The sequence below is a fragment of the Rouxiella badensis genome, from assembly GCF_026967515.2.
Lineage (GTDB): Bacteria > Pseudomonadota > Gammaproteobacteria > Enterobacterales > Enterobacteriaceae > Rouxiella > Rouxiella badensis.
Map to the genome: position 1 here is coordinate 976,630 of NZ_CP114062.1, position 114,190 is coordinate 1,090,819.

The following is a 114,190-nucleotide window of genomic DNA, read 5'->3' on the forward strand; positions in this document are numbered from 1 at the left end:
AGGGCGCGATAATCGGTGACCGTGGCGGGAGGGGGCGTGAGTTTTGCGCCGGGCAGCGTGGGAAAGCGGGAGTCATAAATGTGGTGGTGACAGTCGCAGGCACCGGAGGGGACGGTGAAACGTCTTTTCGCCTCATTTTCCGGGATAGGCTTGGCCCAAACCGCGCCGTTTATCGCCGACATCATCCCGAGAGCGGTCATGCCAAGCACCACTGACCGGCGGCTATAGCCGTTGTTGTTCATCTTTTTCTCCATAATGATGATTATTTTCCATTGAGCAGGCACCGGCTGCGTAGGGTTGGTGCCATTTCAAAGTATCGCTATGGAGAACGATAAATTCCAAATCCGCTATTTCATTAATGCATTCCCGTGGGTGAAGCTTATGGCCTCTTTATGCCGACGGCAACGCGGCCAAGGCCGACTCGACCATGGCAAACAATTCTGGCTGAGACGCACCGTCGCGGGCCTGAAATGAAATCGCCTGCGTTACGCCCAGAAAATGTGCCGCCAGCGCCTGGTCATCGGCGTTAGCCGGCAGGTCGCCTTGTGCTATTCCTCGCTGAATGCGCGCGCGGATCAATTCGCGTGTTTCGACCCGCTTATTGCGCAGAAAGGCCCAGGCTTCGCGATTCTCAGCGTGATTATTGACCACGCCCATGACCATCAGACACCCGCCTGACTCGGAGGACGTTGCATTGGCGATAGCGCCTTCCAGCATGGCGCGCAGCCCCTTGCGCGTGACATCCTCCTGATTCAACGCCTCCATGGTTTTGCTGCCAATGGTCGCGATGTAGAGGTCTACGGCCTCGTAGAACAGCGACAGTTTGCTGCCAAAAGCGGCGTAAAAACTCGGCGGATTAATGCCTAATGCTGAGGTGAGATCCACAAGCTGCGTGCCCTCGTAGCCTTTGCGCCAGAAAATCTCCATTGCCTTTTGCAACGCCAGGCTGCGGTCAAATCCCAGCGGACGTCCTCGTCGTTTGGCCATGTTTTACCCTGTTTGTCGATCGAAATTAATTATGTAGTCACAATAACACAATTGCTTGGCGCTGATAAAAACTATCGCTTATGTTAATGATGTAATTTCTAGTACATAAATAAAAAAACCGGTCTCAAGGAGAGACACCCCGATGAATTCATTGCACGTTAAGGAAGATTCTACGGTGCGTTTACCCGTGGCGATTTACGCATTGAGCTTTGGCATTTTTGCGATGGTCAGCAGTGAATTTCAGGGGAGCGCGATAATAAATGCGATAGCTATGGGCCTGCGGGTCTCGGTTGCCCTGGTGGGATATTGGGTGTCCTGGTATGCCTGCGCCATGATGCTCGGCGGGCCGAATTTACCTATTTTACCCCGATCCCTGGCTCAATATCCGGTTTCTCAAACGGCATGATAACGGCGCTGCTGGGGTTGATTTCGTTAGCGCCGGAGTGGAAAACGTCAGTTAAATCAACGCAGCAGGCCGAGGTGGTCCACAAGAATGGACGAACCGATGCCGATAAGCACGACGCCGCCTAGCACTTCGGCCCATTTGCCGATAGCGCCGCCGAGGAAGCGTCCGAGCAGCATGCCGCTGGTTGCCATTATTGTTGTGGCAGCACCGATGGTGAATGCCATAACAATAATATTAACCTGCAGGAAGGCGAGACCGACGCCAACGGCCATCGCATCGAGGCTGGTGGCTATCGCGGTGGTCACCAACAGCCAGAAGCCATGGCGGCGCGGGATCTCTGCCTCATCAATACTCTCTTTTTTGAAACCTTCATGGATCATTCGCAGGCCAAGAATCAGCAGCAGGCCGAAGGCCACCCAGTGGTCCCAGCTCATAATGAATTTGCTGGCTGCCAGCCCGATACACCAGCCGATAATCGGTGTAATGGCCTCGATCACGCCAAAAATTAAGCCGGTACGCAATGCTTCTTTAAACGGTGGACGATGCAGTGAGGCACCTTTGCCAATAGCCGCGGCGAAGGCGTCCATCGACATGCCAAAGGCGAGAATAAGAATTGCGTATGTGTTCATAAAACAGACCAGTTAAGCCTTTCAAGAGCAATAAAGGCTATTAATTAAAAGAGGCCGCTAGTCTGCCATAAAAAATTAAATAAAAAAACCATATTTTTCATGTACTTATAGCATGTGGTAAGATACATAGCCCAGGCTATACTTGGGCAAAACTTCCCCAATAACGTTAAGGTTTAATCGCCTAAGTAATGAAAACATTCAGTAATTATAAAAACTTAATCGAAATAGGGTTATTTGACTTTAGATGAGGAGTGCCCCGCAGAGGCAGCCGCGGGGCTGAGGGATGCCGAAATTAAATTAATCGATTAGCGCGCCCCCTTCGATATCCACCACTGAACCGGTGACAAACGGATTATCAATGATAAAGAGATATCCTTTGGCGATATCCTCTGCGCGTCCCCAGGTTTTGGCCGGCAAAGAAGCCGCCGCTTTCTCCAGCATTTGCTGGCGTGCTTCGGGGACCATAGCCGCATAGGCTTCGGTATCGGTAAGCCCCGGACTCACGGCATTAACGCGCAGCGGTGAGAGCTCTTTGGCCATAATCTTGACCGCTGCCTCCAGAGCGGCATTGATGGTCGTTTTCACCATCGTGCCCGCGACGCTGCGACGCGCCAAAAAGCCGCTGGTCAACGTCAGGGTGCCGCCTGTTTTGACCTGACTCGCAAGATGCTGTACCACGGCAAGGCTGCCCCAGAACTTGGTGTCAAAGGCCTGTTTTGCCGCTGAAAGGTCGAGCGCGCTGAGTGTGCCGCCCGGCGCCAGTGAACCCGCTGTTACGACGATATGGTCAACCTGGCCCAACGTTTTCGACAGCTCGCGCAACGCTCCCTCATTGGCGATATCCAAGGCTATCGTCTCAATCTGCGCATCAGAAGTTCGCAACGTTTCAGCCGCACGCTGTAGCTTTTCGCCGTTGCGACCGGCAAGGATCAAACTATCTCCCCGTGCGGCCAGCTGTTGCGCTACCGCGAAACCAATGCCCGATGCGCCGCCGATAATCAAAGTACGTTGTTTGCTCATGATTGATTCCTTATTGACACAATAAAATAGAGTGAGTGTTCAGGCACCCTTTTGCGCCTGCATAAGGGGGATGTATTGACTTTACCTCTGCAACCCGTATTTGATAATGACGACAAAAACTGATTATCTATTCAGGAAATCCGAATAATATGGGCAAGCTTGAAGATATGGCCTTACTGGTCGAAGTGGTGGAGGCGGGCGGTCTGGCTGCGGCAGGCAGACGGATGAATTTGTCTCCGGCGACCATGACGGCGCGTCTAAAGGCGCTGGAGGAGCGCTATCAGACCCGGCTATTTAATCGCTCGACGCGCTCAATTGCGCTGACACGAGCAGGAGAAGAGTTTTATCATTCGGCGCTACGCGTGCTGGAGGAGATGGTGCAGGCCGAAGCTAAACTGACGCAAAAAGAGGGCGCATTGAGTGGGACACTGCGTATTTCTGCCCCTTCCGATTTCGGTCGTCAGTATCTGTCACCGGCGCTGCTCGACTTCGCAAAGTTATGGCCCGAAGTGAGGGTTTCGGTGTTTTTGAGCGAAGATGTCGTAGATCTTATAGCCCATCGTCTGGATATGAGCATCCGCTTTGGCAATCTCCCGGACAGCAATCTGGTGACCCGTTTTATTAAAGCTAATCGCCGAGTGATAGTCGCCTCACCGGCCTATCTGGAGAAACACGGGGTACCGGATGCGCCGCAGGCGCTGCATCATCACCGCTGCCTTGCGCTGCAGAGTCGCGGTACGTTGCTCAATGAATGGCGTTTTGACAAAGAGGGCGCACCTGAAACCGTGCGCGTTACGCCCGTCATGGTCTGCGATGACGGGGCACTGCTGCGCCAATGGGTGCTGGCGGGCGCAGGGATAGCCAGTAAATCCTGGTGGGACGTCAAGCGAGACGTCGAACAGGGGCGGCTCAAGGTTTTGTTGGCCGACTGCTTTCTGGGCTTTAGCCGTCATGATAAAAAGCAGGTTGGGCTACAGTTTGTCTATCCGCAGCGCCGTTTTCAGCCGTTGCAGGTCTCGACCTTTAGTGAATTTTTCATTCAGTGGCTCGAAAAGGAATAACCTTAGTCTGGATTGCTGGCATCAAACGCCAGCCGCGCCTGTTCAACCTGCGGCAGATAGTTACGCGTCCAGTCATACAACGCCTTGAACGGCTCTTTCAGCGTGCGCCCGAGCGGCGTGATTTCATATTCAACGGCGATAGGCGAGGAGGTAATAACTCGCCGTTCGATAATGCCGTTACGCTGTAGGCGGCGCAGGCTCTGGGTCAGCGCCTTTTGGGTGATGCCTTCCAGCTCACGTTTGAGCATATTGAAACGCAGAGGTTTTTCACACAGCTGTGCGAGTATCAGCACCGACCATTTATCGGCAATCTGGTCGAGCAAGAGACGGTGAGGGCAGTTAATCCCGGTAACAGGTTGTATTTCGGACATCGTGGTTTCCATGGAGATACCTGGTAGCTGTAAAGTGCCTAATTGACACCTAGTATACACATTATACTATGAATGCCGATAACCTAAACGGAGAAATACCCTGTGAGCAGATCAAACGTAGACGCCCTGTTTCAACCCTTTCATCTGAAAGGCCTGTCACTGAAAAACCGAATCGTTATGGCTCCGATGACCCGTTCCTTCGCGCCAAACGGCGTGCCGGGTGAAAATATTGCCGCCTATTATCAGCGCCGCGCCGAGGGCGAAGTCGGACTTATCCTCTCCGAAGGGACGGTTATCAATCGCCCCGCGTCGCGAAACGATGCCAACATTCCGTTCTTCCACGGCGACGAGGCGCTTAAAGGCTGGAAAAAGGTCATCGATGAAGTGCACGCCGCGGGCGGCAAGATGGGGCCACAGCTGTGGCATACCGGCTCGGTGGTCAGCTTCCTGACCGACTGGGTGCCTGAATCCCCGGTCGAAAGCCCATCAGGCCTGATAGCTCCCGGCGAACCGCGCGGTGAGGCCATGAGCGATGAGACCATTGCCGACACTATCGCCGCCTTCGCTCAGGCCGCGGCCGACGCCAAACGTTTAGGTTTTGACGTCGCGGAAATTCACGGCGCGCACGGTTACCTGATTGACCAATTCTTCTGGGCCGGAACCAACCAGCGTACCGATGCCTACGGGGGCGCCACGCTCAAGCAGCGTTCGCGCTTTGCGGCCGAGGTGGTGAAGGCAATGCGTGAAGCCGTCGGGCCTGAGTTCCCGCTCATTTTGCGCGTCAGCCAGTGGAAACAGCAGGACTATTCCGCACGTCTTGCCCCGACGCCACAGGAGATGACCGACTGGTTGCTGCCATTGGTTGAGGCCGGTGTGGATATTCTGCACTGTTCGCAGCGCCGCTTCTGGGAGCCAGAATTCCCTGAAATTGACGGCGAGAGCGGGTTGAATTTTGCCGGCTGGGCCAAGAAGTTGACCGGTGCCGCCACCATCAGCGTCGGATCCGTTGGCCTGTCGGGCGACTTTATGTCCGCCTTTGCCGGTGAAAGCTCGCACCCTGCCAGCCTTGATAAGTTGATCGAACGTCTGGAGCGCAACGAGTTTGACCTGATTGCCGTCGGTCGCGCACTGTTGAGCGATCCACATTGGGTTACGAAAATCCGCACCGGTAATCAGGCCGCACTCAAAGACTTCACCGCCGAGGCGCTGCGAGAGTTGGTGTAAACCTCTGCGTTAAGCCCCGGAATTCGGGGGGCCGCTCGCTGCTTATTTTCGGCTCCAGAAATTAAGCAGCGGCGTGACCGTAATTCCATGCACCAATACGCTGGCGGTAATAATCGTCAGCGCGCAGTTGGTCATTATTGTCGCCTCGCTGCCCTGCATGCCGTGCGTGTAAGCATAGGCAATATAGTTGAGACTCCCGATGCCACGTATTCCCAGCCAGCCAAATAATATGCGCTGCTGACGGGAATAAGACGAACGCCAGGTCGATAAATACACCGCTAGCGGTCGGATAATAAAGAATAAAATAAATGCCAGAATAAGGCCCATGAATTCCCAATGCTGGGCCAGCGTGACGCCTAATACAATCACAATCGCGGCGGCGAAGAGTCGCTCAATCGTATCGCCGAAAGACAGCGCATCACCAATCAGCAGGCCCATGGATTTTAGCGGGCTTCGTTGCTCGATAGCGTGGCGCAGATGCGGGTTGATCATCATCTCGGCGGGGGGATTTTCCTCCTGCTCCTCTTCAGCCGGATTCTTTTTCTGCACTTTAAGCTCGGCACTACGCAGGCCCACACCGGCGGCAAAGGCGGCCAAAAAGCCCGAAGCATCGACCGAGATAGCTAGCGCAAAGCTTAGGCAGATCAACGATAAGGCAATAAAATCGCTGGGCGCAACCTCACCCTGTGCATGCCGCCAATGGGTAGAAATAAGCCCGATAAGCCGGCCAAGACCGTAGCCAATCCCCAGTCCGGCAACCAGCGACCACACGACGTCAATCGTAAACCAGTGGACAAGCGCCTGCGTCGAGAGTGCCCCTTCGGCGTTGTGCCACAGCAGCGCCAGCATCAGCAAAGGAAGCGCCGTACCGTCATTAAGCCCTGCCTCGCTCGACAGAGAAAGCCGCAGACTGTCGTCATCACGCGCATCGTTGATGGCGATAAGACTGGCTAACACTGGGTCGGTCGGGGCGATAATGGCCGCGAGCGCCAGTGAAATCGGCCAGGATAATCCGGTCAGATAGTGGGCAATCACCATGACGCCCAGCACAGTGAGGATCATTCCTGGAATGGCGAGCCGAACGCCTATACGCCAGATGCTGGCCCGCAGCGGTAAGCGTATCTTCAGGCCAGTAATAAACAGCGAGGTCGCGATGGCGATTTCTGTAATACGGCTGACGATCGTCGAGTGGGCCAGAACGTCAATATTAAGCACGTTGAAGCCCCACGGGCCGCAGGCGACGCCGACCAGCAAATAAATACCGAAAATAGGGACCGGTGTGCGATTTATCCAGCCGTAAGAGAGCGACATTAGCAGGAGTAAACCGCCCGTTGCTGCAGTCCATGCGAGATAATTCATACTTCCCCTTGTGTGTAATAAAATAATGAAAAGAATAAAGCTAAGTGTTTTCCTAACCCATTATAGTACAGACGAAAAAATACCCGCACGAGGCGGGCAAAGTCGCTTAGAACACAGGGAGTAATAACTGTTTAAAACCTAGCAGAGATTTTTTAATTCGCTAATCGTAAGGGATAAATAATATCCGTTAATAAGTCTGCTACCACTTCACCGCGCTTTGCTGCCAGGCCAGCACCCTGTCACGCACGGCAAACAGCAGCGTAATCAGCGACGAGAACAATAAGGCCATGACGATCAGCGCACCATACATATTGGCGTAGGCCGCCCAGCCCTGCGCCCACTGTAGATACCAGCCAAGGCCAGACTTGACCCCCATCATCTCCGCCGCGACCAGCACCGAGAAAGATGCCCCCAGCCCCATAAACAGCCCGACAAACACGTGCGGCAGTGACGCCGGAACCGCGACGCGCAGAATCAGGAACACATTGCTGGCCCCCAGCGTTCTGGCAACATCGTAATAGCGACTATCCACGCTTGAGACACCGGACCAGGTCAATACGGTGACCGGGAACCAGGTTGCCAGAGCGATAAGAAATATTGCCGCCGAGAAGCTTGAAGGGAAGAAGTACAGCGACAGCGGCAGTAGGGCGGTGGAAGGCACCGGACCCAAAAAACGCAGGATCGGATGCACCCAATACCCCAATCCGCGCGACCAGCCGATCGCCACGCCGGTGACAAATCCGCTGATGCTGCCAAAAATAAAGCCTAGCGCCAGAAGTCTCAGCGAGTTCAACACGCTGTCGCCAAGCCGATACCAGTCGGTTGCATAGGCTTCGACCAATGCACGAGGCGGCGCAAAGAACGGGGCAGGCAGCAGTGCAAGTTTGGCGGTCACCGTTTCCCAAATGGCAATCAACACCGCTAACGCCACTAACCAGCGTGCCGCCCGCTGTAACGGCGAAAACAGCCAGCGCCACTGCACCACAAGGCCCAGTAATACTGCGACGGTGAGCAGGGCCGAGAAGAGGGCGAACAGGCGATGAGTCTCGCCTACAAAGCGCGGCGTTGCAAAGCCGACCGGTTTGTCCGGCCAGAAAACCATGAGCGCCACCAGGCCCCACCAGGCGAGGAGGGCGATACCCAATGCGGGCGTCAGCGCCAGCTTCTGGCCTTTCAGAGCCGGGCTTTTTAGTCTGTCGAGCGTATCACTGGACATGGCAACTCCTTATTAGCCCATCTTCATGTTCATGGCATCGTGCGAGGCCGGAAGCAGGTTCGGCACGTAGTGATCGGCAAACTGCTGGGCGTTGGTCTCAGGGCGTATAACGTTGATAAGCTTCAGCTCGTTAACGTAGGTCGCCACTTCACTGCGCAGTTGCTCACCGGTTGAGTGATGATTGTGGGTATGTTCCTTGAGCATCGCGGTGATGTCGTCAATCGGTACATTGCCCGGCACATAAGGGGCGAAGATTTTGGCGGTTTCGGCCGGGTTATCCGCCGTCCACTGCTGCGCGTCGACAATCGCCTGAGTGATGGCACGCGCCACCGCCGGATTATCGCGCACCAGCGAGCCTCGCAGACCCAGCACGCAGCAGGTCATGGTGTGGTATTCGCCGCTCATGTTGTTGTCCACCTCTTGCAGGTCGTAGCGATGCTTGATGAGCCATCCCTGCGGATCGTCGCTGGCAATCGCCTGCACTTCCCCCTTCTTCAGGGCCTCACCAAACAGGTCGGCCGGATACTGCACCCAGTTCACCTGTTTGTCGGGATCGATCCCTTGTTTCGCCAGCTGGATAGCAAAGAAGTTACGCAGCGGGCTGGCCTGATCGCTCACCGCCACGTTTTTGCCCACCAGATCTTTCACGCTGTTGATACCGGAATTTTTGGCGGCCAGCAGGCGCATACAGCCGCCGTGGGTGCCCACGGTCAGGTCAACGTCGAAGCCCTGTTCAAGCGGTTTGAGCCAGCGCAGTGCCATGCCTATACCGCCGTCGGCCTGTCCGGTGGCAATCGCCTGTAACAGCGAATCAGTGGGGCCGCTGAAGTTAACCGGCTCCACGTTCAGGCCATATTTTTTGAAGAATCCCTGTTTTAAGGCGACGGAAATGGGGGCCTGACATACCGCCGTCTGGCCCCACGCCAGTTTGACCGTCGTCAGCTTGCCCGCGTCGACGGGCGCGGTGTCGGCCCAGGCGGGAAAGACCGAGGAGAGGCCAAGCCCTGCGCCAAGTAATCCCGCCCGTTGAATAAAAGCACGCCGTGAAGAGTCGGTATATCCTGCCATATTTAATTCCGCCATTGTTTATAAATAAAATACTTCAGGGGTAAAGGAACATTCATTGTAAGAAACTATTTTGAATTAACGTTTAATGTTGCAGGTTTAGATAGACGGATAAAATAACAATAGTGCATTAATATTTTCATCTCTCGCTTATTCACTTTTCAGGTTAGCTTTGCTGTTATTAAGCATTTACCTTTACCTCAAAAACCGGAATATTTTATTTCAGAACAACCATCAATGGGGTAGGCCATGTCTTCAGGCGACACAATTAAAAGCACCACAGGGTTGGCGCTGGATATTAATCAGGTGAGCCACGCATTTTATCTGGAAGGAAAAACGCTTCCGGTGCTTGAAGATGTTTCCCTGAAAGTTGAACCCGGTGAGTTTGTCGCGCTGCTCGGTCCATCAGGCTGTGGGAAATCCACGCTGTTGCGCCTCGTAGCCGGGCTGGATAACCCGATCGCGGGTGATATTTTTGAGGACGGACGCCCGCTGTTGCAGCCCGATCCCAGCCGCGTAGTGGTGTTTCAGGATCCGACGCTTTACCCATGGCGCAGCGTGTGGGGCAACGTCTCTCTGGGGCTGCAAACGCGCGGTAAACTGACCGACGACGGCCGCAGCCACGTTGACAAGACGCTGGAAAAGGTCGGGCTTAGCCAGTTCGCCAACGCCTGGCCACATCAGCTCTCTGGCGGCATGGCGCAGCGCACCGCACTTGCCCGCGCACTGGTTAATCATCCGCGTCTGCTCATCCTCGACGAACCGCTCGGTAAACTGGACTCGCTCACCCGCATTCGCATGCAGCAGGAGTTGGTGAACCTGTGGCGCGAACAGCGTTTTACCACGCTGATGGTGACGCACGACGTTGAAGAGGCGCTGCTGATGGCGAATCGGGTGGTGGTCTTTAGCCCACGTCCGGCCCGAATCATTGAAACTATCGATGTTCCCTTACCCTACCCGCGACGTCGTGATGACCCGCGCCTGGTTGAATTACGTACTCAGGCGCTGCAGTTGCTCGGCGCCGACGTTCCCGTTGCCTGATTATGTGTGGAGCACACCATGACAATTCATAATGGAATTACTGAACTGGTTGGACAGACGCCGTTATTAAGGCTCAAGCGGTTTAGCCAGGAAAATAAATTAAACGTTGACCTGCTTGCCAAGCTGGAATATTTCAATCCCAACCACAGTATTAAAGACCGCATTGCGCTGGCAATGATTGAGGCCGCCGAACGTTCCGGTAAATTAAAGCCGGGTGTCACGCTGGTGGATACCACCAGTGGAAATACCGGTATTGGTCTTGCGGCCATCGCGGCGTCTAAGGGATATAAATTCCGCGTTTATTTACACGACAAACTCAGTGAGGAGCGATTCGCTATTCTCAGCGCTTTCGGTGCCGAAATTATTCCGTTTAGCCAGGTGCCCGGTTTCGATAAAATCCTTGAGGAGAGCGACGGGGACTTCGTGGCCGCCGCCAAATGGCTGGCTGACAATGTTATCCTCAAGGAACCCAATATCTTCTTCACCTATCAACTGGAGAACCCGGCTAACCCGCAGGCACACTATGAGAGCACGGGGCCGGAAATCTGGCAGCAGACCTCGGGGCAGGCCGACATCGTTGTCGCCTCGGTGGGCACCGGCGGAACGCTGTCAGGGACAGGGCGTTATCTGCGCCAGCTCAAGCCGGACATTAAGCTTATCGCCGTTGAACCGGGGAGACATTCAATTCCCGACAAAGATAACCCTGAGGTCAGGGAAATTACCGGCGTTCATGCCTTCAGCACCGTGACACCCGAGCGCGTGCCGCTGACGCTGGACCGTGAGCTGTTTGATGAAGTCGTGGCGGTTGAAAGCTGGCAGGCCGTTCAGGCCGCGCGCGAAGTGGCAAAAACCGACGGTATTCTGATTGGCGAATCTTCGGGTGCCGTGCTGCATGCGGCACGCGAGATTGCGCGTCGCCCGGAGAATGCGGGTAAACGCATTGTGACCCTTCTTGCCGACAGCGGGTTGACCTACCTCTCTACCGGTCTGTTTAATCCGCAGCTGAGCGTCGAACAAATCAAGATTGAGGCATTGCTAAAAAGTCAGGCGCTGGCCTGAGAAAGGCACAAATTTAGAGAAGATTAAATAGAGTCTGCCCCGCAAGGGGCAGACTTTTTGCTATCAGTGTTTGTCCAATGACCAGGTCGCGCTACTGACATTAACGGGGGTCGGCAGCAGGCCAACCTGGGTGAATTTATCCGCTAACACCTGTTGACTCTTGAATACTGCTGGAGTCATACGCTGCGCGTCATAAGGCATTCTTGCTAACGCTTTTGCCCAGATGTTTTTCGCCAGACCGGTTGATTTCGACAGGATCTCCGCCGTCTCATCGTGATGCTGATTTGCCCAGTCACTGGTGGCCTTAAGCTCGGTAACCAGTTTTTCAGCGGTTTGCGGATAGGTGTCGGCAAATTTACGACTGGCGAGGAAGAAGGTGTAGTGCGGCACAAGACCTTCGGCGTTCTGCACTTCTCGTGCCTTGGCGTTGGTTTCTACCTCAGCCAGGAACGGGTCCCAGATAACCCAGGCGTCGATATCGCCACTCTGGAAGGCGGCGCGAGCGTCGCCCGGCACCAGATACACCGGCTTGATGTCCTTGTAGCTCAGCCCGGCCTTTTCCAGCGCCGCGACCAGTAAGTAGTTAACGTCTGAGCCTTTGTTAAGCGCAACGCGTTTGCCCTTCAGGTCGACGTGGGTGGCGGCAATGACCCGCACATTCACTTTTACGGCGCGATGTGACCCGACCCGCGTGACTTCGCGCTCCTGTAACACGCGCAGCAGTTTTACCTGTAGCGGCAGACTCAGCTCGCCAATCTCATCCAGCAGCAGCGTGCCGCCCTCGGCGGCCTCAAACCAGCCCTGATGGCGCTCGCGTGCGCCGGTAAAAGCGCCTTTCTCATGCCCGAACAGCTCCGACTCCGCCAGACTTTCGGTCAGTGCGCCGCAGTTCACCGCCAGAAACGGCTGCTGTCGACGCGGGCTGTGATGATGTAAATAGCGAGCAACTCCCTCTTTACCGGTACCGGTTTCACCGACTATCAATACCGTGGCGTCGGTTGGCGCGAGGCGGTCGAGCACGCTTTGAAAGGCAATCGAGGCGGGATCGATAAGCGTTGGGCCATGATTCTGCATCATTCACTCCTGAGGTGAGAGGGAAGCAAACAATACCGCCCTGAAAGCGGTTCGGCGAGGGGCCCAAAAGTCAAATTGCTGCATTTGCAGCAGCGCAGGCACAGCGATTGTTGCAAATGCAGCAAATTATTCGAGAGGGAATGTTTATAAATAATTGAAATGTAATAAAAATAAATTTTCTGCGAAGTGGCACACTTCCTGCAATTCTATTTATAACCAAACTGTGAATTTGTATCTAATAAATTCAGATATCGTTATATAGGAAATGGATAATGAGTGAATCAGCGCAGGAAAACATCAACGTATTCTGGTTTTTGCCGACCCACGGAGACGGCCGTTATCTTGGCACCACCGAAGGCGGCCGCCCGGTCGACTTGCCTTACCTGCAACAGGTGGCACTCGCCGCCGATAATCTCGGCTACTACGGCGTGCTGATCCCGACCGGAAAAAGCTGTGAAGATTCCTGGCTGGTCGCCTCCGCGCTGGCACCTATCACCAAAAAGCTGCGTTATCTGGTGGCGGTGCGCCCAGGCCTACAGCCGCCTACGCTGGCGGCACGCATGGCGGCCACGCTTGACCGGCTTTCCGAGGGAAGATTGCTGATTAACGTGGTGACCGGCGGCGATCCCGTTGAGAACAAAGGCGACGGCATTTTCCTCAGCCACGGCGAGCGCTACAAGGTAACGAAAGAGTTTCTTGAGGTGTATTCACGCCTGCTGAAGGGCGAAAAGGTCGATTTCCACGGCGAGCATATTCGGGTGGAAGGCGCCGAGGTGCTGTTCCCTCCGGTCCAGCAGGACGGTCCACCGCTCTATTTCGGCGGCTCTTCCGAAGAAGCTATCGACGTGGCGGCCAATCAGATTGATACCTATCTCACCTGGGGCGAGCCGGTGGAGCAGGTGGCCGAGAAACTGGCCGTGGTGCGCCAGCGTGCCGAAGAGCGTGGTCGTACACTCAGCTACGGGATCCGTCTGCACGTGATCGTGCGTGAAACCGAGGAGGAGGCCTGGGCCGCCGCCGACCGACTTATCGCGCATCTGGATGAAGACACGATTGCCGCCGCGCAGAAAATCTTCGCGCGGATGGACTCCACCGGACAGGCCCGCATGAGTGCACTGCACGGCGGTTCACGCGATTCACTGCGCATTGGGCCGAATCTCTGGGCGGGCGTGGGGCTGGTGCGCGGCGGTGCCGGTACCGCCTTGGTGGGCAATCCGCAGCAGGTTGCGGAACGCATTCGCGAATATCAGGCGCTGGGCATCGAAAACTTTATTTTCTCCGGCTATCCGCACCTCGAAGAGGCGCATCGCTTTGCCGAGCTGGTGATGCCGCTGCTGCCGTTAGCCTCGAACGCCGAAAAGCGTCAGCGCACCGTGAATACCGGACCTTTTGGCGAAACCATCGGCGGCGACCGTCGTCCCGTGAAGCAGACTAGCGCAAGCTAAGGAAAATCCCATGAGCCAATCTTCTCTTGAACAACCGATTCAGTTTGCCTATTGGGTGCCTAACGTCTCCGGCGGGCTGGTCATCAGCAATATTGATCAACGCACCGGCTGGGACTTCGAGTACAACCGCAAACTGGCACAGATTGCCGAGCGCGCCGGGTTCGACTACGCGCTGACGCAGATTCGTTTCACCGCCGGTTATGGCGCAGACAACCAGCATGAGTCGGTCAGTTTCTCCCACGGCCTGCTGGGCGCGACCGAGAAACTCAAGGTGATTGCCGCGCTGCTGCCGGGGCCGTGGAATCCGACGCTGGCGGCCAAGCAAATAGCCACTATTAGCCATCTGACCAACGCCCGCATCGCGGTGAATATCGTCAGCGGCTGGTTTCGCGGCGAGTTCAAGGCCATCGGTGAGCCTTGGCTGGACCACGAGGAGCGCTATCTGCGTTCTGAAGAGTTCATCCGCTGCCTGCGTGGTATCTGGCAGGAGGAGAGCTTTAACTTCGCCGGTGATTTCTACCGTTTTCGCGACTATGTGATGAAACCGAAGCCGCTTAATCCGCTGCCGGAGATTTTCCAGGGCGGCAGCTCTCGCGCGGCACGCGACATGGCGGCCCGCGTTTCCGACTGGTACTTCACTAACGGCAACAGCGTTGAAGGTATTCGCCAGCAGGTTGAGGATATTCAGCTCAAGGCGGCCGCCAACCAGCATCAGGTGAAGATTGGCGTCAACGGCTTTGTGATTGCCCGCGATACGGAACAACAGGCGCAGCAAGTGCTGCAAGACATCGTCGCGCAGGCCAATCCTCACGCGGTAAAAGGCTTCCAGCATGAGGCGAAAAACGCAGGTAGCGCGTCGCCGGAAGGTGAGGGCAACTGGGCGAAATCTACCCTCGAAGACCTGGTGCAGTACAATGACGGCTTCAAAACCAATCTGATCGGCACGCCGCGCCAGATTGCTGAACGTATTATTGCGCTGAAAAAAGCCGGTGTGAGCCTGATGCTGCTGGGCTTCCTGCATTTTCAGGAAGAGGTGGAGTTCTTTGGCCGTGAGGTTATTCCGCTGGTGCGCGAGCTTGAGCGTCAGCAACAGCCGGAGCTGAGTCATGGCTGAGCGGCATATCGTTATCGTCGGCGGCGGTTTTTCCGGCACCGCGCTGGCGATTCATCTTGCGCGCAGCGGCCACGCTGGCCTGAAGGTGACGGTTATCGAACCGCGCGAGCAGTTGGGACGCGGCGTTGCCTATGGCACCCGTGACCCTTCGCACCGCATCAACGTTCCGGCTGAACGCATGCATCTTTCGGCCGCCGAAGAGGGTGATTTCGACCGCTGGTTCCGTGCCTCGCCTGCCTGTCAAATTGACGCAGAGGTCCGCTGGCACGACGGCAAGCTGTATCCGCAGCGCGCCCAGTTTGGTGCCTACCTCAACGAGCTTTACCGCCTTGCCGCCGCGTCCTCAGCGGTGAAACTGCACCACGTGCGTGACCGCGCCGTTGCATTGGAAAACGGCGCGGTGATCACCGCCTCAGGCCAAGGCTATCGGGCGGATGACGTGGTGCTGGCCATCAGCCACCCGCCTCCGGCATTGCCTTCGTTGCTGAAACATTTAACGCATTCGCGCGCGCTGGTCGCTAACCCGTGGCGGGTTGACGCGCTGGCGGGCGTCGTGCCCACGGACCGCGTGGCGATTATCGGCAGCGGGCTCACCATGTCTGACGTGGTGGCCTCTCTGCATCGGCAGGGGCATCGCGGTGAAATCACAGCATTTTCGCGTCGTGGGCAGCTGCCGCGTCCGAACCTCAGCGGACAGTTTGCGCCGCGTGCGCTGGACTATTCGCGTCCGCAGGCTGCCACCGCGCGTGGTTGGCTACGGCGTGTCCGTGATGAAATTAAAGCCGCCGCCGCGCTGAATCTGCCGTGGCAGCTGGTGCTGGATGATATTCGCAGCAACGGCCAGCGCCTGTGGCAGCAGTTTTCGCTGAAAGAGCAACAGCGTTTCCTGCGCCATCTTCGTCCATGGTGGGACGTGCACCGCTACCGCATCGCGCCGCAGGTCAGTGCGGTGCTGGAACAGCTTCAGGACGACGGACGATTGACGGTGAAGGCCGCGCGGTTGGTCAAGGCCGAAGACAACCAAGGGCGAATCACGCTGACGCTACAGCCGCGCGGTGCCACGCCTGAGTCTCTGACGGTGGATAAAATTATTGTTACCACCGGTCCTGCGCATGGCGCGCTGCTGAGCAGCGATGCGTTGCTTAGCCAACTGGCGACGCAGGGAGCCATTCAGGCCGATCCGCTGGCGCTGGGCATCTGGGTGAACGCCCAGTCACAGACGCTGAATATTCACGGCAACGCCAACCCGCATTTATACGTGGTCGGCCCGGCCGCGCGTGGCCGCTTTGGTGAGCTGATGGGCCTGCCGCAGGTTGCAGAACACGCCGAAACGCTGGCGCGTAGTCTGTTAGACACGGCCTCATTTCCTCAGGCGGGACGATGTCCGGCTTCACTGAAAACCCTCTGAGCAGTTGCTTATTTTTCTGATTTTTTTCTGATTTTAATGACCACAATCACGGCTGATTCAGGCAGCGGACGCTGCCTCTCTCGCCCAGGGAGTACGCTATGTCTTCACAAAAAGATCTGTCTTCACAAAACAATTTATCTTCACAAAACACGGTGTCATCGCAGCGTGAAATTCGCCTAAACGCTTTTGATATGAACTGTGTTGGCCACCAGTCTCCCGGTCTCTGGGCCCATCCGCGCGATCGTTCATGGCAGTACAAGGATTTGGAATATTGGACCGATCTCGCTCGCCTGCTCGAACGCGGCAAGTTTGACGGCCTTTTTATCGCCGACGTGCTGGGCGTGTATGACGTGCTCAACGGCAACAACGACGCGGCCATTCGTAATGCGACGCAGGTACCGGTTAACGATCCGCTGGCGCTTATTACGCCGATGGCGCTGGTCACCGAACATCTTGGATTTGGTCTGACGGCGTCGCTGTCGTTTGAGCATCCTTATCCTTTTGCACGCCGTCTTTCGACGCTGGACCATCTGACCAAAGGCCGGGTGGGCTGGAATATCGTGACCTCTTATCTTGAGAGCGGCGCACGCAATATCGGCTATAAGGCACAGACCGATCACGATGCGCGCTACGACTACGCCGACGAATATTTGCAGGTGGTTTACAAGCTGCTCGAAGGCAGCTGGGAGGAGGGCGCGGTGCTGCGCGACCGCGAGCGCGGCATCTTCAGCGATCCGAGCAAAATTCATCCTATTAACCATCAGGGCACCTTCTTCCAGGTTCCCGGTATTCACCTGTGCGAACCCTCGCCACAGCGCACGCCGGTGCTCTATCAGGCGGGCGCGTCGAGCCGTGGCAAACAGTTTGCCGCCGAGCATGCCGAATGCGTGTTCGTGGCCGTACCGTCCAAGGTACTGCTGAAGAAGACCGTCGCCGATATCCGCCGCCGCGCCGCCGAAGCGGGGCGAGATCCGCGCAAAATTCTCATTTTCAATTTGCAAACGGTGATCGTCGGCGAGACCGACCTCCAGGCGCAGGCCAAATGGCAGGAATACAAAAGCTATGTCAGCTATGAGGGGGCATTGGCGCTGATTTCGGGCTGGACGGGCATCGACTTTGGTCAATATCAACCCGACCAGGTGCTGAAACACTTGCACACCAACGCCATTCAGTCGGCGGTAGAAACTTTCTCGACCGCTGATCCAAACCGTCAGTGGACGGTGCAGGGGCTGGCCGACTGGGTCGGCATCGGCGGTTTTGGTCCACTCATCGTCGGCAGCGCCGAGACGGTGGCCGACGAGCTGCAAAGCTGGGTCGAAGAGACAGACGTCGACGGCTTCAATCTGGCTTATGCCGTGACCCACGAAACTTTCACCGACGTTGTGGACCTGCTGGTTCCTGAGTTGCAAAAGCGCGGCGCCTACAAGAAGGACTATCAGCAAGGGACGCTGCGCGAAAAGCTGTTCAATCAGGGGCCGCGTTTGCAGGTTCCGCACCCCGGCACCGGTTATCGTCACCGCGCCGAGAAACAAGCCCAGCCTGAGGGAGCGGCGGAATCATGATTGAAATCGATAATCTGCATAAGCACTATCCGGCACCGGCGGCCAAGGGCAAAAACATCGAGGTGCTAAAAGGGATTTCTCTCACCGTGCCTTCGGCCTCGATAACCGCCGTGGTCGGACCGAGCGGTGCGGGGAAATCCACGCTGGCAAAGTGCATCAGCCTGTTGGAAAAACCGACGTCAGGCAGCATTCGCGTTAACGGTAAAGACCTGTCTCGGCTGTCTGGCGAGGCGCTGCGCCGTGAACGTCGCGCGATAGGCACGGTTTTTCAGTCCTCGGCGCTGCTGCAACGTAAAACCGCCTGGGACAATATCGCGCTGCCGCTTGAGTGGCTTGGCGTCGTGCCGCGCGACATCAAAAAACACGTCGGCCAGCTGCTCGAAAGCGTCGGCCTTGAGGACAAGGCGCACCATTTTCCCTCCCAGCTTTCCGGCGGTCAGCGTCAGCGGGTGGGCATCGCCCGTGCGCTGGCGCTCAAGCCGTCGGTGTTGCTGGCGGACGAGGCGACCTCGGGGCTCGATCCCGAGTCCACTGCGTCGATTCTGAGCCTGCTGAAACAGCTGCGCGACCAGTTTGGGCTGGCGATTGTGTTGATAACGCACGAGATGGACGTCGTGCGCAGCGCGGCCGACGCGGTGGCCGAAATTCGCGATGGCAGGCTGTTGCAGCAGGGGTCGCTCCAGCACCTGCTGGCGCAACCGGAGTCGCGTCTGGGCCAACAGCTTTTCCCGCTGCGCCCGACAGAGGCCGACGGGGAGCTGGTGCTGCAACTGAGCTACGGTGACCGGCCGTTGGCGACCGACTGGATAAGCCAGCTCAGCCAGCAGTATCCGTTGCAGGTTGACGTATTGGCCGCGCACGTCGAGAAGGTCGGTGAACGGCTGGCGGGAAGGATGCAGGTCGCGGTGCGCTTTACTCAGCGTCCGCTCGACACCCAGACGCTGATTCAACAGCTGTATCGACTTGGCATCAATTCAGAAATTATTCAGACTCGCGCCGCGCTACAGGAGGCGGTATGAAACCTGTAGACGTGCTGAGTCAGGACACGCCGTGGAGCCAGATTCATACTCTGATGGTGCCGGCCTACCTGCAAACCTGGCTGATGGTCGGCATCGTGATGCTGTTTGTGGTTACGCTCGGCGGTTTGCTCGGCGTGGTGTTGTTCAACACTTCGAAGCGCGGACTGTTTCCCCACGCCAGCCTGAATCATGCCCTCAGCTGGCTGGTCAATATGGGCCGTTCGCTGCCCTTTCTGGTACTGATGGCGGCGATTATCCCGTTCACCTTCTGGCTCACCGGTACCACCATCGGCACGCCTGCGGCGGTGATCCCGATGATTGTCGCGGGGACGCCGTTCTTTGCGCGTCTGGTGGAGAACGCACTGCGCGAACTCCCGGCCGACGTCACGGCGGTCGGGCTGGTGTCGGGAGGCTCTACGTGGCAGATAATCACCCGGGCACAAATCAGCGAGGCGCTGCCTGCGATTGTGGCGGGTATCGTGCTGAACCTGATTTCCATGATTGAATATTCGGCCATCGCGGGCACCATCGGCGCGGGCGGTATCGGCTATCTGGCCGTGGTTTACGGCTATCAGCGCTTCGATAACCACATCATGATAGCCACCATTATTGTGCTTATTGTCACCATTCAACTGATCCAATTTATTGGCGATCGACTGGTTGCCTCTCTTCAACACGCAAAGGGTACACATTCATCATGACGCAGCAGGATTTTGAAATTAAAAAGAAAAAAACGTGGCCGTGGATCGTGCTCGGGGTTGTGGTTATCGTTGTTGCCGCCGTGGGCTGGCATTTTGCTTCGCAACAGCGTCACGCGGTGACCTTCGGCACCACGCTTAAGGTGCACTTCGAGCCTGCGATGGCCGGTGAACAGAAGCTAATCGAGTACGTCGCGCAAAATATTGCGCCGGACTATGGCATCAAGATCATTGCCGAAGGGCTTCAGGATCCCGTGCAGGCCGACAGGGCGGTAGCAGACGGGCAGTATGCGGCAACGGTTTATCAGCATCAGTGGTGGCTGAAACAGGTGGTCGATGCCAACAAGTTTGCCCTTACCCCGACCGAGCCGCTGTTCCAATGGGCGTTTGGCATTTACTCAGATAAATATCATTCGATTGCGGATTTACCTCAGGGGGCGGTGATCGTCGTGCCTAACGACGGCGCGAATCAGGGGCAGGCCCTGTGGCTGTTGCAGCGAATTGGCCTGATTGGTCTGGACCCGAACGTTGAACCGCGCACCGCCAAGCTGTCGGACATTAAAGAAAATCCGCATCACTTTATATTCAAAGAGTTGGATTTGCTGACCATGCCGCGGGCACTGAATTCTGTGGATGCCGCCATCGGCTACGTTTCGCAGTTTGACGCCGGTAAAGTCCCACGCGAGAAGGGCATTCTGTTCCCTCCTGCACCGAAAACCTTCGCCTCGCAGCTGGTGATCGGCACACCTTATCTGGATGACGAAAATATCGTCAAGCTGAAGAAGGCTTTCGCCGACCCTCGCGTGCAGCAGTGGCTAAAAGAGACCCATGACCCTCTGGTGAGAGACGTTTTAGTGCCTGTTTCCGCACAATAAGTCCCAGCATTTCGGGTCATTGACCGGGTTCGCTTAACGCTAACCCGGTTTTTGCGCTGCCTGCAAAATAACTTATTAACTTATTGATAATATTGAATTTGTTATCCATATTTGTTGTTTGTTATTCCTCTCTTTGCACTTTATAACTCGTGTTATCACCTGCCACTGTTATCGACATTGGTCTGCACAATAAAAAACACGAGGGTTCTATGAGCACGATTAACATTGACGACGGCGTTGCTTCGCCGCCGTCCCATTCAACACCGATAGGATCGGTTGGCGACGTCGCTAAACTGATTAACAACAGTTCGAAAAAAAATACCTACGCGCGCTTTATCGTTTTCCTTGCGCTGGGCGGGGTGTTTCTTGATGCCTATGATCTGACCACGCTGTCATACGGCATCGATGATGTGGTCAAAGACTTCGGCCTTACGCCGACGCTGACCGGCCTGGTCACTTCTTCCATCATGATTGGCACTATCGTTGGTAACCTGCTGGGCGGTTGGTTAACCGATAAGTACGGCCGTTATTCGGTATTCATGGCCGATATGCTGTTCTTCGTGGTATCGGCGATCGCTGCCGGTCTGGCACCTAACGTCTGGGTGCTGATTGGCGCGCGCTTCCTGATGGGGGTCGGGGTAGGTATCGACCTGCCGGTAGCGATGGCCTATCTGGCCGAGTTCTCTAAATTTACCGGTAAAGCCAATAAAGCCTCAAGGCTGGCCGCCTGGTGCCCGATGTGGTACGCGGCCTCGTCGGTGTGCTTCCTGATCATTTTTGGCCTCTATTTTGTGCTGCCAAAGGAGCACATCGACTGGCTGTGGCGTGCGTCGCTGCTGTTCGGCGCGGTGCCTGCACTGCTGATTATTGCCGTGCGCAGTAAATTTATGAACGAATCCCCGCTGTGGGCGGCCAATCAGGGTGACCTCAGCGGTGCTGCACGTATCCTGCGCGACTCTTACGGTATCACCGCTCATGAAGATAAATCTGTCGCTCAGGAACAGAAGAAAGCGCCGCCGAAGGTCAGCTTCCGCGTGCTTTTCCAGAAGCCTTACCGTGAACGGACTTTGGTCTCCGGCGTGATGAACGTCTGTGTCTCGTTTGAATACACCGCGATTGCTTTCTTCCTGCCGTCAATTTTGGCGCAGTTCCTCGGCGCGGGCGTGTTTGAAACCATCTCTGCCTCGCTGGGCCTGAATGCGCTGTTCGCCTTTACCGGCGGGCTGCTCGGGATGCGTCTGGCGTGGAAATTCCCGTCGCGCCACGTGGCGATTGCCGGTTTTGCCCTGCAATTTATCGCCCTGATTTCACTGGCGCTGATTGGTCATCCGACGGCGCTGGTTGGCGTCATCTTCGCCATTCTGATGCTCGGCCTGTGGCTGTTTGCCGAAGGCTTTGGTCCGGGCGCGCAGATAATGATCTATCCGGCGCTGTCTTATCCTACGCACGTTCGCGCGACCGGCGTGGGTTTCAGCCGCTCGCTGTCGGGCATCGGCAGTGCTCTGGCGCTGTTTATTCTGCCGATCCTTCAGGCTTCATTCGGTACCAACATGTTCTGGATTGTCTCCCTGAGCGCCATCCTGCCCATCGTATTCTTGCTGGTAGTCCGCTTTGAGCCGACTCGTCGCGATATTGATGACCATTCTGAAAACGGAGAACACCATGCCTAAGCAACTGACGACTGACTATCAAACCCTGGCGGCCCGTTTCCGTCCGATATTTACCCGCATCGCCGAAGGGGCCGTCGAGCGTGAGCTGGACCGCCAGCTTGCCGTAGAGCCGATCCGCTGGCTAAAAGAGGCTGGCTTCGGCACGCTGCGTATTCCTGTCGAAGAGGGTGGTTTCGGCGCTACGTTGCCGCAGCTGTTTCAACTGCTGACCGAACTTGCCGAGGCGGATTCCAACCTGCCGCAGGCGCTGCGGGCGCATTTTGCCTTCGTGGAAGACAGACTTAATCAGCCCGACAGCGAAGAGCGAAAACGCTGGTTCCGCCGCTTTACCGACGGTGAGCTGGTGGGCAGCGGTTGGACCGAAATCGGCAATCTCAAGCTCGGTGAAGTGGTCACCAAGGTGTCACCGAGCGAAAACGGCTGGACGCTCAACGGCCACAAGTTTTACAGCACCGGCACGCTGTATGCCGACTGGATTGACGTCTACGCCCAGCGCGGTGACAACGGTCGTGACGTGATTGCGCTGGTGAACACCCATCAGACGGGCGTACAGCGTGAGGACGACTGGGACGGTTTCGGTCAGCGCCTGACCGGCAGCGGCACCACGCGTTTTGAGCAGGCGAAGGTGGAGGCCCCACACGTCTATGACTTCAGCGAACGTTTCCGTTATCAGACGGCGTTTTATCAGCACGTGTTGCTGTCAACGCTGGCGGGTATTGGCCGTGCGATCACCCGCGACGTGGCGCAGGGCGTCGCCAACCGCAAGCGCATCTACAGCCACAGCAACGCCAACCTGGTGAAGCAGGACGTGCAGGTGTTGCAGGTCGTCGGGCAGATTTCCAGCTGGGCCTATGCGGTTGATGCCACCGTTCAGCAGGCGACTCAGGCACTGCAACAGGCTTATGAGCTGCACGACAGCGGCGACGAAGCGGCAATTCAGCAGGCTAACGTAAAGGCCGAGGTCGACTCTGCCAAAGCGCAGGTGATTGCCACCGATCTGGTGACGCGTGCCGCCACCGAGCTGTTTAACGCACTCGGTGCATCCGATACGCGTACTTCTAAGGCACTAGACCGCCACTGGCGAAACGCACGTACGGTGTCTTCCCACAATCCGGTTATCTATAAATCGCGTAACGTCGGCGATTGGGAGGTTAACGGAAATGAACCGACGTTTATTTGGCAAATTGGCAACGGTGAGTGAGGAGAGCCTAATGACCCTCAAGGAAGAAAACCTTTGGCGCGCCCCCGAAGCGGCGGCGGTAATCACCGACGAACGGCAGGCGCTTAAGGCGGCCCGCGCGGTCGCCGAACTTGCTGCCGTTGACGCGGTAGTGCGCGACCGTGAACGCCTTTATCCGCTGGAGGCGCTGTCGTTGTTCAGCCGTCTGGGGCTGGGCAGTATCTCCGTGCCGCGCGAGTTTGGCGGCGGCGGATTGTCTTATCGTACCGTGGCAGAGGTTTTCCGGCTGATTTCCGCCGCAGATCCCTCTCTGGGACAGATTCCGCAGAACCATTTTGGCCTCATTCAATATCTGCGCGATGAGGCGTCGCATGAGCAAAAAGCCGCCTTGTTCAACAAGGTGGTGACTGGGCATCGTTTCGGCAACGGCGGCCCGGAAAAGAATACGCGGCATACCCGTGAGGTACTGGCTCGCCTGCGTCAGTCTCCCGACGGGCCACGCCTGACCGGCGAGAAGTTTTACTCCACTGGCGCACTGTTTGCTCACATCGTGGTGACTACCGCGATAGACGACCACGGCAAGGCGGTGCTGGCGTTTATTCCGCGTCCGGCCGAGGGTCTCGAGATTATCGACGACTGGTCCGGCGTAGGGCAACGAACCACCGCCAGCGGCACGGTGCGTCTGCACGAGGTGTTGGTCGACCCGAAATGGCTGGTCGAAGTGCCCGCCACCGATAAACCTTCACTACGCGGACCGGTTTCGCAGCTGATTCAGGCGGCCATCGACGCCGGTATCGCGCGCGGTGCGTTTGAAGACGCTCGTAAATTTATTCTTGAGCAGTCGAGGCCCTGGATAGACGCTGGCGTCGACCGTAACGCCGATGACACTCAGCTGCAGGCCGACGTGGGCCGCATTTACGTTGAACTGCTGGCGGCTGAGGCGCTGCTTAAACGTGCCGCCAGGGTTCTGGACGAGATTAACCCTGCCCACCTCGATGCCGCCACGGCGGCCCGCGCTTCTATCGCCGTTGCCGAAGCCAAAGTGTTGACCACGGCGATTGCGCTCAAGGCGAGCGAAAAGTTGCTGGAGTGGGGCGGCAGCAGGGCAACGCTTAGCCAGCACGGACTGGACCGCCACTGGCGCAACGCGCGGACACACACGCTGCACGACCCGGTGCGCTGGAAGAATCACGCCATCGGCAATTATTACCTTAACGGTATTTTCCCTGTGCGACACGCCTGGATATAAGGACACCACGATGACAATAAGCCAGGTTAGCCCTAAAAACCCCGCCAGCATTATCACTTCGGCGCAGCAGGCGCTGAGCGTTGCCCGAGAACTGGCGTTAGCGTTTCGCGTCGACGCCGCCGAGCGTGACCGAGAAAGAGTGCTGCCCTTCAAACCGCTCGAAGCTCTGTTTGCCTCCGGTCTGGGCGGGATAACCGTGCCGAAACACCTTGGCGGCGCAGAGGTCTCTGCGGCAGTCGTGGCCGAGGTTATTGCGATATTAAGCGAGGCCGACGGCGCTATTGGCCAGGTGCCACAAAACCATTTTTATGCTCTCGAAGTTTTACGCATCAACGGCAGTGAGGCACAGCAGCAGCGGCTTTATCGCGAGGTGTTGGCGGGCGTGCATCTCGGCAATGCGCTGGCTGAGTTCTCGTCCCCCTCGGCGCATCAGCGCAGCACGGCGGTGTTGCCCAACGGCGGCCAATATCTGCTGCATGGCAGAAAATTCTACGCCACCGGCGCGCTGTTTGCCGACCGGATACCTACCGCAGCGCGCGACGCCGAGGGCAAAGAGCAACTGGTGTTTGTTCCCCGGCATCAGGACGGCGTCAACGTCATCGACGACTGGTCTGGCTTTGGTCAGCGCACCACCGGCAGCGGCACGGTGGTGTTTGAAGAGGTCTCGGTGAATGCTGATGACATTGTGCCGTTTTACAGCGCCTTTGAGCGGCCGACTACCGTCGGGCCATTTGCGCAGATTATGCATGCCGCTATCGATCAGGGTATCGCTCGTGCTGCCTTCAACGACATGCTGAATTTTATTAATACCCGCTCCCGTCCGTGGCCGGACTCTGGTCTGGACCGCGCGAGCGACGATCCGCTAACACTCGACCGCGTGGGTCAGCTTGCGGCACGCTTGCAGGCGGGGGATGCGCTATTACAGGAGGCGGGAGAGGCGGTTGATATCGCACAGCGTGACCCGAATGCGTCCACCGTCGCCGAGGCATCGGTACAAGTTGCGGTGGTGCGGGCCTGGACCACCGAGGTCTCTCTTGAGGCGGGAAGCCTGCTGTTTGAGCTTTCAGGAACGCGTTCAGCGCTGCGTGAGCACAATCTTGACCGCCACTGGCGCAATGCGCGTACGCACACGCTGCATGACCCGGTGCGCTGGAAATATCCGGTCATAGGCAACTATGTCTTAAACGGCGTTTTGCCGCCGCGTAGAGGGACAATATGAGCCAGCCACGCAAGAAGGTGCTGCTGAATGCCTTCAATATGAACTGTGTGGGGCACATCCACCACGGCATGTGGACGCACCCTCAGGACCGTTCCACCGAATTTACCTCATTGAAATACTGGTTGGATTTAGCCAAAACGTTAGAGCGCGGGCTGTTTGACGGGCTGTTTATCGCCGATATTCTCGGGGTTTACGACGTTTATCAACAGGGGATTGCCCTGACCGCCAAAGAGTCTATTCAGCTACCGGTTAACGACCCTCTGATGCTGGTTTCGGCGATGGCGAGCGTGACCGAACATCTGGGTTTTGGCGTGACCGCCAATCTCAGCTATGAGGCGCCTTACCCGTTTGCCCGCCGGTTTTCGACGCTCGACCATCTTACCGACGGCCGCGTGGGCTGGAACATCGTGACCGGTTATCTCGACAGCGCCGCGCGAGCGATGGGGCAAACCGAGCTGCTGAGCCACGATCGCCGCTACGATCAGGCCGACGAGTTCCTTGATGTGAGCTATCAGCTGTGGGAGGGAAGCTGGGAAGACGATGCGGTCGTGGCCGACAAGCAGCGTCGCCTGTACGCCGACAGCGGTAAAATTCATCCGGTTCACCATCGGGGCGAGTTTTATCAGGTTGAGGGATACCACCTTTCGTCGCCTTCACCGCAGCGCACGCCGCTGCTGTTTCAGGCGGGCAGCTCGGCGCGCGGCCTGCAGTTTGCCGCCCGGCACGCCGAATGCACCTTCGTCAGCGGCAGTACGCCGCAGGCAACGCGGGCGCAGGTGGACAAGCTGCGCAAGGCCGCACAGGACGCGGGCCGAGATCCCGACTGCCTCAAGGTCTTTATGGGCGTTTCGGTAATAGTCGCACCCACCGAGCGTGAAGCGAAGGAGAAGCAGCAGGAGTATCTTCGTTACGCCAGCCCGGAGGCAGGCATTGCGCATTTCTCCAGTTCCACCGGCATCGACCTTTCGCAGTTCGGGCTCGATGAACCGATTCAGAGCGGGCCGACGCGCGCCATCGAGTCGGTTAGCAAGGCCTACAGCGGCTGGACGCGTCGTCAGCTGCTGGAACAGCACGCGATGGGCGGACGCTATTCACTGATTGTCGGCAACCCCTCGCAGGTGGCCGATGAGCTACTGAAGTGGGTCGATGAAAGCGGTATCGACGGCTTTAACCTGACGCGCATCGTAAATCCACAGAGCTATATCGATTTTATCGATCTGGTGGTACCCGAGCTTCAACGGCGTGGTCGTTACAAGACTGAGTATCAGCCGGGTTCGTTAAGGGCAAAACTGTTCAACAATGACCGATTGCCGTCAACGCACCCGGCGGCGCGCTTTAGACGTTAAAGGGGATCAAATCCCGCCCGAGAGGGCGGGAGACAGGCGTTAGCTCCAGGCGTGGCGCGGGGGATTGACGCCGTTGAGATAGTAGTTTCCAACGTGGAAATATTTCCAGCGCACCGGGTCGTGCAGGGTATGAGTACGTGCATTACGCCAGTGGCGGTCGAGATTGTATTCGGCCAGCGTAGAACGGGTTCCCGCCAGTTCAAACAGTTTATTGCCTGCCAGAATCGCAATCTCGGTGGTCAGGACTTTTGCTTCAGCGGTGGCGATAGTCGCTGCGGCCACCGTCTCCTCATTCGGCGTTTTTAGCGCGAGATCGATAAACTCACCGGCGCGCCACAGCAGCGCTTCGGCCGCGTGCAGGCGGATTTGCAGGTCGCCGATGGCGGCAAGGGTAAACACATCGTCCGAGGCCTTCTCTTGCCCGCTGTCTATCCACGGGCGGGATTTCTCCTTCACGAAAGCCAGCGTGTCGGCGATAGTGCCGCGTGCGATGCCCGCATCGACGGCGGCCTGAATAATCTGTGATATCGGACCGGCGGCGGTAGGCCGGTCGAACGCTTGCCAGACCGGAATAACGTTTTCCGGCGTGGTGCGCACGTTGTCAAGCAGGACAGTTCCCGAGGCGGTGGTGCGCTGCCCGAAACTCGACCAGTTGTTAATCACGGTCAGGCCTTCGGCGTCGCGCTCCAGGATAACCAGCTGCACGTGCCCCTCTTCATCGACCGCTACGGTGTGCACCAGATGCGCCAACAGTGCGCCAGTGGCGTAAAATTTCTCACCGTTGACCACCAGTTGTCCGTTCTCACGGCGCAGGGTGGTCTTAAAATCGCCGACTGTTTTAGACCCTTTTTCCGAAAACGCGTTGCCCCAGCGAAGCCCTTGCAATATGCCCGCCAGCAGCCGATTTTTCTGTTCCTCGCTGCCGTCGGCTATCAAATGCGCTACGCCGGCAAGATGATTCTGCGGGATCTGTCCCAGCGCAGAGTCGGCGGCGGAGATAATGGCAATCACCCGCGCTAGCGTAACGTAAGACACCTCGGCACCGCCGTAGGCCTTAGGCACGTTGATGCCCCATAGCCCGCTTTGCGAGAAGACATCAAGCTCGGCAATCGGCAGCAGTCCCTCTCTGTCTCGGCGTGCCGCACCCTCAGCAAACACCTTTGCCAGGCGCTCGGCGACGGCAATAGCCTCGGCATCGTTTTTAATCACCTGCGCTGGCGTGGCAGGGCGCGGAAGAGGGGCCAGCGGTTCCGGTGAATTAACCCGCACGTCGGCGGCCTGAGGGGAAACTTCAATAGTGGACATAGGCACTCCTCATGAATGATGTGGCGCATAGGCGCTGGATAACCATCCTGTCACAGCTAGACGGGGCCGGTTAGATCAATTCCGGCTATCTATTTTCGGCAGAAGGATAAAGCTAAGTACCAGAAAAAAAGAAAGAATATTGGAATGTGGCGGGGGCGAACGAGCCAACATGCTGTTTAAAAAAATTGCCGGTGCCAGGGGCTTTATTCAGACTCGGCAAGACAGAGGCTGGACGGGGGGCTATGCAACGGGTAGCCTGCGCTAAGGTGCGATTTTGATTAAGAGAGAGTGAATGAGAAACGGCGATTTTAGTGATATCGCGGCGTTTATTGCCGTCGCAGAAGAGGGCAGTTTCACGCGTGCGGCAGCAAAACTGGGACTTTCTCAGTCGGCGTTGAGCTACGCGGTGAGAATGCTCGAACAGCGGCTTGAAACGCGGCTTATCTCGCGAACGACCCGCAGCCTCTCGCTGACCGACGCCGGGGAGCGTTTTTTTCAAACGCTAAAACCGGCACTGGAAAGCATCAATAATCAGATAGATACCCTGAAGACATTGCACAATCGGCCAGCGGGTAATCTGCGCATCACCACCTTTAAACATGCCGCGCAGACCGTACTCTTTCCCGCGCTGTCGGCGTTTATGGCTGAATATCCTGACATCACGGTTGAAATCGACGTTAACGAAGGGCTGGCGGATATCGTCGCCGAACGCTTTGACGCGGGAATTCGCTTCGGTGAACAGGTCGAGAAAGACATGGTGGCGGTGAGAGTCGGCCCGGATATTCGCATGGCGGTGGTCGCTACCCCGGACTATTTTGCCCGCTATGCGCCACCGCAAACGCCGAGAGAACTGGGCGAGCATCGCTGTATACGCTATCGGCAGAAGACCGCCGGGGGCCTCTTCGCCTGGGAGTTCCGAAAGGGGGAGAGCGCACTGGACGTTAAGGTGGACGGCGCGCTGATAGTTAACGACAGCAATATGCTTGAAGACGCCGCGCTCAAGGGACTGGGGCTGGTCTACATCTATGAAAGCCAAATTGTTGAGCATGTGGCAGAAGGTCGGTTGGTGCGTGTGCTGGAGGACTGGTGTGAGCCTTTACCCGGCTATCATCTTTATTATCCCAGCAGAAAGCAGCACACTCCCGCATTTTCACTGCTTCTCGACAGGCTGCGCTACAGGCCGCATGGCTGAGTCAGGCCTACTGCCTCGATTCAGAAGTCGCATTTCTAAGTTTATGCGCATTCCCCCCTCTAATCATCAGAGTGTGGGTAGCGTATCTTCTTGTGTATCAGCCCGGAATGACGCCGGACTCATTAATAAACGCACAGGAAGAAAACATGAAAAATGTACTGATCGTCAATGCGCACCAGTTTTACGAAGGCATGTCTTCCGGCAGTTTGAACAAGCTGCTGGTGGATACCCTAGCCGCAGAGATGCACAGTCTGGGTTATGAGGTACAGCACACGCACATTGACCAGGGTTATGAAATTAATGAAGAGGTGCAGAAACATCTCTGGGCCGACATTATTATCACCCAGTCGCCGGTTTACTGGTTTGGTAACCCTTGGATCTACAAAAAATATGTTGATGAAGTGTTTACTGCAGGCCTGATGCAGCAGAGCTTTTTGGCCGATGACGGTCGAACAAGACAGGACCCTGACCGCCAGTACGGCAGCGGTGGCAAGATGCAGGGCAAAAAATACATGCTGTCACTGACCTGGAATGCGCCTGAAGCGGCGTTCAATAACCCGCATCAGGCGCTGTTTTCCGGTAAATCTGTCGATGACGTTTTCGCCCACAATACCGCTAACTACCGGTTTTGCGGCGTTGAGGTGGTGCCGTCATTTTCCTGCTATGACGTGCTGAAATCCCCCTCTGTCGACAGCGACGTGCTGCGCCTGAAACAGCATCTGAGAACCGTTTTCGCTTAATCGTACCGTCAGTGGCGCGGCAGCACTAACGTAAACAGGCTGCCTTTGCCAGGTAGGCTTCGACCCGCCTCTTCCCCCGTGCAGTTAGGCGAGGGTCTTGACTGTCTTGGTGGGAGAGTGCTTTAGCAAAGCGCCGCAAGAATGACCCCTGCGGCGCGTGAGATAATTAATAAAATACCTAGGGTTTTAGAGGCCGGTCTGGTCGCGAATAAACTTCCGTGCTTTAAGGGCATATTCCAGCGGGTTGGCCTTCGACGGATCCTGTTCGGCCTCGACCACCATCCAGCCGCGATACCCGCTTTTATCGAGCAGTTCAAACACCGGCGCAAAGTCAATCACGCCGTCACCCGGCACGGTAAACATGCCCTGACGAACGCCGGTCATAAAGGACTGCTGTTTGTCTTTAACCTGCCTTAATACCTCGTCCCGGCAGTCTTTCAGATGCACGTGACGGATGCGTGCGAGATGTTTTTCCAGCACGTTCACTACCGCCTGCTGAGTTAGCTCAGACGCATAAACATGCCCCGTATCATAGAGCAGGAAAACGTTGTGGCTCACAACCTCCATGAAGCGGTCAATTTCTGCCGGCGTCTGAATACCGGTTCCCATATGATGATGCAGACAAACCGACATCCCTTTTTCAGCCGCCAGCTCGGCAATAAGGTTGTAGCCTTCGGCTACGCGCTGCCACTGTAAGTCGTTAAAGATAATTTTCTCGCCATACACCGGCTGAGGCAGGCCCTGAATACTGCCGCTTTGCTCCGAGCAGCCAATCACCTTCGCGCCCATGCTGTGCAGGAACTCCAGCGTTTGCTTGAATTCTTCGACCGTCTGTTCGCGACGACCATCGGCAAAGAAGGTGCTGAACCAGGCGTTGCAGATTTGCAGCCCACGCAGTTCCAGTGCCGGTTTAAGCAACGCCGGGCTGCGAGGATATTTACTGCCAACCTCACTGCCCTTGAACCCGGCGAGCGCCATCTCGCTGATACACTGCTGGAAGCTGTTTTCATCGCCCAGTTCAGGCATGTCGTCATTGGTCCAGCCGATGGGGGCTATGGCCAGTTTCACAAAATCGCTGTTCATCATGATGTCCTTGGCAACGAGTTACTTCTTGTGTTTCAGGTAATGGCTGATGCCGTAAACCACCAGCGCATGGTCATCCTGCGACGGCAGGCCGCTTACGCTAACGGCACCGAATACCGCGCCAGCTCGGGTCAATAACGGAAAGCTGCCGCCGTGGTCGCAGTATTCGGCCTGATTGATAAAGGCGTGATGCTCCATGCGTTCGCCAGTCAGCTCATAGTTGAGCCCCGCATAAAGGGAGGAGTGGGCGAGGCGCAGCACGGTATTTCTTTTACGTTTCATCCATTCCAGGTTATCGGCACTCGAACCCGGTAAGGCGGTCAGAAACAGCGGTTGGCCGAAAGCAAAAACCTCAATCGAAACGGGCGCATCTGACTCCAGCGCACGCTGACGAATTGCGCTGCCAATCTCCCATGCAGAAGTGAAATCAAAATCCAGATTGTCAAAACGGTGTTCAGCTTCCTGCTGAAGCAAAATTTCTGGCGTCAGGGTATGGCTCATTTTTACAACTCCCGTAAGAAGTAGCGCAGTGGCTCAATGATCAATTCAACGGGAGAGAGGCTATGCCAAAGAAATGAAAATTTCAATTGATATTAAAAATGAAATAAATGATTATTTTTTGGTTTAATTATTTGATTTTAATCTAAATTAATTTAGAGGGTCGATATTTTTGTGACCCTTCAAGATGAATATAAATGTAGATTTGTGATTGTCATCACCTATTAACGGCTGATTTTTTTCCTGGTTAGCCACATGTCCGGTCAGGATAAGCTTGATCTTAATTTGATATGTTATAACATAACAATTAATTCTATTAAGGCATCCTTTTCAGAGGTCAGGCTATGACAGAGAGCATTGCACCATCTTCAAATTTCCTTCATGACCCGCGCCTGCCGGTCACCGTGCTTTCCGGTTTTTTAGGCGCAGGTAAAACCACGTTACTGAACCATATCCTTAATAATCGTCAGGGGCTGCGTGTCGCAGTCATCGTCAACGACATGTCAGAGGTCAATATTGACGCGGCGCTGGTGCGAGAAGGCGGTGCCGAGCTGTCGCGCACCGATGAAAAGCTGGTAGAAATGAGCAATGGCTGTATCTGCTGCACGCTGCGCGAAGACTTGCTGATTGAGGTCGACAGGTTGGCGAAAGCCGGACGATTCGACCATCTGGTTATTGAATCGACCGGTATCTCAGAGCCGTTACCGGTCGCCGAGACCTTTACCTTCACCGATGATGACGGGCAAAGCCTGTCAACCTTTGCCCGGCTCGACACCATGGTCACGGTGGTCGATGCCTTTAACTTTCTTAATGACTACGAGTCTGACACCTGCCTGCGGGAAAGAGGGGAGTCGCTCGGTGAGTTTGACGATCGCACGGTGGTCGATTTGCTGATTGAGCAGGTTGAGTTCTGTGATGTCATCGTGCTCAATAAGGTTGACCTCATCAGCGTCCAACGGCAGGACAGGCTGTATGCCATTCTGCACAGTCTTAATCCGCGCGCCAACATTGAGGTCGCCTCCTTCGGGCAGGTGGCGTTAGACAAGGTGCTTAACACCGGGCTTTTTGATTTCGAACAGGCTGCTCAGGCTCCTGGCTGGCTTAAGGAGTTACGCGGAGAGCACACACCAGAAACCGAAGAGTATGGCATTACGCATTTCGTCTATCGTGCTCGCCGTCCATTTCATCCGCAGCGTTTTGCCGACCTGGCTAACGATGGCCTGCCCGGCGTCGTCCGTTCGAAAGGCTTCTTCTGGCTGGCGAGCAGGCCGACCTTTGCCGGACAATGGTCGCAGGCCGGTGGCGTATCGCGGCAGGACAAGGCCGGTATGTGGTGGGCGAGTGTGCCGAAAGAACGTTGGCCTGAGGACTCTGAGACGCTGGCATTTATCCTCGAATATTGGTTAGACGGCGTTGGTGATGCACGTCAGGAGCTGGTGTTCATCGGTATCGATATGGATGAACAGGGTCTGCGCGCCAAACTGGACGATTGCCTGCTGAGCGATGAGGAGATGTCGATGGGGGTCAAGGTTTGGGTCAAATTTAGCGATCCATGGCCTTCGTGGGAGCAGGCATGAGTCAGAGCAGCATCCTGCCCTCAGGACGCCACTCAATTAACTCAAACCTGCCGCCGGGCGTCGCCAGGCTCAAGGCCGTAACGTGAACGATGACATCAGAAAACGCTCAAGAGGCAATCCGGGTGGGTTGCGTCTGAGTTTCTGAGGCATCGAGCGCGTGCCGGCGTCGGGCAATTGACTCGGCGCGGGAAAAGACCTCAAGCAGGGAGTCTTCATCGATATCCAGCACTTCAGCGTTTTCTTTCAGCGCGGCCTGAAGGTCTGCGGCCGTGATGCTAAGCGTTGGGGCAGGCGTCAGCGGCGTCACGCTGGCCGGAGGGACAGATGAACGAACGCTGTGAACGGAATGGGGATAACGGCGTTTCATCGTGTTGTTGAACAACAGCGCGGCACCGGTCAGCAACAGTGAATTGAGCAGCACCGGATACAGTGCAAAACCATAGCCTAAATGGGTGATGGTCGGGCCACCGAGCACCGCGGTAATGGCGACGGCACCGCTGGGGGGATGCAGACAGCGAAGCGGGAACATGAGGGCGATGGAAATCGCCACGGCCAGCGCGGCGGCAACGCTGGCGTCGGGGATTGCGAGCGCACAGGTTACGCCAACCACTGAGGCGAGTAAATTTCCGCCGATGACCGCCCATGGCTGCGCCAGCGGGCTGGCCGGAACGGCAAACGTCAGTACCGCCGAGGCTCCCATCGGCGCGATTAACCACGGGACAGATTCACCCACTGACAATCGGCATAGCCATTCGGTCAGGATAATGCCGAAAGCGGCCCCGACACAGCCAACGATCCGTTCCCGCCGACTGGATATAACGGCCTGCGGCCAGAAGTGATCGCAGGCGGTTTTAAGCTTTTTTATCAATAAATTCATAACGCAATAGGTAACCATAAACAACAAAGCGCCTATTGTATCATGAGATGAATTCGCTTAAAAAACGTTGAACCAGGCAACAGGAATACCTTACTTAAACCGTTTCCCGGCTTTCTGAAAGCGTTGAATTTCTTTTGGCCGGAGCGGTAATCAAAATCAGGCAAATACCGACCAGCGCAATGCCGAGCCAGCCCTGGGGCGTGAGCCTTTCGCCGACAATAAACACCGCGAGAACGGCGGCAACGACCGGTTCGAGCAGAGTCAAGGTGGTCGCCATGCTTGCCGGAATGCGCGCCAGGCCAAATCCGAAACACAGGTAGCCGATGAACATCGGCACCAGCGCCATATAGGCCCCGACGGCAGCATTATTCCATGACGCCAGGAGAGGCGCTCCGGTCGCGAAAAGCACCGGCATTAGCAGGATGCCTCCGACCCCAAAGGTTGCGCCCATCGCCGTTTTGGAAGGCACGCCGCGCTGCATGAGCTGGCGTGCGGCCCAGGAATACAGCGCGTAGGTGAGACCCGCAATCAGACCGGTCAGGATGCCGGGAAGCATCTCGGACGTCGCGCCGTGCCCGGTGTTTTTGGCTAAACACAGCAGTAACATTCCAACAATGCCAAGCGATGCACCGGCCATCCAGCGCAGCGAAAGGCGTTGCCCTTCGAGACAGTATTCAATCAGCGCGGAAAGCAGCGGGGCCGACCCAATCGAGACTAGCGTGCCGACAGTGACGCCCGCCATGCGCATGGAGGCATAAAATGCCAGCGGATAGACCGCGACCGCCAGAGCACCGACTATCAACAATCGCCACTGCTGACCGAGGGCGTGCCGAAAACGCAGCAAACTCCTCAAGGCAATGAGTGCCTGCAGCAGTCCGCCGACGCCCATGGCGACTGAACCGATGGCCACGCTGCTGACCTGAGGGGCAAAGGTCGCGGCAGTACCCGTTGTTCCCCACAGTATGGCGGCAATCAATACCGCCGTGATGCCACCAAATCGGCGGTCACTGCTTATTGTCATAGTGCCTCCATCAGCGTTATAGCCATGCTGCGTGCCTGGCGAACGCAGTCACCATTGCCTTCAAGGCCCGCGCGCGACATCGCACCTTCGAGCAGAAAGGCCAAGTGCTTCGCCAACAGCGTTGCCCGTTTTTCATCGCCCCGAGTCAGTTCAATAAGATGCGTGGCCAGAATGGACTCTACCTGCTCTTTGTGGCGTCGTACGGCCTGTCTGCCCGGCGCGTCGGCGGTGAGTTCAGCGGCGGCGTTAAGCAGGCCGCAGCCTCGAAATCCGCGTTCATAGGCGTATTCTGCATGGTCCTCATAGGCGACAAAAACCGCCAGTACGCCCTCTAGCGGACTGTTCGCCGCCTCTAGACGACGTTGATATAACGACAGCCACTCGTCATGGCGGAGATGCAGGTAGGTTTCGACCAATTCGGCCTTGGAGGCGAAATTGTTGTAGAGGCTTTTTTTAGCGACACCCGCCCGTTTTACCACGGCGTCAATGCCCGTTCCTGCAATGCCATCGTTGTAAAACAAGACTCTTGCGGCATTGAGGAGTCGGTCTCGAGCGCTCTCTCCTGCGTCGGGTTTTTTTTCCGTCATGGCGTCACCTGTTGGTTTAATTGCACATTGAGTAGGTAGCCCAGTCTACCTACTTAGCGCGTGACGTCAAGCGTTGAGCAGCGTGAGGGGTTTTGTGGTAAAGAGATATTCAGGAAAGAATCAGAACTAAATCAGTAATAACTCAGGGAGCAAAGGATGAGTTTATCGATTGCCGTGTGTGAAAAATCGGACTGGAAGAGCATGGTGGGGATTTTTACCGAGATGGAGGAACACTACTTTGGTGCTGGCATTATTGAGCCGTCAAAGATGGAGACTTACCTCGAGTCACGTGTTTTTGCACCTGATTCTGGCGTGATTGTTATCCGAGTCAAGCAAGACGAGGCCATTATTGGGTTCGCCTGCGTGAACATCCTTTATCCGTCTCCGAGGTATTCGGGGCAGATGTATATCAAAGAGTTATATATTTCAGCGGCTCAGCGTGGGCAAGGCGTGGGAAGGCGCTTAATGCAGTATATCGCTCGATTGGCCGTTGAGCGGGAATGCCTGCGTCTCGACTGGATGTCGGAGAAAGGTAACGCAGGATCATCGCGATTTTATCGTTCGCTCGGCGGCGAGACTCTCGACGGCATGTTTCATTTTCGGCTGTTCGGAGAGTCTCTGCACAAGCTTGCCGACAAGTAATCAATAACTACAGGGGCGTGACGGTTTCGACATGTTCTTCAAGCGTTGCACGCCAGTCGAGATCGGAATCAAGTGAAACAGCACGTCCTCAGGCAGGATACACCCGTATCGAGCGGGACCCCCGCAACGTCGAGAGCAGCCTGCGAGACGTGACCGCAAGTCTCAACTATCTGCGCTCCGTCGGGTTCTGACGTCGGTGGACTGAGTCCCAGGCCCCGAATCGATTCCGGGCCTGAGAGTGCATCAAATCACAAACGGAAAGTTACTGAGCGCCTTTAGAAATAAACAGTTTTTCCGCAGGTCGAGGGTCCCAGTCTGCCTCGCCGTTGAGGAAGTTGTCGGCAAGCACGTTGGAAGGGGTCTTAGCCAGCCAGTCTGACAGTGAAATATCCTGATAAATGCCGTTGTCCAACACCACCAGCACCTTGAGATCCTCATCGCCAATATTCTCGATATAGTGCCCAAAGCCCTGCGGCACGTAGCCTACATCGGTGGCGTCATACTCTTGCGTCTCGGCGTGACCGTGTGAACTAAAGACCGTCATGCGGCCTTTGCCTGAAATATAGTATTGCCATTCGTTGGCATTCGGATGCCAATGCATCTCCCTCACCGCGCCGGGTTTCATGATTTCGATGACGCCGGTCATCGTTTGAGAAATGGGAAACTCTTTTGATGAAACAATGTGAATACTGCCGTTTTCGCTTTCGAAGAACGGAGGAACGCTCATCAGCGGATAGTGGTGTTTGAGCGGGGAGTCGTCTCGGCCCCCGTTGTTGCGCGCCAGTGGCAGGGCAGGAGGAACGCGTCCGGTGACGATGTAGGCTTCTCCCTGTTTGGCTTTTGAGAAAATGGAGGCGGGAAGATTGGTGCTTTTACTCAACACTTCTTTCGGCGTATGAGCCACCCAGTCGGTGATACTGAAAGTGCCAAACTCCGAGAAGTGGCCGTTATCGAAGGTCAGAATAAAATGCGCGCCGCCCTCGAGTGCCTGAATCGAGTGGCCATAGCCTTTGGGGAAATACCATACGTCGCCAGGGCCAAACTCGGCCACTTCCGAAGTGCCTTGCGGATCGATGATGGTAATGCGTGCCTTGCCAGAAATCATAAATGCCCACTCGGCGGCGATCGCATGCCAGTGAAGTTCTCGAACGGAACCCGGTGCTAGCGTCATATCGACACCGGCAATACCTTCTGAAATCGGGAACTGTTTAACCGTGGCTTCGCGTGCCCATCCACCGGGTAGAATGCGTTTTACGCTGTCTGAGTATTTGTATTTATAAACTGCTGTGGCGTTATGAGCGGGTTGGTAAGTCGTAGGGGGAGCCAGATTGCGGGTTTCTTCCGCCGAGGCCTGGCTCACCAGAGCGCTGGTCAGACCGACGGTTGCCGCGCCTGCGGCCGATATTTTCAACATATCACGACGTGTCAGCATTTCACTTTCTCCATATGGGTGTTCTCCTCAAGAAAAGTAAGGGTAATCGCCATTGGTGAAGCGCGCCAAAAATTGATTATTTCTTAATGTTTAATTGTTGCAAATTTGTAATGACATTAAACATAAAATCAATAGTAATAATTTAACCCTATGAAATAATTGGGTTGTTTCTATTTTGTGCTAAGGGTGCACCAGATTCGTTCAATGCCCCATCCTCGTGCGTTAAGTTGGTGCGTTGAACCCGTCTTTGTAACGATTGTTTCATTGAGCATTGTATACATCGATTGTATACAAGGGTTTTGCGTGAAATCAGAGCTTCTTTTCAAGCTGGTACGGAAATTGCTTTTCTCTTGAGAGACTTCAAGGAGAAAAACATGAAAGCTGTCGTGATTGGTGGTGGTATTGGCGGGACGTGTGCGGCGATTGCGCTGAAGCGCTTTGGTATCGAGACTGCCGTATACGAGGCGGTGAAGGAGATCAAACCGGTCGGTGCCGCCATCTCCATCTGGCCTAACGGCGTCAAATGCCTTAACTATCTTGGCATGAAAGACGCGCTGCGCGAGTTGGGCGGACACATGCGCTACATGGCGTACAACGATTACAAGCTGGGCCAGACTATGACCCGTTTCAGCATGGACCCGCTGGTCCAACGCGTAGGCGAGCAGCCTTACCCGGTGGCACGCGCTGAGCTACAGGCGATGCTGCTCGACACCTATGGCCGCGACAGCGTGCAGTTTGGCAAACGCGTGACCCACGTGGAAGAGTCCGCCGACGGCGTGACCGCCTGGTTTGACGACGGCACCTTTGCCCACGGTGATTTATTGATAGCCGCCGACGGCACTCATTCCGTCGTTCGTAAGCACGTGCTGGGCTATGATACCGAGCGCCGCTATGCCGGCTACGTTAACTGGAACGGGTTAGTTGAAATTGATGAAAGCATCGCCCCGGCTGACCAGTGGACCACCTTTGTCGGTCAAGGCAAGCGGGTGTCACTGATGCCGGTAAGCGGCAACCGTTTTTACTTCTTCTTCGACGTCCCTCTGCCAAAAGGGCTCGAGCAAGACCGCAGCACGGTGCGTGAAGACCTACAGCGCTATTTTGCCGACTGGGCGGAACCGGTGCAGAAACTGATTGCAGGTATCAATCCTGAGACCACTAATCGCGTCGAAATTCACGATATCGAGCCGTTTATGACCCTGGTGAAAGGGCGCATTGCGCTGCTGGGTGACGCTGCTCACAGCACCACGCCGGACATTGGGCAGGGCGGCTGTGCGGCGATGGAGGACGCCGTGGTGCTGGCGAATCTGCTGCAAACCCACTCGCTCGGGATTGAGGATGCGTTGCTGCGTTATCAGGAAAAACGCGCGCCGCGGGTTAAAGATTTGGTGCTGAAGGCCCGAAAACGCTGCGATGTCACCCACGGTAAAGAGATGGCGCTGACCGAGCAGTGGTATCACGACCTGACCGAGGAAACGGGTGAGCGTATTCTTGACGGAATGTGTGAAACCATTTTGGGCGGTCCGCTGGAATAATCCTGCCTTATCAAGACGACAGTCCTACGGGAATACCTTTTGGTATTCCCTTTTTATTTTCCCCTTCAGATCGAAACCGCCAATTATCTTATAGATGAATAGACACTCGCCTGCCATGCTTATTGCATTATTCATGGAGGTCGTAATGCGCAAATTTTTATTTTCGATTTTTTCCAGCCCGGAATCTCTTTTGCAGGTGATGAGTCAGAGCGATATTGAAGAGGCGATAGAAGAAGGGGATCGCATTATTATCAATGAGGACGGCGTGGCCTCGGTCAATACTTGCAGCAAAGAGGTTAAAGAGGATTTTGCTCGCCACGTGCAAACGCTAAGGAGAGTATAAAATGGGAACGGCTGTTTTTATGGTCTTGATGGTCTGCGGTTATTGGTACACCAGCCGCGACCTGTCCACTCGCTTTAAAATTAAACGCACCTTCGGCTGGGACGTCTATTTTTTAGTGGCACTCTACGGCTGCATTTTTGTATTGCAGGGGTTGGTGGCTACGGCCCTGATCTGGCTGGTACTTTTGTTGACGTCGACTATTATGAACGCCACATCCTACTCGCTGGCCGATCATTATCATCACCTGCAAATGGACTTCATGAACTGGAGTTTTTTGGGGATCCAGGCGCCGGTGATTATTATGCTGACCTTCGCGGTGATTTTCTGTTTTTATCGCTCCAACTGGGCGGGCAGCGCAAGATTAGACAGTGCAGGCAGGAAAGATCTGTATAAAAGGCTCACCCACTCTAACGGCGTTGAAGGCATATTATTTCAGTGTATGGAGGAGGGCCATCTCGCCTGGATAACCTTGAAATCGCGGCGGATATATATCGGCATGGTACACACTACCTCTTTTGAAAATAGTGCGACTGCTAACGTGGTATTAATTCCTATGCTAAGCGGCTATCGCGAAGGCAAAACGCTAAATCTTTGCATCGAGCATAATTACAGCGCCTGGTATGACGAGCACGATATTACGCTAGATTCATCACCCCGTTCGGCGATGGATTTTCGCAAGGTGATTATGGCTTCGCAGATTGAAAGCCTTTCGCTGTTTGATGCCGCCAGCGCGACGGCGTTATCGATGCGACAGGGCGAGCGTGAGAGCGAGGAAAAAACGGCTTGATGCGGCCTTCACGACAACATCAATGCGCCAGCGTCTCCCCCGTTGGCGCATCGTCTGAGCAGGTCATTAAAACCTTAGGTTCTGAAACTTATGTTTCATTGCCGGTCCTCTCTCCTAGTGGCAAGCAACTGCCCGATAAGCCCGGTTACCCCCGACGCTTGCAGCCAGCGTTTAAGAGTCCAGCGACACTAAGGCGTCTGGCTGGCGCGCCTGCAAATATCTTAAGGCCAGTACGCTTGCGGCGAGCAAAAGCAATGCGGAAATCACCAGCGCATGCTCCATTCCCTGCAAAAACGGCCGCGTCTCACGCTGGCGGACCAGAAATCCGAACAGCGCTACGCCGATGACGCCACCGACCTGCCGCGCCGCGTTGAGCAGGCCGGAGGCAATGCCTGCCTGCGAACCCGGCACGGCGGCCAGCGTGGCGTGGGTAATGGTCGGGATGGTTAATGCGATGCCACCCCCTGCGATAAGCATCGGGATAGCCATCTGGGCATAGGATCCGTCGGCCAGTCCGGGCAGCACCAGCAAATACCCTACCGACGAGGCGAGCATCCCCGTGGCGGCAAGGGTTCGTGCCCCCATCCGGGTTGCAAGACGACCCGCCGCGATATTGGCAAATACCATAATCCCCATCATCGGCAGGAAGGCCAGGCCGGTTTTAAGCGGCGCAAAGTCACGGATAAACTGAAAATAGAGGCTGAAGGTGAAGATCATGCCGTAAAACGTCAGGTTGGCTATCAGTCCGATGAGGGTAGCGCCGCTGAGGGTCGGATGGCGAAACAGGCTCAACGGCAGCATCGCCGAGGGGTTATTGGCTTCCAGCCACAGGAACAGCGCAGCGAAGACTCCGCAGCACGCGCACGCGGCGATAATCACTGGATTGCCCCAGCCCAGGCTGCTGGCCTCGGTCAGTGCGATGGTCAGGCTGGCTAAGGTCAGCGCACCGGTGATTTGCCCCGGCAGATCGAGACTCTTACTGACCTGCGCGACGGAGGCGGGGGCGAAGCGTCCCACAATCCACAGCCCAATGAGGCCGAGGGGAAGATTGATCAGAAAGATGCTGCGCCAACCCACTGCCGCAATAAGAAATCCGCCTATCACCGGCCCCGCAGCCAGCGCAACGCCTCCGCCTGCTGCCCACCAACCGACGGCGCGGCTGCGGGACTCGTCGTCCAGAAAAACCTGTCGTATGAGTGACAGTGAAGCAGGCACCAGCAGTGCAGCGCCCAGTCCCTGCACGATGCGGGCGAATATCAGCAAGGGCAGGCCTGGAGCCAGCCCACAGCCCACCGAACCGGCAGTGAAAATGGTAAAGCCCAGCATAAATACGCGTTTCGCACCCAGCCTGTCACCCAACGCACCGGCGGTCAGAAGCAGCGCGGCAAACACTAGCGCGTAGGCGTTTATCACCCACTGGAGGTCGGTCACTCTGGCATTAAACTGGGTGTGCAGCGCCTCCAGTGCCACGTTGACCACGCTGACGTCAAGCAGAACAACGACAAAACCCAGGCAGGCCGCAAGCTGTATTAAGCGCAACCGAGCCGGTGTATGACTTTCCATAATGCATTCCTCATCATCAAGATTTAGCTATCGTAGTCTGACTCAGCCTGTGCGAATATTCGGTAAAAGCACACAGTTAACTGGGAAAAATGCACCGATGTTTGACTGGGAAGATTTACGTTATTTTCATGCCGTAGCACAGAGCGGCAGCTTGTCTGGCGCAGCGCGGTCGCTAAAAGTTGACCATGCTACGGTGAGCCGCCGGCTGAATCTGCTGGAGGAAAAACTCAAGGTACGTCTGGTGGACAGGCTGCCGCGCGCCTGCCAGCTCACGCCATTGGGCCAACAGATTGCCGAGTTGGCGTCGCAGATGGAGGTCAGCGCTTTTGCGGTCGAGAGAGCGGCGCGGGCGGCACAGTTCCCGCGCGTAGGAAAGGTGACGGTCAGTGCGCCGCCGGTTTTGGGAAATAATTTTCTCGCCAAACGGTTGTTCGAGTTTCGACAGCAGCACCCCGATATTCAGATGTCGATTGCCAGTCAGGCACAGCGTGTTTCACTGAGCCGTCGTGAGGCGGATATCGCCGTGCGGCTATTTCGGCCTGAGGAGCCGACCAGCGTCGCGCGCAAGATTGGCGATATGCCTTTTGCGCTGTACGCCAGCAAAGACTATCAGCATTCCAACAATCCCGAGCAGTGGGAGTTTATTGCCTACGGCGAAGATTTAGCCGATATGCCGCATCAGAAGTGGGTAATGAGTGTGGCAAACGGTCGGCGGATTGTGACCGAGGTCAGCGATATCACCAGCCAGTACGTTGTAGCAAAAACGGGGATTGGCGTCGCCGGGCTGCCGAGATTTCTCGGCGATACGGACCCGACGCTACAGCTTCTTCCTTACGATGGACCGTCGTTTAGCCGTGAAATCTGGTTGGTGATCCACGCGGACCTGAGGCATTCACCGCAGATTCGTGCGGTAATGGATTTTATTATTGACGCCGTCAAAGTCCCGTTTGGCTGACCTTGCCCCCTGACCCCTCAGGGGGGCGCAATGACGGTTAGACCGCTTTGAGACAGAGGAAAATGACCGTTATTTATCGATTATTCTTCTAACAATCTTGAGTAAGTTTTCTGCAATGGCATGATTGTCCTCCGAACTCTGTGCGGCCATTTGTGCGCCCTGAACAACAAAGATCAACTCCGAGACGCTGGTCTGCGGATCCTCTATTCCCGCCTGCTCACACAGCTGCGTTAAACGCTGCCTCAGATTGACCTGATGCCGTTCAATCACCTGGCGCGCCGGATGATCTTTATCGGGTATTTCAGCAACCGAATTAGCGAATGCACAGCCGCGGCAGTCTTTGGCAAGGAGCCTGTCGGTAATAAAATTCGCCCATCCCATCAGTTGCGCTTTAGGGGAGTCTTCAAATCGTGCCTGCAAGTTTTCGAGCACGTTGTCATATTTTTCGGAGGCCAGACGCAGCCATTCGGCCACCAAGGCATCTTTCGATTCAAAATGGCGATAAATACACATCTTTGTGGTGTTGGCTCTGGCGGCAATCGCCTCAACGCCCACGCCGCGTATTCCCTCCTGATAAAACAGCTCTTCTGCGGCGGCCAGAATGCGCTCTCGCGGAGGGATTTTTTGCTCTGTTGTATTTTTCATCATCACCTCTTGACGAATGATACCGATCGGTCTCATTATTTTGATACCGTTCGGTATCAATTGGAGTCCATTATGTCGCAGCAGCTTTCAGGCCACAAGCTAGGCACGGCCGTCGTTAGTAAAATCTTTGAAACCTCGCTCGAATTCAAATCAGATTTTTTATTCCCGCAATGGACCGACGCTGCTGAATTAATCACGCTAAGCGTTCATGGTTGGCTGGTAAAAAACAATGGCAAGATTTACCTGATTGACACTGGAATTGGCAACGGCAGGAAGCGTCCTTCCCCACTTTTTAGCGATCTCGATAATCCGTTCCTGCAACGTCTGGCCGAACAGGGCGTTACGCCTGAGCAGGTCGATTATGTGCTGATAACCCATATTCATACCGACCATGTGGGCTGGAATACCTCATTTAAGGACGGGAAGTGGGTGCCGACTTTCCCCAATGCGCGCTATGTATTTCCACAACAGAGCTATCAGTTTTTCCTGACTGAACAGGGCAAGACGGTGTCGGGTTATGCTGCGTTTCTCGACAGCGTAGTGCCGATTGTAGAGGCGGGCCTGGCCGATTTCATTCCGGCTTCAGGCGGCGTGATTGATGAAGCCTTCGAATATTTTCCTACCCCCGGTCATTGCACCGGCCATACGTCCATTCGTTTAACCTCAGGCGGAGAACAGGGCCTATTTGCCGGAGACGTCATGCATAATCTGCGTCAAATTCAGCAACCGCAGCTGGCGTGCGTATTTTGTGAAGACAAGCCGCTGGCAGAAAAAACGCGTCTACAGGTTCTGGAGCAGGTTGCCCGCGATCGCACGACCTATTTTAGCTCCCACTTTAGCGGCAGCTCGGTGGGGACTATTGAGAAACGGCATGAGCGTTTTATCTGGCAACCTGTCGAGGGGTAATTTTCTGGAGTGAAAATTATCAGGTTGCAAAGAGACTCGGGTGCTGAACGCGCGCTTGCTCTATTAGCGGCCTGCGGCGGTTTATTGAGTGACCGCCGGTTGTGACTTCCTGGAGAATGAAGTCAGGGCTTATGGCAAGCCGCTCTGCTAGTGTCTGAGAGAATCTGTGTGCTCGACAGCGCTTTTTTTGGCCGGGGCAACCACTAGCCAGACGGCAGCGGCAACAATCACGCCGCCCAGTGCGAAGCCCTGATTCACCTTTTCGTCGAGCACCAGGTAACTCCACAAGATGCCAAACGGGGGGATCAAAAAGGTCACCGTCAGGGAGCGCATTGGGCCAATATCGGCGATTAATCGGAAATAGAGAATATAGGCCAACGCGGTACAGAGTAGACCGAGCGCAAGCACGCAGATCCATACCTCGCCGCTAAGCCAATTCACCGCCGGGCCGAACGTGGTGGTATAACCGAAGAACGGCAGCAAGAAACAGGTCGCCCCCATCTGGCTTCCAAAGGCGACAATTTTGGGATCTAATCCGCCTTTATTGGAAATCCAGCGCCTTGCAAGATATCCGGCAAAGCCGTAGCAGGCTGTCGCTATCAGGCAGGCCAGTACGCCCCAGAGGACATTGTCGAAACCATTAATCTCGTCGGTTGTCGTTATCAGCGTAATACCGAACAGTCCCAGCAAGACTCCCGCCCATTTTTTGAAACTGAGTTTTTCCCCGAATAAAGAAAAACCTATCAGTGCCCCCATCAACGGCGTGGTGGCATTGAGAATGGCGGAATAACCCGCCGGTAGCCATCTCGCTGCCAGGCTGTACATCAGAAAAGGGAGTCCGGAATTAATCACGCCGAGCAGCATCGACGTTGTAGTCTTGCCGTTAAATTTAATCGGCGTCCGCATAACGAGCAAAATAATGCCTAGCCCAACAAAGCCAAAGAACACCCTGAGAAATGCGGTGTTTATTGCGCCAAAGGCAGGGGACGCTATTCGCATAAACAGAAAACTGGCGCCCCATATCGCTGCTAATAATAACAATCTCAGACAGTCCGCTGCTCTCATGCTGTTCTCTCGCTCGGCTAAACGTTTCGTTGAAATATTGATGAAGCATCTTGTGCTGTGGACCGACTTTAGAATCAAAGGATGTTGATAACAAATCATTTATTCGCATACAGTTGAGTTTAACTAAACCGGATGATGGGCCTACCATGAAACTTCCTCCTTTACATGCCCTTATGTGTTTTGAGGCCGTCGCGCGGCATATGAGCATGAAGAAAGCCGCCGAGGAGCTTAGCGTGACGCCGGGGGCGATAAGTCAGCAAATTGCCAAGCTGGAAGATCTGATGCGCGTGCGGCTGTTTGTTCGTGGGCCACGCGCTATAGAACTCACGTCTCAGGGACGCATTTATCTGCGCGCCATCAAACCGGCCTTTAGCCAGATTGCCGAGGCGACGCAGCGTTTGCGTGATGAGGGCAATAACAATCGCCTGACGATTAGCTGCACCAGCAGTTTTGCTACCCAATGGTTTTTGCCGCGTTTGCCTGAGTTTGAGAGTCTGCATCCGGGGGTTGAGGTCCGTATCAGCACCACCAATCGGCTTGTCGATTTGCTGTCGGAAGGCGTGGATTTTGCCATCAGGCATGGGACGGGCAAGTTTCCGGCTCTCGAGTCGGAGCTGCTGCTCAATGACAATCTGCAAGTGGTATGCAGCCCCGGTCTTATTCCGGCAAACGTCACTTTTAGCGGCCCGCGCGATATCTTGCGCTACACGTTGCTTCACGATGAACACCGTCTTGACTGGCGGCTTTGGTTTCGTGCGCTGGGCGTCGATGATAGCGACGCGAATTGCGGTCCTGTTTTTATTAATTCAAACGGCGTGATTGACGCCGCGCTGGCAGGAAAGGGCATTGCGCTTATTCGCGGTTCATTAATTGAGCAGGAAATGGCGGAGGGGCGGTTAGTGAGTCCTATTTCTGCTGCGGTGACGGTATCGACCGGATATCATCTGGTCTATGACGAGTCGGCGCTGTTAACCCGTTTAGGTAAAAAGTTTAGAGACTGGATTGTTTCCAGAGCCAAATCGGAACTGGGGCGGTATCTTTAAGAGGAATCAAAAATGCAAGGCAAACTCAGCATCTGGGGAAGGAAGACATCGTCCAACGTGCAGGCACTCATGTGGTGTGTTGCTGAACTTAATCTGGCGTATGAACGTTATGATATTGGACACAAATTTGGTGGTAACGATACGCCAGAGTTTCTGGAAATGAATCCCAACGGGACCGTGCCGGTACTGCGCGACAACGGCGGCGAGGCTATTTGGGAGACCGGAGCCATTTTGCGCTATCTGGCAACCCAATATGGCACGGGCGATTTTTGGCCCCAGCAGCCACAGGCGCGTGCCAACGTCGATAAATGGGCCGAATGGGCGAAGATAAATATTGCCGGAACCTTTACCGGCCCGATTTTCTGGCGAGTGGTCAGAACGGCGGCTAAAGACAGAGACGAGAAGGCGATTGCCAGTGCGTTAAATGTTTTCCACAAATACCTGCAAATTGCTGAAAATCAGCTGACTAAACAGCCATTTCTTGCCGGTGAGGCCTTCACGCTGGCGGATATTCAGTTCGGACACGTCCTGTATCGCTACTTTGATATCGCCATCGAGAGAGCCTCGTTCCCGGCCGTCGAGCAGTATTACCAGAACCTGACCCAGCGCCCGGCGTTTGCCGAACACGTTATGGTGTCTTACGACGACCTGAGGGCCGAGTAAACCCTAACGGACGCTGATTCAGCCTTATCAGCGTCCTGCGAATGACACCAGCGCTTCACCATCCAGGCGATATCGCACCCATTCATCCTGGGGTTTTGCACCGATACTGAGATAAAAGTCGATAGCCGGTTGGTTCCAGTCGAGAACGCTCCACTCCAGACGACCGCAGTTGCGTTCAACGGCCAGTTGAGCAATCTGTTGCAGCATACCTTTGCCTGCACCGACGCCGCGAGACTCGGGTGAAACGTACAAATCTTCCATATAGATGCCGTTGCGGCCCAGCCAGGTGGAGTAGCTGGTGAAGAACACGGCATAGCCCACGACCTTGCCCGCAACCTCACACACCAGCGCTTCCGTTTTACTGCCTTCACCGAACAGCGTGGCACGGATCTCTTCGACGTTGGTTTTAACTTCCTGTGGCGCTTTTTCATAAATCGCCAGCTCGACAATCATGTCGAAAATCGCCTGCGCATCGTCGGAAACGGCTGAGCGAATTTTAATACTCATAGTGGAAAGGTCCTGTGTCTGTTCATGTGTAAGGCGATAGCATAAACTCAGTTTAATATTGAATTAAGTGCAATCTTATCAATGGAAATTGAAAATTATGCATTCTGCGCTGCGTCGACTCGATCTTAATCTATTGCTGGCCTTCGATGCCGTTTATCGGCATCAATCGGTCACGCTCGCCGCTGACGAGTTGGCGATGAGTACTTCCGCACTCAGCCATGCGCTGACCCGATTGCGAAGCACGTTAAACGATCCGTTGTTTTTCCGCGAAGGAAATCAGATGCGGGCGAGTCTTTATGCCAATCAGTTGGCAGAGCCCGTCGCCGAGTCGCTGCGATTGCTTAATTTTCACCTGATGCCCAAGCCGGATTTCAATCCGTTGACCAGCAACGTGTGTTTCAAGGTTGCTATCACCGATTACACCGCGTTTTGCGTTTTCCCGGAACTGATGGCCGAACTGCAAAAGCGAGCGCCCGGCGTGAAGTTTGAGCTGCTCTATTCGCCACAGATGTTGGCCATTAATGAGTTACTGGCTGGCCATCTGGATTTTGCGCTGGGCTTTAGCGAACCCGATGAAAATATACATGATGAAATACAGGCGATTGATTGGCTCGAGGATCAGTATGTCGCCATCAGACGTAAGGAGTTTGCCACGTTAACCACAGAGGAGTACCTGAAAGCTCACCACGTCGTGGTGACGCCCTGGAATGAGGCGCGGGGTGTGATTGATTTTCAGCTCGAAAAAATGGGGCTCCACCGTCATGTGACCCTGAAAACCCCCTCGATGCTAAGTGCGCCATTTATTGTCGCGCAGAGTGATTTGCTGATGACCCTTCCACGCTTTGCCGCAGAAAAATTCTGCCGACTGGTCGACGTCAACGCTTTCCCGCTGCCTTTTTATGTGCCGAATTATCAGGTGAAAATATACAGCCACCGTTTTAGCGGTAAAAGCGCAGCGAACCAGTGGCTACAAACGATTTTGCGGGGGCTTTCGCTTCCTTCGCCGGGGCACTAGTTAGTAAAGGAGCCGTCACCTGCCCAGGCGCCCATACGAATTAACTGGAATCTGATGTCTCCCAGAAAACCCATTAAAGGATGATCGCGCACGATTTTTGGTTTTTTCTGCACCACGCCGACGGCGTCCAGTGCTTCCCATGCCGCCAGCCTGACTGAAAACACAAAATCGTTTTGCAGAATGCTCAATAACATCTGCTGGCTCTGTTCGCCGGGAAACTGGCGGAGTTCTGCGATAAGTTTTAATCGGATCCGGAAATCGGTTTTATCCTGAGAACGTTTTACTGCTTCACTAAAATCAATCATTCCGCCAGCTATCTCTTTCCAAAAATTATGCCGTACTATGACGGCAGATCTGATGACAGGTTCAAAAAAATTTCATTCCCTGGTAGGGATTTTGTCGACAGGCTTGCAGGCGGCTTTGCAGGTCACCACAGTGGGCTTCAAGTTTGTGACCGTCAGGATCGAGAAAATAGACGGATTCACCTTCACTACGATTTTCTTTCCATTCAACAACGCCAGCCTGGCGCAATTTTAAGATGAAGTCCGTAAAGTCTTGTATGCCAATGGTAAACGCATAATGCGTATAGTCTCGTTTTGTGTCGACGCTGTCCTTCGACAGGCAAAGCCATAGCTGCCCCAGTGAAAGGTAAGCCCCTTGATCCCACTGCGCATGCGGAATGAATCCGAGAATCTCGACGTAGAATTGCAGGCTACGGCTGATATCGCTGGCGGCGAGTGTAAGATGGTTAAGATTTTTAAGCATTCATTTTTACCAAATTTAAGGACATAAATTTTTTCCCACAGCCATTTTGTTCAAGAATTTAAAATAAACTAGAGGTATACAGATTACTTCCCCTTAGCGGCGAGTTTATTTCAATAAAGTGATTCCTATAAAAGAACAGGCGAGGTTCTATCAACTGCCAGAATTTAATGGCCTTGAGATGCTCAAGGCATCCTACCGCGAGCAGTTTTTTTCACGCCACGTGCATGAGACATTTTGTATTCTACTGATTGAAAAGGGTGCCCAACGTTTCTACCGCAGCGGAGGAGACCACGTTGCGCCGCAGGGGCATATTGTGTTGGTCAACCTTGATGAGGTGCACACCGGACAAGCTGAATCCCTGTCGGGCTGGGGATATCGGGCAATTTATCCGCATCCTGATTTGCTGCAAACGTTATCGCGTGATTTATCGAGTATCAGAGGGGAGATCCCTGGTTCCCTCAGCCTGTTATCTACGATCCCGGTCTCGCCGCTCAGCTTATTTTATATAGCGAAGGTGGGGTGATATCTTTCTTTTTGAAAAAACGTGATTTTAATGAGGAATTCAGCGTGCATCTTTTTATGTTTTATGTCGGCGGGAATGCCGGAAAATCGAATATTGAAGTCCATGACATCCAGTTTGTCCCCGCCGAAAAGCCGGAACATGCCTGGCCTGCACTGCGTGAGGCTTGGTTCGGCGATGCCGATAAAATTCACCTTGATGGCTATGCTCGAATTACCTGGGCAGACGGCTACGCGGTCTCGCTGTCTGAGACTCCGCCGGCCGATAATAAGAAACTGTTTTTTGTGAATGCAGGCGCTTACGACCCCTCGTCGTTAGCCGAATTGCACGCCTTTGACTTGTTCGTTGCCGAGGATTCCCGTGAGGCAAAGGCCCGAGGCCTCGAGTCGTTGTTGAAGGGTAAATTGCACCAGCATAAAGATAATCTTACCGACGTAGATGACTGTATCCTGCTGGACAAAGTCGGCGATCTTTATGTCCATCTGACGCCGAGCAATGCGGGTAAACCTTTCAGCCCAGAGTGGCAGGGTTATCAGCCGATCGGAATCTGACTGGCGTGTCGTCATAAAATAGCAGGCACAGGGATGCGCTGACCGTGCCCATGACGCTGTTGCTGCTTATTGCCAGAGCGACTGGGCAAACCCTGGTTGGCAAAAACCCCGCCGTACTCTATCTCTTCTGCCTGTTGCCTCCGGCGGCAAACATCATTGTTCTAGAGACCCACTATCTCGGCACCGGGCGTTCCGCGACGGTATTGGGGGGAAGACTGCTGTAAAGCGCACTTTGAGAGGGTATCGGTGTGCCGGGCATGTGAGGGGATGAAAAAATCTGCAATGTAAATTTGAAGCATAAAATGAATCATTGTGAATTAACGGCCAAATGACCCCTCAAAGCAACTCGTAGTGCCTATATTGAATTTCAGGCACTACGAGTTGCATAACATCATTTACTTACAAGATAGATGCATGTTTTTGCTTCCTTCTTGACGCCATACACCCCACTCGCCACTGTTATTCGGCTTTTCACCCCGGGTCCACCAACCATTCAGCCATACTTTGCCGTTATAACTGACTTTAACGCAGGACTTAGTGTAGGTTTTCGCGCTATCCCAGGCCGGTATGTTGTTGTTCTCCTGTTTGGCAGGAACAATAATCGTATGTCGCAGAGTACGCGAGACCTTACCTGCAGCGGCCTGCACGCTGACGTTCAGCGTTTGGATGCGGTCGGTTTTCATGATGCTGAAAGATTGCTCAGTTTTGCCGTTGTTTGCGCCACTTGCTCCGCTTGGCAGTGTCCAAACGTATCCCGGTTTGCTGGTAGGCTGTGTACCGACATCGATATTCCCGGTGAAGAACACGCTGGAATCTTTATCTTGAGAAGTCATGCGCAGATTCAGGCTGTCCATAAATGCCTGGTCCTGATTCACTTGTTCATTCTCTTTCACTGAAACAGTTATCTGGCTGGTGGCTGTTTTACCCTCTTTACTCGTTACGGTGAGCAGGTAGGTGACTTCACCGCGAGTATTTGCTGGGATTAGGGCTCGTGCTTTAGCGCTTCTCACTTCCCTGACCCACAAACCTGCGTGTTTCTCCTGTAACCAGAAGGTACCCGCGCCTTTCAGGATGGTCCATTTATATGACACCGCATTCTGGCTAGCACTGGCATCCAGTTCGTAAGCCGTAGACAAGTATTTGGTTGGTGTGACGGTAAAATCGTCTCCGGCTACGGCAACTGGCGCTTGAGCTGCGTTTTTTGCAAAAAGATGTCCTACTGTTGCAGCAGGCATTGGGGCAACGCTGGCGGTGTGAATATCGCTCTGCGCTAACACATTTTGACCAAAATAGTCTGCGTTCAGCAAAGAAAGCTGGTTCTCATATTCATCCTTAAGTGTTTTCTCATCGGTTAAATAAGTCCAATCCCTATTGTCTACTTTTGCCGTAGGGAAGTACCAGAAAGGCTTACTTTTTAGTTTGAAATAATATTGATATTCCTCATAGTTGTAGACGGACCCCAGTTTTTCATTCTTGTTTGTGTCCCAGAGGTAAATTTTATCTACACCGAGTTTTTTCAGCTTCCACTGGGTATACATTTCCTCCATGTTTTTAGATGGACAGGCAATAATCATGGATTCGGGGTGCTTGCTGCTAGGCACATTGATGTGGAATTTATTCATATGGTTAGATTGTATACGTGTCCCTTCCAGCGCAAATTTCTCGGATTCACCGTTACGGTAAGCAACCTCGGCCCAACATTGCCCCGCTTTGACAGGCTCTGGCCGATAAATATAACCATAACTGCCCTGTAAGGCAGGATAAATATAACTTTCCAGCTCATCGCGCGGATCATAAAAGCCCACTAGCGTAGTCACAGGAACCCCAAATACCGATGGTTTGCGGCGCGGTAAGTCATTCGCTTCAACCATTTTCTTTTGTTTTTCATCCCACTTCAGATAACCAGAAGCAGAGGTTGGCGTAATGACCCCGGTTGACTCCAGCGATTGCTGAATGCGTTTTTGGGTATAGCCGGTGTGGAGGGTATAGCGAGAAAGTGGAGAACTGGCTACACCGCCGCCCATCGTGTCACTGTTGAAACGATAAATTCCTTTAAAAGGTGGAGTGGTATGGCCTTCTACAACCGCATCTCCGCTCCTATCCCAGAAAAAATTAGCAATAAAACGGTTTTGATTTTCGTCCCATCCCCAACCTGAGTTCTGATTGTGAGTGGCGTACTTCCCGCCCCCCGGATAGTGCCCCATTCCATAACCATGGCCGACTTCGTGACTAAACTCATTGCCGTCCGTGTCGTACACTGTGGCCATGCCATTACCGCCGCTAAATCCATGCTGTAGCTTGCCGTTACGGTATTGTCCCCAGGATTGATGAACAGCGACCTGATGAAAAAGGGCGGCTTGCCACTGGCGTTCGCCCTGAGAAGAGTTAATACCAAAATTGGCATTATTAATACCCATGGAGATAACACCTTTAGCAATATTTTCCCGCATATCACCATCGTAACCACTGCCTATATCCTCACTTTGTGAGGTATATTTTTTCCCGGTGGATAAAACGACTTCTTTTAAGTGAAGTGGTGAGTAGTTGCCAACAATTAATTGCGAAACCGGTATTTTCTGGAAATAATCACGCGCCATTTTCTCCGATTCTTTTTCTAATGCATTATCTTTCAGCGGTCCAGGAGCCGTTAGCATACCGATACGGATGTTTTGTAAAACAACCTGCGTTTCACCCCCGATATCGATTTTTTTTAGCCTGCTCTCACGTCCATTATCAGCAGAAAACTCCAGAGATAAACCCGGCTGGACCCAGTCGGCAGGCAGTCTCTGACTCCACGCTTCATCACTGTAAACTACGTCCGGCTTCTTGCTGTCAGCAGGGCGGTCAGATTTTGCTAACCGATCCGGGTCGTTCATCACTAGGCTACCCAGTAAGGCACCACTTTTGTCATACGCACGCAGGGTAATTCTCTTCATATTTTGTTGCTGCGGAATAAACATCACCAATGTGTCACGCGTGCTCGTGAGTCTTGGCATTTCTTGTTCACTGTTGCCACTCGCATCAATAGTATGGGTTTGGGCGAATTTCACACTACCAGAAAGCGCCCCTTCAACGTTGTTTTTTAAAGCGTTTTTATCAAGAAAGACATTAATGCTGGCCTGTGCTTGGTTAAAGACGATTACTGGGACAGAGGCGAGAGCAATCGCTATAGCTAGGTGGTTTAGTTTCATGTCAAATGTCTTTGTATTATTAAGGTTCTTCAATCGTAACCATTTGTTTCTTTTTGTAACATTGAGTTTTTCTGCTTTAAGATAAGATATATAAACTCACTGAATGGAATTCACGACTACTGGGTCGGAATCAACCTTGCTGATATAGAGAAAATACTTTTTCTTCCAGAGAAATAAGGGTAAATCGCTAAAATCGAGGGGTTCAGCGGATAACAACGCCTTCAACGGAGAGTCGGTTTTCAGGTCAATGGCGCTTATGATTGTGGCGATGATGAGGAAAGTGGGCGACTCACGGTGCTAATCGAGTTGCTAGTTGAGCTTGCTTCAGGGAATGCTGTGCACATAAAAAATCCGGGAAGACGCTCCCGGATTATCATGACCTCTGCGGGTCGATTGATTACTGTTGTGCAGCAATCACGTCCACGATGACCAACGGTTCTTTACCGCTGTTGGTCAGGCCGTGTGACTCGCCCTTGCGCACGATGGTAATATCGCCCGCTTTAACCGGATAATCGTTGCCGTCGGTGTCTTTAAAAGTGCCGGTGCCGGAGACGATGATATAGGCATCTTCATTGTCTTTATGCTTGTGATAGCCAATCGAGTCGCCGGGCTTGATGGTCAACCAGCTCAGTTCTTTAATAGCCTGATCGGGTTTTGCTTTATCACGAGTAAACGCAAAGGCAGCATCAACAGTGCCTTTACCGCCGCCCAATGCTTTCTTCTCCACTTTTTGCTGCTGTTCTTTGGTAATAACCTGCGCATTTGCCCAGGAGGCAGGTAATAAAGCAGCCATACACAGCAATGCAGTCGTTAATTTACGCATAAATTTCACCCCGTTATTTTTCAATCCATTGTCGCAGGCCATTATTTAAGATAATAATTATAGCCCGAATTTTTCGCAGTTCTTTATGCCAGAAAAAGGACGTTTCTTCATTATCAAAAAGTGATAAAAAAATCCCGTACGGAATTTACCACGTACGGGATTAATAAAATGATGAAGTCTAGGGTGAATTAACCTGGATAAATACCCCGGTCCTTACGTGCCATGAGAATGCGTTCGCAGGCCACGATATAGGCTGCGGTTCTCAGTGAACAGGATTTGTCTCTGGCTTTTTCCCAAACATGTACCATCGCGTCAGTCATGATTTTGTCCATCCGCGCGTTGATCTCTTCTTCGCTCCAGAAGAAGCTCGCCATATCCTGAACCCATTCGAAGTAGCTGACCGTTACCCCGCCTGCGTTACAGACGACGTCAGGCACGATAATGACGCCGCGCTCTGAAAGAATATCGTCCGCCTCAGGGAAGGTTGGGCCGTTTGCGCCTTCAAGCACCAGTTTGCACGAAAGCAGTTTGGCGCGTTCGAGGGTGATTTGCCCTTCGAGTGCGGCAGGAATCAAGATATCCATTGGCGTCGTCCAGAAGGCTTCGCTGTCGATTTCCTGTGCGCCTGGGAAGCCTGCAATCTGCTTGTGCTGAATCTGCCACTCACTTAATGCCGCCATATCAATACCCTGATCGTTAAACAGGGTCGCCGTATGGTCTTGGATAGCCACAATACGGGCGCCAATTTCGGCGAAAAGGCGTGCGGCTTCGCTGCCTACGTTACCGAAGCCCTGCACCGCAACGCGGGCACCTTCGGTCTCGATGCCAGCACGGCGCGCGACTTCACGTCCGGTCACAAAGACGCCACGGCCGGTGGCTTTTTCACGTCCCAGTGAGCCGCCAAGATGGATGGGTTTACCGGTCACGACGCCGGTAATTGTGGTGCCGTGATTCATGGAGTAGGTGTCCATAATCCAGGCCATAACCTTGCCGTTAGTGCCGACGTCGGGAGCCGGAATATCTTTCTGTGGCCCGATAATAATGCCGATTTCACTGGTGTAGCGGCGGGTGAGTCGCTCAAGTTCACCGTCTGACAGCGCGAAAGGATCGACACGAATACCGCCTTTAGCGCCGCCGTAAGGGAGGTTGACGGCCGCACACTTGATGGTCATCCAGGCGGAAAGGGCCATCACTTCATTGAGATCAACGTCCGGATGATAACGAATGCCGCCTTTACCCGGTCCGCGTGACAGGTTGTGCTGCACGCGATAACCCTCGAAATGGCGGATAGAACCGTCGTCCATTTGCAAAGGGATATCAACAATCAGTGCGCGTTTTGGATGACGCAGGGTGTCAATCCAGCGAGACAGGTCACCGAGGTAAGGGGCGACGCGATCGATTTGACGCAGGTAGGTAGTCCAGGGAGATGTACTGCTTTCTGACGCGTAGGATAACTTTTCCATAAAAAGCCTTTTTAAATAAAGTCATTTATTTTGTGAAGCTGCGGAAGAGAAGTGCAATTAACTGTGCGAAAGTGATTTTATCAGCTTTTAGAAAACTGTCTTTATTTGCGACAGAGGAAAAAGGTCTTTTTAGGCCCAAAACCTATTCATTAAATGAATAATTATACATAGTAGATAGCCCTATAGAGATGCTTATTTATGCATTTACTATTCAATTTGGTGCATAAAAAAGTTTTTTCCCTCAATTATCAGAACTTTGAAATGGGTCAAAAAGTGAATGGAAGGCTGTTTTTGTGTGTTGACTTTGTTAAAGTCCAAGGTCAGCATGCTTCCCTCAACCCGCCGCTCCATGGCTTTTCTGCAAGGGAAAGGAATTGCAATGACCCAAAAAAACACGGAACGGCAGGTTACCCCTGCCGATGAGCTTGATGCTCCTCAAGAACTTCAGCGTGGCTTGAGCGAGCGCCACATTCAAATGATCGCCCTCGGCGGTGCTATTGGTACCGGCCTTTTTATGGGCGCTGGCAAGAATATCGCCGTTTCCGGCACCTCGATTCTCATTATTTACATGCTGGTTGGCTTCTTCATGTACATGGTGATGCGGGCGATGGGGGAAGTCTTGCTCTCGAAGCTTGATTATCGTTCTTTCGCAGATTTTGTAGCAGATTATCTCGGCCCAAAGGCGAGCTTTTTTCTCGGCTGGTCGTACTGGCTGAGCTGGGTAGTCACCTGCATCGCCGACGTAGTGGTCTGTGGTGGCTACATGCAGTACTGGTTCCCACACATGTCGGCTTGGATCCCGGCGCTGTTTACGCTCGGCGTACTGTGTTTGTTCAACCTACTGTCGGTAAAAATGTTCGGTGAAGCCGAATTCTGGTTTGCGCTTATCAAAGTCGTGACCATTATTGCGCTGATCCTGACCGGTGGCTGGATGGTGGCAACCGGTTGGACCTCGCCGGACGGCGTCCGCGCTTCCGTGCACAACCTGACTGACCCTGCGGTGTTTATGCCCCACGGCATAGCCGGATTCCTGGCCGGTTTCCAAATCGCTATTTTCTCTTATACCGGTATTGAGCTGCTCGGTACGATGACCGCTGAGACCAAGAATCCTGAGAAAATCCTGCCAAGAGCGGTCAACGCGCTGCCGCTGCGTATCATCATTTTTTATATGCTGTCGATGACGGTGATTATCGCCGTGACCTCATGGGCGGCCATTTCTCCAGATGTCAGCCCGTTTGTGCTGCTGTTTGATAAAGCCGGTCTGCCGGCCGCCGCCGCCATTATCAACTTTGTCGCACTCACCTCGGCAATGTCCTCGGCCAACAGTGGTGTCTATTCAAGCACTCGCATGCTGTATGGCCTGTCGGTTGAGAAACATGCCCACTGGCAGTTCCGTATTCTTTCCAGAACAACGTCAATTCCGGTGCGCAGCCTGTTCTTTTCTTGTTTCTGCATGCTGAGCGGTACCTTACTGCTGTTCCTGGTGCCCAATGTTATGACCCTGTTCACCATCGTCTCTACGTTGGCCGCGATCCTGGTGATTTACAGCTGGGCAATGATTCTGGTGGCCTATCTGGTCTATCGTAAAAAACGTCCAGATTTACACGTAAAATCAACGTTTAAAATGCCAGCGGGTGTTCCAATGACCTGGCTTACGCTGTTGTTCTTTGCCTTTACTATTTTCATTATGCTGTTCGATCCGGACACGCTGGCCGCACTGTGCGTTTCACCGCTGTGGTTTGTGATGCTGTTTGTTTTCTGGAAAATGAAAGAGAAAAAGGCTCAGCACAAGAAGTCAGCCACTCAGCCAGCCAATATGGGGGCATAGCCTAGGCGCAGCCCTGTGTCACTAGCCAGTCTTCAAACGCCTGATGCAGCAAGGTCTTCTGCACACCGACCGGCGTAAGGGCATGATAGTGACATGGGGCAATGCGGATATCTGGAAACAGTGGCACTAAATTTCCGCGCACAATTTCCGCCGACAGCGTATTGACCGGTCCTAAGCCTATCCCAATTCCCTCCAGCATAGCGTGCAGCGAAACGTGAAAATGATCGTAACGGCGGGATCCATTCACCGGTGTTTTCTTCACCCCTGCGGCTTCCAGCCACTGATTCCAATGCCCCGGCCGCGTTAGCGTTTCTATTCTTGGGCAGGCAACAATATCCTCTACCGTCTTTATCGAATAACGCGCCAGCAAATCAGGCGAGGCCATCAGGCAATGAGTGTCCTGCAGAAAGGGGATTGCCGAATACTCGGTCATACTGGGTTCACGCCGTATCAGCAGGTCATAGTGACCGATAATATGCAGCTGTTCAGTATTGGCCGAGGATATCTGCAGGTTTGCCTGCGGATAGCGGCCATAAAAATCATCGAGGCGCGGCAGCAGCCATTTCAGGCTTAAAGTCGTGGGCACGCTGACGTTGAACACGTTATTTCGGCCACCGTTGCCGTAGCGCAAAGCAATATCAGACAGCGTATCCAAGGCGCCGCCCAACTCGCGCGCGAGGGTGAGGGCATAAGGTGTCGGCACCCGGCGTTGCCCTTGCTTGATAAACAAGTTAACGCCGAACCATTTTTCAACTACCTGAATATGTCGGCTGACCGCGCCATGAGTGATGTACAGCTCTTTGGCCGCCGCAGTATAACTGCCCGCATGGCAGGCGACGAAAAACGCGCTCAGCGCGGTCAGAGGGGGAAGAGAATGCACGATCGCTCCTTTTTACTCACAGTCCTGTGATGTTTTATCACGAGTCTGTGAATTTATTAATCGCTATCATCGCGCTTATCGTAATAAGAAAGGAGCGTATGGCGTGATGTATTTAATCATTGTGATGATAGGGATTGTGGCCGGTGTCATTAGCGGGATAGTAGGGACAGGGGCATCGATTATGCTGCTGCCGTCGCTGGCCTACACTTTTGGGCCAAAGGCGGCAATCCCGATAATGGCAATCGCGGCCATCATGGGAAATATTTCGCGCGTTTATCTCTGGCGCAAGGAGATTAATTTCAAGGCATTTTTTACCTATTCACTTCCCGGTATTCCGGCCGCCGTGCTGGGGGCAAATACGCTGTGGATAATGCCTGCCGCCTTATCGAACGTTTTTATCGGGCTTTTTTTCTTTCTGCTGGTTCCGCTGCGCTTCTGGGCAAGAGCGCGGGCGTTTACGCTCAACCTTTGGCAACTGGCGCTGGCCGGGGCGTTGGTAGGCTACCTTACCGGCGTGGTTTTCTCGACGGGTCCGCTGACTATCCCGATTTTTGCCGCTTACGGTCTGGCAAAAGGCGCGCTGCTCTCGACGGAAGCCGCGGCCTCGTTTGCCATCTATCTGGCTAAAGCCTCAACCTTTGGGGCGCTTGGCGCACTGCCTGCTCCGCTGTTGATAAGCGGCCTGCTGGTGGGGGTGACACTCGTGGCAGGTATGTACATTGGCAAGCGTTTTGTCATTAAAATGTCTGAAAAAACCTTTAATTACCTGATAGATGCCATGCTGATGTTGGCAGGAGGCTCACTGCTGTGGGACGCTCTGGCATCATAGCAGCGAATCAATTTCGGCCTTGCATTTCAGCAGGGCGGCGATGAGTGATGCAGACTCGTCTTCGAAACGCAGCGCTGGTACCGCCAGTGAAATAGCATAAAAATCACTGTGCCCGGTTTTGAAACAGACACCTATGCCGCAGACGCCGCGTGCGTGCTCTTCGATATCCAGCGCATAGCCCCTGCGTTGGGTTTGCGCAATGTCCTCAAGCAGCGCTTCACGCGTGGTCAGGGTCTGTCGGGTCCTGGCCTCAAGATTCAGCGAGACGGCTTTGAGCAGAAACTCGTCGGGCAGCTGCGCCAGGATGGCCTTGCCGAGGGCGGTACAGTGGGCCGGAAATGCTGTGCCAACGGCAGAAACCACCCGCAGCTCTTGATCCGATGCGTATTGATCCACGGAAATTGCATGCAGATTTCGATACACGCTGACGTCGACTGTTTCGCGCGTTCTTCTGCCCAGCGCCTCAACCGCCGGTCTGGCGATAGTCACAAAATCGGTATGCGCAGCGGCAGCCATGCGGGCCAGGGCCGGGCCAAGCTTGATGCCATCGTGAGCATTCTGAACCAGCTGCTGTGCCTCAAGCGCATTCACTAACCGGTGCACCGTCGTGCGCGGCAAATCGGTCTCTCTGGCCAACTGCGCCAGACTCATTCCCACGCGTGATTTTTCCAGCGCCCGCAGCACCTCGGCGGCGCGTGCGATGACCTGTTTGCCGTTCTTGTCCGACTCTTCCGACATCCCTGGATCCTTTATTTAAACGGGTGAATAACATCGATCTTCAATGTTGAGACGTTGACATTATCATAAATTGGCCTTAAAAGTGTGACCGTACAGTGGTTATATATTCCGTTTAACGGTCACTATTCATTTTTTAAGGATTAGCATGAAAACTCTGTCCAAAATGGGAGGGTTTACGCTGTTGGCTGTAGCCTGCCTGACCATCATGGTGGGCTGCGTGATTGTTCCGGGGCTGCCCTCGATAGCCCGACAGCTTGGGGTCGAACATGCCTCGGGTTGGCTGGTCACGCTGCCTTCGCTGGGCGTGGTTATCTTCGGGCCTCTTGCCGGACGTATCGCTCATCGCATCGGATTGTATCCTTCGCTGTGTTACGGACTGTTTTTCTATGGTCTTTTCGGCGCTGCGGGGGTATTTATGCACGGCACGGTGGCCGTGTTTGCCGACCGAATTCTGCTTGGAGGGGCGACGGCAATTGTGATGTCGACCGGTACAGGTATGATTTCAGTCTTCTTTCGCGGTGAGCAGAGAATGCAGATGATTGCCCGTCAGGGGATGTCTATCGAGCTTGGCGGCGTGATATTCCTGTTCATTGGCGGTTTGTTGGCAACCGCAGGTTGGCGCTGGCCGTTCTGCCTGTATCTGTTTGCCTGGATCCTGCTGGGGCTGGTCCTGGCCTTTGTGCCGAAAACCCCTGCCCACGGCGTGGCTGAGGAGGAAGGGGAAGCGACGCAAACACAGGCACCCCAGGCGATAAGGTTGACCTATCTGGCTGCGGTATTCTCGATGATTACCTTTTTCACCGCCATCATCCTGCTGCCTCTGCATTTCCATGCGCTGGGGATCACTGAGGCTCAAACAGGGTATTTTCTGTCGTTCGTGTCGCTGGTCGCGGTGTTTGCTGCCTGGCTGATGCCGAAACTGATTAAGCGATTTTCCGACTTTGGCACGCTCTGTGTTGCCTTTGCCTGTTATGGGGTCGCGCACCTGCTGTTTGCCTTTGCGCCTTCAATGCCGCTGTTTATATTGGGTGGGGTCGCGTTAGGCTGCGGATTTGGTTTCTCTATTCCGTTGGTTAATCATCTTATCGTTGAACTTTCAAGCCTGACACAGCGCGCCCACAACCTGGCGCGTCTTTCGATGGCTATCTTTCTCGGGCAGTTTCTCTCGGCGTTTATGGGCTATCTCTCACAGGATACCCGCACCCTATTTCTGGCGGCCGGGGTGTTCGCACTGGGAGTCTGCGGATTTTTTATCAGCCAGAAAAGACGCCTCGAAAACGCGAGAAAACCGCTGCCGTTAAGAGATTGAAGACGTGTTCTGATGATTTTTCCCTGAGAAATTGCTGAGGGAAAGCTGATTTTTCTCCTGAATAAAATCAATGAATGCCCTGAGCGGCGTCGGAGTCAAACGCCGGTCAGGGTAGTAAAGATAGGGGCCTGAAAAGCTGGGCCACCAGGGTTGAAGAAGCGGCTCCAGCTCGCCGTTCTCAAGCGATGGGCGCAGCCATTCCTCAAACAGCTGAATAATGCCACCGCCCGCAATGGCGGTGGCGACCGCCAGGTCAACCGCGGCACCAATGCTAACCACCAATTGCCCACTGGGCTGAATCCGCACTACCTCACCGTCGCGCTCGAACTCCCACTCGGGGATGACGCCGCTCGCAAAACGGCCGCGTATACAGCGATGTTTCAACAGTTCGCTGGGGTGCTCAGGCCGTCCGTGACGTGCAAGATACTGCGGCGAAGCGGCCACGGCAAAACGCTGGCGACGAGCGCCAATGGGCAGGGCGATGACGTCCTGCTCCAGGCATTCGTCATAACGGATACCGGCGTCACAGCCTTCGCGAAAGACGTCCTGCACGTTGCTTTCTGCCACCACTTCCAGCTGAATGTCGGGGTAACGCGCCAAAAACTCGGGCACCAGCGTCGGGAGCACTAGCCGCGCGGCGCTGACCGGCACGTTGAGGCGCAGTGTGCCCGCAGGCGTGTCGCGATAGCGATTGATGATGTCCAGCGCGGCGTCTACTTCGGTCATGGCCGGCATCAGCCTTTCCATCAGCGCTCTACCCACTTCGGTCAGCGCCACGGTGCGCGTGGTGCGATGAAACAGGCGCACCCCCAGCTGCTGCTCGGCCCGTCGAACGGAATCACTCAGCCTTGAAGCGTTGCTGCCGGTAACGCGTGCCGCCTCACGAAATCCTCCCGCCTTGGCCACCGCGACCACCGCGTGAAGCAGGGCTATATCCAACTGCATTGTCCGCCATCCCGTACAGTTTGTCGTTATTTAGCCTAATAGTTGCACAGTAATAATACCGATACAATTACTGTGTCACTCACTCAGGAGGTGTTTCATGTCTACAGCAACATTGACTTATCAACTCGGCGACCGCCAGGTTCCACGTATGGGCTATGGCGCGATGCAACTGGCCGGGAAAGGCGTATTTGGCCCCCCAGCCGATGAGGCGCGAGCGCTTCAGGTGTTGCGCGATGCCATTGAGTCCGGCGTACGTCACATCGATACCAGCGATTTTTACGGGCCACACATCACTAATCAGCTGATTAAAAAGGCGTTACACCCTTATCCGCACGACCTGTGTATCGTCACTAAAGTGGGGGCGGTGCGCAACAGCAAAGGGGGGTGGCTGCCGGCGTTCAGCGCCGAGGATCTTACCCGCGCCGTCGAGGACAACCTGCGTAATCTGGGGTTGGAGGTGCTGGATGTGGTGAATCTTCGCAGCATGTATGACGTTCATCAACCGGCGGAGGGGACGCTGGATGAACAGCTCGAAGCGCTGGCTGCCCTGCGGGACAAAGGCCTGATTCGTCATATCGGTCTGAGCAACGTCACGGCAAAACAGGTCGTCGATGCACAAAAAATCACCCCAATTGCCTGCGTTCAGAACCTTTACAACCTGGTAAATCGTAAGGATGAAGCATTGATTGACCAGCTTGCGGTGCAGGAGATTGCCTACGTGCCTTTCTTCCCGCTGGGAGGCTTTACGCCTTTGCAAAATAACCGCTTGAATGAGGTTGCTCAGTCGCTTGGGGCAACCTCGATGCAGGTTGCACTCGCCTGGCTGCTACAACGCTCGCCCAATATCCTGCTTATCCCGGGAACCTCTTCTCCGCAGCATTTGCAGGAAAATTTGGCCGCCGCCGAGCTGAAAATTCCAGCAGAAGCCCTGGAAACGCTCAATCAGATTGGCGCGGCGCAATAACACGTTAAGGCGGTTTATGGACCTCGCGATTTGCTAGGGTACTGTTGTTAATGTCTTATCCACGATGGGCATGCAATAGCCTCAACAGGAGATCGCGAGTGAAATACAGTTGGCAGAAAGAAGGCTTAACCGCCGATCAAAAAGCAGAAATTGTACTGAACCAGATGACCGAAGAGGAGAAGTTTGCCTGGCTCTCAGGGCCGATGGCTATCCCGCTTGGCGGTGAGTCTATCCCAGACGGTGCGATAGGTTCTGCTGCCTATTATCCTGCTATTCCCCGCCTGGGTATTCCTGCTATGCAACAGAGCGACGCCAGCCTTGGCGTCAGCGCGCTGGGTAATATTCGCCCGGGCGATAACGCCACGGCGCTCGCTTCGGGACTGCTTCTTGCTTCAACCTTTAATCGCCAAATGGCTGAGGAAACGGGGACTCTGGTGGGCCGCGAGGCATTCGCTAAAGGTTTTAACGTGCAGCTTGCCGGGGGAGCCAACCTGGTGCGCGAGCCGCGAGGAGGGCGGAATTTTGAATATCTCTCCGAAGACCCGCTGTTAACCGGCGTCATGGCCGGACACTCCGTGCGCGGCATTCAGTCGCAGCACGTGGTTTCAACGGTCAAGCATTTTGCCGTTAATGCCCAGGAAACCGGCCGCGTGGTGGTGAGTTCTGACCTCAGCGAGGCCGCACTGCGTGAGTCTGACCTGCTGGCTTTCGAGATTGCCAATGCGATTGGCAAGCCGGGAGCGGTGATGCCCGGTTACAACCTAGTGAATGGCGAATGGGCGTCGGAAAATGAATTTTTATTAAACCAGGTGCTGAAGGGCGATTGGCAGTATCCCGGTTGGGTGATGTCCGATTGGGGAGCGACCCACTCGGCGGCGAAGGCTGCGCTGGCCGGGTTGGACGTACAGTCTGGTGCCAATCTCGACCGGCAGGTTTGGTTCGGGCAGCCGCTGAAGGAGGCGGTCGAGTCAGGTGAGGTTCCGCAAAAACGCATCAATGACATGGTGCGCCGTATTCTGCGCAGCCTTTTCTCGGTGGGTGCAGTCGAAAATCCAGCCACTCGCTACGGTGATATCGATTATATGGCGCACCGGCTTATCGCGCAGCGCGAGGCGGAGCAGGGCATAGTGCTGCTGAAAAATCGGGCACAAACTTTGCCACTGAGAAAAGGCGCTAACAGGCTGCTGGTGGTCGGGGCGCATGCCGACCACGGCGTGCTGTGTGGGGGAGGGTCATCGGCGGTCACGCCGGTCGGCTGCCTGAGCCTGCCGGGTATTGATTTCATGGGGATTAAAACCGAAAAAGTTTATCATCCGTCTTCCCCTCTGTGGGCGATCCGCGCCGAGTCGTACGCTGCTGAGGTGGTTTTTTCCAGCGGTGAAGATATTAGCAAAACCGCGCAACAGGCGCGCGAGGCGGATGCGGTCATTGTATTTGCCGACGAATGGCGATCAGAGGCGCTGGACGCGCAGGGATTGGGGCTTGAAGAGGCCCAGAACCGGCTCATCGAGGCACTGGCCGCGGTGAATGCCCAGACGGTAGTGGTGCTGGAAACCGGCGGACCTGTCACGTTACCCTGGCTCGATGAGGTTGCTGCGGTGTTAGAGGCGTGGTACCCCGGGTCGGGAGGCGGTGAGGCGATTGCCGGTGTGCTGTTTGGTCGCGTTAATCCCTCCGGGCGTCTGCCCGTGACTTTCCCGGCCAGCGAAGCGCAGTTGCCGCATCCTAAACAAGTCAATCCTGAAAGCACCACATCGCTACCCGGAAGCCCGGTAAAGGGAGGGATAATTCACATTGACTATAACGTGGAAGGTTCTGACGTCGGCTATCGTTGGTTTGAGCGCACCGCGCAGAAACCGCTTTTCCCCTTTGGGTTCGGCCTTTCTTATACCACCTTCGAGCTCAGCCATTTAGCGGCTGTCGAAGAGGCATCAGGGGTGATTGATGCCCGTTTAACGGTGACCAATACCGGTCATTGCGCCGGTGCCGAGGTCGTACAGCTCTATATTCAACCGACCGATAAACGCTACGCTGCGCGTCTTGTCGCCTTCGAACGCGTTCATCTCGAGCCGGGAGAAAGCCGCGAGATAGCGCTTCAGCTTGAGTCTAAGGCCATTGCCAACTGGCACAGTGAAGAGCAAAAATGGGTTATTGCGCAGCAAACCTACCGCCTGTACGCCGCCAGAAACGCGGAAGAGTTTGTGCTGTATTGTGATCTCCCTCTTCAGGGACGCAGTTTCGGCTATTAAACGTATTGGCACCTAGGGACGGGTGCCAAAATCATTTTGTCATCAAGTTAGGGTAAAACGCCTTCGTCTGCCAGCAACCCGTTACAGGGTGGCCCAGGAAGCTTGACGTTTTCTCAAAGCCTAATCGACGTTCTCTGCGGTCATAATCTTGAATTCAACCTTGCCGTCTGAATAGGTGTCCGGCAGTAAGCCTTCTTCCAGTCCCTGTAGCAGCAGACTTAAACCAAGCTGAGCGTGCTGCCGGGCGTTCTGGTCCAGCGTGAAGGACAAAATATTCTCTTCGAGCAAACGCCGCGTGAGGTCATAGAGCTCGTGAGTAATATACAGGCATTTCCCCTGCAATTTGTGTCTTGCCAGCGCCTCGCTCACCTCGGCGTTGACGTCACCGGTGTTATAGATACCGACAATATTTTTAGACTGCGCCAGCGTCTGTTCAAGCAGCCGACGCAGAGTCTCGGGATGGTCCTGTCCGGCCAGGACTTCGGTGAGTCGAATGTGCGGCGCCCTGTGCTGCAAAACTTCCTTGAAGCCTTCGATACGCTGGCGGTGAGCGCTAAAATCGACGCGTCCGCTGACCATCATGACTTCTCCGGGCTGATGAAGCATCTTGGCCATCAATAATCCCGCTGTGCGCCCGGCCTGAAGTTGATTAATTCCCACATGGCACAGGCGCTGTGATTCGGGCAGATCGGTGACCAGCGTAATAACCGGCAAACCTTTATTCTTGCAATGCTCGAGCGCCTTATAAACGGCGGGATGATTTTGGGCAAAAATAATCAAACCATTTCTTTTATGGCTCGAGGTAATAATATGCTGAGCCAACTTCTCTGGCTGCGATTCAGAAATAAGCGTTCGGTGTAATGTGAGGCGTTGATAGCCCAGAGCATTGGCGACCTCTCTAAAATCCACGGCCAGCTTCTTAAAAAAATAAGTATCATTTGAACTTAAGATAACTTCTATTTGCCAGGGACTTCTTCGTTCTTCGGGTAGCGTGCGGTTTAATCCTGCCTCTTTTGCGGCTTTTAAAACTTTGCGTGTTGTTTCTGGAGAGACGCCACCGCGTTCATTTAATACTCTGTCTACTGTCGCTATACCAACGCCGGCCATTTTTGCCAGCGTTTCGAGGGTAAGCTTTTTCATACCGGCTTCCTTGAGAGAAGAGACAACCTTTTAGCGCAGTTTAACCCGCGAGCGGTGTTTGGCAACACGGTTGTCGCGCCATCAGCATGTTTTTTTATCTGGAACGCTAAGTGAACAGCAAGCGCATTTTATGTTGTAAAATTGTTTATAAATGATGGGAAACCATCAAACCAAAAGTACCACCACTCTTCAAATGGGTTTACTATTCGCCCGATTACATTTGTTTTGTGAATCAATATAGTAAAAGTATTCCGCTAAAGATATGAGTGCAGGGCTTAACAACAGGATTATATTCAAAACGACGTAAATTAATCAGTGCTAAGCAATAATAAATACCTCAAAGCGTTTATTTAAAAATGCTCGGATTCCCATTGCTTAAAACTTGACGATTAATGAGAAGCATAATCATTTACTAATGGGTTCGGTTTTTCTGTCATGTCTCTATATCAAGAATAGCCATTCTCTTTTTATTCCTAAGTGTCGTTTTTATTACTCTCTGGACAGTGCAGTAATAACTTATTTGAGCAGGGGAAATTCATGAAACGCAGAGAATTTTTATCGTCTATTGCCGTTTTGGGCGTGACGTCAACGATTCCGTTGGCCAGTGCGCAGGAAGTCAAAGGCGGTCAACCGTGGGAACCGGGCAAGGTAGACACCCGACCTCTCGCTCAGCCACGGAAAGGGGGGGTGCAGTATCTTACGCAGCACGAGTTCGATACCGTCGGTGCGATTGCCGAACGCTTTATCCCGGCCGACGAGATGAGCATTAGCGGCAAAGAGGCCGGTTGCGCCATTTTCGTTGACCGCCAACTTGCCGGGGATTTTGGTCAGGCAAGCAGCACCTACCGCCTTGGCCGTTTCGTCAAGGGCACGCCGGAACAGGGGCCGCAAGAGGCGAAAACGCCAGCGGAACGTTATCGCGTCGGCCTGGCTGCGCTGGACAAGACCCTCCAAAAACAGTTTGGCAAGAATTTCGTCGACCTGAGCGGTGACCAGCAGGACCAGATATTGCACGCAATGGAAGCAGGCAAGCTCGATTTGGGACCAGATGTGGAAACCAAAGTTTTCTTCGAACTTTTATTGCAGAACGTGCGCGAAGGCTTTTTATCCGACCCGATTTACGGCGGAAACAAAGATATGGCGAGCTGGAAAATGATTGGTTTCCCAGGTGCGCGCTATGACTTCCGCGATCTGCTGAGCAAGAAAGGTCAGAAGTTAAACATTATTCCAACCAGCCTGATTGATAACACTCTTTAAGCTGGAATTCTGAAGCGATTGAGCAACAACGAGTCCTAATATGAAAAATATCCGTCCAAAAGCTGACGTTGTCGTCGTCGGACTGGGCTGGTGTGGGTCCCTGATAGCCGAAGAGCTGACCCGCGCAGGCCTTAACGTGGTCGCCGTTGAGCGTGGCCCATGGTTTGAAACCGCCACCGATTTCCCACCTTCCATTGATACCGATGAGCTGCGCTGGGATACCCGCCGCAGCATGCTGCTCCCGCCTGCCGTTGAAACCACAACCTTCCGTAACAACAGAACCCAAAAAGCGCTGCCTTCCCGCGACTGGAACCTGAACGAGATGGGTTACAACGTGGGCGGTTCTGGCACGCACTGGGCGGGCATGGCCTGGCGCTTCACGCCGTTTGACCTTCAACCCTACACGCAAACGGTTCAGCGTTACGGTAAACAACAGATAGTCAAAGGGCTTATCCTGCAGGACTGGGGGGTGACTTATGAAGAGCTGGAGCCTTTCTATGACCGTTTTGAAAAAATTGCCGGTGTTTCCGGTAAAGCGGGCAAGCTCAACGGTAAGGTTATCGAAGACGGTAACCCGTTTGAAGGCAACCGCAGCAGCGAATATCCGCTGCCGCCGCTTGAAGGCATGCGCCTGACCGACCTGTTCCGCGATGCGGCCAAGTCACTCGGGCAGCATCCGTTTATGGTTCCGGCGGGGCAGGCTTCCAAAGCCTACGTTAACCCGCTTGGCGTGCGCATGGGTCCTTGCACCTACTGCGGTTACTGCCTTTATTACGGCTGCGGCAACTTCTCCAAATCTAGCCCGAACGCCTGCGTGGTGCCGGCCCTGATGCAGCGCGAAAACTTTACCGTGCTGACCGAGTCTGCCGTCACCCGCATCAATAAGGCTGAAGACGGTAAAACCGTGACCGGCGTGACCTACATCGATCGCAACGGTCAGGAGTGGGAACAACCGGCCGATATCGTCGTGCTTTCTGCCTTCCAGATGCAAAACGTGCGTATGCTGCTGCTTTCCAAAATCGGCAAACCTTACGATCCGGTGACCAAAACCGGCGTCGTCGGCCGCGCCTACAGTTTCCAGACCGTTTCTGGCGCTAACCTGTTCTTTGAAGACGAATACCTCAATCAGTTTATCGGGGCCGGGGCGCTCTCGCAGCAGGTTGACGACTGGAACGGCGATAACTTCGACCATACCGGAAAAGGCTTCATCGGCGGGGCAGGTATTTTGGTGGTTGCCCGCGGCGCTCGGCCAATCGGTAACGCCGATGCACTGCCTCCGGGTACGCCACGCTGGGGTAAAGACTGGAAGAAAGCCTACACCCACGCCTTCCAGAACGGGACCTTCATCTTTGGGCAGGGCACCAGCTACTCGCACGAAGATTACTATCTCGATCTCGACCCAGAGTACAAAGACGCCAACGGCAATCCGCTGCTGCGCGTGACCTACGACTACAACGAGAACGATCGCCGTTCTGCCAAGTTCGTTGAGGACAGAAGCGTCGAGATAGGCAAGGCGATGGGCGCGAAACTGGTCATCGGGACCAACGCCACCAACACCTCCTATTCGCCATACAGTTTTGCCAGTGACCACACCATTGGGGGGGCAGTCATGGGTGAAGACCCAAAAACCAGCGTGCTCAACCGTTATCAACAAAGCTGGGATGCCCATAACCTCTTCGTATTGGGCGCATCGTCGTTCCCGAACAACGCCGGGTACAACCCGACCGGAACGATTGGTGCACTGAGTCTGTGGACGGCGAAAGCCATCATCGAACAGTATCTGAAAAACCCTGGCCCATTGGTAAAGGTATGATATGAAAAAGATTAAAGTAGTCGGCGGCGTCGTCGTCATCGCCGCCGTTGTGGCGGGCGTTTTACTGTATCAAAATGGCAGCACGGCGGCGGACAACGTCGCCGACAACAAGACCCAGATGAAGCAGCCGTTAACCGCTGCCGATGCAGCCGCGATTAGCCGTGGCCGTTATGTCGCGGTCGCCGGCGACTGTGTGGCCTGTCATACCGCGCCTGGCAGCAAAGAGGCCTTTGCGGGCGGCTATTCAATAAGCACACCGTTTGGCGGCATTTTTGCCAGCAACATTACTCCGGACGCAGAGACCGGTATCGGTAACTGGACCGAGCGCGAGTTTTACCGTGCCGTGAGACACGGCAAGGGTATCGACGGAGAAAATCTTTATCCGGCAATGCCTTATAATGCCTACGTCAAGGTCAGCGATGAGGATATGCACGACCTGTGGATGTATATGCGTTCGGTGAAACCGGTAAACAACAAGGTGCCGGAAACCCAACTGCCGTTCCCGTACAACATCCGCATGGCGATGATGGGCTGGAATCTGCTGTTCTTCAAAAACGAAGGCTTCAAGCCGGATATGTCGAAGTCGGCCGAGTACAATCGCGGTGCGTATTTGGTCGAAGGTCTTGAGCACTGTGCGGCCTGTCATACGCCGAAAAATATCATCGGCGGGGATACCGGAGCTTATTTGCAGGGCAGCAATCTCGGCGAGTGGTATGCGCCAGAGATCACCAGCAATACGTATACCGGTATTGGTAACTGGTCGGAAGATCAGGTGGTGCAGTATCTGAAATTGGGCAGCAACCATGTTGCTGTGGCATCGGGCCCAATGGCCGAGGCCGTGACCAACTCCACCCAGCACCTGACTGACGCCGACTTGCACGCCATCGCCAGCTATATCAAGGCTCAGCCGGGTTCGGACAACAAAAAACCGACCCCACTGGCGGCGGATAATGCGCAGATGAAGATCGGTGCTAATGTGTATGAGGCCAACTGTTCGGCCTGTCACAACAGCAATGGGCAAGGCATATCGCATCTTGCGGCGGGACTGGCCAATAACCCGGCCATCATGTCGCCTGACGCCTCGTCTATCTTGACCACTGTCTTGCAGGGCGGTCGTGGCGCAGTGACCGAGGGCAATCCAACCAGCGGTGCAATGCCAAGTTTTGCGTGGAAACTGTCTGACGAGCAGACCGCGGCAGTGGCGACCTATATTCGCAACTCATGGGGCAATGCGGCGTCGGCTGTGCCTGCCAGCGAGGCAAGCAAGACTCGTCAACTGCTGAAACTGCAACCGCAGCTGCAGATGAAATAAGCCTCTAAAGTCGATGACCCAGATTACGCCACGTTGGGCAATCTGGGTCATCGATGAAATGTTCCTGCCGATTTAACCTGATATCGTTGAACGAACCTGGCTTAGCCGGTATAGCGGGTCATGTTCTCGCGGCATTCCGTCGCAATCTCATACAGGTCATATTCCCAGCGGTTTGGGCTAAACAGCTCGGCCGACCATAGCCCGTCATATCCGGTCGCTTTCACTGCATCAGTCCAGGCCTGAATATCAATTTCACCTTCGCCCGGCATGTAATTGCGCAGCACCATCTGGTCCCAGGCTTCGCCGGGTTTAGGCAGGCGGCCGTCGCAGAAATGGACGCCGTAGATCAGGTTTTTATCAAGACGCGCGATATCTTCAGGCTTGGATCCGGAGGCATAAAGATGCCAGAAGTCGATGACCATACCGACGTTATCGCGGCCAACGCGACGAATGACCTCAAGCCCTTGTTCAAGAGTGCGGAATTTGGTGAAAGCAATGACCTCAATCTGATAGCGAACGCCGTACTCCTGGCCAATTTTGGCAATGGCATCGACGTTCTCAGTGATGATGTCCATCACCGTCTCATCGGGTTTATCGTCAATGCCGTCCAGCGCCAGAATCTGCACCGTCGGGCACTCGAGCTCGGCTGCCGCACGAGTCAGTCGGGTCGCCTCCTTGAGCATGGTCTGCTTGGCCTCGCCCTGATAACGTTCGATTTCCAGCAACGCATTAACGCAGCCGACCGACAGGCCATAACTGTCAGATATCTTCTTGAGTTTTTGCGTGGTGCCGCCGTTATCGAGATAACGCACCAGCTTACTGCTGAGCAGTTCAAGGCTGTCGTAACCGGTCTCTTTGGCAATTCGAGCGTCGGTCACAATGTTGCAATAATGGGTTGAGATTCCGTGTAGGGCTTTTTGCATCGGGTACTCCTTGTCTCTTTATGATTATGTTTAGAAGTAATGGGGTACAAAGCTCGAAATGGCCATTTAATCGCTACCATGCTAATCTTTTAGAATAAAAGTTTCAATTTTATATAAATGGAATTTTTGATTGTTTCGCATCAAATTCTCGCTAGCCCTGCACGCAGTTGTTGAATATCTTCACAATACGGACCCGAGTATTTGTAATTTTCGAGAGATCAATAAAAGGAACAACGATGAAATTTCATTACACACTGCCCGCCGCCAGAACCCCGGAAGGGCGCAGCGCGCCGGCGTTACGTTGGGGAATCGTCGGACCGGGCTGGGTGGCGCAGCGTTTCGTTGCAGCGCTGCAAAAAAATACCCGCCAGATTGCCTACGCCGTGGCCGGTAGTGCGTTATCTAAGGCACGGGCCTTTGGCCAGCAGTTTTCAATTCCCCATGCCTACGGCTCCATCGACGAGCTGGTCAGGGATAACAACGTGGACGTGGTCTACGTGGCAACGCCTCACCCAACGCATTATGCCTGCGCGCTCAAGGCGATTCAGGCCGGTAAACATGTGCTGGTCGAAAAGCCGCTGGCGATAAATGCCGAGCAGGTGCGGGGATTACAGGAGGCGGCGCGAGAGCATAAGGTCTTTTTGATGGAGGCGATGTGGACCGCGTTTCTGCCAAAGTTTGATGTGCTACAGCAGGTGATTGATCAGGGCGCGATTGGTGAGATTCGTACCATTATTGCCGATCACGGTGAATATTTTGAGCAGAGCCACCGCATTATGCGTCCTGAACTGGCGGGCGGAACGCTGATGGACCTCGGCTCGTATCCGGTTGCGCTGGCGACCAAATTTCTGGGTGCGCCGGAGCAGGTGCTGGCGTCTGGACAGACCGCACCGACTGGGGTTAATGGGCAGGCGTCTATCGTCCTCAAACATAAGAATGGCAACCAGTCCTCTCTTCACACCACGCTGTTTAGCCATACGCCCGGTACGGCGGTGATCGCCGGTACCGAAGGCTATATTTTTCTCGAAGGCATGTTCTATGCGCCGGGAAACTTCCACATTTTCAACAACGATAAGCAGAAAATCAGCTATGAAGAGCCGCGTTTTTCTTACGACCAACTCTATCATCAGGCGGCGCATCTGGCCTTTTGTGTTGCGGATGGGCTGACTGAGTCGCCGATTCGCCCACTGGCTGACTCATTGCTCACGCTGCAAACGCTCGATGAAGTACGCCGTGAATTGGGCATTGTATTCAACGATATTTAAGGGGTTTTCACCGGCCCGTTAAGGCTCAAAGGTCAATCACCCGGCGATGCGTCAGATTTCGTGAACAGCACAGGGCAATCTGCTGCTTATGCGTTGCTTTCTCGGCCTGCTCGACGTATTCGAAGACATACGCAGTAAGTAAAAAACTCTGTTTAATACCGTTGAAGGGGCCGTCAGACCGATCACTTTGGCGGATTACCCCCCGGGCAGGCTACCCGCTCAATCAAACTGCCAGTAAAGCGGCGTACCGTAGACCTCGACAAAGTAGTCAATCACCGTTCTGACGTTGAGTGGGGGATGGCGTGTATTGGGGTAAATGGCAGCGATGTGCTGAGGTTCGGTTTTTATCGCCGCCTCATAGTCCGTCAATAGCCTGATAAGCTCGCCTTTCTTGATGCTGTCACCGATCAGCCAGTCGGGGAACAGCACCAGCCCCATCCCGTCGAGCGCGGCGGTGAGCAGCGACTCGGCGTTGTTGGAGGTCAGCACCGCCGAAATGGGGTAGTGAGTCCAGTCGTCTTCTGGCTTTCGAAACAGCCAGCGGTTAGGGCCGGTCGAACCGCTGTACACCAGACACTTATGCTGGCTGAACTCGGCGGGCGTAGCCGGTTTTCCAAACTGGCTAAGGTAGGCGGGAGACGCTGCCAGATGGTAACGCTGAGTGCCAAATACGCGGGCGTGAAACGAGGAGTCCGTCAGCGTGCCAATCCTGAACAAAACGTCCGTGGCGTCACGATGGGGATCGATATAATCGTCGGTTTGCGTTAGCTCAATCGATAACCGGGGGTAGCGGCTCGATAATTCGGTCAACCAGGGCGCGATGTGGCGCTGTCCAAAAAATACCGGCGCATTGATTCTGACCAGGCCTGCCGGTTCAAGCGCTCGATCGAGCAACTCGCGGCGCGCTTCATTAAGCTGCTCGGTCATGGTGCGTGCATACTCCACGAACAAACGACCCGCTTCGGTGGCGATTACCGCGCGCGTGTTGCGATAGAACAGCTGCTGCCCGAGCGTGTCTTCTAACTGATGAATCACCCGTGACACCATTGAGGCCGATACCCCTTCACGCCGCGCCACTACTGAAAAACTTTGTGCATCAAAGACGCCAATAAAGAACAGCAGTGTTCTGAAATTAATCGCGCTCGGGTCGTACATTATCTCATTCCCTGCAAAAGTGTTTCTTGGATTATACCGTTTTTCGCCATCAACCGCTGCTATATGATCGTCGCCTACATCACTGGAGACTGTTTTATGCAGCTTTTATTAATATTGCTCGTCGTCGTTGGCGGGATGGGGTTATCCGTTGAGGCCGGTTTACTGGGGCCATTGGGGGGAGAAGTTGGTGATTTATGGGCCACTTTCAGTATTTTCGGCGTCGGTGCCGCGCTGACGTTTCTGTTGATGCTGTTTTTCAGCCCGCGCAACAGTCCCTCGTTTTTTGCTCAACCCGGTTGGCAGCTGATTGGCGGTATTTTGGGGCCGATGTATGTGGTTATCCTGACCGTTGCTGTACCGAGCATTGGTATTGCACTGACCATGATCGGTATTCTCGCGGGGCAGGTCTTTAAAAGCCTGATCATCGACCACTACGGGCTGTTTGGCACCGCGCACCGAAAAATCGACAACAAACGTATCATCGCGCTGATATTTATTATTGCCGCACTGGTCCTCGTGGCTAAAGGTTAAGGTGAAAAAATGACGTTTCTATTTATTTTGCTGGCGGTTGCCGGTGGTGCATTCCTGAGCATTCAGGCGGCGGTAAACGGTCAGCTGGGCAGTAAAGTCGGCGTGTTTCGCTGTGCGTTTCTGACTTTCTCTCTTGGTGCACTGGTGACCGCCTTACTGATCTTTTTCTTTGAACCTAAACATGCGGTCACTCTGCTGGACGTGCCGAAATGGCAGCTGATGGGCGCGCTTTGCGGCGTCCCTTATATCGTTATTATGGTGCTTGCCGTGCAGCGTATTGGCGCGGCAGTGGCAACGGTGGCCGTTATTTTCGGTCAGTTGGCGATGAGCATGCTTATCGACAACTTCGGCTGGCTGGGGAATCAGACCATTCACTTTTCGGCCACGCGTCTGGGAGCCGTAGTCTGTCTGGCTATCGCGCTGTACTTCATCTATTCAAGCAACAAGAGCCAGGCGAAGGTTGCCGCTCAGGCCGAGGAAGGCGTCTCCGTTCAGGACTAAATTCTTTCAATTTCAGCCATACCCCGAGCCGCCTTTATGGGCGGCTTTTTGCTGCTTGCAGTAAATTTTCACTCAGCTGCTAGGCTTAAATAACGGAGGGAAAGGGTTTCCCTATTTGTTTAACGCAGAGCCAGCTGTTGCATGACTGGCTGAAAGACAGAGGGAAAACCGTTTGAAGAATCAAGATTATCCTGGGGAATTTCGCGACGAAGAGGGATTTTGTGATATCGGCGACTATGCCGCCGTAGGCGAAGGCAGAACGGTATCGCTGCTGTCTCCCGACGGCTCTGCCGACTGGTGGTGTGTGCCGGATCTGGACTCACCTCCCTTATTTGACCGACTGCTCGACGCCGAAAGAGGGGGATATTTTCAGTTGCTTCCCGCAGAGCCTTACCGCATGACCCGTCAGTATCGCGAGAATAGCAACGTGCTTGAAACGCTATACGAAACGGCGAAAGGACGGGTCAAGGTCACCGAGTCTATCAACAGCACGCTGGCCGGGTGTCTGCCGTGGAACGAGTTCGCTCGACGTATCGAGGGGCTCGAAGGCACGGTTTCGATGGCGTTGACGCTGCGTATCGGTACCGCATCTGACACCCGCACGCCGTGGCAACATGAAACGCCAGAGGGCACGGCCTGGCACGTGGGTAACCTGCTGCTGATGCTGCGTACTCAGGAAAATATCAAGTTTTCCTCATGCGCAGACGATGGTGCAGAGGCGACATTTCCGGTAAAGGCCGGTGAACGAACGCTGGCTGCGCTGCTGGTGACCGAAAATAAACCCTTGGCGGTACCTTCGCTCAAACGAATCGACAAGCATATTGAGACCAGCGATATCGCCTGGCGTGACTGGGTGGATTCTCTTGACTACAAAGGGAAATATAAGCCCCAGGTTATTCGTTCTGCGCTGGCCTTGAAGTTTCTGTGGCACTCGCCCACCGGTGCGCTCGCGGCGGCGGCGACGACCAGCCTGCCGGAGGGCAAGGGCAGCGGTAAAAACTATGACTATCGTTACGCCTGGGTGCGCGACGCCTGCATGATTATTCGCTCGTTCCTCTATATCGGCGCGCTCGACGACTGTCAGGCAGCCTTCTCCTGGCTCACAGACGCGCTGTACGACAGCGGCTGTGAGATGCATACCTGTTTTACGCTGAACGGCGAGCCGGTCCCGGAAGAGGTGATGATCCCGGTTCAGGGATATCGCGGTGAGCAGCCGGTACGCCACGGCAATAACGCCGCCAGCCAGCTACAGCTCAGCAACTATGGCGACGTCCTGGATACTGCGGTACTGTTTACCCAGGCAGGGCACGTGCTGGATCTCAAAACCTCTCGGCTGCTCGGTCAGATGGCCAACCTTTGTGCCGACACCTGGCGTCAGGAGGATTCGGGCATCTGGGAATTGCAGGAGTCGCACCATTACACCCACTCGAAAATGGCCTCCTGGCTTGCTCTTCATCAGGCGGTGCATCTGGCTAAGGGCGAGCACATCGAGCCGACGTGGGTTGGGCGCTGGGAGCGCGAGCGCGACAGGATACGAGACTGGATAGAAGAGAACTGCTGGTCAGAGGAACGGCAGAGCTATACCTTCTGGGCCGGTAGCAACGATCTCGACGCCGCCGTCGGCCTGATGCACCAGTACGGCAAAGAGGTTTCGCCGAAGAGAATGCTCAGCACGTTGAGGGCGATTCAGCAGGAACTCGGCACCGACGGAAACCTGCTTTATCGCTATTCCGGCGTTGAGAAGGAGGAGAATACCTTTATCGCCTGCGGCTTCTGGCTGGCGTCATCGCTGGCGGTGCTTGGCCATCAGAAGGAAGCAGAAGAGAACTTGCAATCGCTTCTGGAGATCCTCGGCGGTGGCAAAAATGCCGGTATCATGAGCGAAATGTATGATGTACGGACTAAAAAATGCTACGGCAACCTGCCGCAGGGGCTAAGCCACCTGTCGGTTATCTGTGCTGCACACATCATTACTGAAGGTTAAAATTCGCGAGCTGGGGCCGAGTTGCCCCAGCCGTTACCTTTCGCTGGCTGTTCCTTTCAACCTAAAATGATATCAGTCTATTTTTTTAACCCCATTATCATCAAGCTTATAGGGTATTCAGCCTTTTGGTACTTATCATGAGACACGCTCTTTAATGAGAATGCGTCTAGATTAAGGCTTAACTTTTTGGCTTTATGCCTAGGACTCGACTTTCATTATCTCGAAATGGACATTTTGACGAGAAGAGCTGTATACAGGGCACTCCAGCGCTTATCAATTCGATGAAATGCAGGTTGCACCGCTGGGGGCGCATTTAACCGGACAGTGCACCAATTTCTTAGCCGTCAACTTTGAACCCTATAGCGCTTAATAGTAAAGATTTCTCATTATAAATTGGGTCAATTTTTCTGAAAAATCAATTTTTTTAGCCTCTATTCACTCTGGCCGCTTGAAGTATTTTAAAAGTGGCTTAGGATAGCGCTTTACGATTTCTTTACCAAAAGCTTACGATATGGAGGCTAAATCTCTAGGCTTTTGGTTAAGCTGATTTAACGGAGATTTATGCAAACAAAACAGGGACCCGCCCATAACAACTGTTTCGATATTATCCGACACCTCGCTGCAATCATGGTTATTTACAGTCATCATTTTGCATTAAGTGGTCAGGACGAGCCGACTTTTTTAGGCTCGGGAACTTTAGGTTCTCTTGCTGTCTTTATATTTTTTTCAATATCTGGCTATTTAATTACGCAAAGTTATGAAAGGCGAAAATCTAATTTTGAATACGCTAAAAAAAGATTTTTAAGGATTTATCCAGGCCTGGCCGTTTGCCTGATATTTACCTTATATTTATGTTGCGGTCTTTTTGGTAAAGCTGGGTGGGCGGAATGGGCACTCTCTCTGGAACCTGTTAAGACGTTCATTAGGGTTATGGTCATAACGGGGGTTGGCGTTGTTGGCGTCATGCCCAGTGATATCAATGACTTTACCTCGGGTTATTTACTCAGTAATACCATGAACGGAAGTCTATGGACCTTGTTTTTTGAAGTGTTCGATTACATCGTGATTGCGTTATTTTTGACCGTTTTCAAAAATAAGAATCTGGCGGCTTTTATTCCGCTTATTTTATCGGCAATTATACAGGTAATTTGTGTTAAGAAAGGCATTACCCACCTGGCGATAATAGGGACAAGTTTATTCACTGTGCCTTTTTGTGTTGGAGCACTGTTATATATTAATAGGGACAGGTGGATTAACAATCTTCATCTAAAAGTCCTGATGCTGACAGCAGGCCTGTTGGTTATCTATTTCGCTTCCTGCGGCGGGCTTCTCACCAATGTGTTAGGGCCGATAGCCATTTGTGTAATGACAATTGTGATCGGGGTCTCAATTAAAGATCAATTGATAAAGGGAAGGTTTGACTTTTCATTCGGTATCTATATTTATGCATTTCCTGTGCAGCAGATAGTTATTAATGAAATGGGCATCCCTTTTTACGCCTCAATGATTTTATCTTTATTAATTACTTTCGTACTGGCGTCATTATCCTGGTTTCTGGTTGAGAAACCGATGATAAAAAGATAATGCACAGATAAAAGGGCGGTCCGAATTCTGCATGGAAACGGGCCACCTCTTGTGGCGTAATAGTTCCTTAGAGATCATAGAGATAGAATAATTTTGCCTACGTTTTTCTCTAAAGACAGAAGCCTGGCAACGCATTTTTAGCCATTCAGCAGGAGCATTGCCGGCTTAAGAACGAGGAAGGGGGAAACTAGCGCTTTGCCTTGTCGTGGCGCGGGCGAACATTAACGTCGGTTATCTGTGTGTCTTCACTGGCGGAAACCACCAGCCGCACCGCATGGGCAACCGACTCAGGCGTGCTGTATTCCAGCGGATCAATTTCTGCAAAATTACCGGCACGTTCGCGGCTCTTTCTGTTCATTGGCGTATCCGTGGGGCCGGGAGATACCGTAGCGACCCGCACGCCGTTTTCGCTTTCTTCTCCACGCAGGGCGTGTGCGAGGGCATTGAGGGCAAACTTGCTGGCCGAATAGACCGTATGTCCCGGCAGTGCCAGCGTGCCTGACCCCGAGTTGATAAACACCACCTGACCGTTTTGTTCGCGCAGTGCGGGGAGGGCGAGTCGAGTCAGCTCGGCGGGCGCAAAAAGGTTGATGGAAAACTGTTTTTGCCAGACGTCTGGCGTGGCGTTCTCAACGGTAGTTTGTTCGGAAACGGCAGCCGCATGAACCAGCACGTTTATCTGCGGCAGTGAGTGGATGAGTTTTTGCTGCGCCTCGAAGTCGAGCAGGTCAATCTCGACCGCCTCGACGTTTTGCAACAGACGCAGCGCAACCAGGCTGTCCTTGTTGCGGCCCAATGCATAAACCTGATGATCTTTTGCCAGGTCATGCACTACCGCCAATCCGATGCCGCTGGTGCCGCCGGTCACTACGGCGACCGGGCGTGAAAGGTGTGTTGTCATAATAAATTCCTCTGTAAGTATTGCCAAAAAGTTAGCAGTAATTTCTCCGTCCCGTTATGCATTTTCCTGTAATTCTTAGCATTTTTTCTTGGTAGTGCCGTTTACGGGCTTGTGTAATTCTCTGAGCAATATAAGAAAAGACACTCTGGTTTATGACCGGATATAGGGTTGAAGCTCAGGCTTTTGCATAAGGAACAGGAATGAAGAAATCTATTTTGCGCCGTGGCAATCTTTCCGCATGGGGACTTCTGGTACTCAGCAGCGTTACCGCCGTGGCCGCTCATGCGGACCAACTGGCCGATATCAAGAAAGCCGGCGTGGTCAGAGTGGCGACCTTCGACTCAAACCCGCCGTTCGGTTCCGTTGACGCAAAAACTCACGACATCGTGGGCTACGACGTCGATTTTGCCAAGGCGCTGGCGAAGGCCTGGGGGGTTAAACTGCAGCTGGTGCCGACCAACCCGGCAAACCGCATTCCTCTTCTGCAATCGGGTAAGGCTGACCTGATCGTTGCCGACATTACCATCACACCTGAGCGCGCGCAGGTGGTCGATTTCTCCGTTCCCTATTTTGTGACCGGTCAGCAGTTCCTGGTGCCGGTGGGTTCACCGGACAAACTGGACGCCTACGCGACCGCTCGCATCGGTGCGGTAAAAGGTACGACCGGCGAGCAGGAACTTCATCACCGTTTCCCGCAGTCACGCGTGCTGTCTTATGACGACATTCCGCTGGCGTTATCGGCGTTACGCAACGGCAACGTTCAGGCTATCACCCAGGACAGCACTATCTTGGCGGGCTTGCTCGACGGCGCGCCGGACAAGGCGAAATACAAGGTGTTGCCAGAACTGTTGAGCAAAGAAGAGATTGGTGTCGGTGTCAAAAAAGGCGAAAGCAACCTGTTGAAAGCGGTCAATGACGAGCTGCTGACCCTCGAGAAAAACGGTCAGGCGGTCAGTATCTACAACACATGGTTTGGCCCGCAGACGAAATCCCCGCAGCCGCGACTGTTCAAAATCGAAGCGAAATAATCGGCGGGTACCTGCGATGCAGCAAGACTCTCTCTCTACCGCAGCGACGTCTGCGGTTTTTTCACGTTCATCGGTGAAAAACCAAACGGCGGTGGAATTCCGCCGGGTCAGCAAATCCTTTGGCCCTCATCAGGTGATAAAACAGGTCAATCTGAGTGTGTCGAGCGGCGAAGTGATTGCGGTATGCGGTCCATCGGGCTCGGGTAAATCGACCTTAATTCGGTTGATCAATCATCTTGAGACGCTAAGCGAAGGCGAAATTTTCATTAACCAGCAGCCTACCTCGCGCTTGAACGGCGCCGCGCTGCGACAGTTACGTACTCATATTGGCTTTGTATTTCAGCAGTTTAACCTCTACTCCCACCTCACGGCGCAGGACAATGTCAGCCTTGCGCTCATTAAAGTGCACGGCTGGAAGCGAGAGGACGCGCGCAAGAAGGCGCAGACCTTGCTCGAACGCGTAGGGTTGAAAGACCGCGCGCTGCATTACCCCGAGCAGCTTTCGGGAGGCCAGCAGCAGCGGGTGGCCATTGCGCGTGCACTGGTCACCGATCCCTCCATTATCCTTTTCGATGAGCCGACGTCAGCGCTCGACCCTGAGATGATCGGGGAGGTGTTGCTGGTAATGCGTGAGCTGGCACAGAGTGGGATAACCATGATAGTGGTGACCCACGAGATGAGTTTTGCACGCGAAATCGCCGACAGAGTGGTGTTTATGGACGGCGGCGAAATACTTGAAGAGGCCGAGCCTGAAGCCTTCTTCACCCGGCCCGCCCACCCGCGGGCGCAGCGGTTTCTGCAGAAAGTGCTGTTCCCGCTGCACCCGGAAGAAGGGCCCGCGCAATGAGCTGGCATCCAGACTGGGCCGGGGTGCTAACCGGCCAGCCGTTGCAGTGGATTATCTCAGGCTTTCTGACCACGCTTTACGTCAGCGTGGTGAGCAGCCTCCTGGCAAGTGGTCTGGTCGTGTTATTGCTGGCTCTGAGACTCGGCGGCCAGCGGGTGGGGCGGGCATTTGTCGCCGCCTATGTCTCGATATTTCGTAATACGCCGCTGCTGGTTCAGCTATTTTTCTGGTATTTCGCCGCCTACGGTGCATTGCCGCAGCGTTGGCGTTTTTACATCGGCGACAATCATCCGTGGGCGACGCTGCCGGGTAACGTGGCGTGGCTGACACCGGAGTTTCTCTGTGCGGCGTGGGGACTGGCGTTGTTTACCGCTGCCTTTCTGCTCGAAGAGGTGCAGTCGGGCCTCAATGCGATTCCTAAAGGGCAAAGCGAAGCCGCAATTTCACAAGGATTTAGCGACTGGCAGCGGCTGCGAAGCGTGCTGTTGCCTCAGGCCGTGACTAACGCCTGGCAGCCAATCGCCGGCCAGTATCTCAATCTGATGAAGCTTTCATCACTCGCCACCGGCATCGGTTTTTCGGAGCTGACCTATCAAGTTAGCCAGATTGAAAGCTATAACGCGCACGCCTTTGAAGGCTTTGCCGTGGGCACCGGACTGTATCTGCTGCTCGGCCTGATTCTGGGGGGATTATTGACCTGGCTAGGGCCGAAGCGCCCGGCTAAAAAGCGTCAACAGCCTCGGATTGCGGGGTTAACGCAGGAAGCGTCGGCGGAGGGGCATCATGGAGTTTGATTACTCGGTCCTGCACGATAATTTTACTTATATGCTGTGGGGGCGCGTCGCCGACGGGCAGCCGGGCGGGGTGTTGCTAACGCTGATTATGGCGCTTTCGGCGGGTGTTCTGGCCTTGGTTTTAGGCGTGCTGATGGCCGGGTTAGCGTGGCGTTTCGGCGGCTGGACGCGACACGTTCTGTTCCTCTGGGCGTCGTTCATTCGCGGTATCCCACTGATCTTCGTTATTTTCTGGCTCTATTTTTTACTGCCGGTCGTTTTTGGCGGCTCAATTCCGGGGCCACTGACCGTGGTGCTTGCGTTGGCGTGGTTTACCTCAGCGGCGGTGATGCATTCAACCCTCGCCGGTCTCGAGTCACTGCCAACGGGACAGCAAGAGGCGGGAATTGCCTCTGGGATGAGTCCGCTAAAAATTCTTGGCTTTATCCTGCTGCCGCAGGCGTGGCCCAACCTGTTGCCTTCCTATATTGGCCTGTTTATCTCGCTGATTAAGGATACTTCGCTGGCGTTTATCGTCAACGTGCCTGAGTTGACGACGATTGCCGCGCAGGTGAATAACCGCGTGCAGATTTACCCGGCAGAGATCTTCCTGTTTGTCGGACTGGTGTATTACCTGATTTGCGCCGCGCTGGCGCACGTTGCCGGAAAAAGGCTGAAGAAGGCCAAGCGGCAGCGGCTTGTTAAACCCTAACCTGATGTGGAGCAAGATATGTCTGACATTTTAACCCAAGAAGTTTTGGCGCAGCTGTTTACCGAGGCGCGGACCCATAACGGCTGGCAGGACAAACCGGTCAGCCCTGAATTGCTGAAACAGGCGTGGGACATTGCTAAATGGGGCCCAACCTCGGCCAACGCCAGTCCGCTGCGTGTGGTGTTTATCAGCGGCAAAGCGGCGAAGGATCGGCTGGTCGAGGCGGTTTCCGACGGCAACAAGCTGAAAACCGCCAGCGCGCCGGTGACGGCCATTATTGCCCACGATCCCAAATTCTATGACCAACTGCCCAAGCTGTTTCCGCACGCCGATGCGCGCAGTTGGTTTACCTCAAGCGAGGCATTAGCCAATGAAACCGCCTTCAGAAATGGGTCTTTACAGGCGGCCTATTTCATCATTGCCCTGCGCTCGCTGGGATTGGACACCGGCCCAATGTCGGGTTTTGACGCCGCCGAGGTTGAAAAACGCTTCCTGAGTGAAAAGGGCTGGAAAGTGAATTTCCTGGTCAATATTGGCTACGGCGATCCGGCCAAACTGTTCGAACGTTTGCCGCGTTTGTCCTTCGATGAAGCCACCTTAACGCTTTAATCTACTGTTTTTAAAAAATAACAATACCGATGCAGGGATAAAATATGCTCAATAAATTCGCTTTTCGTCTCGGACTTTCCGCCGCTTCCGCAGGCCGTTTGACCGCCCTCGCGGCGCTGATGGCTTCAGTTTCTGCCTATGCTGCCGAGCCGCTGCGCGTGGCCGCCGATCCGGTACCCCACGCCGAGATCCTCGACTACGTGAAGAAGATCGACCCGGGCCTGAATCTCAAGGTCATCGAGATACCGGAAGGAGTTAACTCCAATGAACTGCTGGAGCATGGTGACGTAGACGCCAACTATTTCCAGCATCGCCCTTATCTGTTAACGCAGGAAAAGGCGTTGGGCGTGAAGTTTGCGGTGGCCGCCGAGGTCCATATCGAGCCGCTGGGAATATACTCCAGCAAGTATAAGCACTACGACCAGGTACCGGATAACGCCAAGGTGGCTATTCCAAACAACGAGACCAATCTCAGTCGTGGCCTCTATCTGTTGCAGGACCAGGGCCTCATCAAGCTGAAGCCAGATCTGAAAACGCTGGCAACGCCGCAGGACATCATTAGCAATCCTAAGCATCTTAAAATCGTAGAGGTTGAATCGCCGCAAATTCCACGCGCCTTACCGGACGTGGATCTGGCGATTATTAACGGTAACTACGCGCTGGAAGCCGGTCTGGATCCGGCGAAAGATGCGCTGGGGCTGGAAAAAGCGCAAGGAAATCCGTATGCCAATATCGTGGTCACCACGCAGAAACTGGCGCATGATCCCCGTATTTTGCGTCTGGCGAAAGACTTGGAATCACCGCAGGTGGCCGAGTTTATTATTCAGAAATACCACGGGTCTGTGCTGCCAGTGAGCGCGGCTAAAAGCTAAAAAGGGTTTTACCCGGCAGTAACCTATCGCCCCCAACGCGTTGCACGCCAGGGGGCGATAGTTTTATCAGACTGATGCGGCAGGCACGCTGGCGAGCAGGGTTTGCGTATAGGCATGCTGCGGCGAGCGGATAATCTGCTCGGTAGTGCCACTTTCCACTATCTTGCCGTCTTTCATTACCGCAATCCGATGACTCATGTGTTCGACTACGCCCAAATCATGGGAGATAAACAGCATGGCAAGTCCGAGCTTGCGCTGAAGCGCGGTGAGCAGGTCCAGAACCTGAGCCTGCGTGGTGACATCGAGCGCCGAAACCGGCTCGTCGCAGACCAGAATTTCCGGACCGGACGCCAGCGCCTGGGCGATTGACACCCGCTGACGCTGTCCGCCCGACAAGGCCTGTGGGCGACGTTCCAGCAGTTTAGGATGCAGCCCGACGAGTTGCAGTAATTCCAGCGTTTTTAAACGCAAGTCAAGCGCCGAAAGTTTTCCGCGTAGCTTCAACGGCTGGTGAATAATCTGCTCGACCGTATACTGTGGGTCGAAGGAGCCTAATGGGTCCTGCGTAATGGTTTGAATGCGCCCGCGCAAGGGCCGACGTTCCGACTCTCGCAGCTGGCTCCAGGGTTTTCCTGCCAGCCATACTTCACCGCGATGTGCCGACTGAAGTGCAAGCACCACTTTCCCCAGCGTGGTCTTACCCGAGCCTGACTCGCCGACCAGCCCGAGCGTCTCTCCCCACGCCAGCTGGAGTGAGACCTGATTGACCGCATTGTGTTTGACGCCGTCGGGGCGACTGAAATTGACCGAGACGTCGCGCACGTCCAGCGCTGCGACATTCTGCTCGCGGCGCTGCTGGTTTTCGTTCTCTTGCGCGGTGAGCGGCGCATCCGGCAGCGGCGGCTCTCCCGAAAGCCAACGTCCCCGCGTGTCTGCCCCGGGAATAGCGGCTAGAAGCCGTCGCGTATAAGGGTGCGACGGCGCGGCCAGTACCTGCTTCGCATTGCCGCTCTCCACGCCTTCACCCTGCTGCATGACCACCACGCGGTCAGCGACCTGCGCGACCACCGAGAGGTCGTGGGTTATCAGCAACACGCCGTGACCGGCCTGCGCCAGCTTGCGAAATACCGCCAAAATACGTTGCTGAACGGTGACGTCGAGCGCCGTCGTCGGTTCGTCGGCGATCAACAGTTTCGGGCCGCCTGCGAGGGCCGAGGCGATCAGCGCGCGCTGGCGAAGTCCGCCGGAAAGTTGGTGGGGATACTGATCAATACGGTGATGCGGGTCGGGTATACCGACCTGATGCAGCAGCGCTTCTACCTGTGCGGGTATCGCACGACGCGGGTACAACCGATGGATAAGCATGGGTTCGGCGATTTCCTTGCCGAGGGTGCGCAGCGGATCAAGCGAGACCAGTGCGTCCTGCAAGACGAAGCCAATCTCGCGGCCGCGCAGCTTTTGCCAGTCTGCGGCGCTTTGTTTCAGCAAGTTTTTGGCCGTGCCGTCGTGGGTGATTAAGGTCAGGGTACGGGCGTTGACCCTGGCATTATCGCCTGCCAGTCCGACCAGTGTTCGGGCGGTCACCGACTTACCTGAACCCGACTCGCCGACCAGTGCGACAATTTCGCCGGGTCGAACCTGAAACGAGATATTTTTTACCGCCTGTACGGTGCCCTGCGGCTGAAGAAAATCAACCTGTAGATCTTCAACGACGAGGAGCGGGGCGGCTGCATTTTGATTGAGGGTCATGGATTAGGCCCCTTTTGCCAGAATAGTTTGCAAACGACGCCCCAGCAGGGTGATAGCAATCACCGAGACGGCCACCACGGTGGCGGGCAACAGGCTTATCCACGGCGCGACGTCGAGATAGTCACGGCCATCGGCCAGCAGCGCGCCCCATTCGGCGGTAGGCGGAATAACGCCCAGACCGAGGAAGCTCAGCGACGACGCGGTCAGCACCGACTGGCCCACGCCGATGGTGGCGAGAATAAGCAGCGGGCGCAGCGTGTTGGGCAGAATGTGTCGAAAGATAATGCTCAGCGGCGGTTCGCCGAGCGCCACGGCGTGCTCGACATAGCCGGAAAGTTTGACCTGCAACACCTGAGAGCGTAACAGACGCGCATAGCTGGCGATGCCCGAGAGCCCGACGGCAATCAGCGTGTTGGTTGGTCCGCGCCCCAGCACGGCAATCACCAGCAGTGCCAGCAGCAGCTCGGGAAAGGCGAGCAGAATATCGAGTACCCGCACCAGCACGCGCCGCAGAGCCAGCGGTGCCAGCGCCGTCAGTAAACCGAGCGCCATGCCGCCGAGGCAGGCGATAAGCGTTGCGCCGAGGCCGATGCTCAACGACAGCGCCGAGCCGTAAACCACGCGGGAAAATACGTCGCGGCCCAGTGAATCGGTTCCAAACCAGTGGTGCAGCGTTGGGGCGGCGAGCACCGCGTCCATGTCCATGTCATCCGGTTTCAGGGGCGTGAACCACTGCGGCGCAATAACGGTGAAAATCAGCAGCAGGACGAAGGCCGCAGGGATGAGCGTTTTGGGCAACAGCCACGGACTGGTGCTGCGCGCCAAAGTGTTCTGGCGTGAGGGAATTAGCAAAGGATCGCTGCTCATGGTCAAGGGGTCCTTTTACGCAGGCGCGGATCGACCAGCAGATAGGCGGCATCGACCAACAGATTAATGATAACGAACAGCAGGGCAGAGAGCATCACGATGCCCAGCACCAGAGGCATATCGCGGCTGGCTATTGCCTGTAGGGTGATTTTGCCGATACCCGCGCGGCCAAAGACCGTTTCAGTAAGAATAGACCCGCTCAGCACGCTCGCCAGCATGGTGCCGGTCAACGTGGAGGCCGCCAGGGCGGCGTGGCGCAGGCCGTGGCGCAGACGCAGGCGGGTTTCACCGGCACCGCGTGCACGCACCGTCAACGCGAAGGGCTGCGACAGCGCCTCCTCCAGACCGTCGCGCAGAATTTGACTCAGAATCGCCGCCAGCGGCAGGCTCAGGGTAATCACAGGCAGCACCAGCGAGCGCCAGCCATCGTTTCCCATCACCGGGAACCAGTGCATCTGAAAACTGAACAGGCTGAGCAGGATGATGCCTAGCCAATAGACCGGTGTGCTGAGCAGGCAAAGCTCAAGCCCGGAGAAGCACGCTCTAAGGACGCGCCAGCGACCGGCGGTAGCCAACGCATTGAGGATAGCCAACGCCAATGCGAGCAGCAGTGCCAGCGCGGCCAGCACCGACGTTTGCTTCAACGCCGAGAGAATGACCTCGATGACCGGTTCGCGATACTGATAGCTCTGACCAAAATTACCCAACAGCGCATGGCCGCAGTAGTGCAGATACTGCAACCACAGCGGCTGGTCCAGCCCAAACTCATGGGTAAGCTGGGCGCGAAAGGCATCGTCCACCACGCTAGTACCGCCGCTGAGAATGGACACCGGATCGCCCGGAATCAGCTTCAGGGCGATAAAGGTGAGGGTGGCCGCGCCCCATAGCACGGCCAGGATAGTGAAAAGACGTTGTATTGCAGTCCAAATCATATTAATGGCTCAACCAGACATCATAGAAGTTTGGCTTGGCGTTGGTCGCCCAGCTTACGCCGTGTACCTTTTTGGAAATGCCCAACTGATAGGCCGGAACGTACAACGGCACCACGTAGGCCTGCTCGATAATTTCATGCTGAATGTCGGAATAGAGCTGCTGACGTTTCGCGTCCGGTGCGCCTACCGCCTCGAGCAGCTTGGCGTCGAGCGATTTCACGACGCTGTAGTTGGCCCCTTTCGGTGGCGCATAGCTCGACAAGAACACGGTACGCAGGATGTCCGGCTCGGCGCGTACGTAGTAGTTATTCACCACGTCATACTGATTATTGTTGGTGCGGTCGGTAAAGGCACCGGAATCGACCGGGTCCAACTTGAGAAGGAACCCGGCTTTCTTCACCTGGAACTGAATTGCCTGGAACAGCGTCACGTCGGAACTCTGGATAGTCGTCGGGTCATAAACGAAGTCTACGGTCAACGTTTTGCCGTCTTTGGTACGAATACCGTCGCTGTTCTTTTGGGTCCAACCGGCTTCGTCGAGCAGCTTGTTGGCCTTGGCGAGGTCATACTTCAGCAGTTTTGCGACCGAAGGGTCGTAATACTGCGTCTGCGGGCCCAGTACGTTATCGGCAGGTTTCAGGGTGCCGAAGAACGCCACTTTTACCGCCGAAGCGGGATCGGTTGCGCTCTGGAAGGCCTGGCGAACCTTCACGTCGGTGAACGGACCGCGTGAGGTGTTCAGATATAACACCTCACTCACCCCTGGGTTCTCTTTGGTCTTGACCTCGAGCGCCGGATTGTTTTTCACCGACTTGGCGTTGACCGGCGGTACCGCGTCAATGGCCTGAATCTGACCGCTGGTCAACGCGCCTAAACGCACTGAAGACTCCGGCAAATATTTGAAGTTAATCGCTTCAAGGTAGGCTGGACCCGTGTGTGTCGCATAGCCTGGCCCCCAGTGATAGTCGGCGCGACGTGTCAGCTGGCTGCCGCTGCCTTTGACGAAGGACTTAAGAATAAACGGACCGGAACCCACGACTGTGTTGCTGGTGTTCGGGGTGTTTTTCAAATAGGTCGGTGACTGAATACCCAGATAGGGCAGGCTTAACCCTTGCAGTAACGGGGCAAACGGCGAGTCATAGTGGATAGCGACGGTATAGTCGTCCGGGGTCGAAATCGTTTTGACAGGCCCAAGCAGCGACTTGGAATAGCTTGAGGTGGTTTTGGGATCGAGAATGCGCTCAAGGTTGAATTTCACCGCGGCGGCGTCGAGCCGGGTGCCGTCGCTGAAGGTCACGTCTTTTCGCAGGTGGAACACGTAATCGGTATGGTTTTCATTCACCTCCCAGCTTGATGCCAGCCACGGGGTGAAGTGGTTATCCTCAGCCTGTCCGACGAGGGAATCAACCACGTTACGGTCAATCAGTGCGGTGACCGACTGTCCGGTAATCGACGGGTCAATAATCGGCGTATCGCTGCCCAATGCAACGTTTAACGTACCGCCTTGAACCGGCGTTTCGGCCGCATTTGCGGTAAACGCTTGCCCTGCTGACATCACCAGTGCCGCCGTGGCAACCCACTTGGCGAGCGTCGTTTTTTGCCACTGTTTTTTTGTTATAGTCATATCCAACTCCATCAAAATAATGAAAAAACCCTGTATTTTTTATTCAATAACGACCTGATTACCTTCTCGGTTTCATTGACTTTACTGCTTAATATTCAAAGGGTTCGCCGAGCGTCAGCATCAGACGGTTGGCCCAGGCGAAGAACGCGGTGGACTGCACGAGGTCAAGCAACTCGAGGTCGCTGAGTCCCAAATCACGCAAAGACTGAATTTGTTTCTCGTTGGCGGTAGCCGGGGTGGCAGACAACGCGGCGGCAAAGTCAATTTCTGCCTGCCATCTTGCGTCCTGTCCGACACTCAAAATATCCCCCGGAGAGGTATCGAGCAGGCGCTGAACCGCGTCAGGATCCTTCGACAGCTGCGCCGCCTTACGTGCGTGCACCGAGGCACAGTAGATGCAGCCGTTTATCTTACTGGCGACGGCGGCGGCGAGTTCGCGGTCTTTACGCGGCAGCCCTCCGGAGGTGAAGAAAATACCTTTGTCGGTCAGCGTACGCTGTTCCAGCACTGGCAGGTTGCGGCCGAGCAGGCGGAAGTAGTCGGATTCGGTGTGGCCGAAGCGCGACAGAATTTCCTGCTGCTCGGCGGTGAAGTCTTGCAGCGGTTTTGAGGCAATCCAGGGCTCCCAACCCAGCTCGGCCTGAGTAAAGGCGGTCGGCGCAGGCTGGCCGGAATAAGTTTTCGGCTCGGTATTCCAGAAAGCGGCGCCTACGGTGGCGGTGCCGTTATCCAGCGTCGACTTGCCGTTAATCAGACGATAACCGCGCAGTAAACGGCTCTGGAAACTGACGAAGGCCACCAACTGAGACAGGGTGACGATGGCGTCAGGCGTCCAACCTGCGGCTTCGAGCTGTTGCAAATGCTCGGCGGTGGCATTAGCAGGCTTGAAGGTCAAGCGTTCGGCGTGCGCCAGCGCCGACTGAAGCCTGCTGCGTGAAGGCGATTCAGCCTGCAAGGCGTGCAGGCGTTCGGCATAGTGTGCGCCGAGCTGGATATCAGCGTGCCAGCGGGCGATCTGCTGGGCAATGGCCAGACGGTCGGCGAGCGGAAATTCGGCGATAAGTTCATTGCTGTTAAACAGCGCGTTGTAGCTTCCCTGGATGTGCGCTGTTGCGGCTTCACGGGTTTCGCGCGCCTGCGCCAGCGTGGAACCCGATTCGATTTCTGCCAGCGTTGCCAGCAGATCGGTCGCTTGTTCTTGAGCAACGGTCATAGTGTTTCCTTTGAAAGTTCGAAATGAAGAGGCTGAGGTTTAGCGATGCTTTTCGGGGTCTGTCGCACCCAGCCGAGGGCCGGTGCCACTTTTTTGGCGATCAGCTCGATAGAACGCAAAATGTAAGGGTGAGGCGGATCGATGGAATGCACCTGAAACGCCAAATCGGTCACCCTCGCCAGCGCGGTATCGCGTTTTAGGGAGGTAATAACCTGTTCGGCGGTGCCGAGATGCACGTCGAAGGCGGCGATATAATCGTCAAGCGAGTCCCCCCGGGTTTTATGACCGGCAAGCTGGAAGTTATAGGCCTGACGACGCAGCCCTTTTTCGGCCAGCCTTCTTGCCTCCTCGGCGTCGTCGCTGACGAAGGCGGTCCGTGAGCCGAGAATGCGCGGCTCAACGCCCGCGGGCAGCGCCTCAAGATAGGCGTCGATTATTCTGTTTTGCAGCACGTCCAGCGGTAACTCGGGCTGCCCTTCAGGGCGCGGTTGAGTGCGGGAAAGCATCAGGCCATCGCCTGCCGCACCGGCCCTCGCACCGCCTTCCGGCGAGAACGTGGCCTGCCACAGCCGACGGTTCAGCTGGGGGGCAGGCGGATAGAGCTGATTCCCTTCTCCCTTGAGCGCCTTACCCTGCCAGGCATCACGCAGGGTTTGCAGATTCTGCGCAAAGGCTTCGCCGCGCGTGTCGAGCGTTAGGCCGAAGGGAATAAATGATGATGCGGTACCGCCCGAACCCAGCCCAATCTCCAGACGGCCACCGGCGAGTAAATCCAGCACCGCGGCGTCTTCTGCCACGCGCAGCGCATTCTCCATTGCCAGCGTAATAACCCCGGTACCGAGGCGAATGTGGCGTGTGTTGGCCGCGACGTAGGCTAAAAAAACCAGCGGAGCGGGCAGGCCGCCTTCATCCCGATGAAAATGGTGTTGCGCTATCCAGGCGGAATCAAATCCCAGCTGTTCGGCATGGGCGATTTGCTCTGCTGCCAGACGATAGCGCTCCTGCGGGCTGGTGTCGTCTAACAGACGGGTGAAGAATCCGAGTCGTTTATGACTGCTGTCAGAGGCCGCTTGGCTCATACAAACTCCTTGGTTGGCGTCGGCTGTGCGACGCGCAAATGCGAAATACCCGGAATGGCGCTGAGCAGTTCACGGGTGTAGGCGTGGGTCGGTTGGGTGAACAGAGATTCGACGTCGCCGTAATCAACCTGTTTGCCCTGATTCAGAACCGACACGCTGTGCGAAATCTGGCGCACGATGGCCAGATCGTGAGAGATAAAGAGATACGTCAGGCCCAGCTCCTGCTGGAGCTGCACCAGTAGACGCAAGATTTGCGCCTGAACGGTGACGTCGAGTGCGGACGTTGCTTCGTCCAGAACCAGCACCTGCGGCTCGAGTATCAGCGCACGGGCCAGGGCCACGCGTTGACGTTGCCCGCCCGAGAGCTCGTGCGGTTTGCGTTGCAGCAGATTCAGCGGCAGCGCCACGCGTTCCGCTATCTCGTGCACCTTTGCCCGGCGCTGGTCGGCGCTGAGCTTAAAAAAGTTTAGCAGCGGTTCTTCGATAACCTTGAACAGCGTCTGCGACGGGTCGAGCGACGCGAAAGGGTTCTGATACACCAACTGGATTTTCCTGCGCGCCTGACGTAACGCCTCGCCGGATAACTGCGTGATGTCTACGCCGTCGATAAACAATTGGCCGCTGTCGGGTCGTTGAAAACCCAGCAACAATCGTGCCAGCGTGGTCTTGCCTGAACCCGACTCGCCAACCAGTGAATGCGTCGTGCCGCGCGTTACCTCGAACGAAACATCATCCAGCGCCTTGAAGGCCGAGGTATTTTTACCACCCAGCGAGAAGTGTTTGCTGACGTTACGCACCACGATCGCGCTATCGGCATGCTTTGCACTGTGCGCCAGCGCAGAGAGAGGGCGCGGGGTTAACGCGGGGGCGTCATTGAACAGCTGACGGGTATATTCGCTCTTCGGCGCGCGCAGTACCTCGGCGGTAATGCCCTGTTCCTGTACCTGACCTTTACGGAAAACCAGCAGGCGATCGGCACGCTCTGCCGCCAGCGCCAGGTCGTGAGTGACAAACAGCACGGCGGTCCCAAACTCCAGGCGCAGCGCGTCAATCAGGTCCAGAATGCGTTTCTGCACCCGCACATCCAGCGCGCTGGTGGGTTCATCGGCAATAATCAGCGCAGGCTGTAACGCAATCGCGATAGCAATCAATACGCGCTGCTTCATACCGCCCGAAAGCTGATGCGGATACTGTTTTGCCCGCTGCTCGGGGTGCGTCAGCCCCACGCGAGTTAGCAGCTCCACCACGCGTGCGTCTCGGGCCTTGCGCGGCATGCGGCGGTGGATTTTTAGCACCTCGGCCACCTGTTCGCCGACGGTTTTCACCGGGTTCAGCGAGCTGGTGGGATCCTGCGGAATAAGGCTGATGCTTGACCCGCGCAGACTGTCAAGCCGGCGTGAGGACCAGCGGCTAATATCGGTGCCGTTGAGCAGAATGCTGCCGTGCTCGATATGCCCGTTTTCAGCCAGCAGGCCAATGATCGACTGCGCCGTAGTGGTCTTGCCGGAGCCAGACTCACCGACCAGTGCGACGACCTCGCCCGGCAGAATCGAGAAAGAGACCTGCTCGACGACACGCGTGGCCTGCTGCCCACTGCTGTAAACAATCGAGACGTCTTTCAGTTCCAGCACCGGTCGAAGGGCGGTGTCGCTATTGAGTGAACTCATCGGCGTTTGCTCCTGAATGAGTGGCTAATGCGGTTTGCCGACAGCACGGTCAGAATCACCACGATGCCGGGGAAGGTGGTGAGCCACCAGGCGGTGGAGATATAGTTACGGCCCTCGGCTATCAGTAATCCCCACTCTGGCGTTGGCGGTGGGGTGCCGTAACCGAGAAAACTCAGGGTAGAAATCGACAGGATGGCGTTACCAAACTGGAGCGCCGAGAAGGCGATAACGGACGTCAACGAGTTGGGCAAAATATGTCGCCATAGCACCGAGAAGAAGGTGCCGCCGCTGCCGTAGGCCGCCTCGACATAGTCGCTCTGGCGAACCAGCACCGCTTCGGAACGCGCCAGTCGGGCAAAGTTAGCGACCGAGGTTACCCCGACGGCAATCGCCGCGTGGACAGTGCCGAAGCCGAGCAGAATAATCACGCTCAGCGACAGCAGCAGGCTCGGGATCGACAGCAGTACGTCAACGACGCGCATGATGACGGTATCGGCCACGCCGCCGACCGACGCGGCAGCTAACCCGAGGGCGCTGCCAAAAATCAGTCCGAGAACCACCGCCACCAGTGCGCCAGAAAGCGAATGAGACGCGCCATAAACGATACGGGCATAAAGGTCGCGTCCGAGCTGATCGGTGCCAAGCCAGTGCCCCGGACCGGGAGCCAGACGCTGAGCGCCTGCGATGCCTTCGGTGCCGCTGTACTGGGTAAACAGCTGAGGGGCGATTGCCCAGAGGATAACGACCAGCATCACGACCCAGGCCAGGATTAGCGTGGGTTGCAGACGAGAGAATCGAGCGCGTGAGGCTGTCGGGAATGCCGCCAGCTGCGCGCTGTCGTCGCTGTTGTGTTTGGTTATCGGCAAACTGCTCATGAGCTCACTCCGACAGACGTTTTGAGACGCGGGTCAAGCAGGGGGTAAACCAGGTCGACCAGCAGATTGATAGTGACGTAGGCGGTGGCAGAAATCACCACGATAGCCTGCAATACCGCCAGATCCTGATTGTTCACCGCCTGCTGTGTCAGTTGTCCGATACCGTTCAACCCGAACACTGTTTCGGTCACCAGAGCACCGGCAATCAGTTCTCCGAACAGCAAACCGGCAATGGTCAGTGCGGGCAGAGTGGCGTTACGGCCCACGTGCAGCCAGAGCACGCGGCTACGGCTCGCCCCCTTAGCGCGCGCGACGGACACGAAAGGCTGTGTTTGAACCTTGTCGATACTGCGGATAAGAATCTGCGCCAGCGGAGCGCTGATTGGCACCGCAAGCGTAATCACCGGCAGGATAAGCCCAACCCATTCGCCTGGATTGATCACCGGGATCCATCCGAGCCGGAACGAAAAGACCTGAATCAGCGCTATCCCCAGCCAGAAGGTGGGAATAGAGATGAACAGGGAGGGCAGGGTGAGCAGCGCCGACTTCAGCCAGCGCAGCGGCAGCAGGTTGGACGCGAAGGCAATGACTCCCGCCAGCACCACCGCCAGCAGGAAGCCAAGCACCGCCAGACGCAACGTGGGTGGGAAGTTGCTGACCAGCAGCTCCGTCACCGGCACGCCAGCCTGGATGGAAAAGCCGAAGTCACCGTGCAGAAAGCTGCCGAGCGTATGCAGATACTGCTGCCACAGCGGCATATCTGCCCCGTAGGCGGCACGCATCTCGGCAATCTGCGCCGGGCTGAGGCCCATCGACGGGTCCTGGAATTTGATCAAGATGGCGTCACCGGGCAGCATTTGCAGTAACACAAACGACAGGGTAAATGCTGCCCATAGCACCAACAGGGCCTGACCAATGCGTCCGCTAAGATATCGGCTCATCGTTTACTCCGGTATTAATGTTTCGCCAACCAGGCGCTGTAGAAGCTTGGGCGCCCCACGGCCTCGAAGGTGACGTCATGCAGATAAGGCGCACCGGCAAAGACCTGTGGCTCTTCGAAGATAGGGATCTCATAGGCCTGATCCAGCAGATAGCGCTGCGCATCGCCGGCCAGGGCCAGACGTTTTTGTGGATCGATTTCTGCGGAGATATCCACCAACAGTTTGTTCAGCTTGTCGTCCTTAAAGCTTTTCACTTTATTGCTCAGGCCGCCGAGCTGCAGCAGGGCATCGCGGTTGGTGGGATAGAATTCACTCTTGATAACGTCAGGATCGGCGCGGCCTACTTCTACCACGTTGACCGGCGTTTTCAGCGGATCAAGACTGTCGGCCACCCGGCTGCCTGCATCACCGGCCAGCACGGTCAGCTTGACGCCAATCTGGTTCCACTGTTGGGCAACCAGCTGCAAGACCTCTTTGTTTTGCGGCTGCGGCAGGGATTCATAGATTGTCAGCGCCAGCGGCTTACCGTCTTTCTCACGGATGCCGTTCGGGCCCGGCTTCCAGCCAGCCTCGTCGAGCAGCTTTTTGGACAACGCCGGGTCATATTTCAGCTTGTCGCTCAGGTTGACGTAACCCGCCGCTGAGGCGGCGATGACCGAGGTGGCCTGCGGATAGTTCGGCGAGAACAGCGTCGAGACAATCTGTTTGCTGTCGACCCCATGCAGCAACGCCTCGCGTACGCGCAGGTCGGCGACGAGCGGGTTGTCCGGACGGAACGAGATGCCGTCGTTAACGCCGCGGGTGGACGGCGCATAGATTGGAAACTGCTTGGCCTCGGCCTGTTTTTCGTCGTAGGCCTGAACCTGACGAATGAAGTCGGCCTGGCCCGCCAGCAGTGCACCAATGCGGACGCTGTCTTCGCCGGTGACGATCACTTTGATGGCATCAAGGTTGGCGCGGCCCTGCTGTTTGAGATTTTTAGGGCCCCAGTTGTAGTCTTTACGTGCCGTTAAATCGACCTCGCGCCCTAGCGTTTCAGCGCTGACCACGAAGGGGCCTGAACCGATGATGTGGCGTGCATCGCCGAGCCCATTGAAGTCACGCGCCAGCGTACTCAATGACACCAGCCCGGAGCCGATGGTTGCGGTCCCCTGTAAGAATCCCGGCGACGGCTTTTTGAAGTAGAACTTGACGGTAAGCGGGTCGACGACTTCGCTGTGGTCATAATTATTAATCACTTCCGAAATCGGCAGGTGATGCTCTTTATTACCCAGGCCATAGGTGTCGAAGTTTTTCGCCACCGCATTAGCGTCAAGCGGAGTACCGTCTGAGAATGTCACTCCCGGATGCAGCTTGAAGGTATATTCGGTCTTGTCGGCGTTGGTGGTCCATGACTCGGCAATCCACGGCTCTATTTGCAGCGTTTGCGGATTCTGATAGGTCAGTTTGTCGGTTATCTGATTCAGTATGCCGCCGTTGGGATAAAATCCACCGGCAGGAGGATAAAGATTGGTGTGAGCCTGCTGCTCAAGGTAAATCAGCGTACCGCCTTTTACCGGCGCAGTTTCTGCGGCCCATGAAGAGGAACTCCCTGCTAACAGGGCTAATGACAGCCCTAACGCCACGGCGCTAACTCGGCGAGATGAGTGCATATTTCTTTCCTTTTTTATTTTTGATTTGAGGTGTGCAGGAGGTCATAACAAACCAAATTAAAAGGAAGATGAAATAACGAATTTAGCTATCCATAGCAATAAATCATCATAGTGAATACCCACATTTAATCATGCGTTTTAAACCCTCAGAATATTGATAAACAATAGATTTAAAGTGCAATCCTGACCGCGTTTCTCCTCGTAATCTCTACAAACTCCATTTTTAAAAAATAGATTAAACCTCTCTCGCTTCTCTTATTATTTTTTGTAAAAACAAAATGCTTTTTTATTCGTAGCTTAAAAATCTGTGAGCTCTATTTTTAGACTGACTTTCGACCGTATTTTGACTTGTTATGATGGAAAAAGGAGTTCAGTTTGAGTAACCAAACTCGCAGGCGTCTTAAGACTCTGGTAGGGGCAGGGAGCGTGGTATCGGCATCTAACGATGACCATCGCAAGACGGGCATCGAACGCGCCGTCTGTTTGGCAAAAATTGCCGAAAAAGAAAAGATTAGCGGACTCTTTACCGCCGACTTGTTGCAGGCAGACCCTGACGGGCTGGCGGGCACCACTGGCAGTCAGGATCCTATCGTGGCGCTTGCGGCGTTGAGTCAGGTTACGTCGGACATCGGACTGATTGCCACCGTCTCGACCACCTATCATCACCCCTATAATCTGGCGCGCCTGATTGGTACGCTGGACCACGTCAGCGGCGGCAGGGCGGGCTGGAACGCCGTCACCTCGTCGGTCGGCGAGGAGAATTTTGGCGACATCAGCCTGCCGGATCCGGCCACGCGCTACGCCCGTGCTACCGAGTTTATCGAAGTGCTTAGCGCACTGTTTGATGCCAACGATCCGGCGGCGGTGCGTCGTGCGGCAAGCGGCTCTATCAGCATCGACCCGCGTAAACTGCATGCTATCAACCACTGCGGCGATTTCTTTCAGGTTGAAGGTCCGCTTAACGTGCCACCGCCACCGCAGGGGCGTCCGGTGCAGTTTCAGGCAGGGCAGTCCGACGAGGGGCTGATTCTCGGGGCTAAATACGCCGAGGTTATTTACACCTCGCAGCCTACGCTCAATGACGCCGTGAGTTTTGTTGAACGCGTTCATCAGCACGCCAACGCCTTCGGCCGCCATGAAAATAAGCCGCTTATCATGAACTCTTTCCACTCGGTGATTGGCGAAAGCGCGACGGACGTTTCGCGCAGGCTGCGTGAAAAACATGAGCGCATCGACTATCAGCAGGGCAAGCTGAAGGTCGCCGATATGCTGGGCGGGGAAATCGATCTGCGCGACTTTGCGCTGGACCAGCCTATCCCGCCTAAATTCCTGCCGGAAGTGGGGCTTATCAATCGCCGCAGGGGACGCGCCGATATCTTTAAACGCTTTGCACTACAGGGGCTCACGCTCCGGGAACTGATTATTCAGGCACAGGAAACCGGGCACTGGTATGTGGCGGGTACGCCTGAAACGCTGGCGGATGCTATCGAGGAACGTTTCAACGCTGGCGTGCTTGACGTTATCTCGCTCCATGGCCTCGGTCAGCCCGACCAGGAGGATCTCTTGCTTAACGGCCTGCTGCCGGAATTGCGTAAAAGAAAGCTGATTGATGAGGACTATCTTGGGGAGGATTTCAGGGCGAATCTTGGATTAGCTTCTCTTAAGAGCCCAAGCCTGGTCTATTAATCTTTGATTTTCCGCTGATAGAATGAAAACAGCAGTGACAAGGATTGCCACTGCTGTTATGGCCGGGCATTGAGATATAAAGGCCACCTCATTACCAGCCAGACACTCGAGTCTGGTTGATAGACAGGGCTGCATTGATATTTTCAGTCAGCAATTTTTCCAGATTGTCGGCATCTCTGATACCCAGTTCGCTCACCGAATAGACGAATCCTGCACTGTTGACCACGATATCCAGCCCTCCAAAAATGCCTGAAGCATATTTTACCAGCATCTCGATTTGGGATTTAACGGTGATATCCACGGCCACGGCAATCGCCTTTCCGCCAGCGTGACGAATATCTTCGGCGGTTTGTTCAGCCTGGGCGATGTCAGCGTCGGTCACGATGATTGAAGCCCCCAGCGAAGCCAGCAAAATCGCCTGCTCTTTACCACAACCTTGACCTGCGTGCGTCACCATGGCGACCTTGCCATCGAGCCGTTGTTTACCCATCGTCATTAGCGTGACACTCGTCGGTGCCTGGTGGTTCTCTTTGTCAGTCTCTGGCATTGTTACGTTCCCTTAAAAAGATTTAAATAAAAACCTCAACGTGATAATCAACGTCTTGTCGTTCTGTAGTTTGTCATGGGAGTGAGTAAAATAACAAAACTGTACAGTTCGGTATAGTTTTAAATTATTAAATTTCTATTTCGCTTTCTTTGTTCTTTATTAATCAATATTTATAATTTTTAGGTTGGAGCATATCCTGACACAAAATAATTTTCCCGATAACATTGTTAACGGTGTGTAAATTAAATGCAGGTTAATTGTTAACAACGACGGACTTAAATCGTTTCTCCTGAGGACGATATTACCGGTTGTTTTGTTTTTTGCGTTGATCGCCAACAAATGAGTGACCCGATACTGACCATCGCCGCACCCTGCCAAAATGAAGCCGTCAGCGTGGTGCTGAGAATAAAAGCCGCCAGAGCCGATGAGAAAAGGGGAATGAAGTATGAAGCGGTGGCCAGCACGGTCACGTTGCCGTGCAGGATGCCGATATTCCAGGCCGCGTAGCCACATCCCAGCGCGGCGGCGGCGAGCGCAAGGCTGCCCATGACGTGAACGTTAAAATGCAGCGTGCTGGCGGGGCTTAAGGCGTATTGACCCCACAGCGTCAGCGCGGTGAGCATAAAGAACAGCGTGATGCCGTTTTTGCCTTCGGCCTTTTGGCGGGTCAGAATGCAGTAAAGCGACCAGATAATAGCACCGGCAAATGCCATACCGAAACTCAGTGGATTGTTCTGCACGCTAGCGGTGACCGAGGCTACCGACAGTCCGGCTTCACCGCCGAGCACCCAGCACAGACCGGTAAAAGAGAGCAGCATGCCTGGAATAATCAGCAGACTGGCCTTCTGTTGTTTAAACAGCACCGCCATCAAAATGGTCAGGCCTGGCCACAGATAATTGACCATCCCAACTTCAATCGTCTGAGCGTGCGTATGGGCAAAGCCCAGCGACAGTGACAGGCATACTTCGTAGCTGACAAACAGCAGGCTGCCGAGGTAGAGGTAGAGGCGAGGAAATTTTTTTACCTCTGGAAAGCCCTGGGTAAAGAACAGCAGGACCGAAGCAAGGGAGTAGATACTCGCTGCGCCGCCGACCGGTCCAAGACCTTCTGAAACGCTACGAATCATTCCTGCGACCGTGCTGAAGAACAAGATAGCCATCAGGCCGATGAATGTTGCTTTCTTTGCTGACATTTCCGTCACCAGGTGTATAAATTTGTACTAGTACACTAACATCAACGCAGCGGGTTAGCGAAATGCAATTTATTAGGTTACTGCGACGATAATCAGGAGTATAAGTCTATTTTATGGTCGATAAGATAGAGGGCCGAACAATACAAAACTGTACTGTTTGGTTTAGTTTTAATTCGCTAAAGCCTCCCTCTCGATTGTTCGTGAATTCTTAGCCTCTAAATATAATTTACTTTGTTTATTAACCAGCTAGCGTATTCCCTTCCCTTTAAAATACTGAAAATATAACCCTTCAAAGTGTGCAATACTCCCAAATTTCAACTGTACTGTTTAGTTATAGTTTTGTTACCACAGATAACAACATCCGACTGTCATGGGAGACTGGATGAGAACACTGACGAATGAACGCAGGCAAGCCATTATCGACACTGCCACCGAGCTGTTTCAGGAGGTAGGTTATAAAGGAGCATCCATGAATGAGGTTGCCAAACGAGTAGGGGGATCGAAGGCGACGCTGTACAACTACTTTGCTTCCAAAGAGGAACTCTTCGAGATGGTTGTACGGACTCACAGCACGCAATTTCTTAATGCGGCAGCCTCCGAGATCTCTGCCTTTACGGGCGTCTCTATACCGTTTGAGGAAAAACTCACTCGTTTTGGTGAACGTATGCTGGAGGTGTTAGCGGGTGATAACAAAGCGTTGAAAATCTATCGCTGCGTGCTCTCCGAGGCGAGCAACTCAAATATTGGCGAACTTTTTCGTGCAGCAGGATTGCAGGAGAGCATGGCCCGACTCGCCGAGCTCATGTCGGTCGCGATGCAGGACGGCGATTTAGCGCCGGGTGACGCGATGCTCAGGGCGGTGCAGTTTACGTCGCTCATCAAGGCTGAGGTAGAAGTGCTGATGTTTATGCAGGAACCGCCTACCTACACCATGGCCCAGATATCTGCGATGGTACAGAAAGGCGTGCAGATTTTTTTATACGGCGCAGTCGCGCAAAAAACGACAACCAATTAGTTAACCTTTTACCTTCTGCACTTTCAGAAGACGATATTGCCAATACACACTAAAATCGCTTTAAATCAGGGAATTAACTCTCTCCTCTTGAGAGAGAGTTAATTCTGTCAACCTTCCTGCCTGATGTAAACTACAAATTAACCACAATCTGCGTCAGTAGGTTCCAGGCGTCATCTTCCTTTGGCGTAACAGAAGGATGATGCGTCCACGCCAGCTGATTGGTCCAGTAAATCCCGTTGGTAATCCGCAGGGTATATGCCGTCGATGCCGTGGTACTGAAACTCTCGGCGCTCTTGTTGTGCCGCTCGAAGTAGCGCTTGGCGTCATCGCTGAACTTGTTATAGGCAAGACCGAACGACAGCATGTCGGACGGCCGTGAATCAAATGGCCCGATGCTGAACAGGGTTAACGACGCATCGGCATTAAACACGTTGCGGTTCTGCGGTGCGTAGTTGGTTTTGCCGTCGATATACCAGCCACGGAACGGCAGGCTGCTGTCGGGCTGTGTCAGCTGACGGGTCGCGGCAAGGTAGTGTGACCAGGTGTTATCCTCGTCCTGCTCGGAGTTGTAGTTGAAGTAAGGCGTTTTGTTATAAACCGAGCCACCGCGTACCCAAATCATTGGAACCCCGTATTCTGAATTGACGCGATAGCCAATTTCATTAATGACCAGCGTGCCGGCATCAGGCACTTTCCAGCGCAGTCCGTAGGTATTGTATTTCGAGTCTGATTCTAGTCCGTCAGAGCTTTGGCTGCGTGAGACGCCAAAATGGTCGTACCAGCGTTTATTTTCAGACAGCAGCCGCACGTCAAATCCCGGGCTAGGTTTCAGGCTGGTGAGACCGGCCTGATTGAGCATCACGCTGGTGGGGCCAAGCGCCGAAGACGCGGTACTGCTGCCGAGATACAGGCCATAAAAATAGCTTAACCAGGCAGAATAGCCGTAGTGCAGAATGACCCGATCATTGAACAGCGGTTGATATATCGACAGTTCGCTGACGGCAACGTGGCCGTCCTGGCCGTTGCCGCGATAGTTGTTATAGGCATACATTACGCCCATATTAAGTTGGGCATTATCAGTGAAACCAATACGCGACAGGTCATAGGTCACGTTAGTGCTCACCACATTACCGGTGGTGGGGCGCTGTCCGACGTAGCTCGGCTGATTCTTCCAGTTACCCGCCACGTCATAGGTCAGATTGGTCAGCAGCTGAACCTGAGCAAAGAAGCCGTTATCCGCCATGTCCTGACGCAGTCCTCCCCATTCGGGGAAGACGGTGTCGCACACCGAGCCAATGCTGGGTGTTTCGGGTCCTTTAGGCAGCAGCTTGTCAAAGCGGGCGCAATCGCCGTCGGCGGCCTGCGCCAGCCCGCCGATGCTCATCAACAACGCGGTCAGCAGAAGCGACTTACTTTTCATTTTTAACCTCTCTCACCAGCGATTCGCCGCCGGTTGCAATCACCTGTTTGTACCAGCCAAAACTCTTCTTGCGACGACGCTGTAGGGTGCCTTCACCGTGATCGTCACGGTCAACGTGGATGAAACCGTAGCGTTTGGACATCTCACAGGTTGAGGCACTCACGATGTCTATCGGGCCCCGGCAGGTGTAGCCCAACACCTCGACGCCGTCGGCAATGGCTTCATGAACCTGCACCAGGTGGTCATTGAGGTAGGCGATACGGTAATCGTCCTGGATGCTGCCGTCGGCCTCAATGCGGTCTTTGGCGCCCAAGCCATTTTCGACGATAAACAGCGGTTTCTGATAGCGATCCCACAGCTGATTCAACAGATGGCGCAGGCCCGCGGGATCTATCTGCCAGCCCCATTCCGATGCCGAAAGGTAAGGGTTGGGGATCATCTTGAGAATGTTGCCGGTGGCCTGTTGTTTGTCTTTATCGGCGGTGGCACAGCTGCTCATGTAGTAGCTGAAGGACAGGAAATCGATGGTTTCGCGCAGGTCTTCTCTGTCCTGTGGGCTGATTTCAAGCTCGATGTTTCTTTCTTTGAAACGGCGTTGGATATGGCTCGGATAGTCGCCGCGCGCCTGCACGTCGAAGAAGAACAGCCATTCGCGCTCTTTGCGCTGTGCCTCGAGTAAATCGTCGGGATGACAGGTCAGCGGATAGTACGGCATGGCGGCAACCATGTTGCCGATTTTGGCATCAGGAATGATGCGATGACAGGCCTTCACTGCGCGGGCGCTGGCCACCAGCTGGTGGTGCACGGCCTGATAGACAGCCTGTTCGCTGCTGCCCTCTGGCAGTCCCAGCCCGGTGAAGCACGAGAACAGCGACACGTTAATTTCGTTGAACGTCAGCCAATATTTCACCTTGTGCTGGTAACGCTCGAACACGGTGGTGGCATAGCGTTCAAAGAAGCCGATGGTCTTACGATTGCCCCAGCCGCCGTAATGTTTAACCAGAGCGTAAGGCATCTCGTAGTGGGAGAGGGTGATAAGCGGCTGTATACCGTATTTGAGCATCTCGTCGAACAGCGCATCGTAGAAAGCCAGGCCTTCTTCGTTAGGCACTTCTTCATCACCACGCGGGTAGATGCGCGTCCAGGCGATGGATGTGCGCAGGGTTTTGAAGCCCATTTCGGCGAAAAGCGCGATATCTTGCGGATAGCGATGATAGAAATCGATAGCTATTTCTTTAAGGTTAAACTCCCCGGCAGGGCGTTCGGTCGCCGGATACATCAGGCCGTGTGGCTGATAATCGGAGGTTGACAGGCCTTTTCCGCCAACATTATAGGCACCTTCTACCTGATTGGCGGCCAGAGCGCCGCCCCAGAGGAAATCAGTCGGGAATGTGGTTTTCATCGTTTATTCCTTCTCGTTTAGGGTAAAAAAAAAGCGCAGTAATCCCGCATGAGCCGAGCTCACGCATTATTTAGGCCAGAGTAAAATGGGGGTTCGTCAGGTCGAAGACAGGGAACGTAGTTTCTCGGGTGGCACGGGTTGGTCGTCCGGCACGCCATACAGCCAGCTGCTGATGAAGGCGAACAGGAAGGCGGCAAGGGAGCCGATGACGACGCCCCAGAATCCGCCGTCGATGCCGTTGGGTGAGATAAATGACGGGAATCCAAAGATGCCCAGCGCGCCAAAGGCATAAGCGGTGCCGTGGTAGTAGCCGGTGATGGCACCGCCGAGCGCGCCGCCGATGCAGCCAAAGATAAACGGCCGTTTTAGCGGCAGGTTGACCCCGTAGATAGCCGGTTCGGTAATACCAAAGATGCTTGAGATAAAAGACGGACCCGCCAGGCTTTTGAGTTTGGCATTACGGGTACGCAGCAGCACGCCCAGCGTTGCGCCAGACTGTGCCCACACGGCGGGCTGCACCAGTGGAGAAATGGTGTCGATCCCACGGGTCATCAGGTTGTTGATCATCAGCGGTGCCAGGCCCCAATGTAGCCCGAATATTACACAAATTTGCCACATTGCCCCGAATACGGCGCCTGCAATCATCGGGTTGAGCTGCCATATCCACAGGTAACCGCGGCCAAGGCCGATGCTGAGGTCGGTTGCCAGCGGCCCAATCAGCAGGAAAGTCGCGGGCAGGGTGATCGTCAGGCATAAAAACGGCGTGAAGAAGGATTTTATCGAGGCATGCAGCCAGCGGTTGAAACGTTTCTCGAGCCAGCAGCTGAACCAGGCGGCGAAAATAACCGGGATAACCGTAGAACTGTAGTTGATAAAGGTCACCGGCAGGCCCAGAAAACTGAAATGCAGTTTAGGATCGGCCTGCGTGGCGTTGAAAATTTCGATCATCGAAGGGTGGACCAGCGCGGCCCCGATAACCAGGGTGACGAGAGGGTTGCCGCCAAATTTCTTACCCGCCGTATAGCCCAGAAGAATAGGCATGAAAAAGAATGCGGCATCGCTGGCGGCAAAGATGATTTTATAGGTGCCGCTGGCTTTATCGAGCCAATGAAATAATACCGCAAGGATCAATACCCCTTTAATAAGCCCGGCTGCAACTAAAATACCCAGCAGCGGTGCGAATATGCTGGAGATAATATCTACTGCGGCATTGAGTAGTGCTTTAAATCCTTTAGCTTTGGGGGCGTCTTCCGATGATTCTTCACCAGAATTGATACTTTCATTTTCTGGAAAATAACGTGAGACCAAGAGTTGATATACTTCTCCGACGTGGCTACCAATGACTACCTGAAATTGTCCGCCGCTCTCAATAACGGTAATAATCCCCGCACACTTCTTGAGTTCCTCAATGTTTGCGCGGCGGTTGTCTTTAAGTTTAAAGCGTAAACGTGTCGCGCAGTGAATAACGCTAATAACATTATCCCGACCGCCGACGCCTGCGATAACGTCATCGCACAAAATAGCATATCCCATAAATTAACCTCTTGTCGGATAACTTAATACGCGAATTTAAAGCAAAAAAAAACCTAACTTTGCCGACCCAGGCTAGATAAAAGCGGGTGGCTTCAGTTAGGTTTTGCTCAACACGCTTGAGACCACGTGAAGATAACAATCCTGTTATGAGTAATATATATAAATGTAATATTTAACTTGCTCAAGCATTGTTTTCTGAATGTTTGTGAAATGTGAGTTGCTTCACAGGGACTCGCTCATGGCCCTTTTTACCGATGTAGAAATCATTTTCTTAACTGCTCAATATGGATGGTCAGGAACATGAGCTCGTCTTCCGTTAACGCATGGTCATGATGCAATGCTATGTATTTGTTTATTTTTTCTGCGCATTCGTGTGAGGCTACATACTTTTCTCTTACCAGTCTTGGCAGAGACGGATCGTCATTATTGACAAACTTACGGTCAAAAATACGTTGAGCAAAGAATTTAAGATGGGTGATAAAGCGCTGATAGCTTAATGAATCCTCATTGTATTCCAGCGTAAAATGATACTGCACCAGGCTGAGGATATCCTGCATAAAACGGGTTATTTTCATGGTGTTTTGCATATTGTCATTTAGCTGAGCATTAACAAGATGCAGGGCGATATATCCGGCTTCATCTTCAGGAAGCAATACGCCAGTATGGCGGTAAATAATCTGCAGTGACTCTTTACCGATGGCGAATTCGGAAGCGTAAAGCTTTTTTATTTCCCAAAGCAATGCATTGGGGATGGTGATATTTTCAGCAAAACGTTGTAAAGCATAATGAAGGTGATCGACCAGGGAAATTAGTACGCTGGCATGCAGTTTGGTTGCCAGACGAGTTTTAGCCAGTGCGATAATTTCTTCCGTCGCACTAATACAACTCGCCGGAACTTGTTCAAGCAAGGCTTTAAAATGATCGCTGTAAGGGTTATTGAGCGAGAAGATTTTTTCGATCAGCTGCGGATTAATCGATTCACCCGGTTTTTTTTGAAAGCCGATGCCTTTACCCATCACCACCGTTTCCTGCTGGTTCTCCCCAAGCGTGATCACCACGTTATTATTCAATATGCGATCTATTTGCATTCTATTTATGTTCATGAGGGTAGGCCTTATTCCCTTAAGAGAATTTAAGTATTTGGCGGGAACGTTATGGCAGGTTGAGATGAGCTGTCAATTGCAACGCATGCTAAGTCGAAAGAGGTCTCCCTCTTTTTAGCTAAATTGCTGGGGGAATCACAGTATGGTGTAAGACTTATGTTAAGGGGAGCGACGGATACGCTCCCCTTGACGCTGAAACAGCGGGCAGTGGGAGGGTTGGCACGCTTGGCTTCTGGCTCGCTCTATCAGGACGTGACCGACGGCAGGCGCTTAATCGCCTCAAGCAAGGGTTCGGTCTTGCCTGCCGCACAGATGCGTATCCAGCCTTCGCCCGCCTGCCCAAAGGCCACACCCGGTGCCACGGCGACGCGTGCGGTGAGCAGGAAATGTTCGGCCCAGGCGGCGACGTCTCCTCCGCTGACGTGTGAAACGTCAATCCAGATGTAGAATGCCCCCTGCGGGCGTTGATAGGGGATGCCGCGCTGGTCAAGGGTGGCGCAGGCCGCTTCGACATTAGCGCCGTAGTGCGCGCGCGCCTCGTGCACGTAATCCTGCGGACCGTCGAGTGCTGCCACGACGGCCAACTGCGCAGGGGCATTGACGCAGCTGACGGTAGCCTCCTGCGCTGCGCGGAAAGTTGAGGCAACGCCCGGTGGCGTGACCAGGTAGCCAACGCGTCCACCGGTCAGGCCATAGGTTTTGGAAACCGAATAGACGCTGAATACGCGGCCGTCGGTATCGAGAGAGGCGACGCTGGTAAACGCACGGCTGAAGGTAAAGTATTCATAGACTTCATCGCTGATAACCCAAAGGTCATGCCTGGCGGCAAACTGTAGCAGTTCGGTCAGCTTTTCTGCGCTAAAGACCACGCCGAGCGGGTTTGACGGGCTATTAATCAGTAACACTTTGGTACGCGGTGTAATGCAGCGCTCGAGATGACTTATCGAAGGCTGGAACTCCTCTTCGGCGGCCAGATGATAGGGAACAGGGACGGCACCGAGCAACCTGGGAATCATGGTAAAAGTGGCGTAACCGGGATCGGGGATGAGGATTTCGTCGCCGGCGGTCAGCGTTAATGACATCGCCATATGCAGAGCCTGCGAACCGCCCGACGTCACATGGATTTGATCATCGTCGACGCGGTAGTGATTGTCGCGTTCAAGTTTAGCCGCAATCGCTGAACGCAGCAGCGCCATACCGCTGTTGGGCGTGTAGTGGGTAACGTCGGCATTCCATGCGCTGGCCCCCGCATCGAGGATATGTTTGGCGACCGGCCGCTCGGGCTCACCGATGCTCAGTTGAATGACGTCGTCGAGTTCAGAAGCCAACTCATAAATGCGGCGAATCCCTGATGCAGGAATGGCCAGTGCGTTGGCGGATAGTTGCGGCATAAAATCTCCAGTGGGCAAGGGGCGGGCCAGCACGGCGGCGTTGAAAGTCTCCATAAGTTGTACTTAAGAATAAAAAATAAGTAAAGCGGTGAAGGTTTGGGCCGCAGAGGCTAAATCCTGAGCATAAAAAAGCCCCTGCAGCGGGACTGCAGGGGCTTGAGTACAGGCTATTGCTGTACTAACTGCTTTCAGTTTACCTGAGTCGGGATACCTGAACGCAGGGAGATTGCTTTATCAACAACCTGTTGATTGACGCTTGGGTCAGCCATCAGGGTCGCGTTGTTGCCAGAGAGGGTGATTGGCAGCGGCTGCTGAGAATCAAACTCCTGCTGGTTAGCAGACAGTGGGTTGTGAACTTCGATATAACGCGCACCGTTCGGCAGGACCGCTGTTTTGACTGGCTCATTGATAAACTGAACGCGGGTGCCGACGGGCACATTTTCGAACAGCCATTTGATGTCGGCATCACGCAGACGCACACAGCCGTGGCTTACACGCAGGCCGATACCAAAGTTGGCGTTGGTGCCATGAACGGCGTAGAGACGGCCAACGTACAGCGCGTAAAGACCCATCGGGTTATCAGGACCGGCAGGGAAGGTCGCTGGCAGCCACTGGCCTTGCGCCGCGTATTCTTCGTGCATTTTCGCCGTAGGTGTCCAGGTTGGACCGGCTTTCTTGTGCTGCACGGAGGTTACCCAGTTCAACGGCGTGTCTTTACCCAGTTCACCGATGCCGATTGGCAGAACAACCACGGTGTTGGTGCCTTTCGGATAGTAATAAATGCGCATTTCGGCACTGTTGATAACCAGGCCTTCGTGTGGGGTATCAGGCAGGATCAGCTGCTGAGGAATAGTCAGTACCGTGCCTGGATTGGGCAGGTAGGTATCTACACCTGGGTTAGCTTCCAGCATGTTTGCCAGACCCATTTGATATTGTGCAGCGAAATGCTCCAACGGCAGTTTGTTGTTTTGTGGCACTACGACGGTGATGTTTTCACCAACTAAACGGCCATTGTTTGCCGGCAGTGGATAGACAACTGCAAATGCAGCCTGGCTATACGCAGCAACAGCTAAAACCAAAGTAAAGATCGCGCGAATGCTCATTTTCATATTTTCTAAGGTTATTCTTGCCACACAGGCACTAGTTTATGGGATTTTACCCGGAACGATATCACCGGGATGACCCTTATATTGTATGTACACAGGGGCTTGAGAGTGAATCAAGATGTGTAACCAATCACTTTTTCAGGGCTGCTAATTATAAAGAAATATTTCAAACAGGCCAAAACTTTCTCAAAATTATAGCAAAGATCGCCTTTTAAGGTTTTTAAGGGCATTTAGATTGTCGTACCTGTTTTCTACGCTAACTTGAACACCTTCCTCTATCATTGAAGCTCATTAACGTTGAGATAGTAGATATGTTCGTCAAAAAATTGCAGATTAGAGGTTATCGATCCCTCCGTCAGTTAGAGCTGGAACTTGGGCAGCTGAACGTTATCTGTGGCCCCAATGGGTGCGGCAAGTCGAACCTTTATAAGGCGGTAAAGCTGATGCATGAGGCGTCCCGTGGGCAGCTTTCTGCGGCACTGGCCCAGGAAGGGGGGATTCAGAAGGCGCTATGGGCCGGTGAGAAACGCACAGGCGAGAGTAAGATGCAGCTTTCTGCCATGCTTGAAGATTTTGATTACGAAATCCAGCTGGGTTACGAAATGTCATCACTGTCGAACACTCTCTTCAGCCTCGACCCCAGCGTAAAATCCGAGTCGCTGTGGATGACGGGACATCGCCGCCGCCCGTCCAGTCGTTTGGTCGAAAGAGTAAACCAGACGGCGAAGCTGACCAATTTCTCCGGCGAGCAGGTACGTTACCCACTCAGTATTGCCGCGCATGAGTCCATTTTTGGGCAGCTCTCGGAGCCCCATTTGTATCCAGAAGTCTCTCAGCTGCGTGAAGTGTTACAAGGCTGGCGTTTTTATCATGAGTTTGCGGTCTGGCCAGGTTCTCCCTTGCGTCTGCCTCAGGTGGGGATCCGCTCGCCGGTGCTTGCCCACGATGGCCACAATCTGGCCGCAGCATTTCAGACAATCAACGAAATAGGCAATCATGAGCTGTTGCATCGCGTGTTGTCTGCCGCCTTCCCCGACAGCGAGTTTTTCGTTGATGCCTCGATGGGGCGTTTTCAAATAATGATGCAGCGGAAAGGAATTTTTCGCCCTCTTGAAGCCACCGAGCTTTCCGACGGCACGTTGCGCTTTTTATGCCTGGCAGTCGCTATGCTTAGCCCGAGGCCACCGGCTTTTATGGCATTTAATGAACCGGAAAACAGTCTGCATCCCTCTCTTATGCCCGCGTTAGCAATGCTGCTTGCTGAAACCAGCCGCTATAGCCAGCTGTGGGTCACCAGTCATTCGCCTGAACTGGCGGCGTTAATTCGCCAGCATACCGAAATTCGTTATTTTGAACTAAAACAACAATCCGGTGAAACAGTGATGGCCGAAGACAGTTAATAAACCTGGGTGATTATATTGAGGCTGTATTTTATTATTAGCGTAATCAATCAGTAAGGAAATTGAAAATGGCGCTCTTTTGGGGAGAGGTCTGGGCGAATGATGCGGATTAAAATTCCGAGAAATGCAAATGTTTATCCGCATTAATTCTGTAATAATCATGCAAGGCCTTGCAAGAGTGGGGTCTATGTAGGTTTTTTTGAATTAATCTGTTGTTAATCTGCGTCATGTTGTTTAAATCTCATTTATTAACTAATAATCTTAATAGGGCGGTGTGCTAACGGTTGCTTATTACCTGGCGCTGCTTGATTAACTTCCTTTAGTCTAGATATCTATAACAATCTAATTATTAATTAGAAGGTGATGCTATGCAATTATCCGTTTCAGACATTGCGTCGGGGAATATTAAAGGGCGAAAGATATCATTAGTTGAACTTGAGGAGATTACCGATGGGCGGGGATATCTGATTAGCATCGAATTTTCTAATCGGGTTCCTTTCAGCGTAAATAGATTCTCATATGTTTTTAATAACAAGAATCAAGGTCGACTGGCTTATGCCTGCCTGCGAAGTAAACAATTGATTATTTGCCTGTCGGGTAAGCTGCGAGTGAAGTTGCATGACGGTGCTGAGGACTGCGAATACTGGCTTGATACGCCTTCGAGGGCGTTGCTGCTGGACCCGCGAGTGTGGCTGGAAATGCATGACCTGAGCGATGACTGTGCGTTAGTGGTGCTTGCCAGTGAGAGCTACGACGCCGACGATTATCTCTATAATTTTAATAATTTTATCCAAGAGGGTAAAACTAATGAAAAGTTTTCATGGCAAAACAATAGTTCTACGTCCGGTAGAAATTAGTGATTACGAGTTTATACATAGCCTACGCGTTGCGCCTAAGAGTACGAAATTTCTGAGTATTGTCGATGATGACCCCTTGCAACAAAAACGTTGGTTAGAGCAATATAAAAAGCGTGAGGATGCAGGGGAAGAGTGTTATTTTCTCATTCAACGCGTCGATAATGCTCAGTCAGTGGGTTCTTTACGCGCTTATAATATTGATAATGAGAAGAAAACCGCACAGTGCGGCAGTTGGATTCTTAATGAGAATAAAACGATGACATCGGCAGTAGAAAGTATTTTATTACTCTGTGAAGCCATGGATGAATTAGGGATGAAAAAAGTGATTGTCGATGCACGTAAAGATCATGCAATGGCCCTTCGCTTTATAAAGAAAATATCCCAACGTTTTCATAGCGAAGATGCCACCAACTTTTATTACGAAATAGACATGCCGGTAATAATGACCGAGTTTTATAAAGATAATCATCATTATATTGAAAGGGATATCGCTCAGGCATGATTAATCCTTTCTTTTCGGCAGGCGTATTGCACTGATGATAATTAAACTGTGCAGTACGCTTAAAAGGATGAACGCGGAGAGATAGGGACGTGAAGATGGGGTAATGTGCGTCTGAAGGTCGATCTGCCACTGAAGAAATAGTGCGCAAAGTGTTGTCAATGTGGGTCCGCCTATTCGTTGTGAAATATTGAGCGTCGTGGTGGCCATCGGCAAGACGTTGCTTTCTACTGACCTATAGGCTGCCGCCATAGAGGGAATCCCCGTGGCGCTGAGCCCTGCACCGCGAATGAACAGCGAACATGCCAGCACCGGCACAGGAATTCCTTCTGCCGCCATCAGGATAAAAGGCAGGCATCCCAGCAGCGAGAGCAGTGCTCCTCCTGCCGACACGTAGCGAGTTCCAAAACGCTGTGTCAGCATCCCCATTAGCGGATTGGCGCACATCATCCCCAATCCCTGTGGCAACATCATCCACCCCATTTCGGTAGGTGAAAAACCGCCTAGACGCATTAGAAAGAGCGGAATAAGCATTTGTCCCGAGAATATCACGCCGTTGGTTAGAAACTGTGTGATAGCGGCTACCGAGAAGGTTTTATTGCGGAATAACGCGATGTCTATCAGCGCACGCTGCCGTTTTTTACGGGCATTAAACACAAATGCGGCTATCAGAAGCAGGGAAACGCTGAGGATTATCTGCCCTGAGGGCGTTGAAATTTGTCCGGCGGCGTAGAGAAACATCACCAATCCCGGTGAAAGCAGGGCAAGCCCGAGCCAGTCGAGCGGGCTTTTGGTGGTCTCTTGAGGAGCGTTCGGCAGAAAGCGAAACGCTAACGCAATGGCGACGATCCCAATCGGGATATTGATCAGAAATAGCCAGCGCCACGAGGCGAAGTGCAAAA

At 54.2% G+C, this 114,190-nt stretch carries 107 protein-coding genes (2 of these 107 running past the window's edge); 56 read left to right on the forward strand and 51 right to left on the reverse strand.

The window, feature by feature from the left end; genetic code table 11:
• Positions 1-242, reverse strand: partial view of an amidohydrolase family protein gene (locus O1V65_RS04650; RefSeq protein WP_269130224.1) — the beginning only. The gene continues 736 nt to the left of window position 1, outside the view; only the first 242 of its 978 coding nucleotides appear in the window; the start codon lies at positions 240-242; its stop codon lies off the left edge, out of view.
• A gap of 148 nt (positions 243-390) precedes the next feature.
• Positions 391-987, reverse strand: coding sequence for a TetR/AcrR family transcriptional regulator (locus O1V65_RS04655; protein WP_017490548.1), 597 nt, complete (start codon positions 985-987; stop codon positions 391-393).
• 142 nt (positions 988-1,129) lie between these two features.
• Between O1V65_RS04655 and O1V65_RS04660 the strand changes: the two genes are divergently transcribed.
• Positions 1,130-1,393 (forward strand): MFS transporter, encoded by a 264-nt coding sequence (locus O1V65_RS04660; protein ID WP_017490549.1) that lies wholly within the window; start codon positions 1,130-1,132, stop codon positions 1,391-1,393.
• Positions 1,394-1,449: 56 nt separating this feature from the next.
• Here O1V65_RS04660 and mntP read toward each other — a convergent pair whose 3' ends face one another.
• On the reverse strand, positions 1,450-2,022 hold the full coding sequence (gene mntP, locus O1V65_RS04665) for a manganese efflux pump MntP (RefSeq protein WP_269130225.1): 573 nt from the start codon (positions 2,020-2,022) through the stop codon (positions 1,450-1,452).
• 297 nt (positions 2,023-2,319) lie between these two features.
• Entirely contained in the window at positions 2,320-3,042 is a 723-nt protein-coding gene (locus O1V65_RS04670; RefSeq protein ID WP_017490551.1) for an SDR family oxidoreductase, read from the reverse strand.
• 149 nt (positions 3,043-3,191) lie between these two features.
• Here O1V65_RS04670 and O1V65_RS04675 point away from each other — a divergent pair, with 149 nt between their 5' ends.
• Positions 3,192-4,103, forward strand: a complete 912-nt coding sequence (locus O1V65_RS04675; protein ID WP_227955090.1) for a LysR family transcriptional regulator — start codon at positions 3,192-3,194, stop codon at positions 4,101-4,103.
• 2 nt (positions 4,104-4,105) lie between these two features.
• Here the strand turns inward: O1V65_RS04675 and O1V65_RS04680 are convergent, their stop codons facing one another.
• The gene (locus O1V65_RS04680) at positions 4,106-4,474 is read right to left on the reverse strand and encodes a winged helix-turn-helix transcriptional regulator (RefSeq protein ID WP_026110354.1); all 369 of its coding nucleotides are present in this window, start codon (positions 4,472-4,474) and stop codon (positions 4,106-4,108) included.
• 102 nt (positions 4,475-4,576) lie between these two features.
• On the opposite strand from O1V65_RS04680, the gene O1V65_RS04685 reads away from it, so the two are divergent.
• Positions 4,577-5,698 (forward strand): NADH:flavin oxidoreductase, encoded by a 1,122-nt coding sequence (locus tag O1V65_RS04685; protein WP_017490554.1) that lies wholly within the window; start codon positions 4,577-4,579, stop codon positions 5,696-5,698.
• A gap of 42 nt (positions 5,699-5,740) precedes the next feature.
• Here O1V65_RS04685 and O1V65_RS04690 read toward each other — a convergent pair whose 3' ends face one another.
• The 3 genes from O1V65_RS04690 to O1V65_RS04700 form a co-directional block, all read right to left on the reverse strand.
• Positions 5,741-7,057 carry a cation:proton antiporter gene (locus O1V65_RS04690; RefSeq protein WP_017490555.1) on the reverse strand — a complete coding sequence of 439 codons (1,317 nt, stop codon included), beginning with the start codon at positions 7,055-7,057 and terminating at the stop codon, positions 5,741-5,743.
• 199 nt (positions 7,058-7,256) lie between these two features.
• Complete coding sequence (locus tag O1V65_RS04695) at positions 7,257-8,273, reverse strand: ABC transporter permease (RefSeq protein WP_017490556.1); 1,017 nt, start codon at positions 8,271-8,273, stop codon at positions 7,257-7,259.
• A 12-nt stretch (positions 8,274-8,285) separates the two neighbouring features.
• Positions 8,286-9,341 (reverse strand): ABC transporter substrate-binding protein, encoded by a 1,056-nt coding sequence (locus tag O1V65_RS04700; protein WP_017490557.1) that lies wholly within the window; start codon positions 9,339-9,341, stop codon positions 8,286-8,288.
• Between the two features lie 246 nt (positions 9,342-9,587).
• Here O1V65_RS04700 and O1V65_RS04705 point away from each other — a divergent pair, with 246 nt between their 5' ends.
• Positions 9,588-10,379, forward strand: a complete 792-nt coding sequence (locus O1V65_RS04705) for an ABC transporter ATP-binding protein (RefSeq protein WP_017490558.1) — start codon at positions 9,588-9,590, stop codon at positions 10,377-10,379.
• 18 nt (positions 10,380-10,397) lie between these two features.
• A complete protein-coding gene (locus tag O1V65_RS04710; protein WP_017490559.1) occupies positions 10,398-11,438 on the forward strand; it encodes a PLP-dependent cysteine synthase family protein in 1,041 nt (346 codons plus the stop codon).
• Between the two features lie 63 nt (positions 11,439-11,501).
• Here O1V65_RS04710 and O1V65_RS04715 read toward each other — a convergent pair whose 3' ends face one another.
• Positions 11,502-12,512, reverse strand: coding sequence for a sigma 54-interacting transcriptional regulator (locus tag O1V65_RS04715; RefSeq protein WP_269130511.1), 1,011 nt, complete (start codon positions 12,510-12,512; stop codon positions 11,502-11,504).
• 272 nt (positions 12,513-12,784) lie between these two features.
• Between O1V65_RS04715 and ssuD the strand changes: the two genes are divergently transcribed.
• The 12 genes from ssuD to O1V65_RS04775 all read left to right on the forward strand — a co-directional run bounded on the left by ssuD (position 12,785) and on the right by O1V65_RS04775 (position 27,297).
• A complete protein-coding gene (gene ssuD, locus O1V65_RS04720; RefSeq protein ID WP_017490562.1) occupies positions 12,785-13,957 on the forward strand; it encodes an FMNH2-dependent alkanesulfonate monooxygenase in 1,173 nt (390 codons plus the stop codon).
• A gap of 10 nt (positions 13,958-13,967) precedes the next feature.
• A complete protein-coding gene (gene sfnG / locus O1V65_RS04725; RefSeq protein ID WP_269130226.1) occupies positions 13,968-15,071 on the forward strand; it encodes a dimethylsulfone monooxygenase SfnG in 1,104 nt (367 codons plus the stop codon).
• Positions 15,064-16,479 (forward strand): FAD/NAD(P)-binding protein, encoded by a 1,416-nt coding sequence (locus tag O1V65_RS04730; RefSeq protein ID WP_269130227.1) that lies wholly within the window; start codon positions 15,064-15,066, stop codon positions 16,477-16,479. Before sfnG ends, O1V65_RS04730 begins: the two co-directional genes overlap by 8 nt.
• A 152-nt stretch (positions 16,480-16,631) precedes the next feature.
• Entirely contained in the window at positions 16,632-18,041 is a 1,410-nt protein-coding gene (locus O1V65_RS04735) for an LLM class flavin-dependent oxidoreductase (RefSeq protein WP_026110355.1), read from the forward strand.
• A complete protein-coding gene (locus O1V65_RS04740; RefSeq protein WP_165429165.1) occupies positions 18,038-19,060 on the forward strand; it encodes a methionine ABC transporter ATP-binding protein in 1,023 nt (340 codons plus the stop codon). The genes O1V65_RS04735 and O1V65_RS04740 overlap by 4 nt, the downstream gene beginning before the upstream one ends.
• Positions 19,057-19,761, forward strand: a complete 705-nt coding sequence (locus tag O1V65_RS04745; RefSeq protein ID WP_017490567.1) for a methionine ABC transporter permease — start codon at positions 19,057-19,059, stop codon at positions 19,759-19,761. Before O1V65_RS04740 ends, O1V65_RS04745 begins: the two co-directional genes overlap by 4 nt.
• Positions 19,758-20,633 (forward strand): MetQ/NlpA family ABC transporter substrate-binding protein, encoded by an 876-nt coding sequence (locus O1V65_RS04750; RefSeq protein WP_269130228.1) that lies wholly within the window; start codon positions 19,758-19,760, stop codon positions 20,631-20,633. The genes O1V65_RS04745 and O1V65_RS04750 overlap by 4 nt, the downstream gene beginning before the upstream one ends.
• A 209-nt stretch (positions 20,634-20,842) precedes the next feature.
• Positions 20,843-22,303, forward strand: a complete 1,461-nt coding sequence (locus O1V65_RS04755; protein WP_165429166.1) for an MFS transporter — start codon at positions 20,843-20,845, stop codon at positions 22,301-22,303.
• The gene (locus O1V65_RS04760; protein ID WP_084912227.1) at positions 22,296-23,504 is read left to right on the forward strand and encodes an acyl-CoA dehydrogenase family protein; all 1,209 of its coding nucleotides are present in this window, start codon (positions 22,296-22,298) and stop codon (positions 23,502-23,504) included. The genes O1V65_RS04755 and O1V65_RS04760 overlap by 8 nt, the downstream gene beginning before the upstream one ends.
• A gap of 10 nt (positions 23,505-23,514) precedes the next feature.
• A complete protein-coding gene (locus tag O1V65_RS04765) occupies positions 23,515-24,732 on the forward strand; it encodes an SfnB family sulfur acquisition oxidoreductase (RefSeq protein WP_269130229.1) in 1,218 nt (405 codons plus the stop codon).
• A 10-nt stretch (positions 24,733-24,742) separates the two neighbouring features.
• Entirely contained in the window at positions 24,743-25,951 is a 1,209-nt protein-coding gene (locus O1V65_RS04770) for an SfnB family sulfur acquisition oxidoreductase (RefSeq protein WP_227977536.1), read from the forward strand.
• On the forward strand, positions 25,948-27,297 hold the full coding sequence (locus tag O1V65_RS04775; RefSeq protein WP_017490573.1) for an LLM class flavin-dependent oxidoreductase: 1,350 nt from the start codon (positions 25,948-25,950) through the stop codon (positions 27,295-27,297). Before O1V65_RS04770 ends, O1V65_RS04775 begins: the two co-directional genes overlap by 4 nt.
• Before the next feature lie 39 nt (positions 27,298-27,336).
• Here O1V65_RS04775 and O1V65_RS04780 read toward each other — a convergent pair whose 3' ends face one another.
• A complete protein-coding gene (locus O1V65_RS04780) occupies positions 27,337-28,602 on the reverse strand; it encodes an SfnB family sulfur acquisition oxidoreductase (RefSeq protein ID WP_084912231.1) in 1,266 nt (421 codons plus the stop codon).
• A 292-nt stretch (positions 28,603-28,894) separates the two neighbouring features.
• Between O1V65_RS04780 and O1V65_RS04785 the strand changes: the two genes are divergently transcribed.
• Both O1V65_RS04785 and O1V65_RS04790 read left to right on the forward strand, forming a co-directional pair.
• A complete protein-coding gene (locus O1V65_RS04785; protein WP_017490575.1) occupies positions 28,895-29,794 on the forward strand; it encodes a LysR family transcriptional regulator in 900 nt (299 codons plus the stop codon).
• 146 nt (positions 29,795-29,940) lie between these two features.
• On the forward strand, positions 29,941-30,534 hold the full coding sequence (locus O1V65_RS04790) for an NAD(P)H-dependent oxidoreductase (protein WP_017490576.1): 594 nt from the start codon (positions 29,941-29,943) through the stop codon (positions 30,532-30,534).
• A gap of 186 nt (positions 30,535-30,720) precedes the next feature.
• Here O1V65_RS04790 and iolE read toward each other — a convergent pair whose 3' ends face one another.
• Together iolE and O1V65_RS04800 are read right to left on the reverse strand one after the other, a co-directional pair.
• Positions 30,721-31,617, reverse strand: coding sequence for a myo-inosose-2 dehydratase (gene iolE, locus O1V65_RS04795; protein WP_017490577.1), 897 nt, complete (start codon positions 31,615-31,617; stop codon positions 30,721-30,723).
• A 21-nt stretch (positions 31,618-31,638) separates the two neighbouring features.
• Positions 31,639-32,118, reverse strand: coding sequence for a heme-degrading domain-containing protein (locus O1V65_RS04800; protein WP_017490578.1), 480 nt, complete (start codon positions 32,116-32,118; stop codon positions 31,639-31,641).
• A 341-nt stretch (positions 32,119-32,459) separates the two neighbouring features.
• On the opposite strand from O1V65_RS04800, the gene zigA reads away from it, so the two are divergent.
• A complete protein-coding gene (gene zigA, locus O1V65_RS04805) occupies positions 32,460-33,692 on the forward strand; it encodes a zinc metallochaperone GTPase ZigA (RefSeq protein WP_269130230.1) in 1,233 nt (410 codons plus the stop codon).
• A gap of 106 nt (positions 33,693-33,798) precedes the next feature.
• Here the strand turns inward: zigA and O1V65_RS04810 are convergent, their stop codons facing one another.
• The 3 genes from O1V65_RS04810 to O1V65_RS04820 all read right to left on the reverse strand — a co-directional run bounded on the left by O1V65_RS04810 (position 33,799) and on the right by O1V65_RS04820 (position 36,177).
• Complete coding sequence (locus O1V65_RS04810; RefSeq protein ID WP_269130231.1) at positions 33,799-34,569, reverse strand: HPP family protein; 771 nt, start codon at positions 34,567-34,569, stop codon at positions 33,799-33,801.
• Between the two features lie 94 nt (positions 34,570-34,663).
• Positions 34,664-35,590: a DMT family transporter gene (locus tag O1V65_RS04815; protein ID WP_084912235.1), complete on the reverse strand. Its 927-nt coding sequence runs from the start codon at positions 35,588-35,590 to the stop codon at positions 34,664-34,666.
• Positions 35,587-36,177, reverse strand: coding sequence for a TetR/AcrR family transcriptional regulator (locus O1V65_RS04820; protein ID WP_269130232.1), 591 nt, complete (start codon positions 36,175-36,177; stop codon positions 35,587-35,589). Before O1V65_RS04820 ends, O1V65_RS04815 begins: the two co-directional genes overlap by 4 nt.
• Before the next feature lie 156 nt (positions 36,178-36,333).
• On the opposite strand from O1V65_RS04820, the gene O1V65_RS04825 reads away from it, so the two are divergent.
• Entirely contained in the window at positions 36,334-36,819 is a 486-nt protein-coding gene (locus O1V65_RS04825) for a GNAT family N-acetyltransferase (protein ID WP_227953042.1), read from the forward strand.
• Positions 36,820-37,081: 262 nt separating this feature from the next.
• On the opposite strand, the gene O1V65_RS04830 is transcribed toward O1V65_RS04825, so the two are convergent.
• Positions 37,082-38,251, reverse strand: coding sequence for a cupin domain-containing protein (locus O1V65_RS04830; protein WP_017490584.1), 1,170 nt, complete (start codon positions 38,249-38,251; stop codon positions 37,082-37,084).
• A gap of 374 nt (positions 38,252-38,625) precedes the next feature.
• Here O1V65_RS04830 and hpxO point away from each other — a divergent pair, with 374 nt between their 5' ends.
• From hpxO to O1V65_RS04845, 3 genes are all read left to right on the forward strand, one after another.
• Positions 38,626-39,783, forward strand: a complete 1,158-nt coding sequence (hpxO, locus tag O1V65_RS04835; RefSeq protein WP_269130233.1) for an FAD-dependent urate hydroxylase HpxO — start codon at positions 38,626-38,628, stop codon at positions 39,781-39,783.
• Between the two features lie 145 nt (positions 39,784-39,928).
• Positions 39,929-40,126 (forward strand): hypothetical protein, encoded by a 198-nt coding sequence (locus O1V65_RS04840; protein WP_017490587.1) that lies wholly within the window; start codon positions 39,929-39,931, stop codon positions 40,124-40,126.
• 1 nt (position 40,127) lies between these two features.
• Positions 40,128-40,913, forward strand: coding sequence for a hypothetical protein (locus tag O1V65_RS04845; RefSeq protein ID WP_017490588.1), 786 nt, complete (start codon positions 40,128-40,130; stop codon positions 40,911-40,913).
• A 171-nt stretch (positions 40,914-41,084) separates the two neighbouring features.
• Here the strand turns inward: O1V65_RS04845 and O1V65_RS04850 are convergent, their stop codons facing one another.
• Complete coding sequence (locus O1V65_RS04850; RefSeq protein WP_269130234.1) at positions 41,085-42,476, reverse strand: MFS transporter; 1,392 nt, start codon at positions 42,474-42,476, stop codon at positions 41,085-41,087.
• Positions 42,477-42,573: 97 nt separating this feature from the next.
• Here O1V65_RS04850 and O1V65_RS04855 point away from each other — a divergent pair, with 97 nt between their 5' ends.
• Positions 42,574-43,431, forward strand: a complete 858-nt coding sequence (locus O1V65_RS04855; protein WP_017490590.1) for a LysR family transcriptional regulator — start codon at positions 42,574-42,576, stop codon at positions 43,429-43,431.
• Positions 43,432-43,500: 69 nt separating this feature from the next.
• Here O1V65_RS04855 and O1V65_RS04860 read toward each other — a convergent pair whose 3' ends face one another.
• Complete coding sequence (locus tag O1V65_RS04860) at positions 43,501-44,112, reverse strand: TetR/AcrR family transcriptional regulator (RefSeq protein WP_084912242.1); 612 nt, start codon at positions 44,110-44,112, stop codon at positions 43,501-43,503.
• A gap of 36 nt (positions 44,113-44,148) precedes the next feature.
• Between O1V65_RS04860 and O1V65_RS04865 the strand changes: the two genes are divergently transcribed.
• Positions 44,149-44,982, forward strand: coding sequence for an MBL fold metallo-hydrolase (locus tag O1V65_RS04865; protein WP_084912243.1), 834 nt, complete (start codon positions 44,149-44,151; stop codon positions 44,980-44,982).
• Between the two features lie 147 nt (positions 44,983-45,129).
• Here O1V65_RS04865 and O1V65_RS04870 read toward each other — a convergent pair whose 3' ends face one another.
• A complete protein-coding gene (locus O1V65_RS04870) occupies positions 45,130-46,047 on the reverse strand; it encodes a DMT family transporter (protein WP_269130235.1) in 918 nt (305 codons plus the stop codon).
• A gap of 146 nt (positions 46,048-46,193) precedes the next feature.
• Here O1V65_RS04870 and gcvA point away from each other — a divergent pair, with 146 nt between their 5' ends.
• The gene (gene gcvA, locus O1V65_RS04875; protein WP_084912244.1) at positions 46,194-47,090 is read left to right on the forward strand and encodes a transcriptional regulator GcvA; all 897 of its coding nucleotides are present in this window, start codon (positions 46,194-46,196) and stop codon (positions 47,088-47,090) included.
• Positions 47,091-47,102: 12 nt separating this feature from the next.
• Positions 47,103-47,753 carry a glutathione S-transferase family protein gene (locus O1V65_RS04880; protein ID WP_084912245.1) on the forward strand — a complete coding sequence of 217 codons (651 nt, stop codon included), beginning with the start codon at positions 47,103-47,105 and terminating at the stop codon, positions 47,751-47,753.
• 27 nt (positions 47,754-47,780) lie between these two features.
• Here O1V65_RS04880 and O1V65_RS04885 read toward each other — a convergent pair whose 3' ends face one another.
• Positions 47,781-48,260 (reverse strand): GNAT family N-acetyltransferase, encoded by a 480-nt coding sequence (locus O1V65_RS04885; protein ID WP_084912246.1) that lies wholly within the window; start codon positions 48,258-48,260, stop codon positions 47,781-47,783.
• 97 nt (positions 48,261-48,357) lie between these two features.
• On the opposite strand from O1V65_RS04885, the gene O1V65_RS04890 reads away from it, so the two are divergent.
• The gene (locus O1V65_RS04890; protein ID WP_227955099.1) at positions 48,358-49,275 is read left to right on the forward strand and encodes a LysR family transcriptional regulator; all 918 of its coding nucleotides are present in this window, start codon (positions 48,358-48,360) and stop codon (positions 49,273-49,275) included.
• Here O1V65_RS04890 and O1V65_RS04895 read toward each other — a convergent pair.
• Positions 49,272-49,580: a hypothetical protein gene (locus O1V65_RS04895; protein ID WP_017494119.1), complete on the reverse strand. Its 309-nt coding sequence runs from the start codon at positions 49,578-49,580 to the stop codon at positions 49,272-49,274. The two genes, O1V65_RS04890 and O1V65_RS04895, sit on opposite strands and share 4 nt — an antisense overlap.
• Before the next feature lie 61 nt (positions 49,581-49,641).
• On the reverse strand, positions 49,642-50,040 hold the full coding sequence (fos, locus tag O1V65_RS04900; RefSeq protein ID WP_017494120.1) for a fosfomycin resistance glutathione transferase: 399 nt from the start codon (positions 50,038-50,040) through the stop codon (positions 49,642-49,644).
• A gap of 118 nt (positions 50,041-50,158) precedes the next feature.
• On the opposite strand from fos, the gene O1V65_RS04905 reads away from it, so the two are divergent.
• From O1V65_RS04905 to O1V65_RS04915, 3 genes are read left to right on the forward strand one after another with little or no spacing between them, the layout of a single operon-like run.
• Entirely contained in the window at positions 50,159-50,563 is a 405-nt protein-coding gene (locus O1V65_RS04905; protein WP_269130236.1) for an AraC family ligand binding domain-containing protein, read from the forward strand.
• A 44-nt stretch (positions 50,564-50,607) separates the two neighbouring features.
• Positions 50,608-51,111, forward strand: a complete 504-nt coding sequence (locus O1V65_RS04910; protein WP_026110825.1) for a DUF1543 domain-containing protein — start codon at positions 50,608-50,610, stop codon at positions 51,109-51,111.
• A gap of 44 nt (positions 51,112-51,155) precedes the next feature.
• Positions 51,156-51,335: a hypothetical protein gene (locus O1V65_RS04915; RefSeq protein WP_157388806.1), complete on the forward strand. Its 180-nt coding sequence runs from the start codon at positions 51,156-51,158 to the stop codon at positions 51,333-51,335.
• A 171-nt stretch (positions 51,336-51,506) separates the two neighbouring features.
• Here O1V65_RS04915 and O1V65_RS04920 read toward each other — a convergent pair whose 3' ends face one another.
• The 3 genes from O1V65_RS04920 to O1V65_RS04930 all read right to left on the reverse strand — a co-directional run bounded on the left by O1V65_RS04920 (position 51,507) and on the right by O1V65_RS04930 (position 56,588).
• Positions 51,507-54,302 carry a M66 family metalloprotease gene (locus O1V65_RS04920; RefSeq protein ID WP_165429179.1) on the reverse strand — a complete coding sequence of 932 codons (2,796 nt, stop codon included), beginning with the start codon at positions 54,300-54,302 and terminating at the stop codon, positions 51,507-51,509.
• A 397-nt stretch (positions 54,303-54,699) separates the two neighbouring features.
• The gene (locus O1V65_RS04925) at positions 54,700-55,125 is read right to left on the reverse strand and encodes a cupin domain-containing protein (RefSeq protein ID WP_192503832.1); all 426 of its coding nucleotides are present in this window, start codon (positions 55,123-55,125) and stop codon (positions 54,700-54,702) included.
• Between the two features lie 188 nt (positions 55,126-55,313).
• Positions 55,314-56,588, reverse strand: coding sequence for a Glu/Leu/Phe/Val family dehydrogenase (locus O1V65_RS04930; protein ID WP_017492036.1), 1,275 nt, complete (start codon positions 56,586-56,588; stop codon positions 55,314-55,316).
• Positions 56,589-56,967: 379 nt separating this feature from the next.
• On the opposite strand from O1V65_RS04930, the gene O1V65_RS04935 reads away from it, so the two are divergent.
• Positions 56,968-58,416: an amino acid permease gene (locus O1V65_RS04935; RefSeq protein ID WP_017492038.1), complete on the forward strand. Its 1,449-nt coding sequence runs from the start codon at positions 56,968-56,970 to the stop codon at positions 58,414-58,416.
• Between the two features lies 1 nt (position 58,417).
• Here the strand turns inward: O1V65_RS04935 and O1V65_RS04940 are convergent, their stop codons facing one another.
• On the reverse strand, positions 58,418-59,296 hold the full coding sequence (locus O1V65_RS04940; RefSeq protein ID WP_017492039.1) for a LysR substrate-binding domain-containing protein: 879 nt from the start codon (positions 59,294-59,296) through the stop codon (positions 58,418-58,420).
• Between the two features lie 106 nt (positions 59,297-59,402).
• Here O1V65_RS04940 and O1V65_RS04945 point away from each other — a divergent pair, with 106 nt between their 5' ends.
• On the forward strand, positions 59,403-60,125 hold the full coding sequence (locus tag O1V65_RS04945; protein ID WP_165429983.1) for a sulfite exporter TauE/SafE family protein: 723 nt from the start codon (positions 59,403-59,405) through the stop codon (positions 60,123-60,125).
• On the opposite strand, the gene O1V65_RS04950 is transcribed toward O1V65_RS04945, so the two are convergent.
• Positions 60,120-60,863, reverse strand: coding sequence for an IclR family transcriptional regulator (locus O1V65_RS04950; RefSeq protein WP_017492041.1), 744 nt, complete (start codon positions 60,861-60,863; stop codon positions 60,120-60,122). The two genes, O1V65_RS04945 and O1V65_RS04950, sit on opposite strands and share 6 nt — an antisense overlap.
• A 145-nt stretch (positions 60,864-61,008) precedes the next feature.
• Here O1V65_RS04950 and O1V65_RS04955 point away from each other — a divergent pair, with 145 nt between their 5' ends.
• A complete protein-coding gene (locus O1V65_RS04955; RefSeq protein WP_227953054.1) occupies positions 61,009-62,172 on the forward strand; it encodes an MFS transporter in 1,164 nt (387 codons plus the stop codon).
• Here the strand turns inward: O1V65_RS04955 and O1V65_RS04960 are convergent.
• A complete protein-coding gene (locus tag O1V65_RS04960; protein ID WP_017492043.1) occupies positions 62,161-63,117 on the reverse strand; it encodes a LysR family transcriptional regulator in 957 nt (318 codons plus the stop codon). The genes O1V65_RS04955 and O1V65_RS04960 overlap by 12 nt on opposite strands.
• Before the next feature lie 97 nt (positions 63,118-63,214).
• Here O1V65_RS04960 and O1V65_RS04965 point away from each other — a divergent pair, with 97 nt between their 5' ends.
• Both O1V65_RS04965 and O1V65_RS04970 read left to right on the forward strand, forming a co-directional pair.
• Positions 63,215-64,081 (forward strand): aldo/keto reductase family oxidoreductase, encoded by an 867-nt coding sequence (locus tag O1V65_RS04965; RefSeq protein ID WP_017492044.1) that lies wholly within the window; start codon positions 63,215-63,217, stop codon positions 64,079-64,081.
• Between the two features lie 98 nt (positions 64,082-64,179).
• Complete coding sequence (locus O1V65_RS04970; RefSeq protein ID WP_084912248.1) at positions 64,180-66,330, forward strand: beta-glucosidase family protein; 2,151 nt, start codon at positions 64,180-64,182, stop codon at positions 66,328-66,330.
• Between the two features lie 120 nt (positions 66,331-66,450).
• On the opposite strand, the gene O1V65_RS04975 is transcribed toward O1V65_RS04970, so the two are convergent.
• Positions 66,451-67,470: a LacI family DNA-binding transcriptional regulator gene (locus tag O1V65_RS04975; RefSeq protein WP_017492046.1), complete on the reverse strand. Its 1,020-nt coding sequence runs from the start codon at positions 67,468-67,470 to the stop codon at positions 66,451-66,453.
• A gap of 537 nt (positions 67,471-68,007) precedes the next feature.
• Between O1V65_RS04975 and O1V65_RS04980 the strand changes: the two genes are divergently transcribed.
• From O1V65_RS04980 to O1V65_RS04990, 3 genes are read left to right on the forward strand one after another with little or no spacing between them, the layout of a single operon-like run.
• The gene (locus O1V65_RS04980) at positions 68,008-68,727 is read left to right on the forward strand and encodes a gluconate 2-dehydrogenase subunit 3 family protein (RefSeq protein ID WP_017492047.1); all 720 of its coding nucleotides are present in this window, start codon (positions 68,008-68,010) and stop codon (positions 68,725-68,727) included.
• 40 nt (positions 68,728-68,767) lie between these two features.
• Positions 68,768-70,540, forward strand: coding sequence for a GMC family oxidoreductase (locus O1V65_RS04985; protein ID WP_017492048.1), 1,773 nt, complete (start codon positions 68,768-68,770; stop codon positions 70,538-70,540).
• A gap of 1 nt (position 70,541) precedes the next feature.
• Complete coding sequence (locus O1V65_RS04990) at positions 70,542-71,852, forward strand: c-type cytochrome (protein WP_017492049.1); 1,311 nt, start codon at positions 70,542-70,544, stop codon at positions 71,850-71,852.
• A 101-nt stretch (positions 71,853-71,953) separates the two neighbouring features.
• Here the strand turns inward: O1V65_RS04990 and O1V65_RS04995 are convergent, their stop codons facing one another.
• Entirely contained in the window at positions 71,954-72,775 is an 822-nt protein-coding gene (locus tag O1V65_RS04995) for a sugar phosphate isomerase/epimerase family protein (protein ID WP_017492050.1), read from the reverse strand.
• 236 nt (positions 72,776-73,011) lie between these two features.
• Here O1V65_RS04995 and O1V65_RS05000 point away from each other — a divergent pair, with 236 nt between their 5' ends.
• The gene (locus O1V65_RS05000; protein WP_017492051.1) at positions 73,012-74,040 is read left to right on the forward strand and encodes a Gfo/Idh/MocA family protein; all 1,029 of its coding nucleotides are present in this window, start codon (positions 73,012-73,014) and stop codon (positions 74,038-74,040) included.
• A gap of 219 nt (positions 74,041-74,259) precedes the next feature.
• Here the strand turns inward: O1V65_RS05000 and O1V65_RS05005 are convergent, their stop codons facing one another.
• On the reverse strand, positions 74,260-75,195 hold the full coding sequence (locus O1V65_RS05005) for a LysR family transcriptional regulator (protein WP_269130237.1): 936 nt from the start codon (positions 75,193-75,195) through the stop codon (positions 74,260-74,262).
• Positions 75,196-75,291: 96 nt separating this feature from the next.
• On the opposite strand from O1V65_RS05005, the gene O1V65_RS05010 reads away from it, so the two are divergent.
• The 4 genes from O1V65_RS05010 (at position 75,292) to O1V65_RS05025 (ending at position 79,795) form a co-directional block, all read left to right on the forward strand.
• A complete protein-coding gene (locus O1V65_RS05010) occupies positions 75,292-75,726 on the forward strand; it encodes a DMT family transporter (protein ID WP_017492053.1) in 435 nt (144 codons plus the stop codon).
• A gap of 9 nt (positions 75,727-75,735) precedes the next feature.
• Complete coding sequence (locus tag O1V65_RS05015) at positions 75,736-76,227, forward strand: DMT family transporter (RefSeq protein ID WP_017492054.1); 492 nt, start codon at positions 75,736-75,738, stop codon at positions 76,225-76,227.
• Between the two features lie 172 nt (positions 76,228-76,399).
• Positions 76,400-78,211: a glycoside hydrolase family 15 protein gene (locus O1V65_RS05020; protein ID WP_017492055.1), complete on the forward strand. Its 1,812-nt coding sequence runs from the start codon at positions 76,400-76,402 to the stop codon at positions 78,209-78,211.
• 561 nt (positions 78,212-78,772) lie between these two features.
• Entirely contained in the window at positions 78,773-79,795 is a 1,023-nt protein-coding gene (locus O1V65_RS05025) for an acyltransferase family protein (protein WP_165429185.1), read from the forward strand.
• Between the two features lie 187 nt (positions 79,796-79,982).
• Here O1V65_RS05025 and O1V65_RS05030 read toward each other — a convergent pair whose 3' ends face one another.
• Entirely contained in the window at positions 79,983-80,696 is a 714-nt protein-coding gene (locus tag O1V65_RS05030) for an SDR family oxidoreductase (protein ID WP_227953063.1), read from the reverse strand.
• 200 nt (positions 80,697-80,896) lie between these two features.
• Here O1V65_RS05030 and O1V65_RS05035 point away from each other — a divergent pair, with 200 nt between their 5' ends.
• The 6 genes from O1V65_RS05035 to O1V65_RS05060 are packed head-to-tail and all read left to right on the forward strand — an operon-like array spanning position 80,897 to position 85,537.
• On the forward strand, positions 80,897-81,724 hold the full coding sequence (locus tag O1V65_RS05035) for an ABC transporter substrate-binding protein (protein ID WP_017492058.1): 828 nt from the start codon (positions 80,897-80,899) through the stop codon (positions 81,722-81,724).
• A 16-nt stretch (positions 81,725-81,740) separates the two neighbouring features.
• Positions 81,741-82,571, forward strand: coding sequence for an amino acid ABC transporter ATP-binding protein (locus O1V65_RS05040; RefSeq protein ID WP_227955108.1), 831 nt, complete (start codon positions 81,741-81,743; stop codon positions 82,569-82,571).
• Positions 82,568-83,365 (forward strand): amino acid ABC transporter permease, encoded by a 798-nt coding sequence (locus O1V65_RS05045; protein ID WP_084912253.1) that lies wholly within the window; start codon positions 82,568-82,570, stop codon positions 83,363-83,365. The genes O1V65_RS05040 and O1V65_RS05045 overlap by 4 nt, the downstream gene beginning before the upstream one ends.
• Positions 83,355-84,056: an amino acid ABC transporter permease gene (locus tag O1V65_RS05050; RefSeq protein ID WP_017492061.1), complete on the forward strand. Its 702-nt coding sequence runs from the start codon at positions 83,355-83,357 to the stop codon at positions 84,054-84,056. Before O1V65_RS05045 ends, O1V65_RS05050 begins: the two co-directional genes overlap by 11 nt.
• Before the next feature lie 18 nt (positions 84,057-84,074).
• The gene (locus O1V65_RS05055; protein ID WP_017492062.1) at positions 84,075-84,665 is read left to right on the forward strand and encodes a malonic semialdehyde reductase; all 591 of its coding nucleotides are present in this window, start codon (positions 84,075-84,077) and stop codon (positions 84,663-84,665) included.
• A 44-nt stretch (positions 84,666-84,709) separates the two neighbouring features.
• Positions 84,710-85,537, forward strand: coding sequence for a MetQ/NlpA family ABC transporter substrate-binding protein (locus tag O1V65_RS05060; RefSeq protein WP_165429187.1), 828 nt, complete (start codon positions 84,710-84,712; stop codon positions 85,535-85,537).
• A gap of 66 nt (positions 85,538-85,603) precedes the next feature.
• Here the strand turns inward: O1V65_RS05060 and O1V65_RS05065 are convergent, their stop codons facing one another.
• From O1V65_RS05065 to O1V65_RS05110, 10 genes are all read right to left on the reverse strand, one after another.
• On the reverse strand, positions 85,604-87,286 hold the full coding sequence (locus tag O1V65_RS05065; RefSeq protein ID WP_269130238.1) for a dipeptide ABC transporter ATP-binding protein: 1,683 nt from the start codon (positions 87,284-87,286) through the stop codon (positions 85,604-85,606).
• Positions 87,287-87,289: 3 nt separating this feature from the next.
• Positions 87,290-88,153, reverse strand: coding sequence for an ABC transporter permease (locus O1V65_RS05070; protein WP_017492065.1), 864 nt, complete (start codon positions 88,151-88,153; stop codon positions 87,290-87,292).
• Between the two features lie 2 nt (positions 88,154-88,155).
• Positions 88,156-89,085 carry an ABC transporter permease gene (locus tag O1V65_RS05075; protein WP_017492066.1) on the reverse strand — a complete coding sequence of 310 codons (930 nt, stop codon included), beginning with the start codon at positions 89,083-89,085 and terminating at the stop codon, positions 88,156-88,158.
• Position 89,086: 1 nt separating this feature from the next.
• Positions 89,087-90,703, reverse strand: a complete 1,617-nt coding sequence (locus O1V65_RS05080) for an ABC transporter substrate-binding protein (protein ID WP_376783534.1) — start codon at positions 90,701-90,703, stop codon at positions 89,087-89,089.
• A 94-nt stretch (positions 90,704-90,797) separates the two neighbouring features.
• Positions 90,798-91,922, reverse strand: a complete 1,125-nt coding sequence (locus O1V65_RS05085; RefSeq protein ID WP_269130239.1) for an alkylhydroperoxidase domain protein — start codon at positions 91,920-91,922, stop codon at positions 90,798-90,800.
• Positions 91,919-93,001: a putative FMN-dependent luciferase-like monooxygenase gene (locus tag O1V65_RS05090; protein WP_017492069.1), complete on the reverse strand. Its 1,083-nt coding sequence runs from the start codon at positions 92,999-93,001 to the stop codon at positions 91,919-91,921. The genes O1V65_RS05085 and O1V65_RS05090 overlap by 4 nt, the downstream gene beginning before the upstream one ends.
• A complete protein-coding gene (locus tag O1V65_RS05095) occupies positions 92,998-94,668 on the reverse strand; it encodes a dipeptide ABC transporter ATP-binding protein (protein ID WP_269130240.1) in 1,671 nt (556 codons plus the stop codon). The genes O1V65_RS05090 and O1V65_RS05095 overlap by 4 nt, the downstream gene beginning before the upstream one ends.
• On the reverse strand, positions 94,665-95,543 hold the full coding sequence (locus O1V65_RS05100; protein WP_084912259.1) for an ABC transporter permease: 879 nt from the start codon (positions 95,541-95,543) through the stop codon (positions 94,665-94,667). Before O1V65_RS05100 ends, O1V65_RS05095 begins: the two co-directional genes overlap by 4 nt.
• Positions 95,540-96,484: an ABC transporter permease gene (locus O1V65_RS05105; RefSeq protein ID WP_017492072.1), complete on the reverse strand. Its 945-nt coding sequence runs from the start codon at positions 96,482-96,484 to the stop codon at positions 95,540-95,542. The genes O1V65_RS05100 and O1V65_RS05105 overlap by 4 nt, the downstream gene beginning before the upstream one ends.
• 14 nt (positions 96,485-96,498) lie before the next feature.
• The gene (locus O1V65_RS05110; protein WP_084912260.1) at positions 96,499-98,136 is read right to left on the reverse strand and encodes a TIGR04028 family ABC transporter substrate-binding protein; all 1,638 of its coding nucleotides are present in this window, start codon (positions 98,134-98,136) and stop codon (positions 96,499-96,501) included.
• A gap of 375 nt (positions 98,137-98,511) precedes the next feature.
• On the opposite strand from O1V65_RS05110, the gene O1V65_RS05115 reads away from it, so the two are divergent.
• The gene (locus O1V65_RS05115) at positions 98,512-99,822 is read left to right on the forward strand and encodes an NtaA/DmoA family FMN-dependent monooxygenase (protein ID WP_269130241.1); all 1,311 of its coding nucleotides are present in this window, start codon (positions 98,512-98,514) and stop codon (positions 99,820-99,822) included.
• A 91-nt stretch (positions 99,823-99,913) separates the two neighbouring features.
• On the opposite strand, the gene O1V65_RS05120 is transcribed toward O1V65_RS05115, so the two are convergent.
• Together O1V65_RS05120 and yddG are read right to left on the reverse strand one after the other, a co-directional pair.
• Entirely contained in the window at positions 99,914-100,369 is a 456-nt protein-coding gene (locus O1V65_RS05120; RefSeq protein WP_017490092.1) for an SDR family NAD(P)-dependent oxidoreductase, read from the reverse strand.
• Between the two features lie 275 nt (positions 100,370-100,644).
• On the reverse strand, positions 100,645-101,562 hold the full coding sequence (gene yddG, locus O1V65_RS05125) for an aromatic amino acid DMT transporter YddG (protein ID WP_084912261.1): 918 nt from the start codon (positions 101,560-101,562) through the stop codon (positions 100,645-100,647).
• Between the two features lie 382 nt (positions 101,563-101,944).
• Between yddG and O1V65_RS05130 the strand changes: the two genes are divergently transcribed.
• Entirely contained in the window at positions 101,945-102,577 is a 633-nt protein-coding gene (locus tag O1V65_RS05130; RefSeq protein ID WP_269130242.1) for a TetR/AcrR family transcriptional regulator, read from the forward strand.
• Positions 102,578-102,707: 130 nt separating this feature from the next.
• On the opposite strand, the gene O1V65_RS05135 is transcribed toward O1V65_RS05130, so the two are convergent.
• The 6 genes from O1V65_RS05135 to O1V65_RS05160 all read right to left on the reverse strand — a co-directional run bounded on the left by O1V65_RS05135 (position 102,708) and on the right by O1V65_RS05160 (position 110,535).
• On the reverse strand, positions 102,708-103,997 hold the full coding sequence (locus O1V65_RS05135) for a carbohydrate porin (RefSeq protein ID WP_017490089.1): 1,290 nt from the start codon (positions 103,995-103,997) through the stop codon (positions 102,708-102,710).
• A complete protein-coding gene (locus O1V65_RS05140) occupies positions 103,987-105,399 on the reverse strand; it encodes a glycoside hydrolase family 1 protein (protein WP_269130243.1) in 1,413 nt (470 codons plus the stop codon). The genes O1V65_RS05135 and O1V65_RS05140 overlap by 11 nt, the downstream gene beginning before the upstream one ends.
• A gap of 96 nt (positions 105,400-105,495) precedes the next feature.
• On the reverse strand, positions 105,496-106,932 hold the full coding sequence (locus O1V65_RS05145) for a PTS transporter subunit EIIC (RefSeq protein WP_269130244.1): 1,437 nt from the start codon (positions 106,930-106,932) through the stop codon (positions 105,496-105,498).
• 263 nt (positions 106,933-107,195) lie between these two features.
• Positions 107,196-108,020, reverse strand: coding sequence for a BglG family transcription antiterminator LicT (gene licT, locus O1V65_RS05150; protein ID WP_017490086.1), 825 nt, complete (start codon positions 108,018-108,020; stop codon positions 107,196-107,198).
• 260 nt (positions 108,021-108,280) lie between these two features.
• Entirely contained in the window at positions 108,281-109,426 is a 1,146-nt protein-coding gene (locus O1V65_RS05155; protein WP_017490085.1) for a pyridoxal phosphate-dependent aminotransferase, read from the reverse strand.
• A 188-nt stretch (positions 109,427-109,614) separates the two neighbouring features.
• Positions 109,615-110,535, reverse strand: coding sequence for a L,D-transpeptidase family protein (locus tag O1V65_RS05160; protein WP_017490084.1), 921 nt, complete (start codon positions 110,533-110,535; stop codon positions 109,615-109,617).
• A 308-nt stretch (positions 110,536-110,843) separates the two neighbouring features.
• Between O1V65_RS05160 and O1V65_RS05165 the strand changes: the two genes are divergently transcribed.
• From O1V65_RS05165 to O1V65_RS05175, 3 genes are all read left to right on the forward strand, one after another.
• A complete protein-coding gene (locus O1V65_RS05165) occupies positions 110,844-111,932 on the forward strand; it encodes an AAA family ATPase (protein WP_227953073.1) in 1,089 nt (362 codons plus the stop codon).
• A gap of 368 nt (positions 111,933-112,300) precedes the next feature.
• Entirely contained in the window at positions 112,301-112,789 is a 489-nt protein-coding gene (locus O1V65_RS05170) for a sugar 3,4-ketoisomerase (RefSeq protein ID WP_165429191.1), read from the forward strand.
• Complete coding sequence (locus tag O1V65_RS05175; protein ID WP_026110283.1) at positions 112,740-113,291, forward strand: GNAT family N-acetyltransferase; 552 nt, start codon at positions 112,740-112,742, stop codon at positions 113,289-113,291. The genes O1V65_RS05170 and O1V65_RS05175 overlap by 50 nt, the downstream gene beginning before the upstream one ends.
• Here the strand turns inward: O1V65_RS05175 and O1V65_RS05180 are convergent, their stop codons facing one another.
• A protein-coding gene (locus O1V65_RS05180; protein ID WP_269130245.1) for a DHA2 family efflux MFS transporter permease subunit crosses the window boundary here: on the reverse strand, positions 113,292-114,190 show its 3' portion. The gene runs 514 nt beyond the window's last position; only the last 899 of its 1,413 coding nucleotides appear in the window; the start codon falls outside the window, past its right edge; the stop codon is at positions 113,292-113,294. It lies immediately after the preceding gene.

What these genes read in the sequence shown, in the direction of transcription:
- O1V65_RS05100 (WP_084912259.1), bottom strand. Translation starts at nt 95,543, where the DNA reads ATGAGCAGTTTGCCGATAACCAAACACAACAGCGACGACAGCGCGCAG.
- O1V65_RS04800 (WP_017490578.1), bottom strand. Translation starts at nt 32,118, where the DNA reads ATGAGCCATACCCTGACGCCAGAAATTTTGCTTCAGCAGGAAGCTGAA.
- O1V65_RS05000 (WP_017492051.1), top strand. Translation starts at nt 73,012, where the DNA reads ATGAAATTTCATTACACACTGCCCGCCGCCAGAACCCCGGAAGGGCGC.
- O1V65_RS04975 (WP_017492046.1), bottom strand. Translation starts at nt 67,470, where the DNA reads ATGAAAAAGCTTACCCTCGAAACGCTGGCAAAAATGGCCGGCGTTGGT.
- O1V65_RS04885 (WP_084912246.1), bottom strand. Translation starts at nt 48,260, where the DNA reads ATGAGTATTAAAATTCGCTCAGCCGTTTCCGACGATGCGCAGGCGATT.
- O1V65_RS04740 (WP_165429165.1), top strand. Translation starts at nt 18,038, where the DNA reads ATGATTGAAATCGATAATCTGCATAAGCACTATCCGGCACCGGCGGCC.
- O1V65_RS04995 (WP_017492050.1), bottom strand. Translation starts at nt 72,775, where the DNA reads ATGCAAAAAGCCCTACACGGAATCTCAACCCATTATTGCAACATTGTG.
- O1V65_RS04760 (WP_084912227.1), top strand. Translation starts at nt 22,296, where the DNA reads ATGCCTAAGCAACTGACGACTGACTATCAAACCCTGGCGGCCCGTTTC.
- O1V65_RS04850 (WP_269130234.1), bottom strand. Translation starts at nt 42,476, where the DNA reads ATGGAAAGTCATACACCGGCTCGGTTGCGCTTAATACAGCTTGCGGCC.
- O1V65_RS04955 (WP_227953054.1), top strand. Translation starts at nt 61,009, where the DNA reads ATGAAAACTCTGTCCAAAATGGGAGGGTTTACGCTGTTGGCTGTAGCC.
- O1V65_RS04815 (WP_084912235.1), bottom strand. Translation starts at nt 35,590, where the DNA reads ATGACAATAAGCAGTGACCGCCGATTTGGTGGCATCACGGCGGTATTG.
- O1V65_RS04920 (WP_165429179.1), bottom strand. Translation starts at nt 54,302, where the DNA reads ATGAAACTAAACCACCTAGCTATAGCGATTGCTCTCGCCTCTGTCCCA.
- O1V65_RS05155 (WP_017490085.1), bottom strand. Translation starts at nt 109,426, where the DNA reads ATGCCGCAACTATCCGCCAACGCACTGGCCATTCCTGCATCAGGGATT.
- O1V65_RS05005 (WP_269130237.1), bottom strand. Translation starts at nt 75,195, where the DNA reads ATGTACGACCCGAGCGCGATTAATTTCAGAACACTGCTGTTCTTTATT.
- O1V65_RS05060 (WP_165429187.1), top strand. Translation starts at nt 84,710, where the DNA reads ATGCTCAATAAATTCGCTTTTCGTCTCGGACTTTCCGCCGCTTCCGCA.
- O1V65_RS04930 (WP_017492036.1), bottom strand. Translation starts at nt 56,588, where the DNA reads ATGGAAAAGTTATCCTACGCGTCAGAAAGCAGTACATCTCCCTGGACT.
- O1V65_RS05010 (WP_017492053.1), top strand. Translation starts at nt 75,292, where the DNA reads ATGCAGCTTTTATTAATATTGCTCGTCGTCGTTGGCGGGATGGGGTTA.
- O1V65_RS05045 (WP_084912253.1), top strand. Translation starts at nt 82,568, where the DNA reads ATGAGCTGGCATCCAGACTGGGCCGGGGTGCTAACCGGCCAGCCGTTG.
- O1V65_RS05075 (WP_017492066.1), bottom strand. Translation starts at nt 89,085, where the DNA reads ATGATTTGGACTGCAATACAACGTCTTTTCACTATCCTGGCCGTGCTA.
- O1V65_RS04675 (WP_227955090.1), top strand. Translation starts at nt 3,192, where the DNA reads ATGGGCAAGCTTGAAGATATGGCCTTACTGGTCGAAGTGGTGGAGGCG.
- O1V65_RS04870 (WP_269130235.1), bottom strand. Translation starts at nt 46,047, where the DNA reads ATGAGAGCAGCGGACTGTCTGAGATTGTTATTATTAGCAGCGATATGG.
- O1V65_RS05170 (WP_165429191.1), top strand. Translation starts at nt 112,301, where the DNA reads ATGCAATTATCCGTTTCAGACATTGCGTCGGGGAATATTAAAGGGCGA.
- O1V65_RS05175 (WP_026110283.1), top strand. Translation starts at nt 112,740, where the DNA reads ATGAAAAGTTTTCATGGCAAAACAATAGTTCTACGTCCGGTAGAAATT.
- O1V65_RS05030 (WP_227953063.1), bottom strand. Translation starts at nt 80,696, where the DNA reads ATGACAACACACCTTTCACGCCCGGTCGCCGTAGTGACCGGCGGCACC.
- O1V65_RS05145 (WP_269130244.1), bottom strand. Translation starts at nt 106,932, where the DNA reads ATGGGATATGCTATTTTGTGCGATGACGTTATCGCAGGCGTCGGCGGT.
- O1V65_RS04780 (WP_084912231.1), bottom strand. Translation starts at nt 28,602, where the DNA reads ATGTCCACTATTGAAGTTTCCCCTCAGGCCGCCGACGTGCGGGTTAAT.
- O1V65_RS04965 (WP_017492044.1), top strand. Translation starts at nt 63,215, where the DNA reads ATGTCTACAGCAACATTGACTTATCAACTCGGCGACCGCCAGGTTCCA.
- O1V65_RS04845 (WP_017490588.1), top strand. Translation starts at nt 40,128, where the DNA reads ATGGGAACGGCTGTTTTTATGGTCTTGATGGTCTGCGGTTATTGGTAC.
- gcvA (WP_084912244.1), top strand. Translation starts at nt 46,194, where the DNA reads ATGAAACTTCCTCCTTTACATGCCCTTATGTGTTTTGAGGCCGTCGCG.
- O1V65_RS05035 (WP_017492058.1), top strand. Translation starts at nt 80,897, where the DNA reads ATGAAGAAATCTATTTTGCGCCGTGGCAATCTTTCCGCATGGGGACTT.
- O1V65_RS05140 (WP_269130243.1), bottom strand. Translation starts at nt 105,399, where the DNA reads ATGAAAACCACATTCCCGACTGATTTCCTCTGGGGCGGCGCTCTGGCC.
- O1V65_RS04765 (WP_269130229.1), top strand. Translation starts at nt 23,515, where the DNA reads ATGACCCTCAAGGAAGAAAACCTTTGGCGCGCCCCCGAAGCGGCGGCG.
- O1V65_RS04775 (WP_017490573.1), top strand. Translation starts at nt 25,948, where the DNA reads ATGAGCCAGCCACGCAAGAAGGTGCTGCTGAATGCCTTCAATATGAAC.
- O1V65_RS04830 (WP_017490584.1), bottom strand. Translation starts at nt 38,251, where the DNA reads ATGCTGACACGTCGTGATATGTTGAAAATATCGGCCGCAGGCGCGGCA.
- O1V65_RS04705 (WP_017490558.1), top strand. Translation starts at nt 9,588, where the DNA reads ATGTCTTCAGGCGACACAATTAAAAGCACCACAGGGTTGGCGCTGGAT.
- O1V65_RS05090 (WP_017492069.1), bottom strand. Translation starts at nt 93,001, where the DNA reads ATGAGCCAAGCGGCCTCTGACAGCAGTCATAAACGACTCGGATTCTTC.
- O1V65_RS04695 (WP_017490556.1), bottom strand. Translation starts at nt 8,273, where the DNA reads ATGTCCAGTGATACGCTCGACAGACTAAAAAGCCCGGCTCTGAAAGGC.
- O1V65_RS05015 (WP_017492054.1), top strand. Translation starts at nt 75,736, where the DNA reads ATGACGTTTCTATTTATTTTGCTGGCGGTTGCCGGTGGTGCATTCCTG.
- O1V65_RS04680 (WP_026110354.1), bottom strand. Translation starts at nt 4,474, where the DNA reads ATGTCCGAAATACAACCTGTTACCGGGATTAACTGCCCTCACCGTCTC.
- O1V65_RS04980 (WP_017492047.1), top strand. Translation starts at nt 68,008, where the DNA reads ATGAAACGCAGAGAATTTTTATCGTCTATTGCCGTTTTGGGCGTGACG.
- O1V65_RS05085 (WP_269130239.1), bottom strand. Translation starts at nt 91,922, where the DNA reads ATGACCGTTGCTCAAGAACAAGCGACCGATCTGCTGGCAACGCTGGCA.
- O1V65_RS04655 (WP_017490548.1), bottom strand. Translation starts at nt 987, where the DNA reads ATGGCCAAACGACGAGGACGTCCGCTGGGATTTGACCGCAGCCTGGCG.
- O1V65_RS04730 (WP_269130227.1), top strand. Translation starts at nt 15,064, where the DNA reads ATGGCTGAGCGGCATATCGTTATCGTCGGCGGCGGTTTTTCCGGCACC.
- O1V65_RS04895 (WP_017494119.1), bottom strand. Translation starts at nt 49,580, where the DNA reads ATGATTGATTTTAGTGAAGCAGTAAAACGTTCTCAGGATAAAACCGAT.
- O1V65_RS04770 (WP_227977536.1), top strand. Translation starts at nt 24,743, where the DNA reads ATGACAATAAGCCAGGTTAGCCCTAAAAACCCCGCCAGCATTATCACT.
- sfnG (WP_269130226.1), top strand. Translation starts at nt 13,968, where the DNA reads ATGAGCCAATCTTCTCTTGAACAACCGATTCAGTTTGCCTATTGGGTG.
- licT (WP_017490086.1), bottom strand. Translation starts at nt 108,020, where the DNA reads ATGCAAATAGATCGCATATTGAATAATAACGTGGTGATCACGCTTGGG.
- O1V65_RS04950 (WP_017492041.1), bottom strand. Translation starts at nt 60,863, where the DNA reads ATGTCGGAAGAGTCGGACAAGAACGGCAAACAGGTCATCGCACGCGCC.
- O1V65_RS04840 (WP_017490587.1), top strand. Translation starts at nt 39,929, where the DNA reads ATGCGCAAATTTTTATTTTCGATTTTTTCCAGCCCGGAATCTCTTTTG.
- O1V65_RS05130 (WP_269130242.1), top strand. Translation starts at nt 101,945, where the DNA reads ATGAGAACACTGACGAATGAACGCAGGCAAGCCATTATCGACACTGCC.
- O1V65_RS05135 (WP_017490089.1), bottom strand. Translation starts at nt 103,997, where the DNA reads ATGAAAAGTAAGTCGCTTCTGCTGACCGCGTTGTTGATGAGCATCGGC.
- O1V65_RS05105 (WP_017492072.1), bottom strand. Translation starts at nt 96,484, where the DNA reads ATGAGCCGATATCTTAGCGGACGCATTGGTCAGGCCCTGTTGGTGCTA.
- O1V65_RS05070 (WP_017492065.1), bottom strand. Translation starts at nt 88,153, where the DNA reads ATGAGCAGCGATCCTTTGCTAATTCCCTCACGCCAGAACACTTTGGCG.
- iolE (WP_017490577.1), bottom strand. Translation starts at nt 31,617, where the DNA reads ATGAACAGCGATTTTGTGAAACTGGCCATAGCCCCCATCGGCTGGACC.
- O1V65_RS05160 (WP_017490084.1), bottom strand. Translation starts at nt 110,535, where the DNA reads ATGAAAATGAGCATTCGCGCGATCTTTACTTTGGTTTTAGCTGTTGCT.
- O1V65_RS05095 (WP_269130240.1), bottom strand. Translation starts at nt 94,668, where the DNA reads ATGAGTTCACTCAATAGCGACACCGCCCTTCGACCGGTGCTGGAACTG.
- O1V65_RS04945 (WP_165429983.1), top strand. Translation starts at nt 59,403, where the DNA reads ATGTATTTAATCATTGTGATGATAGGGATTGTGGCCGGTGTCATTAGC.
- O1V65_RS04710 (WP_017490559.1), top strand. Translation starts at nt 10,398, where the DNA reads ATGACAATTCATAATGGAATTACTGAACTGGTTGGACAGACGCCGTTA.
- O1V65_RS04855 (WP_017490590.1), top strand. Translation starts at nt 42,574, where the DNA reads ATGTTTGACTGGGAAGATTTACGTTATTTTCATGCCGTAGCACAGAGC.
- zigA (WP_269130230.1), top strand. Translation starts at nt 32,460, where the DNA reads ATGACAGAGAGCATTGCACCATCTTCAAATTTCCTTCATGACCCGCGC.
- O1V65_RS04820 (WP_269130232.1), bottom strand. Translation starts at nt 36,177, where the DNA reads ATGACGGAAAAAAAACCCGACGCAGGAGAGAGCGCTCGAGACCGACTC.
- O1V65_RS05165 (WP_227953073.1), top strand. Translation starts at nt 110,844, where the DNA reads ATGTTCGTCAAAAAATTGCAGATTAGAGGTTATCGATCCCTCCGTCAG.
- O1V65_RS04690 (WP_017490555.1), bottom strand. Translation starts at nt 7,057, where the DNA reads ATGAATTATCTCGCATGGACTGCAGCAACGGGCGGTTTACTCCTGCTA.
- O1V65_RS04890 (WP_227955099.1), top strand. Translation starts at nt 48,358, where the DNA reads ATGCATTCTGCGCTGCGTCGACTCGATCTTAATCTATTGCTGGCCTTC.
- O1V65_RS04880 (WP_084912245.1), top strand. Translation starts at nt 47,103, where the DNA reads ATGCAAGGCAAACTCAGCATCTGGGGAAGGAAGACATCGTCCAACGTG.
- O1V65_RS05120 (WP_017490092.1), bottom strand. Translation starts at nt 100,369, where the DNA reads ATGCCAGAGACTGACAAAGAGAACCACCAGGCACCGACGAGTGTCACG.
- O1V65_RS04935 (WP_017492038.1), top strand. Translation starts at nt 56,968, where the DNA reads ATGACCCAAAAAAACACGGAACGGCAGGTTACCCCTGCCGATGAGCTT.
- O1V65_RS05065 (WP_269130238.1), bottom strand. Translation starts at nt 87,286, where the DNA reads ATGACCCTCAATCAAAATGCAGCCGCCCCGCTCCTCGTCGTTGAAGAT.
- O1V65_RS04960 (WP_017492043.1), bottom strand. Translation starts at nt 63,117, where the DNA reads ATGCAGTTGGATATAGCCCTGCTTCACGCGGTGGTCGCGGTGGCCAAG.
- mntP (WP_269130225.1), bottom strand. Translation starts at nt 2,022, where the DNA reads ATGAACACATACGCAATTCTTATTCTCGCCTTTGGCATGTCGATGGAC.
- O1V65_RS05025 (WP_165429185.1), top strand. Translation starts at nt 78,773, where the DNA reads ATGCAAACAAAACAGGGACCCGCCCATAACAACTGTTTCGATATTATC.
- yddG (WP_084912261.1), bottom strand. Translation starts at nt 101,562, where the DNA reads ATGTCAGCAAAGAAAGCAACATTCATCGGCCTGATGGCTATCTTGTTC.
- fos (WP_017494120.1), bottom strand. Translation starts at nt 50,040, where the DNA reads ATGCTTAAAAATCTTAACCATCTTACACTCGCCGCCAGCGATATCAGC.
- O1V65_RS04755 (WP_165429166.1), top strand. Translation starts at nt 20,843, where the DNA reads ATGAGCACGATTAACATTGACGACGGCGTTGCTTCGCCGCCGTCCCAT.
- O1V65_RS05040 (WP_227955108.1), top strand. Translation starts at nt 81,741, where the DNA reads ATGCAGCAAGACTCTCTCTCTACCGCAGCGACGTCTGCGGTTTTTTCA.
- O1V65_RS04785 (WP_017490575.1), top strand. Translation starts at nt 28,895, where the DNA reads ATGAGAAACGGCGATTTTAGTGATATCGCGGCGTTTATTGCCGTCGCA.
- O1V65_RS04750 (WP_269130228.1), top strand. Translation starts at nt 19,758, where the DNA reads ATGACGCAGCAGGATTTTGAAATTAAAAAGAAAAAAACGTGGCCGTGG.
- O1V65_RS04745 (WP_017490567.1), top strand. Translation starts at nt 19,057, where the DNA reads ATGAAACCTGTAGACGTGCTGAGTCAGGACACGCCGTGGAGCCAGATT.
- hpxO (WP_269130233.1), top strand. Translation starts at nt 38,626, where the DNA reads ATGAAAGCTGTCGTGATTGGTGGTGGTATTGGCGGGACGTGTGCGGCG.
- O1V65_RS04865 (WP_084912243.1), top strand. Translation starts at nt 44,149, where the DNA reads ATGTCGCAGCAGCTTTCAGGCCACAAGCTAGGCACGGCCGTCGTTAGT.
- O1V65_RS04670 (WP_017490551.1), bottom strand. Translation starts at nt 3,042, where the DNA reads ATGAGCAAACAACGTACTTTGATTATCGGCGGCGCATCGGGCATTGGT.
- O1V65_RS05050 (WP_017492061.1), top strand. Translation starts at nt 83,355, where the DNA reads ATGGAGTTTGATTACTCGGTCCTGCACGATAATTTTACTTATATGCTG.
- O1V65_RS05110 (WP_084912260.1), bottom strand. Translation starts at nt 98,136, where the DNA reads ATGCACTCATCTCGCCGAGTTAGCGCCGTGGCGTTAGGGCTGTCATTA.
- O1V65_RS04790 (WP_017490576.1), top strand. Translation starts at nt 29,941, where the DNA reads ATGAAAAATGTACTGATCGTCAATGCGCACCAGTTTTACGAAGGCATG.
- O1V65_RS04990 (WP_017492049.1), top strand. Translation starts at nt 70,542, where the DNA reads ATGAAAAAGATTAAAGTAGTCGGCGGCGTCGTCGTCATCGCCGCCGTT.
- O1V65_RS04860 (WP_084912242.1), bottom strand. Translation starts at nt 44,112, where the DNA reads ATGAGACCGATCGGTATCATTCGTCAAGAGGTGATGATGAAAAATACA.
- ssuD (WP_017490562.1), top strand. Translation starts at nt 12,785, where the DNA reads ATGAGTGAATCAGCGCAGGAAAACATCAACGTATTCTGGTTTTTGCCG.
- O1V65_RS05055 (WP_017492062.1), top strand. Translation starts at nt 84,075, where the DNA reads ATGTCTGACATTTTAACCCAAGAAGTTTTGGCGCAGCTGTTTACCGAG.
- O1V65_RS04825 (WP_227953042.1), top strand. Translation starts at nt 36,334, where the DNA reads ATGAGTTTATCGATTGCCGTGTGTGAAAAATCGGACTGGAAGAGCATG.
- O1V65_RS04925 (WP_192503832.1), bottom strand. Translation starts at nt 55,125, where the DNA reads ATGCGTAAATTAACGACTGCATTGCTGTGTATGGCTGCTTTATTACCT.
- O1V65_RS04985 (WP_017492048.1), top strand. Translation starts at nt 68,768, where the DNA reads ATGAAAAATATCCGTCCAAAAGCTGACGTTGTCGTCGTCGGACTGGGC.
- O1V65_RS04810 (WP_269130231.1), bottom strand. Translation starts at nt 34,569, where the DNA reads ATGAATTTATTGATAAAAAAGCTTAAAACCGCCTGCGATCACTTCTGG.
- O1V65_RS04715 (WP_269130511.1), bottom strand. Translation starts at nt 12,512, where the DNA reads ATGCAGAATCATGGCCCAACGCTTATCGATCCCGCCTCGATTGCCTTT.
- O1V65_RS04660 (WP_017490549.1), top strand. Translation starts at nt 1,130, where the DNA reads ATGAATTCATTGCACGTTAAGGAAGATTCTACGGTGCGTTTACCCGTG.
- O1V65_RS04700 (WP_017490557.1), bottom strand. Translation starts at nt 9,341, where the DNA reads ATGGCAGGATATACCGACTCTTCACGGCGTGCTTTTATTCAACGGGCG.